Source organism: Candidatus Saccharibacteria bacterium (genome assembly GCA_016699955.1).
In the GTDB taxonomy this organism is placed as follows: domain Bacteria; phylum Patescibacteriota; class Saccharimonadia; order Saccharimonadales; family UBA4665; genus JAGXIT01.
Genome location: CP064993.1, coordinates 173,015 through 288,357, shown reverse-complemented (window position 1 = coordinate 288,357; position 115,343 = coordinate 173,015). Strand labels below are relative to the sequence as shown.

Here is a 115,343-nt window from a genome sequence, read left to right as displayed (position 1 = left end):
TCAGCAAAGTGCTTGACGTAAATTTGAAGGGTGTGTTTTTTGGCACAAAGCAAGCGGCGGCTATGATGAAAGAGCAAGGTACCGGTGGCAGCATTGTGACCGTGTGCTCCATAGATTCACTGCACCCATCTGCTGTCGGACTGGCCGCCTACGATGCTTCGAAGCATGGTGTATGGGGCTTCCTAAAAAATGCTGCACTTGAACTGGCAGAGGACAACATTCGTGTAAATGGCATTGCACCAGGTGGCGTGAGCACACCCGGCACGCACATGGGTGAAATGAACCAAGACCTAATCGAGCAGTTTACGGCACTTATACCCATGAAACGTTTTGGTGATCCAGACGAAATGGGACGTGTTGCTTTGTTTCTTGCAAGTGACCTGAGTAGCTACCTCACCGGTTCCCTTATCGTCGCTGACGGCGGTCGCCTGCTCCGCTAAACCAAAAAACTCGACTTGACCCTGAAGGCGCCAAGAAGAGATATAAAAATTATTAGCGCTGCTACGGTTTCGGCTCTGACAGAGGGTTCTCAGGCTTCAGTAGGTAGCCAAGCAGGGGTCCAACTTGTACAAGATGTTCAGCCCAGATCTCAGCGATTAGCTTACGGGGCTTAGCTTGAACCGCTGTCAACAGCGTGACATGCATTATTCGAATACTTACTGTTGCAATAATTGCATAGAATAACTTACAATTATTGCATGAGTCAATCAACAACAGGACCAAAAGGGCAAATGTGCGTATGGGGTTATTTGGATGAGACCGGTTCTCTCGGTTCACCAACATCCGGTATTTTTGGCATGGGCCTGTTAGTCACACCCTCACCGCGCATACTACACAAAAGGGTTAGTGATCTGCGTAGCCAGTTAAACTATAAAGGCGAATTCAAATTTTCTAACGTACGTATTAACAGCCTACCTTTGTATAAGAAATTACTCGACGTGTATTTTGAGTCAGTTAATGCCAGATTTACCGCCCGAATTTATTTAAGGGACAACTTTAGAGCTGATTTACATGTAACGGGTGAGGTTTATAAGGTCTATAATCGCATATCAGCCCGTTTGATCAGCAGTGCCTTAGATAAAGGCAAGTACACGCAGAGTGATTATATTGCTGTTATTGCAGATGATATCTCTACTCAGGTTGATGATAATTTTGAAAGCGAAATACGTGCATATTTAAGGGGTAAGCACAGACGTAATGCCTTGTTTGGTATGAGTCGCGCGGAGTCTCATGCTTTCGCTGAACTGCAGGTCGCTGATGTTCTCCTAGGCACTGTAGCCTATGCGTTTAAGCTCAAGCACGGTCTGTTAGATACGCAGCCCAACCCAGGTAAGCTAGAAATAGTTAAGCACTTACAAGCGCACCTAGGCGTAGATAGCCTAGCGGACAATGTTATGGTAAAGCGTAAGTACGGTCACCGGTTTGAAATAAGTGATAAAACTACAGAGTTAAACAAATGAAGGTCATAAAAAAAGGATGGTTTTTTGGGTTCAATGGTCAACGAGGACCAACCCAGGACTGCCATCCACCAATAAGTATACACAACGTATACAATACAGTCAAGACATGTTAAAGTCCTAATGTCAACTTTAACCTTAAGAACTGTGGATAACCATAAGCGATATGACACCTGGCTCTATTGGTAAGTGGCCCTCATATCATGTACTTTGTGGCCATAGGGTCGTAAACGTGTTCAAAAAATGCCTTGCCTAGCTTTGTGAGTACAAACTGAGTGTCTGGCGCACTGTCGTATGTATTTACGCCCATAGAAGTTGTGTTGCCAAAAGCAGAAGGTAGTAAGTATGTAGGGCCCTTAGCTACTACGACCCCATTATAATTACCGTAACTGATGGGATCGACGTTAAAATAGTACAATAGCGGATTTGTATTTTTTAGCTCAGATACAATACCAATAAAAGTTAGCCGGTCAACTCTCTGCCAAAGGTAGGCATCTACAAGCAATGCTAATGCCTCGGCCTGCCGCTCGTCAGTGTGTAAGTCAAGCTGCGAGATTACGATGCCTCTAATGTATGCTTTGTCATCCACGGATAGCTTTTCGTATTCATCCATGGTTTTGGTATTTGCCTGGAGCCCGTGCAAAAAACTTGCCATCATATTGGCGCGATAAGTTGACTTGGCAGAGTTGAAGAGCTTGCCGATTACTACACCCGTTTTTATTACAGGAACGTTCTCTAGAATATCCGGCATCAGCTCACCAGCAAAACTTTTTAGGAGCTGTTTACTAGCCTCGTCAGCAAAAGGTTCGGTCAAGTCTGCTAAATCATCTGTATCTGGCTTATTACTCATGTAATTCATTATAATCTAAAGATACGACTGTTATCGTTGATATTAACATTGTGCGACCGTATTCATGTGGCTTGTGACAGCCGAATATCAACCGTAGTCACCAAACAAGATGGTTCAACTGTGGTAATTGTAGACCATGATAATATGCTCAAAAATGAGACTATAGAGAGCACACATAATACTGTTGTTGCGTCTGCTGGTGCTGCAAGATTTGCAAAATATATGCTTAACAAACTAGCTAAAGCCGATTTTATTGACGGTGGTACAGAGGTCATACGAGCAAATATCAATAATTGGCTGTCATATGTCGCTGTAAACTTTATCAAGGATGGCTTTGCGCTGGCAACGTTTTATTTTGCTGGCTCAGACCCAAATAAAAAGAAGGTAGTTGATGGCCAGCGCATTATTCGTTGATAACGGATTATAACTTGGTAGCACCAGGTAGACTTGAACTACCGACCTCAGGCTTATGAGTCCTGCGCTCTAACCAGCTGAGCTATGGTGCCGTAAAGACAGTGGGGATTGTAACAGGTTTAACATCTGTTGGCTAGAGTCCGCTACAGCTTTGAGATGAGTATAACCGTGAGGCCGGCGACGGCAAGTGCGGTGGCTTGGAGCTTTTCGCGCGCGTGGTCGCGCTCGCCCAGCCACAGCGCTCCAAGTATCATGATGATCACGACACTCAATCAACTATTTGCATGATTGTAGCCTGTGTCCAGCGGTCGGCCTTTGCCACAAGTGACTTGCGCAGCAGTAAACTATAACCAACCAAGCCAACAAGGTGCATAAGCACATAGAGATACCACATACTGAATTAGTATGGAGTACGGAAGAAATCTTGACTAGTAGTTCTTGAGACCCAGGTGGACAGCTGCGGCGAGGCCGACGACAATAACGACTATGCGGAGTGCATGTGACGAAACTTTCTGGGCGGCATGGGCGCCAAGGTAGCCACCTATAGTAGTTCCAATGGCCATAACCACGCCAACGTGCCAATCTACCAGTCCGGTCGAGTATAAGACCGAAATCGAAATGAGCGAAACGAGTATTGCTGAAACGTTTTTCATGGCCGCCAGCATGTGAACCTCGTGTACCTTACCCAGCCCCAAAAAAGCCAGCATAATAAAACCGTAACCAGCCCCAAAAAAACCTCCATAAAAGGTAATCGGCAATAGGGCAACGCCGATCAATATAATTGGCAAGAGCGCCTTACTTCGGCCACGCAAATGAGTGTGCAAGTGCAGATGTATGGCTGGTTGAAAGGCAAAAAGCGCCACGCCAAACATGATCAGTAACGGCACGAGGCTGGCAAAGTCACTACTTGGCATTGCTCGTAATGTGAGCGCACCAGCTAGGGCTCCGAGAGCCACAAATGGCAATATTAGAACGTAGCGTTTAGGTATGCGCCGGAGATAGTTGCGGTAAGCATAAACTGCCGCAAGCTGCCCAGATGGCGTGATGATGTTGGTTGTCACGTTTGCGACGAGTGGTGGCACGCCTAGCGCCAACAGCACCGGAAAGCCGATTAGCATCCCTCCTCCAGCAATGGCATTCATGGCGCCAACAACTATGCCCACGAGTAAAATAATGACGTCTTTTTCCATGTTTGGTTTCGCTTGTGTTTATATTGTAGCATGGTGTGCTGAATCATGAATACGGAATCATGAATCAAGCAAGCACGGTGTTACTTACTGAGCCAAACGCGTTTCACGAACGAGACAGTAATTGTAGAAAGTAGATATCCTATGACGGGCACGAGAGCGTTCAGCCAAGGGTTAATATGAATGACAAAGTGCAGGTACACAACAACGGTGAGGTAGGTCAAAACTGCAACTGCAACGCGACGGTGCTAGCTCGTTTCCCAGGCTTTATCTGCCTCGACCCGCGCATTTCGCGTCTCTAGTGCACTAATTCTTTCTTCCAGTGACGGCTGTTTCATCTTACAATAGTATATATGAATATTGATATGCCGGCTGGGCGGTATGTGGTAGCGGTAAGCGGAGGAGTTGATAGCGTAGTTCTACTCCATCTTCTTGCTCAAAAAATGATCAAAGATGATACATCAAAGATCAATGTAGTGGTGGCGCATTTTGACCATGGCATTCGTCCAGACTCCGCAAAAGACCGGCAGCTTGTCCAAAAACTGGCAAAAAAATACGGGTTACCGTTTGTCTACGATCGAGCTGAGCTCGGTGAGGGGGCAAGTGAAGCAGCGGCGCGGGAGGCTCGCTATGGTTTTCTGGCAAAAGTAAAGCGGGCAGTTCGTGCCGACGCTATCGTAACGGCACATCATGAAGACGATGTGATCGAAACCATTATCATCAACTGGATGCGTGGTACCAAAAGCCGTGGCCTAAGCTCACTTCGTTCCCGCGAAGATATACGGCGTCCTTTACTTGGGATGACAAAAAAACAGATAACCTCTTATGCTCGTTTGCATAATCTCGTCTGGCGTGAAGACAGTACCAATACCGACGAAACGTATTTGCGAAACTATATCCGTAAGCACGTTGTCTTGCATCTGAGTGATCAGGAGCGGTCGCGTTTACTGGAACATAGTACAAAGGCAGCAAAACTCAACGATGCTATAGATTCCCTTGTGAGCCAATACCTCCAAAAACATACGACGAGTCTAGAAATAGACAGGCTTGCCTACCGAGAACTTCCCAAAGAAGTCGCTCGTGAGGTGCTGGCGGAATGGATTCGCCGCCACACAGCTACCGGCGTCACAACAAAACTAATCTTACGCCTCGACAATGCTATTCGTATCGGCCGAAACAACTCGCATGTCGACATTGCAAATAATTATTCGTTACATCTATCACGTACAAATGCCTCACTCCGAGGTCCCACCACATAAGCTAGACGTCAAATCATACACCGTGTTATGCCCAAACTTTGCGAGCGAAACCTTCAGGGGCGTTTAGAGCTCTGCGCTTACGCCCAGCATACCAATTATGACGACCGTAACAATAAGTAAACTCAAATTTATTGTGTTTGGTTGGGGCAAATTAAGGAAGGGAGAAGTTGACAGTACGCGGATAATGAAGGGTCGTTAGGAGTAGTATAAAAACACTTATTGCCACTTTTGTGTCGGTCGTGCATACTAGGCTTATGCAACGGGTGGATGAGTCAGAAACAAGGCAGGCATATGCAGCCGAACTTCTCAACGCGTGTGGTGGTGATGCCAAGGCTGCCCTGCACGAGCTAAAGATTGCCGCGCAAACCGCTCGTCAGGCGCAAACCTATAAGCCGAAAAATGATGAAATAGTCGTCCAGGTCAATAATGTCGGTAAAACATACAAGATGGGCAAAACACACATCGAGGCACTCAAAGAAGTCAGCCTCAACATTCATAAGGGTGAATTCGTCGCCGTTACCGGTACAAGCGGCAGCGGCAAAAGCACTCTGCTACAGCTCATTGGCGGGCTGGACAAGCCCTCTCAAGGCTCCATTGTTGTCCATGACCAAGACCTAAATAAGCTGCGCGACGGTAAACTCTCACGATTCCGCAACCGAACCATTGGCTTTGTGTTTCAGTTTTTCTACCTGCAGCCATTTTTACGGCTTCAATCCAATCTAGAAGTACCGGCTATGTTTGCTCGTACCAAAAGGCTACTTCGCAAAAAAAAGAGTTCTGAACTGGCTACAACGGTTGGCTTGGGAGATAGACTTAGGCACTACCCAAGGGAGCTTTCTGGCGGGCAAATGCAGCGGGCAGCTATTGCTCGGGCGCTGCAAAACGACCCTGATATTTTGCTAGCCGACGAACCGACTGGCAATCTTGACCACACCAATGCCACCGCCATTTTTGACCTTTTCAAGCAAATCCGTGATGAACGAGGGACTACTGTAATAGTTGTTACTCACGACTTGGCGCTAGCTGGTATGGCTGACCGGTCAGTTCACATGTCTGACGGGGCAATAGCATCATGATGACACTTCGCGATAGCGTTCAGTTGGCAGCCGCCAAACTGCGTACTCATAGGATACGTACTGGCATAATTGTGGTCATAGCTTCATTGCTTTTTGCTGGAATTGTTTTGGTACTCTCCATGCTGACAGGTGCAGCACGGAGCGCCCAATCTTTCGGCACGGAAGGGCTAGGTAGTCGCTTCATTGTTCAAGCGCGACCAATAGTTGACAATATGGTCATGAATACGGGAACGCCCGAAATATTCGATACTCTCAAAGCACGAACAGCAACACTAAAGGCAGAAAAAAAGGCGGCTGCCAAACGGCTAAACCAGAATTACGACCCAGCAAATGACATGAATTTACCAGTCAGCGAATATAAAAATGCTAATGGTGGCACAGATTACTTCCTTAACCCTAGCCACCCAGAGACAAAAGCAGCGCTAGACGCATATGTCCGGAGTATTAAACACATAGGTTTTGACGATTTTTCTAATTTAGCAAATAATAGCGGTGCGAAGCAGTTGTATAAAAGTTCCGGTGGTGTAAATATGGGTAATTTCGGTGTGTCACCTGGGCTAGGTGATGCTTCTGTGGTACCAATCATTGAAGGTAAAGAGCTAGCCTATGATCAAACTAAAGCTAGTGGCAACTATTCTACCGAACCAAGGGGTGTCGCAACCCTGACGACGCTTGGCTGGACGTATTTCAATAGTAGCCTTTTGACACCATTTGTTTTGCCCGGTCAAAACTTGGCCTTAGGCAAAGAGGGTGACGTGCCGGTGATTGCTCCTATCAGTGCCGCCGAGCAAGTACTAGGCATGCCAAATCTACCAGCCACCGCGACAACCCAACAAAGGCTAGAAAGACTAGTAACGCTCCGCCGGGACATTGCCGGCAAAACAACATCGCTATGCTATCGCAATGGCACGAGTTCTAACTTGCTTGAGCAAGCAAAAAGCCAAGCCAAAGATATGGCAGCCAACAAAGGCAAAGCAGGCTATACGGCACCTAGTTTACAGTATGCTATACCGGTCGATCCGTGTGGAGAAGTAACGCTCAAGAAAGATACTCGTTCGTACGACGAGAAAAAACAAGCTGCCGATGAACTTTCATTCAAAAAACAGTACGAAAACTACCAAGAACCGACGCAGGGGATTTTAAAAGTTAGAATTGTCGGCTTTTCGCAGGATTTATCGTATCAGCAAGGCTTTAGTGCCCGTAGTATTATAGAAAGCGTTCTTCAGACAGGATTGGGTCAGGGATGGTTTTCTCCGTCAGAGGCCATAACCGATGGTTCAATTGCCGCCAAAATTCAGCCCAGTATTGCCAAAAAAACAAATGCCGAGCAAGTATATTACGCAGAATTTGCCAGCTTAACAGCGGCCAAACAATTCGCCGAAGAATTCAGCTGTGATAGTAAGGTTATGTTAAGTAATATGTCGGACATGCCCAAGCCTGGGCAGAGCGACCCCCGCGTGGTTGATTGCTACAAAATGGGTAAATATTTTGACATAGCACCTTTCGGAAATAACGCCAGCGCCATTGAGGATATGCGCCGGGGTGTTTGGAAGGTTATGCGTTACGTTGCGCCGGCGGTGCTCTTGATAGCAAGCCTGGTACTCATGGGAATAGTTGGCAAGATAATTGCCGACAGCCGGCGCGAAACTGCTGTTTTCCGGGCACTTGGTGCGACGCGTTTCGCTATAGCTCAAATATATCTGACGTACAGCTTATTTATCGGAATATTTATTGTGCTGATTTCGTTTACTATTGGATCAGTTGGTGCGCTGCTGCTTGATCATAAGCTCTCACCTGATGCTTCTGTCTCGGCAGTTTTGGCTTACAACGCTCAAGATATTCATAAACAGTTTAGTTTTTACGGTTTTGATTTTCAGTACGCTGCTATTATCATTGGATTAATAGCAGCTGCAGCAATCCTTAGTACAGCCTTGCCACTGATGACCAACATTCGCCGTAATCCCATCCGCGACATGCGTGACGAAAACTAGAGAATTATACTCTCGCAAACCAAGTTAAGTGTCCCTCTGTTTTTAGCTCTATCCCAGCTAAAATCGTAGATGAAAACATAACAATGTCAGCTGCTAAAAAGTCGCATCTACGTCACATCTGTTGTATACTGGTTCGACATGGAGAACAAACCAACTCGTCACACAAACGGGAAGCGGCCGGCGGGCAAGCAGACCGGGAAAAATATTGGGTTCGTCGCACTAATATCATTGTTCGCAATCATAGCATTTTCGGCCATGAACCAGCCGACAGCACTTAAAGAGATACCTATTTCTCAGGTCGTTCAAGATGCGAATGCAGGTAAATATGATGAAATCGAAGTACACGGCCAGGAACTCAGTATTACTAAGACAGGTGACAAGGAACCAACCCTGAAATCACGCCTAGAAGAAGGTTCGACCACCGCTGATGAGGGTATCAAGAAGGACAAGGTAAAAATTACCGCCAAGCCATCAAGCTCAACAACCTCCAGTCTAATAGGTTTTGGGTTGACTACTATTGTTCCGGTTCTGCTGATAGGCGCTCTGCTGATATGGATGATGCGCAGTGCCCAGGGGCAGGGCAATCAGGCGCTAAGCTTTGGAAAATCACGCGCCCGGCTGTACGGCAACGAAAAAGACAAAGTAACATTTAAGAACATTGCCGGCCAAAACGAAGCAAAACAAGATCTCGAAGAAGTGGTAGAGTTTCTTAAGTTCCCAAAAAAGTTTTCTGCACTTGGCGCCAAAATCCCAACGGGTGTTTTACTCGTCGGCCCTCCTGGTACCGGTAAAACCATGTTGGCACGAGCGGTGGCAGGCGAAGCAGGCGTGCCGTTCTTTAGTATTTCAGGTTCTGAGTTTGTAGAAATGTTTGTTGGCGTAGGGGCTTCTCGTGTGCGCGACTTGTTTGCCAAAGCAAAAAAGAATGCCCCATGTATTATATTTGTCGATGAAATCGACGCCGTTGGACGCCGCCGTGGCTCCGGTATGGGTGGTGGACACGACGAACGTGAGCAAACACTGAACCAGATTCTGGTAGAAATGGATGGTTTTGAACAAGAACAGAATGTTATTGTTCTGGCCGCAACTAACCGAGCTGATGTGCTCGACCCAGCTCTCCTACGTCCAGGGAGGTTTGATCGCCGTGTCATGATTGGCCTGCCGGAACGAGCTGATCGCTTGGCAGTGCTCCAGATCCATTTCAAAGACAAGCCACTTGCCAAAACGGTAGACCTCGATTCGTTGGCCGCAAAGACCGCTGGTTCTTCTGGCGCCGACCTCGCAAACATTGCCAACGAAGCAGCGATTATTGCTGCTCGAAACAACCACAGCCAGGTAACACAAGAAGATGTAACCGAAGCCTTTGAGCGCGTTGCAATCGGCCCAGAGCGTAAAAGCAAAGTAATGAGCGAAAAAGAAAAAGAGCTGACAGCATTTCACGAGGCAGGACACGCCATCGTGGGACACGTGCTCCCCGATAGTGATGTTGTGCACAAGGTTACCATCATCCCGCGCGGCGGCACCGGCGGCGTGACATGGTTTATCCCCCCAGAAGACAAAAGCTACCACAGTATTCTCGAATACAAAGATGTCTTGGCGCGTATGCTTGGCGGGCGAATTGCCGAAGAGGTGGTATACGGATTTGAGCGCGTAACGACAGGGGCAGGTAATGACCTACAAAAAGCGGCCGAACTTGCGCGCGATATGATTACCCAACAAGGAATGGGGACAAAATTGCGTGATCAGGTATTTCATTCCGAAGAAGGCATCATGATGGAGCGTATTATGCATGAGCGCGAATACTCTGACGAGACCGCAAAACTTATCGATGATGAAGTCAAAGCGCTGATTACCGAAGCAGCAAATCGTGCCCGCGCCGTCATTAAGGCCAACATGCGTCAGCTAAAGAAGCTCAAGGACGCTCTGCTCGAGAAAGAAACTGTTGACGCCGCAGATGTCGCCGAATTGTTTGAAGGCTCTCGCCTCCCCAAAGAAGCCGCTCTGTACTAAGTTTATCTCTGTCACCGTTTTTTGTCGCAATGCCGGACTTTACGGGTCTTTAATGCATTTCCTTATGCTTGGATGTTTGAAAGCTAACTAGTAAGGCACCAGGCGCTATGGAGAGTCAGGTCGCTCCGGCTTTGCTTGCTCCGCTTGAGCCAGCTGAAAAACAAAGCGTAAGCTCATTGTAAAGCAAAAAAATCGGCGCCGCCAAGCGTGCCAGATAAACAAAATAGTAGTAGCGTGGCCGGAGAAATGATAGACGAGCAGGTTATCAGGCTGAAGTGAGTAGCTTCATCTGCCCGGGGGAGCTATACTAAAGGTGATATGCGAATAACCACACGCAGCTGGAAGCTGATCAGTTTCGGTAATGCCGCCATGCTGTTAATTGGTACGGCTATGCTCGCACAGGTGCTGGGATTTTTCAGAACAAAGCTCGTTAACGCAAACTTCAACAGCATACCTGGTGGCGCGCAAATACCGCCCGATCAGAATGCTGGCGTCTATTTTGCCGCCTTTGTCCTACCAGATTTCTTCTTTTTCACCATTGCTGCCGGTGCGCTTGGAGTTGCATTTATGCCTTATCTTACTGACCGCCTCGCTCGCGGCGATCGAAAAGCAGTTTGGGAGCTTTCAAGCAGCTTGATTAACCTCCTGAGTATCGTTTTGTCGGTTGTCGGCATATTTATTTTTATTTTTGCAGACGTACTCGCTCGTCAAGTAGCCCACGGTTACACCCCGGATCAACTGCATAATGTGGCACTTATGATGCGTATACTAGCGCTTAATCCATTATTTTTTACAATTTCTGGTGTCATTGCCGCAGTTCAACAGGTGTTTGGTCGTTTTTTCTTTTATGCAATAGCACCATTGTTTTATAACCTGAGTATTATTGCCAGTATTTACATCTTTAAAGATGGCATTGGTATTGTCGGGCTAGCTATTGGAGCGGCATTTGGAGCTGTATTACAGCTTGCGGTTATATTGCTCGGCTCTTACGGTCTTGGTTTTGCTTGGAAACCAAAAATACACGCAACAAGCGATTTTAAGAGTATGATTCGTCAGCTTCCACCACGGTCGCTCGATCAGGGCCTCGACCAAGTCCAGAGTATTGTCGAAACAAATATAGCTTCAAATTCTGCGCTCGGCGGAGCAACTGCGGTAGGCAACTACAACACTGCGTATGTGCTACACACCGCTCCAATCCTGCTTATTGGTACAGCAATCTCAACTGCAGTTTTTCCGAGGCTTAACGCTAGGCTGAGCCAGGGTCGTCCCGACCTATTTAGACAAGATTTTCTTAAAACGCTACGGCTAATAATCTGGATTACTTTGCCTGTTGTCGTTGTTAGTTTTTTTGCACGAGGCTACCTAGCGCGGTTAATTTTTTCACGTAATTCTCAGGAAATTGCGGTAATTTTTGGCGCACTATGTATCGCCATATTGTTCCGAACTATTTTTGCGATAGTATCGCGCTGGTTTTATGCCCAAGAGGACACCCGTACGCCACTTCTTGTGTCGATGTTTGTTATTGGACTGAATGTCATATTGGCTTATTCACTATCTCGCCCGGGAGCATACGGTGTTGAAGGGCTTGCTATTGCCCAGTCAATTGTTGCGGCCACAGAGGTATTCATATTAGGGGCCATAATGCTTAATCGTGACCGTAAACTTTTTGATAAAGAGTTTTGGAGTGGCATATATCGTATTGTATCGGTAACCGGTTTTAGTTTGATAGCCGGGTTCATCGCGGTTCAGTTTTTGCCACTCATGACGGCAGACACTGGGTTTACCCTACTGATAAAACTTTTTGCTATTAGCAGTATTACCATCAGCACACATCTTTTGATTTCAGCCTTGTTTGGGTTGAGTGAAGCCCGGCAATTATTCTCTTCCGTAAAACGCTTTGTGCTAAAGCCAGTAAAGATTGAGTATTAAATATATTCTACCTCTGTTATACTCGCAAGAGTTAAGAGTTAAGAGTTAAGAGTTAAGAGTTAAGAGTCTAACAGTGGATCAACAACACATCAGAAATTTCTGCATCATTGCACACATCGATCACGGCAAGTCGACTCTTGCTGACCGGTTACTCGAGCTGACCGGTACTGTCGAAAAGCGCAACATGAAAGCGCAGCTGCTTGACCGCATGGATCTGGAGCGCGAAAAAGGCATCACTATTAAACTTGCTCCCGTACGCATGGACTACAGCGGTCATGAGCTGAATCTCATTGATACGCCGGGTCATGTCGATTTTTCGTACGAAGTATCTCGTTCGCTTCAGGCGTGTGAGGGCGCTCTGCTCGTGGTCGATGCCAGCCAGGGTATTCAAGCGCAAACACTCGCCAACGTGTACTTGGCCATAGCAGCAGACCTGACCATCATCCCAGTACTCAACAAGATCGACTTGCCCGCTGCAGACGTTGCGAAAGTAAGTCGAGAAATCATTAGTCTACTCGGCTGCACAGAAGCAGACATACTTAAGATTTCCGCCAAAACGGGGCAAGGTGTTGCAGCGGTCTTGGAACGAATTGTTAGCGACATTCCTCCTCCGCGAGTACCGGTAAGTCTGAGCAATACCTTCGAACGAAGTGAAAAAGATAGAGAGCAAACAAGCATCCCGGGTGAAAAACCGCCAACGAGGGCACTGATTTTCGATAGCTATTACGACGATTATCGCGGCGTTATTTTGTACGTGCGAGTATTTGACGGCCACATTTTAAAAAACGCGCAGATAAAAATGTTTGCTACAAGCGCACAAGGCATTGCGCTCGAAGTTGGGGCGCTCAAGCCTGACATGGTACCAAATGCTGAGCTTAGAACCGGCGAAATCGGCTACATCGTCACGAACCTGAAGAGTACACGTGAAGCTCGCGTGGGCGACACCGTCACGCTTTCGTCTAACCCGGCCAGCGAAGCCTTACCGGGCTACCGGGATGTACAGCCTTTTGTCTATGCCGGTTTTTTCCCGGAATCTAACGAGTACTATCAGGAGCTGAAAGACGCCATTGAGAAACTTAGCCTGAGCGACTCAGCGCTGCAATTTGCGCCGGAAAACTCACCCGTACTAGGTTTTGGCGTTAGGATAGGCTTTCTGGGGCTACTGCACATGGATATCATTCGTGAACGGCTGGAGAGAGAATACAACCTCGAGCTTGTCGTGACAAACCCAAGTACTGACTATAAGGTTCGTCTCATAAACGGTGAAGAACTAGACATCAAATCGGCCGCTGACCTGCCGGAAGTTACCAAAATTGCCGAGATTGCAGAGCCTTGGATAAAGGGTGAAATTGTCGTTCCGCAAAACTATGTCGGTCCGGTTATTCAGCTTATCTCCACCAAACGAGGTTTGCAGACCAACCTAAGCTACATAGATGAGCGCGCTATGGTAAGCTTTGAGGCGCCACTGGCCAATTTGCTAACTGATTTTTATGATCAGCTGAAAAGTATTACCAGTGGCTATGGCAGCTTTAACTACGAGCTCGACGATTACCGCGCAGAAGATCTTGTGAAATTAGATTTCTATGTGGCAGGAGAAATTGTTAGTAGCTTAAGCATCATGGTTCACCGAAGCGAAGCGCAAAAACTCGGCCGCGACATTGTTGCCAAACTCAAAGAAGTTATACCTCGCCAAAATTTCCAGGTTGCCCTGCAGGCTGGTATAAACGGCCGTTTTGTTGCACGCGAAGACCTGAGTGCCTACCGCAAAGATGTAACGACTGGACTGTATGGCGGTGACGTTTCCCGCAAGAAAAAGGTTCTCGCCAAGCAAGCCAAGGGCAAGAAACGGATGAAACGTTTCGGCAAAGTCGACATTCCTTCCGAAGCTTTCACCGTCATGCTCAAGCGAGACTAAACTTGACTTAAGCAAAAACCCCGCCGTCTTCTGACGCGATACTGGTGAGACTGAGACGAGGGGAGTTTTTTCGTTACGACCGACTTTTAAGTAGTAGTTTTTTAGTGAATGTGGTGTATTGTCTTGGTCATTTAGGGTAAATTGGGGCGCTTGCCTCACATCTTTTCGTTAGCACAATGTGTCTGTGGGTTTTGTAACACAGCCTACATCTGCTATAACTACTGCATGCAAAACAATATCAAACAGCTCCTCCAAAACTATCATCCCAGCAATAAAACAATCGAAACGTTACGCAGTCAGAAGCTAATCATATTCGCCGGGACAGCTGGCGCAGGCAAAAATGCCATTATGAACGGTATGTTGAAAAGCGGTAAGTACCACGATATTGTCACCAGTACGACCCGCGAGCCGCGTGAGAATAACGGCGTGATGGAGCGGGATGGAATTGACTACATCTTTTTAACTCACGAGCAAGCCGTAGCGAAACTTGAGGCTGGTGAGTATATTGAGGCTGCCCTGGTGCACGAATGTATATACGGTGTGCTAGCAAGTGAAATTGAGCGAGCCGCCGAGGCAGGCAAAACTCCGATTGTTGACGTTGATGTGCAAGGAGTGCACACCTTTAAGTCGCTTTCCAGTAACGTCGTTGCCATTTTTGTAGTGCCGCCTAGTTTTGAAATATGGATGCAGCGGATTAAACACCGCTATGAAAGTGAAGCCGAGTTCAACGAAGCGTGGCCAGCGCGCCGCGCAAGTGCCACTAGAGAACTTGAAGATGCGTTGAGCAAACCGTATTATCACTTTTTAGTAAATGAAGACCTCGATCAGGCGGTTCATTCGGCCGAGGGAATTATTGCGCATGATGACGATCAGAACCAAATAGACAAAAGTTATCGGGTGTGGGTTGAGCGGATCTTGGGCGACCTAAAAACGCATTAGTTTATGTTGATCCAGGCTCATGCTCCTTCAAGGTCCGGTTACTCAAGCGTACTATTATGGGTTATCGCTAGACCTTGGCACTCTTGAGTTTTGAGTGCCAGTATGATACATTTATGTAATGACAATTCGTCAAAAGCAAATTCTTACTGCCATCATAGAACAGTACGCTGAAGTTGCCGTACCGGTAGGCAGCAGTCTGTTGGCAAAAGCATTTGGCGTATCTAGTGCTACTATCCGCGCTGAAATGGCTGAGTTGGAAGGCATGGGTTTTATACGCCAGCCGCACACGAGCGCTGGTCGTATCCCGACCGACAAAGGCTACCGTTTTTACGTGAACTACATTACCGAAGACGGTCAAACCGCTCCCGAACGCGGTGCCGAGCGGGCGCTTTCGGCTCGTTTGCAGGACGGAGGTCTGCCCGAACGCGCCATTCGCAACGCCGTCGATACGCTTGTTGAGTTGACGCACAACCTTGGCCTTGCCACCATAGGCAACCAGCTGTACATTTCCGGCCTTTCAAACCTTTTTGGCCAGCCCGAATTTCACGGCGGTGCTCAGGTGCAACAGGTAGCGAGTTTACTTGATAACCTGGAGCCGTGGTTGCGGGAAGCAGCTCCAAACCAGCCACTCACCGTCTATATTGGTGCCGAAAACCCGATCGGTCGCAGCGCAGATGTCAGCCTGATCATCAGCCGATTCCGCAGCCCGTTTAGCGACCATAGTTACATTGGCACGCTTGGTCCAACGCGACAAAGCTACCGCGAAGTCATGAACCTAGTTGCCCATGCCGGCAAAACACTGGAGGAGGTTCTTTAATGCCACTAGACGAATCTCTATGCTTGAACAACACGCTAATGGGGGTTAAATAATATATGACGAAAAAAAAGCAAGATTTAGATTACGCAAAAATTGCTGAGCAGTTGGCTGCAGAAAATGCGCAGCTGACAGAAGCATTGCAGAGAGAACGGGCAGATGCCACAAACATTCGTCGGCGGCACGAGGAGCAAATCGTTTCGCTTCGTTCAACAGTAAAGGTAAGTGTGGTCAAAGACCTATTGCCCATCATTGATAATTTTGAGCGCGCGCTAAAACATATCCCCAAAGACCTCACAGAAAACGACTTCGTAAAAGGCATCGAGGGAGTGGTCAAGCAGTTTGAGAAAACACTTGCCGACATTGGCGTCGAGCGCATCAAGACCTTGGGTGAACCTTTTGACCCTCATTTACATGAGGCAGTTAGCATGGAAGAGGGCGATGGTAAGCAAGAAATTGTGAGCGAAGAACTTCAGAGTGGCTACCGGCTAGGCAATGACGTTATCCGTCATGCCATGGTCCGCGTAAAATATGCCTAACCCATTTATGTGAAATAAAATAATCAGTTCCTCTGAAGCGCTACACTATTGTTTGTAAGTTCTAAAACAAACAGGTGGTATATATGAACCAAGAGTTACTGCCTATCATTACCGGTGTAATACTTCCAGATTATTCTAAACTCTAGTCAGTCATTTTTTTTCTAGCGTCATTCAGGGTTTCTTTAACCTCACCTTTGGCCTCTTCTATTTTACCTTTTGACTGCAGTTTTTTATTGTCAGTCATCTTACCAACTGCTTGTTTGGTTTTACCGCTGATCTTATCTGATGTGTGGCTCATAATGTATCCCCTACTTTACTTGTATATTCATACCTAGCCCTCACATCTGTTAAGGGCTACACTAAAGGATGGTATGGAGGACAATCGCTATCTTACTTGGGAGTTGCCTCAGTCGGCAGCATCTCGTCGTAAAGTCTATTGCTTCCTGCATTCTGGAGATAACAATCTATGATGAGGTTATACGAGAAAAACCTTGGTGTTTCACCTCTGTTCTGACGTGTATGTCGACACAGACAGGAGGTGTACCAAGGCTCTTCTACGGTCAATAACGAACAAGTCTATTGTATCCCCATTGCACCTTTTTTGGGAAGCGGATGCCGCCATATCTTTTACCACTACATAATCTTGGGGCTCACTATGTGAGCCGGAGGAGTTATTTGCTATGACCTTTTTTTATTGGCTGTGATACGGCTAAAGCGAAGCTAGATATCGCCGTGGTTAATTCTGTGGGGCGTGAAATGCCCGAGTTAACAGCAACCATACTAAACGAACCGAGAGACGTCGCTACTATGCTCTTGACGCTTTCTGGTGCGTATCCCGACGATGAGTTCGTCTGTGTGGTGGAAGCTACTGGATGCTACCACTTGGCGTTTGCTGATGCGTGTTTCGATCTCGGTATCGTCTGTCGCGTTTACAATCCACTCATTACTAAACAGCAGATTAGAGCATCGGTACGAGGGAAGAAAACCGATCGAACCGACGCTCTCGTGATCGCCCGACTAGGACTACGTGGCGAAGGTAGGCCATATACACCCGATCCGTACAAAACCACCAAGTATTATGGTCGTGGCTGCCAACGACTATCTGTGTTGAACAGCTCGTTCCGGCAATACAAAAACCACTTCAGTGCGCTCGTTGACGATACAATGAGCGATGAGCTGAGAGAAGTGCTTGACGGTGTTCAGGTAGCCATCAAAGAAGCACGGGCGCAGCTCTACAAAGACTTAGCGGTTTCGGCGGATGGTATAGTTTTTCGCCGGCTTCAAACTATACCGGGCATCGGACCGTACGTAGCTGCCAGTATTATTGGTGAGGTACAAGACATGCGACGTTTTACTACTACCAAGTCTATTATTGCTTATGCTGGACTCGACCCTCGCATTAAGCAAAGCGGCAAAAGCTTAAACAGCACGGGGCGGTTAACGAAACGCGGTTCCAGCTATCTTAGACGGAGCTTATTCATAGCCGCTAACATAGCCAGACAACACGACCCATACTTCCAGGCGCTGTATGACAAGAAAAGAGCTGAGGGTAAGCGGTACACGGTCGCCAACTGCGTTGTTGCGCGGAAGCTCCTCACTATTGCGAGAGCGGTATGGATCACCGAGAAAAATTACGACCTCAGTTTTTGGGATTAATGTGTTGACTTAATATATGAGGTCTTTATGTGTATAGATAAGTATGAACTCATTTTTTTAATTTGCTGTGCGCGGGGTCACAGGATATCTAATTATTACAGACTAAAATGAAAGCATGCTAAAGTTACCAAAGCTTGAGAAATCTTACCGGCAAGAATCGTACCTCCGTTCAACATACCCACAATTGAGCGAAGATCTAAAACTAGACGTAGTGATTATTGGAGGTGGAACAACAGGACGCAACACAGGTAAAGTAACCTCGCAACATAAACTTGTCTAGGGCGATCTGACCGAACGATTGGGAAATGAATCTACCCAAAGCGACTTTGCAATATCCATCAGCTACTGCTTTTAGAGCAGTAATTTTAGTGTATAGCCCCTTCACGAATTAATTTTGTGTCTTGGCGCACATACAATTCAAAACCGTGGGTCTATTATGGAAGTAGCAGGGTAGTTATGCCGCACATTATTGAGGTGGAGGCTGTCGCAGAATATAATGGTTGACCATTATAGTGAAAGGAGATAAGTAAAATGAAAAAGTTTAGCATTTTACTGTTTAGTAGCTGCCTGCTGGGTTTTAGTTTTTACGGTTTATCTAGCAACTCCTACTATGTGCAGATTCTTATGAATACCAGTGTGCTTTTTATCTACGCTCGCCTTGCATTAGTCGCGGTCCTGTTATTGTATGTTTTCGTTCCCAGCTTACGGCTGTACACAGCAAGAGCTATGCTAAGGCTAGGTGGCATTTTCCTATTATCGCTTGGACTGATGAGCATAGGCTCACCCTCTTTACTAGGCCACGCCCCTACTTATGTTCTACTCGGTGACTCACTTACGCTAATTGAAGGGGGTATTTTATCAATCGTACTTAGCGTCGAGCTTTCTGCTCAAAGATCTAGGTTCATAAGTAGAAGTTTTGGCTACGTGCTGTCGCTATTTACTACTCCACGCAAAAAGCTGGCATATGCTCAGAGCACAAACAGAGCTAGCCGGTATCCGACCTTAGCAAGACCTTTGTTAAACGTTAACGAGAACTTAGCAGTTCCAATGTATAAACAACTCGTCAGAGGATATGCCATTCCAAGAAATACGCCAGTTTGAAAATAAAAGAATTTTCCCAAAGGGTACCCCAAGTACTACATGCAAATTCAAAAAAAGACCTCCGTTATTGGAGGTCTTTTTGCGCTGGTTAGGCGTATCGGTTTCTCATTCTGTAGGCAAGGTGTCGGAACTCCCGCCTCATTGGATCACTTTTTTCTAGTAACTCTGTTTCCAGCTCAGCTGAGGTGTTTGTAAAAGTATCTTCCCTAGGCTCATTTGGGCTATAAAGATACGCTTGGTGATGATCTTTTGAGTGCTTTTGGTGTTTGTTCTTTATTGCTGAATATGTTCGTGACATATTACCCCTCCTATTATTAGCTTACAGAACAAAGCCTGGCAGTTTCGTTAGCACCCTCCCTTCCAATAATGTGCGTAAAATTGTTGCTTGCTAACTCTAGGATAACGCTATTGTTTAGAGGTGTATGTGCGCAGTGTCACAGCCGTAAATTGCACCGAGGTATATAATGACCTTATGGGCACACATTTACAGGCCGGTATGCCGACTAAAGAAACCAGGGACGAAAGCATAATTGCCCATTTTAGTTATGGCAAGCTTATGCACTTCAAGAGAGAAGAAACGATTGTCAATGGTCTTGAGGAACCCGAGGGCATCTATCTTATTAAAAAAGGATTTGTTAAAGCGTACTCAGTATCACATGCTGGTCATGGAAATCTGCTGTTAATTCATTCGGTTGGTGAATTTATACCATTACCTTGGGCTTTGGATGGTGCACACACGACGGGATTATTTTATGAAGCGATGGATGACGTAACCGTACTAAGAGCCTCTAAAGACAAGCTACGAACTGCTATGGGCAATAATAGCTGGCTCTCCCAGGAGATATTAAAGCAAGCGGTCAATATAATTACTGCTTACACTCAGCGGATACAAGCTCTGGAATTTCGTTCGGCTCGCGGCAGAATTATTGCACAGCTACTCTTCCTAGCTGAAAGGTTTGGTGAGGTACACGGTAAAGCTGTAGTCATTAACGCACCAATAACTCACCAGGACATTGCAGATTCCATAAACATGAACCGAGAGACAGCAAGTAGGTCCTTGGAGCTGCTTTTCGATGAAGGTTTAATGTCTCAAGACGAACACCTTCTCACGATACTGGATTTACGAAAGTTACAAACAGCGCTTAAGTAATACTAGGAAGTCATGCCGCTGGTCACATGCCTTGTTACCGCGAAGTTACATTGAAGATATACTAGGGCAAAAATCGTCACACTAGGTAACAGATGTATTAGCACTCTTGACATGTGAGTGCCAAACTGTGTACAATGTAAAATACACTAGCACTCTATATAGGTTACTGCTAAAAAGAAAGGGTAGACAACATGAGTAAAATTATCGGAATTGACCTAGGCACAACAAATAGCGCCATGGCAGTTATGCAGTCTGGCAAGCCAGAAATTATTGCAAATAGCGAAGGAAACCGCACAACGCCGTCAGTTGTAGCGGTCAATAAAAAGGGTGAGCGTCTTGTTGGACAAATTGCTCGTCGCCAGCAGGTGACAAACCCTAAGGACACAATTTATGAAGTAAAGCGTCTGATAGGCCGCAACTGGAGCGACAAAGAAGTTCAGCGCGATCTCAAACTTATGGGGTACGAAATAGTCAAAAGCGGTAATAGTACCAAGGTAAAAATGGCAGGTAAAGAATATAGCCCAGAGGAAGTAAGCGCTATGATTCTTGGCAAACTTAAAGCCGATGCCGAAGCGTTTTTGGGTGAGCCAGTCACCGAAGCAGTCATCACTGTGCCTGCATATTTTGACGATTCACAGCGCCACGCTACCAAAGACGCTGGTAAAATTGCCGGTTTGGAAGTCAAGCGCATTATCAACGAGCCAACCGCGGCTGCGCTTGCCTACGGCCTAGATAAAAAGAAAGCCGACGAAAAAATAGTGGTCTACGACCTCGGCGGCGGTACATTTGACGTTTCTGTTCTTGAGCTTGGCGATGGTGTGTTTGAAGTAAAATCAACCAACGGTGACACACACCTTGGAAAAACTGACTTTGACCGAGTCATCATCAACTACTTTGCGGACGAGTTTAAAAAAGAGCAAGGCATTGATATCCGCGAAGACAATGCTGCTATGCAGCGCTTGCGTGACGAGGCCGAAAAGGCCAAAATTGAGCTCTCCACAGCTCAAGAAGTCGACGTCAACCTGCCATTCTTGACAGCCGATGCCGATGGCCCAAAGCACTTTGAGCACAAACTGACTCGTGCGAAACTGGAGGATCTTGTCGGTGAACTTATAGACAAAACCGCCATACCTTGTGAAAAGGCACTTAAAGATGCCGGACTCAAATCTAGCGATATCGACAATGTTGTTCTTGTGGGTGGCATGACCCGCATGCCAGCGGTCGTTGAAAAAGTAAAGCAGATTTTTAATAAAGAACCCATGAAGGGCGTCAATCCAGACGAGGTAGTCGCTATTGGTGCGGCTATACAGGGCGGTGTGCTTCAGGGTGACGTCAAAGACGTGCTTCTACTCGATGTGACTCCGCTGAGCCTTGGCATAGAGACCATGGGCGGCGTTATGACACGTTTGATCGAGCGAAACACTACCATTCCGACTAGCAAATCCGAAGTTTTCTCGACCGCAGCGGACAACCAACCACAGGTGGAGGTTCATGTACTGCAGGGTGAGCGAGAAATGTCTGAAGGCAATAAGTCACTTGGCCGTTTTATTTTGGACGGCATCCCGCCAGCGCCCCGCGGTATCCCACAAATTGAAGTTACCTTTAATATCGATGCAAACGGTATATTAAATGTTACCGCCAAAGACAAGGGCAGTGGCAAAGAGCAAAACATAACCATCCAGGGCAGTGGCAGCTTAGACAAAGACGAAGTCGAGCAAATGGCCAGAGAAGCCGAAGCTCATGCCGAAGAAGATAAAGCCAAGAAAGAAGCTGTAGAGGCACGAAACCATCTTGACACTTCTGTTTACCAAGCCGAGAAGCTTAAGAGCGAAGAAAAGGTTAGCGAAGACGACAAAAAAATCATCGATGAAGCCGTCGAAAAAGCCAAAAAAGTTGTGGCTGACGAAAAGGCCGACAAAGAAGCGTTAGAGGCAGCCACCAAAGAGCTCAACGATGTTCTTATGCCCATCGGCGCCAAAATGTATGAAGCTGCTGCCAAAGAAGCTGAGGCACAGGCTCCAGGTGAAACCGCGTCTGAGGAAACTTCAAATGGGAAGAAAAAGGGCAAAAAAGACGACGGCCCTATAGAAGGCGAAGTCGTCAACGAAAAAGATGAAAAATAAACCCCAGGGGGCGCCATTGGCGCTCCTTTTTTAATACCAGTGGTACATATTAATTATCGAATGCAGTACTGGGCGCTTAGTCAGCGGAGAAATTAAAGCATTGCCACTGACCAAATAAACTGGCAGGGGAGGTTAGTGCCGTCGCACACACTTGGCACTCTAGACTTTTGAGTGCTAAAAGCGTACAATTTATCTGATGTCAAAACGAGATTATTATGAAGTGCTAGGAGTCGGCAAAGACGCCTCAGCAGACGAAATAAAGAAAGCTTTCCGCCGGAAGGCAGTCGAACTGCACCCAGATAAACAGGGTGGCGATGAAGCTAAGTTTAAAGAAGTCAACGAAGCGTATGAGGTGCTCAAAGACCAAAGCAAACGCCAGCGCTATGACCAATTTGGCCACGCTGGCGTCGGCGGCGCGAGTGGTGGCGGCGCCGGCGGTAGCCCATTTGGCGGCTACGGTGGCGAATGGAATGGCCAGAATGTTAACTTCGACTTTGGCGATCTTGGCCTTGGCGACATATTTGGAAGTTTTTTTGGTGGGGGAGCAAGCCAGCGAGGTCATCGCCAGGCGAGGGGAAACGACATAGAAACGCGCGTCGAGATTAGTTTTGAGCAGGCTATCTTTGGTACGGAGGAAGAGTTACGACTCAACCTTGAAGACACATGTAGTCACTGCAAAGGCACAACGGCAGAACCTGGTTACGAGCTAAAAACCTGTGCGACATGTCAGGGAAGCGGCCAAGTTGTGCAGGCCGTGCGAACCATATTCGGCAACATCCAGCAGGCGGCAATTTGTCCGACCTGCCACGGCAAGGGTAAGATTCCCGAAAAAGTCTGTAGCGTTTGTCATGGCAAAGGCACCGAACGCCAAACGCAAACAGTGGAGCTCAAAATTCCAGCCGGTATAGATGACGGCGCAACCATACGACTGCGTGAACATGGTGAAGCTGTCGCAAATGGTTCAAAAGGTGACATGTATGTTCACATACGCGTCAAGGCGCACAAACGCTTCACGCGGGAAGGCGATCTTATACTCAGCGACGAGCATATTAGTATGGTCGACGCGGCACTTGGGACAGAAATTGAAGTTGAAACTGTCGATGGCATGGTGCGTATGAAAGTTCCCGAGGGTACGCAAAGTGGCACCGACTTTAAGTTGTCTGGTCACGGGGTACCGCACCTGCGTTCAGATACCCGCGGCGCCCACATAGTCACCATCATTGTCGACACACCAACCAAACTCAGCCGCGAACAGGTACAGCTACTCGAGCAATTTCAATCCGTTCCAAAGAAACGCGGCATATTCTAACCTTCACTTTTTTCGAAAAACACGCGATAATACAACTAAATGCCTAAGCTTAAGCACAATCAGCACGGCCTCATCACATTGGAGCTCCTCTTATTAATTGTTCTTGGCTTAGTCATCTATCTCATATACAAAAAAGTCCAAAGCGCCCAATAATAGTTGCTTATCTAACAGGGTGAAATCGATGCTATACTATGACAATGGCAAATAGCATCACCAGACAGCTGCTACTGGATGAAGCCAGCAAACGTGGCTGGCGTGTAGAAATAATCGGCATGAAAGCACGGCTTTGCAGGATTACTACGGACACAGGTAAGACAGAAATATTTAGTGGTTCCCGGCCTTTGCGTAGTTCGGCAAACGGCCGATTAATTTCTGTTTTCAAAGATCTTACTCTCGAATTTGTGGAGTCTCTAGGCTATAGCGTGCCGGCGTATGCAACCATTGATACTTTAGAAGATGCTGAGAGGTTTATGTCAAAGTATGAGCGCGTGGTAGTAAAACCTATTGATGGCTCTCAAAGCAAAGGTGTTAGTGTCGGTATTACTTCAATCGACCGGCTAATCGAAGCAGTTGGCACGGCAAAAGAATTCAGCCCCTCGGGGCGAGCTATCGCTCAAAACCAGATAGAAGGGAAGTTGTATCGCATATTTGTGCTTAATGGCACAGTTCCTGTAGTGACTGAGCGACGAGCGGCGCAGGTTATTGGGGACGGTGTCTCAACAATCGAACAATTAGTCGTACGTCTAAATGCCGACCCAAGACGTGGTGACGGGTCAGATACCCCGCTAAAGAAAGTAAAGGGTCCGGCAGTAGAAAGATATCTAGGGGGTGAGGCACTTAGCCGAGTTCCACTTGAGCACGAAACAGTCCGGATATCAGACATTGAGAGTGTGAGTGCAGGGGGTGAGGCGGCAAATGTCACGGAAAAAGTCAATCAGGCATGGATTGATACGGCGTGTCATATAACAAGTCAGATGGGGTTATTTGTTGCTGGGTTTGATATTATATGTGCCGATATTACGAAACCACCTGAGGGTAACTACGTTCCGTTACTTGAAATAAATAGCTCACCGGGATTTAAAATTCACGAATACCCATCAGAAGGTTTGCCCGTTCATCTTGCTCCCCTCATGTTCGACAATTTGTTATAGGTACAATGATATAGCATATAAAACACAAAAGTGCTATAATAAATTAATTCTCGGTTTGCGCATTTCGTATTACACTAACAAAGGACTAATCACGTATGGTTAAACACAAGCTTGCAATCGATTATAATGTCAACCAGCCTATTGGTGTTATCAGCGCTGATCCGTACAACTTTTTGGTGTTAGATAGACTTTTTGATGACTTTCAGATAGTCACGCCACGGAAACAAGATTGGTTGAAAGATATACCGCTTAGAGGCCGAACCGTTTCTATGAATCTGAAGAACGCATTTCTCGGAGAGAATATCAGCAAGTATGTCATTGTAAAGAAATTTGTTGAAATGTTTAAGGCTGATCCACGACGCAAATACCCTCTTTATTCACCGCTTGATCCTCCATACAAGATAAACCCGCTTGCTTTTTTGATGAACTCGCCCACGATTGCTCATGCCTATGAAAACAAGCGATATTTCCGTGATGAATTTGCCGATTTGATTCGTATTCCCGACTACGAGATTAAATACATGAACGAGCTGGATAGAGCAGCTTCGTATCGAGATTTACGAGATCGATTTGCAGGAGCATTTATGCTTCAAGACGAAGAGTCATCTGGGTCGAAAGGGACATACGCAATTCATAACGAGAACGACTACGTCGATGCAGTTAAATCTTTGAAAAAGTTTTCCCAAGGAAGAACTGTAGTGGCTTCGCAGTTTATACACGGTGAAATCTCGAGTATACAGGTTTGCATTACAAAATACGGTATTTTTAGCGGCGGTATACAACGTCAACTAGTCGATAGTAAATATCTGTGTAATACAAAAATCGAGGGTGTGACGCGCTGGTGTGGCGGTGAAATTGGTGCTGATTATCCCGATATCGTCCAGCACCGGGCTCAGGAAATCGCCTCAGTCATCGGTTCGGAGCTCTCCAGCCATGGCTATAAAGGAGTGTTTGGGGTCGACCTCATAGTTACGCCTGATGATGAGGTCTATGCGATAGAAATTAACGCCCGCTTAACTGGTTACTCGCATATTATTAGTGATATGCAGATGATGAACGACAAGATACCTTTCATGCTACTGCATGTACTGGAGCTAGGTAATTTTCGCTATGAAGTAACTGGCAACGATGCTCTACCAAGTGCTGCTCGTTACAAAAAGCCCGGCTCATTATTAATCCTAAATAATCAGTCTGACGAAGATATAATTCTAAAAAAACATATCAGGCCAGGAGTCTACAAGCTAGTAGGAAATAGGGTTGAATTTGTCAAGGAAGGTTATTCTCTCAAGGATGCCAGAGCCGAAGACACCATGCTAATCTTTTGTCGCCATAACGAAGGCGAAATTATTGGAAAGGGTAAAAGAATCTTAAAAATAATGAAGCTCGGAAAAACTATCGCGAAGGGTGACCTAAATCTTAAAACACAGCAACTAGTCCAGGCTATAAAAGAGACATTCGAATTGCCAGGGTGACATAAATAAGTATGGGTGGATTAGCTATAAAAAAAAGAGATACCGCGCTAGTTTTAGCCTTCGCATTGCTCGTATTTGGTATAGTTCTGAAAATGCAAAATCATTCTTCGGTCACTCTTAATCATGGCAATTATTCATACAATCTCGAGAAGGCAGTTAGCCCAGCTTTGAGAGAAAAGGGGCTAGGGGATCGTAAAAATTTAGCAAAAGGCAAGGGTATGTTGTTCGTGTTTGAGACTCCCGAAAAGGTTTGTTTTTGGATGAAGGATATGAAATTTAGTATTGATATCATATGGCTCGATGCGCAAAAACGAGTGACACATATTGAGCAGGCAGTTTCTCCTAGCACGTACCCGCAGAGCTATTGTCCGGATCAACCGGCGAAATATGTCATAGAGCTCAATACTGGCGAAGCCGCCCGCAGCGGCATTCACACCGGCCAAACCCTTTCTTTCTAGCCAATAGTAATTCTATTCATATCTACATTTTTGTCCCAGTTGGGACAGATGTGTAAAAGTATTGTAGTATTGGACTCCGAACGAGCCAATATGGTTATGGTATAGTTGAGCATATGGAGTTTGCCATTCTTGCTTGTCTTGTAGTGTTACCACCGTTGGCGACAGTGTTGCTGCGCTCCAACGGAATGCTAGTTTTTTTAAGCATTTGTATGGGGAGCATGTTAGCAACCTATGTCGCGGGAGATGTCACTAGCGTAATAGCTGGCGCAAGCAAATCTAATGCACTCGTTACTATGCAGTGGACGCAGCTGGGGTTACTCATGCTTCCTGTACCGCTCGTACTCTATTTCAGCCGAAAAAAGCTAAAGGGGTTGAAACTATTTCTTGGGGCGATTGCCGCCGCGGCCGGTGGCGGGCTTTTGGCGCTTATTGCAGTCCCGTACATGTCGGTCACGCAGCAGACTGCAATAAAATCTACTCAGCTTTGGCACGAGCTCAATAATCTTGAGACGTCTTTTGTAATTGCAGGAGCGACAATAACCATCCTGCATCTTTTCATGACGCGCTGGAAACCCGACGGAGACAAAAAGAAGCACAAGTAGCAGCTACTTGTTGACTTGAAAAATACGGTCGCCTGTAGCGAAGAAATTGACTATTTGCTGTGCAGCGGCGCGACCTGAGTTTTCATTTGCTTCAGCAGTTTCGGCGCCCATTTTCTTAGGTGTTGCATAGACGCGTCCGGGAAAACTTACCACGAGCGTTTCGTAACTGTCGGGCATGACATCAGCTACGTAAATGAGGTCGGGGCGCTCAGTGAGGACTTTTTGTAATCCCACCTCGTCCACAACTTCTTTTCGTGCCGTGTTTAGTAGCGTTGCGCCCTGGGGCATTCGTGAAATCAAGTCATAACCTACCGAAGCAATTGTGTCGGGTAGGGCAGGGATGTGGAGCGAAACGTAGTCGCTGGCTTCGTACAATGCCTGCAGCGAATCAACCGGTTCGACTTCAAATTCGCGCATTATCTCATTGCCCACATATGGGTCATAAGCGTAGACTTTCATACCAATACCTCGTGCGTGTGAGGCGACCAACTTGCCGACATTGCCAAATGCATGCAAACCAAGTGAACGCCCTCGAAGTTCTGTGCCTGTCCCGGGTGAAAATAGGTTTCGGGCACTATAAATCATAAGACCGATAGCGAGTTCTGCTACGGCATTGCTGTTTTGACCCGGCGTGTTCATGACGACAATGTTTGCTTTTGAGCATGCGGTAAGGTCGATATTGTCGTAACCTGCTCCAGCGCGGACGATTATTTTTAGCTTTGGAGCCGCTTCCACAAGTTCAGCATTAACGAGGTCGCTTCTGACAATTAGTGCCTCTGCATTTTTTATGGCTTTCACAAAGTCAGTTTGTGCTTTGTAGTTTTCCAGCACGGTCAGTTTGTGCCCAGCGTCGGTCATGATTTTTCTTATAGCTGCTACAGCCGCTTTTGAGAACGGTTTTTGGGTGGCGAGTAAGACATTCATGAATTTTCCTCCTCAAAAAGTTTCATACAATCCACCAGTTCTTGAACGCTTTCAAGCGGCAGAGCGTTGTACATGCTGGCACGGAAACCTCCTACTGAACGGTGACCTTTCAGTCCAATAATGCCGCGCTTCTCCACAAAGTCGAGAAATGCTTGCTCCTTGGCTTCATTGCCACTACTCATGACAAAACAGGCGTTCATAAGCGAGCGATCCTCGGGTACAACTGTGCCAGTGAAGAGATGATTCCGATCAACTTCTTCATAAAGTAGTTTGGCACGAGCTTCTGCGCGTTTTTGCATTTCGACGACGCCACCTTCGGCTTTGACCCAGCGAAGTACCTCACGGACAGTAAAAATGCTGGCAACTGGTGGAGTGTTGTAGAGTGAGCTGTGTTCAACGTGCGTGCGGTAGTCGAGCATCGTCGGTATTCGCCGCTCGACTTTCCCAAGGGCGTCTTCCCGTATAATCACAAAAGACACACCGGCAGGACCCATATTTTTCTGGCATCCACCGTATATAAGAGTGTACCTACTAACATCTAGAGGTCGGCTCAAAATATCGGACGACATATCGGCCACAAGCGGAACGGGGCTGACTAAGTCGGTTCGAAGTTGGCTGCCAAAAATAGTGTTGTTTGTGGTTATATGAAAATAATCAGCATCCGGTGGAATGACGTAATCCTTTGGAATGTAGGTGAAATTTTTATCTTTTGACGATGCGACAACCTCTACCGCGCCAAAATGCTCGGCTTCGGCAATTGCTTTCTTAGCCCAAGCGCCTGTTTCGAGGTAGGCCGCTTTTATGTTTAGAAGATTATATGGAACTACGACGAACTGGGTGCTGGCTCCACCGCCCAGAAAAAGCGTCCGGTAGCCACTAGGTACCTGTAAGAGCTCGTGCAGAAGCTCTTCGGCCTCAGCGGCTATTTTTTCAAATGCTGCGCTCCGATGAGAAACTTCGAGTAGTGACAACCCGCTTCCATCTAGTTCCAATACCGCCTTGGCTGTATTTTTGACCGCCACATCTGGCAGAACCGCCGGTCCCGCCCCGAAGTTGTGTACCTTCATTTTCTATCTCCCCCTTTGTCTTTATGGTACGCCCAATATCAACCAACCGTCAAATGCTGGGGATAAAACACAACAAACTAAAAGCTATTCCATAAAAATTGGTTGGTGACTTCGTGGTGGTGTATGATTTCCTCTGATTTTATGCGAGTACCGAGCTCAAGCGCGCTGCGGTTGGCTACAGCTTGTTTGGGCGCAAGGTATTTTTGCTTTGTCGTTTCGCCGAGAAGCTTTGAGGTGTAGTCGCTAGTTTTATATAAACGAATGGCGTCATGAATGGTGTCGGGAAGTACACGGACGCGCGGCCGCTTACTACTGTCGGCGCGGGGCGGCTTGCCGTCTAGCCCTGTTTTGAGCAAAGTAAAGGCGACCAAGTAAGGGTTGGCGTCGGGGGCAACAGAGCGAATTTCAATTCGCGCCGTTTTCTCGTTAGCAAACGGTATACGAATCATGGAGCTGCGGTCGTTGGCTGAAGCTTTGATTTGATTCGGCGCTTCGTAAGCCGGGTCAAGCCGACGGTAGGCATTGACGCTCGAGTTTAGTACGAGGCAAACATCGGCGGCGCGGTGCAGTATGTTGCCCACAAAATCCCAGCCAAGTTTCGACAATCCGCTCTCGCCGTTGGCATCGTAGAATAAGTTTGTGCCGTTTTTGGCCAGTGACAAATTGGTGTGCATGCCGTTTCCGTTGACCCCTTGGATAGGTTTGGGCAGGAAAGTAGCGGTCATGCCCATGTTCATAGCTATTTGTCGGCAGACGAGTTTGTATAGCTGTGCCTGGTCGCAAGCTCGGACGATGTCTGTATAGCGGTAGTTTATCTCAAACTGTGAAGGTGCAACTTCTGGGTGATCTTTTTCGTTGCCAAAACCCATGGCTCGCTGTGCTTCGGCTGTCGCGTCTATAAAACGTCGTAGTTCATCGAGCGGTAGCGAGTGAAAATACCCGCCGGTTGAAACCAGCGTGAAGCCTTTGCGCCCATCGTAGTGCTGCTCGGCATCGACGCCTTGCAGTAGAAAACCTTCAATTTCCGGCGCCATGTGTGCGTCAAGGCCTTCTTTTTTCTTGAGCTCGGTTGCGTAAGTTTGTAGTTGAGCGCGGAAGTCTGTAGCGTACGGTTCGAGTGCTCGGTCGCAGATATTTGCAAAAATGATCACCTTACCAGCGCCAAAAATATCTGCCGGTACAAACGTAAGGCTAGTCCAGTCCACTTGTAAGCGAAGGTCAGATTCACTTTGCTCGCTCAGGCCACGCACAGACGAGCCGTCAAACGTGAGGTTGTCGAGCGAACTTAAGAAAAATTTGCGGTCATAATCTAGCATGTGTAGTCGACCCTCAATGTCGCTGAAACATAGCGTCACGGCTTTGAGCTGTTTGGTTTCTTCCAAATAGGCCACATGTTTTATGCGGGCTTCGGTAGGGTCGGTAATTGCTCGGGCAGCCAAGTTCATTTCCTCGATTGTTTCGTAGTCTAGCTCTAGAAAGTTTTTCAGTTTAACATTTTCATCCATAGTGCCTCCTTTATATATTAAACAGTATACATTTAAATATAAAATAATGACAAACTAGCGTAAATATTTATATAAAATGGTTAATTATTAAAAACAGAGACAATAGTCTTTTTATGCAAGCCGTTGACTTTTTTACCAAAATATAGATAATGTAAGGAGTTAATTTCCCTCTCTGCCACTCGGTACCCTGAAGGAAAAAAGCAGGTCAGCTCGTTTTTTGCACCCCAGCAAAAAGGCGGCTTCAAGCCGACTGACCGATGAGAAAAGCCGTAGGTTTGTCTCATTAGGGGCCCATAGCTCAGTCGGTAGAGCAGAGGCCTTTTAAGCCTCGTGTCGTGAGTTCGAGTCTCACTGGGCCCTCCAATTTGACCTTACAATGACCCTAGTAGGAAAGTCTGAACCAAAGAGCCAAGTAACGGCTCTTTTTGTTTGCTACTGACTAAATTTATGGTCGTAGTCTGTTATACCGCAGTCAATCACTGCTTCACGAGGATCGCCTGGTGGAGTACACCTTCCTGCTGGAACACAATTATTCTGTGCCCTGTCAGCCGCAGTACATTTATCAGAATTTTGTCCTACGAAATAGTAAGCTAAGCCAAAAATTAAAATAGCTATTAAAAGTCCAAACAAAACAATTTTCTGCTTCTTTTTCATATTTTAAGTATATCAGCAATGTATATACTCTTACTCAATTTAGTTGCAATAGTTTGCACCTTGCTCCTCCAAATCAATTATGCTTAAAACAGAGGTAATTTGCCTCTGTTTTTGTTATTATTTTTAGTATGGTTAGGAAAACCAAGAGTATAGACAAGGTACTGATACTTCTCCTGATTGTACTTTGTCTGGGAGGATTATCCGGTGGGATACCCTTTATTTTGAAGCCCGACGGGTCAGCTCTCGGTATGACAACAGATTTGCTTGTACACTCTCCTGTCAGTAACTACTTTTGGCCTGGCATTTTTTTGCTTCTTAGCATGAGCTTGTGGCCAATCATAAATATATGGGGAGTTGCGTGTGGGAAATCGTGGGCGAGTACCTCTATACGCTTACTAGGGATAATGACCATGGGTTGGATAATATATGAAACGGCTACAATTAGAACATTTAGCTTATTGCAGCCAACAATATTTATTCTTGGGCTAGTCATATTAATTGGGGGAGTGAGGAGAAACAGTATTGATGCTACGCAATAAGCAGATAGTAAAAGGCTTAGTTATATTTATCGAGCTAATGGTTGTTGCGTATATAGTTACTGCTGATATTGCTGTCGCCACTTTGTTACTGCTATTTTTGGTTTTTGTCTCGTTGCGTACTCGGAAACAAAAATTTTCGTTACTGCGACTTCGTAAATTCAAAAATTTTAAGACGGATATCCCAAAAATATTTGCTTTGACGGTTGCTTGGACTGCCTTTACTCTTGGTGTTGTGGCTCCTGTGCTAAGTCATCTTTTTGGGTTACAACAAGATACCGCAGCTTATGCCAGCCTAGAGGGTAACGTACCGCAGATGCTTGGGCTTCTGGCTCTGACATGGACTCTAGTAGTATTTGGAGAAGAGATTATATACCGTAGTTTTATACCGCTCAGAGTTAGCGAGCTTTTTTCGACCTATCGTCGCAAGTATTTACTTGCTTTGCTATTATCATCAGTACTTTTCGGACTTGCACACTCAGAGCTAGGATGGGCGGGAATGATAATCGCTTTTTCTAATGGTATCTATTATAGTCTCGTAAAACATTATTTTGACGACAATTTGTGGGCATCTGTTTTAAGCCACGGGTTTAGTAATACAATTGGTATCGTTGGGTTTTTCCTTATCGGTCCAGTCTCGTCATTCTGGTAGGCCAAAATAGTTGCGAGGCCGATGGTATGCATTTGTTCTTTCCGCTTAGATTTAAGAGTATACTTCTAAAATGAACATAAAGAATTTACAGCTGGCGAAAAACATATCGTGGGGGCTAGCATCAATAACAATGTTTTTATTGATACTAGGTAATAAGCAAAATAATTTTCTCAATGCTGCCACTTTTGTCCTAATAATTATGGGAACAGTTTTTTCTTATCTCCAAGACAAAAAGGCTTAAACAAGTCTTGAGTAACCTCGACCTTTTATTATAGTTGCAACAGCGATGCTTATGTCCCTGCACTGAGCCAAGAAATGACCAGTTAGTAACGTATGAAATAAAGAGCAAGCAGTGGCTCTTACTGTATTATTGGACTATGAAAACTGCAATGACCCACCTACGTGAAGCGCTTGAGGCAGTGTGGAAGCCTGATACTGCATATTTACAAGTTGAAGAAAAAGGTAATCCGGCGCTCGGTCAATGCTATCCTACTTCACGTGTTGTCCAATTATTCTTTCCAGAACTAGAAATCGTTGAAGGGCAAGTCTGGACTGGTAAATCTATGGAAAAGCACTTTTGGAACGTACTGATAGTTAACGGCGAAGAATACCACATTGATTTTACATGGCAGCAGTTTTCACTTGGTTCATCAGTGAAAAGCTACAAAATCAGAAACCGTGAAACATTAGGCGATGGAGAAGAAACAATGAAGAGAGTTGACCTACTTCATAGTCGTGTCAAAGAGTATCTTGCCAGCAAATAACCGTAGGGTTTGCTCTTAGTATAGTTACAGTAGTTTGCACCTGGCTCCTGAGGTCTCGTAAAATCAGCCCTTCAGGTGGTTTTATGCGTCAACCAGGTAAACTTGGCAATTGTTGCAATAATCATTCATGGTGACCATACTCATAAGCAGTATGCATAGCAATAATCAGATAAAAAAGCTGCGGCGATTCCTGCTAATAAAAGAAATAATTATGTACGGGCTGGTCGGCTTGAGTTTTGTGTTTTTGGCACTGGAGCATTTTGAGCAGCTGAACCACGAGCAACTCATAGTGATAGAGTTTTTTGAAGTGGGTGTAGCGTTGATATTTTTGGCAGAATTCGTTTTTGAATGGTACTTTGCGCGCGACCGAGCGAGGTACTTGCGGCACAACTGGTTCTATTTAATTGCTGCTGTGCCGGTTCCCACCACATCTTTTGAGATCCTAAGAGGCGTTCGGCTGCTACGGCTTTTTAAGCTCCTGAAAATATTTGCTCACATGCGCTACGAACACAACACCCGCCTGTTCGAATAAAACGTTCATGGTTAGTCGAAACACCGGTGATACGCTGTGTATGGCAAAAATGGACAGCTTAGTTTTGACATGAAAAAAATTAGATTTGTGTCGCCAAAAAGCGCCGAAGTACCGGGTACGATAAAGGTAAGTGGCTACGGTAAACTTGCTGTGTATAGGGGTGATGTTCTGGAAGTATCGGGCAAACTGTATCCGACACGTGGCGGCAAACAGGCAACCATTAGCTACGCACAGATAAAACGCATTGCCAGTGAACAGAACTGGATCGATAATTTTCGTCGAGGATTCGTGGCCGGTATGCAACAGCTCTGCCTGAACCGGCGACATCATTTGGTCTTGGCCTGGTCATAGGCCAGCGCAACACGTTGCCAAGTGCTATCAGTCAAGCATTTCTGATGGTTGGACTGACGCACATTATTGCGGTCAGCGGTTATAATCTTACTATTTTTTGCTAAATGGGGCAAAACGAGTGTTTGAAAAGCGGTCAAAACACTTTATGGTTCTTTTTGCTGTTGGCCTGATGACATTTTTTCTGCTGTATCTACTTCGCAAACCCCGCGTAGTATGGTTCGCTGCGCTGGCCACAGAGAAAAAGTAATGCTATATATAAAGGATGGATGAACGAAAGCAGTATGGCGCGCTGAAGCTTCTTGAGCCGCACGGCGTAGTGCGCAACTACCTAAAAAAAAGAACCATTTTATTTCAGGGTGAAGTTCCAACCAACGTACTCGTGCTACGCAAAGGCATTATTAAAGTATATGGGATAACAGCCGACGGCGATCAGCGTACAGTGACTCTGCTAACGGCCGGTGATGTGTTTCCTATGTCATGGGTGTTTGGCAAGTCACCTATTTGTATCTACTATTTTGAAGCGGCAACAGATTGCACGGTGGTGGCTGTCAGCCGTGAAGACTACGAGCATGCGTTGGCAACAGTGCCTGAGCTGAAAGAGCAGATATTTCAGAACTACATGTCACACTATGTGGCTGCAACCATGCACGTTTATGCGCTAGAACACTCCTACGCACAAGATAAGATAGTATATATTTTGCAGTACCTTGTTACTCGGTTTGGCGAAAAGCAAGCGGACGGTAAGTGTAAGATTGCCTTGCGACTTAGTCATCAGGATATCGCAGAAATGGTTGGGATAACCCGCGAGACTGCTGCTGTAGAGCTGCACAAACTGAAGAAAAAGGGTTTAATCGATTACGAGAAATTTACGTACTACGTTGACACGATACGACTGTTTCGTTCAGACCGTGGCGACGAGTTCCAAGATCTTGTGCTTCGCAATCGGGCAACGCACTAGCGGTACTAGCGCACAGAGCTACGGTTCGCTATAATTTCAGATAGAAACGGAGTACATACCTATGTCAGGTCATAGCAAGTGGTCTACCATCAAACGACAAAAAGGTGCCAAAGATGCTGCGCGTGGCGCTGTCTTTACGAAGCTTGGTAATGCCATAGCCATAGCGGCTAGAAGTGGCACCGACCCAGATACAAACTTTGCCCTTCGCCTTACTATGGACAAAGCAAAGACGGCAAATATGCCCGCCGCCAATATACAGCGAGCAATAGATAGAGTGAAAGATAAATCGGCCGCAGAACTACACGAAGTGCTCTACGAAGGCTATGGGCCGGGTGGTGTTGCTATACTCGTTGAAGTCGCAACCGACAACCTAAACCGTACTTATCCAGAAGTGCGCTTGGCATTTAGCAAGCACGGCGGCAATATTGCCGAAAAGGGCGCGGTGGCGTTTCAGTTTACGCGCAAAGGGGCTATAGAAGTACGCGGCAAGGGCGACGAATTGCTCCTTCAGGCAATCGATGCAGGAGCTGCTGATGTCGAGGAAGATGGTGATGGCTCAGTTGTTTACACAGAGCCGAGCGAATTGGCGTACGTGCGTGACGGTTTGAAGGAACGCGGTGTCGATATTACCGATGCGTATTTGACGTATATGCCAAATACAACCGTAGAAATTACCGAACGCGAAACAGCCGGCAAGATTATGCGCCTCATGGACGCACTAGACGACTGCGACGATGTTGCAAACACCCATGTGAACTTTGACATCGACGAAAGCCTGCTAGGGTAAACGGCTATGGCGTACAAAAAAGAGCTTGAGTTTGCTAAAATTTTGGCCCTTGAAGCGGGCGAGATTATGCGACGTTACTTTCGTTCCGACAGGCTCGGTACAGTTCTAAAAGAGGATCTCACGCCGCTAACAGTTGCCGATACAACCATAAACGACCTCGTAATTGCGCGCGTACGGGAAATGTTTCCAGATCATGGTGTGCTTGGCGAAGAAGCTAGCTTTGAGCCGGAACGCCAGCTGATATGGGTAGTTGACCCAATAGATGGCACAAGTCCATTTAGCTGCGGAATTCCTGTCAGTACTTTTTCGCTTGCGCTCGTGGACAGAAAAGACGGGCAAGCCTACGTATCGGCAACGTATGACCCCTATCTCGACGAACTTATGTTCGCGACTAAAAATGGAGGTGCGTTTTGTGGCACTGAACCGCTTAAAACGAGTCGGGCAACTGACTTAGCAGGGCGTTATGTATCTCAGGGTAGTGGTCTGTGGAGCATCGAACCGACGGTTGCTATTGGTGAAGTAATCACCCAGCTGAATGCAGCCGATGTGCGAGGGTTTAACTTCATATCTGCTGTTTACGGGGCGAGACAGGTTGCAAAGGGCAACTTTGTGGCTAGTTTCTTGCTGTATGGATCTCCGTGGGATAGTGCAGCTGTGGCACTGCTTGTTGATGAAGCGGGGGGTGTTGCGAGCGATATACTTGGCTATGAACGCCGCTATGACGAATTTGCAAATGGTTTGTTAGTTTCATGCAACGAAGCAATACATGAAAAAATGCTGAATATTTTTCGAGAATCGGCTACGGTGCAGTCCAACCGCCGAGCTGCTGTCTAAGTTTTCGGCGCCGTGATACTATTAGGGTATGAAAAGGCTAAAAAAGCTTTTGCTACTTGTTTGTGTCAGTCTGCTAATCGCTGCGGGCATCGGGGGCGGTATTAACACGTTGGAAAGCGTGCCGGCTGAAAAGGGCTTTGTTTTTGGGCCGCCTATCGCACAACAGAAAATGGAAACCGATGGTACGTTTAAAGTCCAGCGTTGGGGGTACCCTGGTACATACCGGGAAATTCAGACTTTCCTTGGTAGCGGCGAGAACCCATATGAGGTGTCGTATACGTCTCGTGCCTTTAATCCGATGCTCCTGCTGGCAAATATCATTTTTTTGATGTCATTTGTTGCGGCTGTTTTGGCACCCATTACTATTTTTTGGCGGCCTAAGAAAAAGACTGCCGAGGTGAAAACGACAGAGAAAAAAGCTGAATCCCAGGTGAAAACAAATCATGCGGATACTCGGGATTGACCCAGGCACGGGTATACTTGGTTTCGGTGTTATAGATGTTACACGTGGCAAGACGCAGTTGGTTGATGCTGGTGTGATACGGACTCCCGCACATGAAGATGACGTGGTGCGCTTGCAAACCATCTATGATGAGCTGACAGACATTATTGTGCAAACAAAGCCAACACATATGGCAGTTGAAAAGCTATTTTTCTCCCGCAATGTCACTACGGCCATGACAGTGGCGCAGGCAAGGGGTGTCGTTCTGCTATGCGGCAGCCAAAGCGGTCTGGAGATTTCTGAATACACACCGCTTCAGATAAAAATGGCAATTACCGGTTATGGTAGAGCAGACAAAAAGCAAATTCAAGAAATGGTGCGTATTCACCTCGGCCTAACTGAAGCGCCGAAGCCGGACGACTGTGCCGACGCCCTTGCTACTGCCCTCACTCATGCCCAATCTCGCAAACTTTATTCAAGCTAACCCTGCGTCAGGGTCTGTCCTTGTCGCCATAAAACTTCGGTTCCTCTTCATCACGGTCTTCGATGGTCGCTAAGTCCCATTTGATCTCATCGTACATTTTTTTAACGTCCTCATAATCTTCTAGAAAGGTCATATAACCTTGCGGGCCGGCAAAGAGCTCTAAAATGCGCGCGGGCTGTATCCAGTCGGCGTGTCGTTTCCCAAGGTAGTAGTCAAGGCTTGTTTTATCGCTTGTGCGCCAGTCGCTTGGGTTTAGATGTATATATCGGGAGATATGCTGCAAGTAAGCATCATCGCTTACGCGGACCGCTCGATACCGGCTTTGAAAAAGTGGTCCAACCCTCTTATGCGCTTTGTTGTATTGCATGCAGTAGCTCGTGAGGAGCGCGCGCATGAAGTCTCGTATTGCGTACTCATCGTGCTGATAAATGAATAAATGAATGTGATTCGGCATGAGGGCGTAAGCTAAGAGCTCAAGACGACCATTGAATGATGGATAGACATGGCGAGTTGATGCTTTGGTGGCCGACGCCGAAAGATACCGTTTTAACAACCCGGTAAATACACTAAAGTCATCCTCACCATCGAAGGTGATGTCTTTATTTACACCACGCGTGTAGATGTGATAATAGCTATCCGGCGTGTATTGTTTGATAATGTTTTTCCCCGGCATGGCAACAGTATGCGTCAAGGACGGACCCTGACGCAAGCAGTAACAGTTTGGCTCAAACAAACTGTTCGTATTTTGTACGCGTCAGGGTCCGTCCTTGACGCAATGGAGATGTGGGATAATGGTGGAATGATTGTTAGTTTACGGGGAGTCGTAGAGAAAACCACTGAAGGTATTATTCTCGATGTGAGCGGTGTTGGGTATGGGCTGAATGTCACCAGTGAGGACTTTGGCAAACTGGTAAATGGTACGGAGGCTAAAATGTATGTGTACGAGCATATTCGTGAGCAAGGCTATGACCTTTTTGGTTTTACCCTCACCGACACTAAGAAGTTGTTTGAGCAGTTACTCGGGGTAAAAAACGTTGGACCGAAAGTGGCGATGGCGGTGTTAGACCTTGGCTCCGCCGCCACAGTGCGCAGTGCGATAGCGTCAGGTGATGTCAAGCTTTTGCAAAGCGCCAAAGGCGTCGGCAAGCGTGCGGCAGAACAAGTCGTGGTAGAGCTGCGGGACAAGGTAGGCCTTGTGCCGGGTGCCTCTGCCGAAGACGTTGTCTATCGCCCAGGCGTGAACACACAAGACGAAGCCCTAGAGGCGCTGGTTTCGCTCGGCTATTCTGCGCAAGATGCCGCCATTGCCCTACAGAAAATTGACGCAAATCTTTCCACCGAAGAACGTATTAAACAAGCGCTAAAGGGCTGATATGGAAATTCCAATTAAGACCCTGAAATCGGGATTTTCCCTGCCCGTCTATGGCCTAGGTACATGGCAGATGGGTGGGGGTTGGGAAGCGGATACGTCCCAAGACGAAAGAGAAATTCATGCGATACGTTATGCCCTAGACCAAGGCATCACCCATCTTGATACTGCTGAAAGCTATGGTAACGGGCATAGCGAAGAGTTGATTGCGTATGCAATGCAAGGGTTTGATCGCTCAAAGCTTGTCATTACCTCAAAAGTCTCAGGTAACCACCAAGGCTACAATGATATATTGCGTTCATGTGAAGCAAGCCTGGAGCGACTGCGAACTGATTACATTGATCTTTATCTGCTTCACCGTTTCCCGGATGTCGGTACGGACATCAGAGACACCATGCGTGCGATGGATCGACTCGTGACAGAGGGAATGGTGCGAAGTATCGGAGCATGCAACTTAACTGTTGACCGGTTCAAGGCTGCACAGGCAGTCACTGAAAATAAACTCGTGTGCAACCAGCTGCACTACAGTCTGGATTGCCGAGAAATAATCGACAAAAACGTGCTAGAGTATTGCCAACAGAAAGACGTGCTAGTTACTGCCTGGGGTCCGCTAAGCAAAGGCACACTTGAAGAAGCCGCGTTACTGCATGAAATGGCAAAAAAATACCAGAAGACACCTTACCAGGTCGCGCTGAACTGGCTCATCACTCAAACAAATGTCATCACCATCCCAAAAACATCCAGTCCCAAACATCTTGATGAAAATCTTGGTGCCCTCGGCTGGGAGCTGAGCCAAGGAGATTGGCAGCGTTTGGCAGATGATTTTCCAGGGCAGACAAACCGTTCTAGCCGCGTGCCGCTTGACTATGAAGCAGACGTAAAACCATGAGTAAATCTGATATGAAAGCATTTGTGGCGACGCGTGTGTCTGGCGAAAGTAGAGAAAAGCTGCTTACATTTCTAGAGGCACTCAAGGACGCTCTAAGGTCTGCCGATGTCGAACCGTACATCACAGAGCTGGCGCCGCCACAGCCAGATGACGGCAATAAGCTTTTGCGAGCTTTTGAGCATATCGCTGAGAGTGATCTACTCATCGTTATCTACAAACTCGGCTCAGCCAGCGAAGGTATGTCTGCGGAAATTGGTTATGCGTACGGAAAAAAGTCAATATGGATTTATGCAGAGAGGGGATCAGAATCGAAACTATTTGCATGTGCGGACAAGCTTGAATATTGGGGAGACGAGTCGGAACTACTGCGTAAAATAGAGACAACGAAGTGAAAATACCAGAGATAAAATTGGTAGATGGTGTGAAAATCCCACAAATTGGGCTGGGGTTGTGGCAGGTAAAAAACGAAACAGAGGTTGTGGCGGCGGTCGAGACTGCAATCGCCGCTGGCTATACGCATTTTGACGATGCACACGCCTACGGTAACGAGACGTGGTTGGGTAAGGCTTTGCGAAACAGCGGAAAACCACGAGCAGATCTCTTTGTAACGACGAAAATTCGTACGGAGCTTATCACCCTTGGCCAAACACGTAGAAGCTACAACCAATCCTTAGAACGGCTCAGCATGGACTACATTGATTTGTTGCTCCTGCACTTCCCTGTACCTGTCCAGCGTAAAAAAGCCTGGTTGGAGTTGGAGAAGATCAAGGCTGAGGGCGGCGCAAAAAGCATCGGTGTCAGTAACTATACCATTAAGCACCTTGAGGAAATGAAGCTGTACGCCACAGAGATGCCAGTAGTCAACCAAGTGGAATTGCACGTGTTTTTGCAGCAACCGGAACTGCTGAAATATTGCCAGGAGCATAATATTGCCGTGGAAGCATATTCGCCACTTGCGCATGGGAAAAAAATGAACGACCCAACCATTGTCGCTATTGCTCAAAAACACCACAAAGGCTACGCGCAAGTTATGTTGCGCTGGTGCATCCAAAAAGGACTTGTTGTACTCCCAAAATCCGTCACACCGGGACGCGTGCATCAGAACATAGACATTTTCGATTTTGAGCTAGATGAAGAAGACCTACGCCGACTCGCCCAACTCGACCAAAATTACCGTACCTGCTGGGACCCCACTCACATTCCTTAACTTCAGCAAAATATGTTAACGAACAGAAAAAACCTAGCAAATCTGCCGCATTTTAACGAGTATATTTTTGGCGAACATAACAAAAAGGTGCTGTTTTTCTTTGCTGGCATGCTGACTCGGACTTGGCTGTACACGGGAGCCATAAACCGCTTAGTACGTCATGGTTATAAGGTAGTCGCATATGATTTTCATCCGGGAGTCGTTAGAAAGGGTGATGCGGAAAGCTTCTTAGAAGTTAGCGAACGTCTCAGCGCTACTGTTCAGAAACGGATTATTGAGTTTGAGCGGCAAGGTTGTATCAGCTACGGCGCCTTCGGTGTAAGTATGGGAACGTTGTTTGCCATAAAAGTAGCTGCCGAAAATGACCTTATCAAAAAGCTAGTCATTAATCTAACGTACGGAAGTGTCGCAGAAAATGTATGGACTTGGAACTTCATAAAAAGCACAAAAAATAAATCTCTTGCGCAGGGTTACACCATGGAGAGTCTCGATGCAAAACTCGCACCAGTGTCGCCCATACCGAACGCGGCTAAATTAAGCGGTAAGAAAGTTCTTCTGTACCTTTCAGCCAAAGACAAAATACTGCGCTTTGATCAGTCGAAGCAGTTTAAGGAGGCTTTAGATATTCACGGGGTAGAGTATGACTACTTGCAAAATAATAAACGCGGACACATTCTCGCCGGGTATCAGAACATGCGTGATTGGCGCAGGTGGATGGATTTTCTCGAGAAGTAGGGGTAATGACTGCTATACTTTATACATTATGGCGATTGAGCGGATTGTAAATACGGTTGTGGTAGACGATGACTCGGCGGAAGAGGTTGAGTTTGAGCTAAAACTACGTCCGCACGATTTTGCAAACTACATTGGCCAGGAACGATTGAAGAAGAACATCCAGCTGGCAATTACTGCTGCGAAGAAACGCGGGGAGCCGCTTGATCACGTTTTGCTGTATGGACCGCCAGGTTTAGGCAAAACTACCATGGCGAGTGTGATTGCGAACGAAATGGGCGCGCAAATTCGCATCACATCTGGCCCGGCCATAGAACGCGCCGGTGATTTGGCTAGTTTGCTCACAAACCTTCAGGACGGCGATATTCTTTTTATAGACGAAATCCACCGTTTGCATCGTACCGTCGAGGAGGTGCTGTATAGTGCCATGGAAGACTACAAGCTCGACATTATGCTCGGCAAAGGACCAAGCGCGCGCAGCATGCGTCTGGATCTCCCACAGTTTACGCTCATCGGCGCTACCACACGCACCGGTGCTTTGGCTGCACCACTGCGCGACCGGTTTGGTCACATTCACCGTCTCGAGTTTTACAACCCAAGTGAAATTCAGGCAATAATAACAAGGGCAGCGAGCATACTAGGAGTTAAAATCGACTCATCTGCTGCCTTGCGTCTGGCCGAAAGAAGCCGCCTCACGCCGCGCATCGCCAACCGACTCTTGAAGCGCGTCCGCGACTACGCGGATGTAAATGGCGATGGGATAGTCGACATAGAAATAAGCACGCGGGCTCTTGAACTCCTGGAAATTGATGGACTGGGGCTCGACCCAGCCGACCGTATGATACTAACGGCTATTATCGATAACTACGCAGGTGGACCGGTAGGCGTCGAAACTATTGCGGCCATGACGGCTGAGGAACGCAGTACCATAGAAGATTTCATAGAACCATACCTCCTCCAGATTGGCTTGCTAGAGCGAACACCGCGCGGGCGAAAGGTTACACAAAAGGCATACAAACACCTCGGGGTAAAACCAACAGAGGAGAAAGGGTCATCCCAGGTAAAACTGGTATAATATCTGTATGAGTATTGATCCAAAATTGAGCAGCAGGCTCCATCACAGGTTGCCTATAGGTGACGACGAAGAAATTCTTGGTGTATTTCGACACCATTGGTTTGTGTATATATCTATTTGGGTGATTGGTTTGTTTGCAATTGTGGCAATTATGGGTTCGGCGGTGGCTTTTACTACAGGAGCAGAGGGCACAGGAAGTCAGTATCGGCCAGTTGTGATTGCCGGAGCGGCGTTGTTTAGCTTTTTGGTTGCACTCGGTACAGTCGTTCCTGCATGGATGAAAGCCCAAGAACAGCTTGTTGTGACAGATGAGGCTGCTCTGCAGGTTTTACAACCGAGTTTGTTTGGTAGCAAAATTTCACAGCTAAGTTTACAGCATGTGGCCGATGTATCGGTGCGCAAAGATTTCTTTGGGACGCTGTTTGGCTTCGGGACGATAATTATAGAAACACCCGGTGAGCAGGCTAATTACACTTTTAGCGCCGTCCCGAGCCCTGATGTTGCTGCCAAAGTTCTGATTGAGGCGCATGAGAATTTTATTGCGGCGTTAGAAAGCGGTCGGTTGCCAACATCTATTCGAAAGAACGGCAACGAAGCACATGGGGTTACAATAGACGCGGGAGAATACCAGAAATTTCTCGATTTTCAGCAGTACCAAGCCCGAGCTGCCCAGCCGGAAAATGTTGCGCCGTCTCCTGACCCGAACGAAAAACCAGCCTGAACGCTTTATTCCTGGAATGGATTTTGCCGAGCATCGTTGAAAATGGCCTGAACGCGTACGCTGTTATCTTGTAGGCCTTGCAACTTCATAATAACCTCTTCAGAGATACGAGGCTTAGGTACATTTTGAGCCGCAGAACTTACCTCTGCTTGGCTTGGTGGTGCGCTACTAAGGACGTTTATTCGCCAAACAAGGAAGCCGTATAGGCTTGTGAGTACCAAGAAAAACAATAACGTCATGTGGCGTCGTAGCCCTACAATGACAGTGTGCAGTTGTGTATTAAGTCGTTCGGTATCTATGGACGTGCTCATGGTTTTATGTATTGGTTAACGGTTAGGGTGAAAGAAATATTGTTGGGGTTTTTACTGTCCGGCGTGATATTGATAGCACTAACTTGAGCCGTACGGCGGTTGTTTTCGAGCTTTTGTAAAAATGTAATAAACTGCGAGTATCGTACCGCATTATTGCTGTCCAGCGTTATGGTTATGGGGAGAAGATACACACCCGTTGTTCCTTTGGCAGGGGTAACCTGAGTTAACCCGCCTTGGGTTTTTGTGCCAGCTGTACCGCCAAGCGTGGAAGCGGGAAATGTAATTGAGGTAAGTTTTGGCATGCCACTGTCATTTGCAATCTTCACTATTTCGCTCACTGTTTGTGCCTGGTTTTTATCTTGCGGGACAACGGCTTTGGCGATTGTGTTAAGTTCGGCGTATTTCACAATGTCGGTTTTGTTTTTCCTGAGTGACACTTGTAAATCATCTGTAACTTGGTTTTGTGCCTTTAGCTTACTGAGTTCCACGGCCTTGGCGGTTAGTATAGTGTTCGCCGCATAAACACATCCGAACAAGCCCACTACCAGCAACGCGGTGACTATGCTCAGAATGAGGCTTAGCCGTTTATTATTCACCAGAGGCTCCTTTTTTCGCGTCGTTAATCAGCATGTATGAGCTGTTGCTGGCAAACAGTGCTCGTATGCTAACGGTGCAAGGATAGCCTGTTGTGCCAGAGCAATTTATGGAGATTATATCTGCCTTACTAAATACACCGTTTTTTGGGTCAGCCAGGTTTACCTGTATCTGGGCGGCTGCTTCATATGTTTTAGCGGCTGCGGTGATGTCTATGGCTCCTTGAACCTGAGATATTGAAAGTGCGGAAAGATTTGTTTCACTCGGCAACAGTGTGGCGATTTGCGTAAGCAGCTCTGAAAACAGAATTTGTTTTGATAGGACATCGACAACAAGATTTAAATTGTTAGATATGTTCCTTACTTCCTCTTGTAGTCCTGTGAAATTTTGCTCGGCCAGTCGTGATTGAGTAGTTGCCACCTGCTTTTTGTAGTTGGTTGTTTCCTGAGATAGGTACATATAGCCAACGGCGGTAATAAGTACTGCGCCAACAATCCCTAGGGCTAGGGCGGTAATCCATCTCGTGAGGTGGCGGTTGATTCGGCCGAAACGGTATGCCTGTTTAATCTGCGGAGGAAGTAGGTTTATCATCAGAAGGCCTCCTCTGGGGTAAGCATGCTTAACCCGGCAGCAGATACGTAGGACATTCGTTCGGTGATGTTGAACGGCTGTAGTTTACCGAAATCGATAAAGTTGGTCGGGTCAAAGGCGCGCACGGGGAGGCGAAGGGTTTGTGTAAGATAGTCGGCAAGACCAGGCATGTTGGCTCCTCCGCCCATGATGACAACTTGGGCAATCTGGCGTTTACTCTTTGAACGCTCTTCGTAGTAGCGCACGCTGCGCTGAATTTCTTTGACGAGCGTCGTTAGGTTCGCCGAAAGCGCTGCTTCAATCTGCTTTTGTTTCTTGCTAAAACTTAAACCATACTTTGTTTTTATAATAGTTGCTTCTCGTTCAGTCACGCCGAGAGATTTGGCGATGAGTTGAGTGATATCTTGGCCTCCACACGCAACGGTACCGCTGACGATTGGGTTTTTATCGTAAACGGTAATATCTGCGCTGTCGTTGCCAAAGTCAACGAGGACGCTTGGGAGATCCCCCTGGGAGTCGTAAGAAAACATGTTGGCACCCGCCCCACTAGTGGTTTGTAGAATAACTGGCTCAAGACCCAGCAACCGAGTCAGCACTAGGTAGGAGTCAATAATACGACGCGGCATGGCCACGATGAACGTGGTGTACTTGTCTTTGGCAGACTGTACAGTCGAGTAGTCGATGTATAAACTCTCGGCCGCCGCTGGTATGTACTGTTCTACTTCGGTCTGCACTGCCGAAAGAATTTCTTTGTCGGAAAGTTTAGGCATGTCGAGTGAGCGGGTGAATGCTTTGGAGATTGGCACGCTCAGTGCAACCCGTCGCGTGGTAATGTCTCCGATCAGACTATGCTGAAAAAGCTTCTGGATTGAACGAGCCAGGCCTTCGACGTCAACGATTACACCGTCTTCAATGATGCTGGTATCGAAGCTAATTTCGCCGTATCCGACAACCCTCGGTTTGTGTTTTCCGGTTTGTAGCTGCATGATGCGGACATTATTATGCCCAATATCCATACCAAAGAGCGGCTTGTCCTCAAATAGATACGGAATAAGTTGTGTTTTTTCTATGCTGCCCATCTAGCATTCTTCTTATATTACACACTTAAGCATACCATAAGCTAGTTGAGAACCGTAAGTAGTACGGTATACTAGGAACATGAAGCGTAAAAGGGTGGGTCAGTCCGGTTTCACACTGGTTGAACTCAGTGTGTCGCTGTTTGTGATGAGTCTGGTGATTGTTGCATTTTTTGGCCTTTTTATTTCACTTGTTCGGAGTACGATTATCGCAAAACGACGCGCGGTGGCAATTACCCTCGCAACAAATCAGATGGAGTACTTAAAATCTCTGCCGTATGATAGCCTGGCCGTTGTCGGGGGGAGTATTCTTGCCCCGACACTGTTACCGGCGACAAAGACGGAAACATTAAACGGCGTGAGGTACACTACTACAACAGGGATTAACTATGCCGATGATGCTTACGACGGCTGTGGATCCTACCCAAACATTGCGACAAAGCAAAAGTACTGTCGTAACTATCCTCCACCAAGCGGCGCTCCAGCATTAGACACCAACCCCGCCGATTATAAAACGGTGAACGTCGTTGTTGTTGATAGGACTGGCACGCGTCTTGCAGTAGTGGATACACAAATATCAGCCAGAGTTGCTGAAACGGCCAGTAACACAGGAGCAATTTTTGTAACAGTGACTGACCCGAGCGGTACACCGGTAAGCGGTGCTACTGTAACGCTCACCAACAGCACGACTAGCCCAATCGTTAATCTCGGCGACACGACCGACGCGGGTGGGACGTCAATTTTTTATGGCATGCCACCAGATAGCGCCGCCGACTATGTCGTCACGGCAACCAAGTCGGGTTATTCATCTATAACTACCATTGGGTCGAGCGGCTCGCTCCAGCCCGTGTACCCCAAGTTGTCGGTAATTGCCCAGCAATCTTCCTACGTTACGCTTGCTATCGCAAAAATGGGGACGTCAAACAGCCTGATATTGGAAACAACCGATACGTCTGGGGCAGCTCTGCCGAACGTGAGAGTGTACATGAAGGGTGGGTATAAAAAGTACACGCTCGTTACAGACACCGCCTACTATTATGACAGCCTGACGCCTGCTGATACACGCCCGTTGACCGGTGCTGACGGAATGGTTGGCGTACAAAACCTTGTTCCGATTAATGGCTATACGTTTTGTGGAGATGCGGGAGCAACCAGCTGCGTCGTTGGATCTACGACATACTATCTTGCAGCAGCCGTACCCTATGGTGGAGAAAATCCACTACGCCCAATTACCATCCCTCAGTACGATGTGACGAATCCGCCTAGTCCAATGTTTGACTACGGAGGCGTGTCGTACACGCAAAAAGTACGCCTCATGCTAACCACTAACAGCGCTTTCCCAAGGGTTTCCTCGGTTGAGCCAGGCAGTATCAGCATGTCTGGTGGAGGTCAAGCGAACCTGACGGTGACAATCAAAGGCGTGAATCTTACCGGCGCTTCGATAACATTTACTCAAGGCAGCACGACATATTCAGGCAGCGCTTGTAGTGGTAGTAGTACGCAGCGTAGCTGTGAGTATGATTTTAGCTCACTGGCCGTGGGAGCGCCCGTACAGATGACGGTTACAAATGCAGCTGGCAGTCTTTTGCTTCCAACCACTCCACTCGGAGGTCTCAGTGTCACACCATAAGTTTCAGACACAAGCTCGTTGTAGCGAGGCCGGATTTGGACTTGTTGAGCTGATGATTACGATAGCGCTTATCGCCACATTGAGCGTCACGTTCATGGTATTTTTCCGTACGAGTTTGTTCAGCTACCTAGACTTGCAAAAGGATGCAACGGGTTTTACTGACCTCGACCATCAGGTTAGTCGCGTCAGTAACGTCCTTCGTGGCACAACTCAGGTTGTTTCGGCCGGTGCGAACGAACTGGTTGTTTACGCGTATTTTTATCCGTCAGACACGTACGTTTCTCATTTGCGATACTATGTTGTAACTACCGGCTCAAAAAAACAACTCAAAGCCGATTTGACGCCAATGACTGCCAATCCACCCCTTGGTACGCAGATTACAGCACAAATGAGAACTTTTACGCTTATCGACGATTTATATCAACCATCTGGAGGAACACTATTTACCTACTTAAGCTCAGCGGGCTCGGCTATTCCGCTGCCAATTGGCGACTTGATATCTATAAAAGGTATTCGGGTAACCATGTCCACGCAAACTGTAGCGGCAGGTGGCGGTGATCAAACAATGGAACTACAGGTCACACTGCGCAATAGAAAGACAAATTTATGAAAAAACAAGAAACTTTCATATCACCCGGAAGCTCTCAGCAAAGCAAGGATTCATTGCATGGTGGCTATACACTACCTTCTGTCCTTGGCTTTATTATTGCAATTGGATTAATATCTACTGCGGTGCTGACAGTAATTATGACAAATTTCTCCACAGTCGGAAACCATATAAAAAGCCAGCAGTCATTTAATGTCGCCGAAGCGGGTGTTAATTACTATCTTTGGCATCTCGCGCACAGCCCAACTGATTATAAAGACGGTCAGGCTACCCCCGCAACCCCAGATCCGCAACTTGGCTATGGGCCATATGCGCACAGCTATATAGACAGTAATGCAACCGACCAGGGGACATTTACGCTTTGGATTAAGCCTCAGGGGGCAGGGTCAACCATTGTCAATGTACGCTCAATTGGGATGGCAAAGGGGTCAAATATAAAGAGAACAGTAGAAGCACAGATAGGTGCAACGTCCTTCGCGAGCTACGCGCTCCTTGCAGATGTTGAGTTCTGGTTTGGCGATACTGAAGCGGCAAACGGACCGGTGTTCTCGAACCAAGGGGTTCATATGGACGGGCCAAATAGCGACACTGTCGGTAGCGCTCGGTCGACGTATGTTCCTCTGCCTCAGTATGGTGGAGACGGCTCATCCAAGTCTGGTGTTTGGTGTAGTCTTGGTGTGCTGAACCCTAACTGTGCGACTCGTGATAAGTCGAACTGGCTGTATCCACAACCAAGCATTGATTTTAACCAGATTTCTACCAGTCTATGTACTATGAAAAAAACCGCCTTCGCAAGTGACCCTGCCACCGTAGCGTTGGCGAGTTTAGGCAACGCCTGTAGTCAGGTTCCTGCCACGCGCACGCCAGCCTACATACCTCGAAATGGAAGTACGTTCAGTAAGACAAAGGGTTATTTAGTTGAGCTTAACACGAATAATACCTATAACCTCTCTAGGGTTAGTGCGGAAAATGACAGACTTACACCGTACACGAGTGCGTTGACGCGAACGGCTGTTGCATCGAACATTGCAGTCCCAACCTCTGGTGTCATATTTGTAGAGGATAATGTATGGGTACGTACAAACCCAACATTTCATGGAAGGGTTACGATTGCCGCCGGCCAGCTGGCGAGCAGTTCAAATAGCCCTGATATAAACATTGCAGACGACGTTTTGTACTCTGTGAAAAATGGTGAAGATGCCATAGGGCTCGTGGCTGAAGATGATATCATCGTAGCGCCGTATGCGCCACCAGCGTCGGGTTCTTTTACCTTCGAAATAAATGCAGCAACACTTTCGCAACTAGGCTCTGTGACTTGGCCGGACCGATACAAGGCCGACAGCAGCCGATGCACACGTGGTTGGGTTGGTGCGAATCAAAAGTTTGTGTATTACGGGTCGGTGGCGACGCGGCAATACTGGACTTGGAACTACCTGCGCGGAGCATGTGGTGACGCGGTTTATGATAGTTCAATTAATCGTTACGTCTCCGGTGTTCGTATTACCGAAACCAACTACGATTACAATCTGCTGTATGCACCACCGCCGAGCTACCCCATAACAGGAGGCTATACCATTCTCAGCTGGCGCGAAGTGTTAACCAAGCCGTAGTGCTTTCTCGTCCAGTATACCCGCGGCGCCTACATGCTTAAAAGGCGCATGAACTCCGTAGCCCCTAACCCGATCTCGGCGTAAGCGCAGTGTTTAAGCGGGGTGCCTCTGTAGGGTTCGCATCGCTCGCCTAACGCCTGATGTCGCTAGCAGTGGTGCTAGGTTATAGCAGGATTATCGATTCGCTAGGCACACTCTTCGCCAGGCAAGGAGCTATTCTTACCCCAGTGTCACTAAAAGTACTTAGCAACAGGCCCGATTTTGGTACAGGAATAGGGTTAAGATACCTCGTCACAGCATTTCGCCACGGTTTAATTAAAAGAGACCGAATAAACGGTCTCTTTTAAACACAGTAGCAGGGCTAGTTGCTTTGCTTGCTGTAGGTAGTTCCGCCCTCAAGTGTTGCCGTCACGACAAAGGCATCACAGCCGTTCTCTACTGGCTCACCAGCAGTGATGGTTGTAGCGGTTGTGTTAGTACAACCAGTTCCGCTTGCAACGTAGCTGTATTGATCAGCGTCGGTAGTGCCCGTAATGGTTACGGTCGGTCCCTTCGGATCCTTAAGAGCATCTGCCGGTAGACCCTTCATATATGTCTGTATGAAAGTAGGAGCTGTTGCAATCTGTAGGTCAGCAAGTGTGGGGTAAAAACCGTGCTGCGCGTAAAAAGCCTCAGCCTGGCTCTGAATTGCGTTAATGTCTGTTTGACGTTGACTATTTCGACCTTTTTGTTGGATACCGGTAAATGTGACAATAACAAGCGTCGCCAAAATGCCGATGACGACTATCACAATCAAAAGCTCGACGATTGTGAAGCCTTTTTTATTCTTTAGTGAAACCATAGGGGCCCACCCTCCTTATATGTAGATTTTATATTGCTTAACGGAAAGCCCGTAAGTCTGCCTCTGATTATAACCGTAAGCGGAACAACGTCAAGTCTTTTATCTATACCGCGTGGTTACTCGCCTAGTTAGTACCGACGTTATTACTCATGCTGGCAATTGGCCCCATGACACTGGCTGCGATTAGCCCGACCCCAGCGCCGAGGAAAAGTATCATCACAGGTTCAATTACTGACGCAAGGCCATCGATAGCGTTCCCAACCTCTTCTTCGTAAAAATCGGCCACTTTTATCAGTACGGTGTCGGTTGTGCCGGTTTCTTCACCGACCGCAAGCATTTGGGCGACTATTCGTGGAAAATGTGGACTCTGACCGATTACTTCAGATAGCTGTTTGCCATTCTTTACCTCGGCGGCTGCTTCGGCGAGTTCCTTTTCGATAACTTTGTTGCCAATGGCGCCCCCTGTAACTGATAGCGAATCAAGCACGCCCACGCCGGCAGACATGAGTGAGGCGAAAGTTCGGGAAAAACGTGCGATTGCTATTTTAGTGACAATAGTCTTTACGATAGGTAGGCGAAGTAACAAAGAATGAAATTGATATTTTCCTTTTGGAGTCCGTATGTACCGCCGGATTGCCCATACTACCAGAACCATAGCCGGAATCATGATGTAAGCGTACTTGCGGCTGAAATGACTCAAGTCTAATAATATCTGCGTGTAGACAGGCAGTTTTGCATTTGGCCCACCCAAGTCGAGTAGAATTTTTGATATTTTTGGCATGAGGATAAACATAATCCCAAAAAAAGCCACAACCGTAATGCTCAGAATTACTACCGGATATGCCATGGCACTCTTAATTTTCTTTTTTATGCTTGCGTTTTGCTCAACTTGAACGGCGAGGCGTTTCAGGATGTCGTCTAGTATGCCCCCTTCTTCACCGGCCCGAACCATGTTTACATAGACCTCATCAAAAATATTAGGGAATTTTGCGAATGCATCGCCGAGCTGTGTTCCACCTTCAATATCTTTGGTTACTTTGCCAAGAATTTCACGGAAGTAAGCGCTGTCGGCGCTTTCTTGGAGGGTTGAGAGCCCTCGCGCAATTGGCACACCGGCAGAAATCATTGTGGACAGCTGCCGAGTGAATATCACCATATCGCTACTTTTGACTCTTTTATTAAAGCCAAAGCGTTTTTTTGTAGCGGTAGCTGAGACTAGCAGGGGGCGTAGCCCTTGGCGAGCGAGCGCAGCCATAGCCGCTTCGTGGTCGGCGGCTTCAATAGTGCCCGATACGTCGGAATTGTCTTTTCGCAGAGCTTTATAGGTAAAGAGCATATGCTTTAAATAGTAGCGCAACTTGCGACCCGATACCATAGATTCTACTATGACGTACCTAGTTTATAAGATAAGCAAGTTCTTGCTCGTCACGGCCCCTTCCTTGTTTATTACGCTTTTTCTGCCGTCACACGCAAGATTTCTTCTATTGAGGTCTGCCCTCGCAAGGCTTTCACGAGCCCGTCAATTTGCATTGTAAGCATGCCATCAAGTAACGCTTGTTCCTGAAGCTTGTCGCTTGTCGAATTAGTAACAATCATCTGTTGAATTTCATCGGTATTCCTAAGTACTTCATAAATGCCTATTCGGCCGTGATATCCAGTATGGTTGCACGTATCACAACCATCTTCGTGCGCCCGCCACAATCGTACGATTTCGCTGGTGGACATGGAAAGGGTAGCGGGGTCGACAGCATTTGATTTGCTCGGGTTCGTTGCGCCGATACCTGCATCTAGTGCGGATTGTTCAAGCTCACGTAAACGCTTCATAGTGTCGCCGGTCTTCAACTGAAATATCTTGTAGAGTTTTGTGAGATGCGCGTCATCCGGGGTGTATGATTCACGGCAATCAATACAGAGTCTTCTTACCAGGCGCTGGCCAATAACTATTCGGACAGTGCTGGCAATGAGAAACGGCTCAATCTTCATATCGAGCAGGCGGGGGAGGCAAGTGGCTGCGTTATTAGTGTGGAGGGTGCTGAATACAAGGTGGCCAGTTAGGGCGGCTTGGACAGCTAAGTCAGCTGTTTCGCCGTCACGAATCTCGCCTACCATAATGATGTTTGGATCTTGGCGGAGCAGGGCTCGGAGGCCACTAGTAAAGGTCATGCCAGCGAGTGGGTTCACCTGTGTCTGATTGGCTCCAAATATTCGGTATTCCACAGGGTCTTCGACCGTGCTGATGTTTACCCCAGGGCTGTTAAGCATACTTAGGATACAAAAAAGACTGGTAGACTTGCCAGATCCGGTCGGCCCGGTGACCAGTACCATGCCGTGTGGCTGTACAATAGCCTGTTGCACAGCTTCAAGCGCGCTGCCCCAGTAGCCAAGGTCTTCTAGTGTGGCGGGCTTGCTTGATTCGTCGAGGATACGCATAACAACCTTTTCCCCGTCAACTATAGGCAGGGTAGAGACACGAAGTGCGTAGACATGATTACTTACGACTATTTTGAATCGCCCGTCTTGAGGGGCACGGTGTTCGTCAATCTTGAGGTTGGCTAGGATTTTTATGCGCGACACCAGGGCGCCGAGTACCTTACGGGGTAGTTTATTGACCTCCCTCAAAATACCATCAACTCGGTACCGTACCACCACAAAGTTTTCACGCGGTTCAATGTGTATATCACTGGCGCTGTTTTTTACACCGTAGTCGATGATGAGGTTAACCGTCTGGGCAATGGGGGAATCTTCTGCCACATCAGCTTTGTCGACAATCTCATCGCCGTCGTCCTTTTCCTGAATTGCGATAACTCGTTCAATCTCCGTGCCCACGTTGCTGGCGTCGCCGCTGTAGACATCGAGCGCGTTTTGCACAGTCGTCGTCGTTGCGATGTGGATACGGACTGGTTTTCCAAGTTGTTTCTGGAGAAAGCTAATGGCTGGGACGTCATCGGGATCCTCCATGGCCACAAATACGACACCATCTTCATCGGTCTGAAATGCCACTGCACGGTGCTGCCGAGCGACGCGTTCGGGAATGAGTTCTAGCACCTCTTTTGGCAAATCACGAGCCACGAATTCAACAAAAGGAACATCAATCTCGGCGGCATACAGCTGCGTCAGTTCCTTCTCGCTCAGCGTGTTGCTCGAAACAACCACATCTTGCAATGGCTTCTTCTCGCTCTTTTCTTGTTTGCGAAGAGACTCAAGCTGTTCGTCGCTGAACTTTCCAGTCGACGCCAGTAGCTTCTCCACCAAACTATCTGATACACGCATTGCGTATAAGTATACCAAAAACCACAACCGCAAACCATTCTTTGGGAGGACAGTCCTCCCAAGCTATATGGATATGATATAGTAACACTATGCCAAGGAGAAATACCACTAGGGTGGACGCTTCTGAAAACTATTATCACGTATATGCGCGCGGTAATAGTCGACACCGCATATACCTCGACGAGCAAGATTATCTAACTTTTCTTAACCTTTTTGCCCGTTATTTATCTCCCGAAGAAGCGAAAGACCCGTATGGTATTTCGTACCCAAATTTCTACAATAAAGTCGATTTGTTAGCGTATTGCCTTATGCCAAATCACTTTCATCTGCTTGTGTATCAAAGGCATGCAAAAATGCTTACAAGTCTCATGCAGAGCATCATGACAAGTTATAGCCGTTACTTTAATAAGAAGTACGGCCGAAGTGGTTCCCTGTTTGAGTCGAGGTTTCGAGCCACTATGATTTCGGACGATACGTATCTCATGCATATTACAAGGTATATTCACCTAAATCCTCGCCAATGGCGAGACTACGCATACTCAAGTTTGCCGTATTATTTGCAACGAGCCCAAGAGACATGGCTACGCCAGGAACGCATACTTGAGCTTTTCCCCGGCTCGCAAGAATATCTCGATTTCATGGCGGACTATGAAGAAAACAAGAAGATGATAGACATTCTTAAGAAGGAGCTTGCGAACGGTTGGTGAGTAGAAACCACTTAGGGAGGACTGTCCTCCTGTAATGGAAATGAGTTTGCTTTTGGAATGCGGGGGGTGTAGGCTCTGTCGTACAACATTATTTATTTCAGGTTGCCGGCGAGGTGACTGTAGACAGGAAGGACGACGGAATGGCAAAAGCAGCAAGCGACAAGGTCGACAATACAAAAGAGGCAAAACAACAGGGAGAGGGTAAGGCAAAGGCACTTGGGCTTGCTCTAGAGACCATTGAGAAGCAGTTCGGCAAAGGCTCGATTATGAAGCTGGGCGAAAATCATGGTGTTGAAGTAGAGTGTACGCCAAGTGGCAGTCTTTCGCTCGACTTGGCACTGGGCGGCGGTATACCAAAAGGTCGCATAGTTGAGGTCTACGGTCCTGAATCAAGCGGTAAGACTACGCTAACACTTCATGCTATAGCCGAGGTCCAAAAACGTGGTGGCACAGCGGCCTTCATTGACGCTGAGCACGCGCTTGACCCATCTTACGCGAAACGCATTGGTGTAGATATTGAAAATCTTCTTCTCAGCCAGCCAGATAACGGCGAGCAAGCACTTGAGATCACCGAGACACTCGTTCGTTCCAACGCTGTCGATCTGATTGTCGTTGATTCGGTTGCGGCGCTAGTACCACGCGCTGAAATTGAAGGCGACATGGGTGATAGCCATATGGGTCTCCAGGCTCGTTTGATGAGTCAGGCGCTCCGCAAACTTACAGGCGTCATTAGTCGCAGCAAGACAACAGTCATCTTTATTAACCAAATTCGCATGAAGATTGGCGTGATGTTCGGTAACCCAGAAACGACTACCGGAGGCAATGCACTCAAATTTTATGCCAGTGTGCGCATGGACATCCGCCGCATATCCCAAATAAAAACAGGCGATAGCGTCATCGGCAACCGTGCCCGCGTGAAAGTTGTTAAAAATAAAATCGCCCCGCCGTTCCGCGAAGCCGAATTTGACATTATGTACAACCAGGGTATTTCGGTTGCAGGCGACATCCTTGACCTTGCTACTACACACAACATTGTTGAAAAAGCCGGCGCGTGGTTTGCCTACAACGGCGAAAAAATCGGCCAAGGCCGCGAAGCCGCCAAGACATACTTGCAGGAAAACCCCAAAGTTCAAGCCGAAATAGCTACAAAAGTCCGCGAAGCTGCCACTAAAGAGTAGTCCATGGCGAATGTTTTTTATGTACGTCACGGTCAGAGCGAAGCAAATGGCGCACGCGTTTTCGCCGGTGGAGGAAGTGATTCCTCATTAACAGAAAATGGTATAAATCAAGCAGTTACGGTCGCGGCTAAGCTTACAATAAAGATTGAGCTTAGCTGGTTAGGTGAGAAATAGTGACGAGAAAAGCAGTAATTTTGCATGGCACTGAGGGTTATACTGAGGGGAATTGGTTCCGGTGGCTTGAAACTCAGCTCAAGCGCAAAGCTTACGATGTCTGGCTACCACAGTTACCAAACTCCGAACATCCGAGCCTGAGAAAGTGGCTTGATTTTGTTCATGAAAACGCGCCATTTCCGCTAGCAGAAGACACGGTACTCATCGGTCACTCGTCGGGGGCAAGCCTTGCGCTTCTGATTGCTCAGGAAAACCCAACCAAGTTAAAATCAGTCGTATGCGTATCTGTTTTCACAAACGAATGCGGTAAAAGCGTTGCAACTGACTGGGAAGCCAATGCTAAACTATTCGACGTGCCATATAATTGGCCGAAAATTACGGAAAAAGTTGAAAATCAGATTGTTATTGTGCACTCCGACGACGACCCATATGTACCGCTGAAACAGGCCGAGTATATTGCCGGTAAACTTGGTGCCGCACTCACCGTCATTCCTGGTCAAGGACATTTTAACCTAGAGAAGAGCCACGAGTATAGCATTTTTCCGTTACTTATAGATCTATTGGATAAAGGAGTGCCGCGTGAGTGAGCATGACATTGACATTGTCGATGACAATGACGTTGTTATCGGGCGGGCATCAAAGAGCGAAGCGCAACAAGAGGGATTACGCCACCGGATTGTCCGGGTTGTATTGGAAGACCCGTCTGGCATGATACTGATACAAAAACGTCAAGCTAACAAGGAACTTTACCCAGGATGTTGGGACAATTCTGCTTCCGGCCACGTTGTTTGCGGGGAAGACTACCAAGTGGCGGCCGAGCGGGAGCTGTACGAAGAACTAGGCGTTGTGGCGAAACTAGAGCAAGTACAATACTACCCGTCGTACCGCGAGGCAGGTTGGTACAAGCTGAATCGTTTCAACACACTGTACAGATCAGTTATACTGGCCGAAACAACTCTGAAATTGCAGGTTGATGAGGTCGCCGATGTCAGGTGGATAAGCGCGTTGGAGCTGCGTGATCTTGTGGAAAATCATACAACCGAAGTCGCCGATGGGTTGATTGAAGTTTACGAAATTATGTACAAGCCATGATAGTAACAGCCATCAAAGCTCAGGTGAAACGCGAAGGGAGATACTCCATCTTTGTCGACGGAAAGTATGCGTTTAGTTTGAGCTCTGAAGCGCTGCTGAGCGCAGGGTATGTGACAGGACAAGAACTATCCCAGACCGAGTTGATAGAGGCAAAACGACAATCCCAGGTGGATAAAGCCTATGTTCTCACGCTCGCATACGTGGCGCGGCGTATGCGCAGTGAGGGAGAACTGCGTGACTATTTCCGTCGGAAAGGCTATGACGACGAGTTTGGGAGGACTGTGCTCCCAAAGTTGAAGCGGCTGGGTTTAGTGGACGACGCCGAATTTGCGCGTCGCTGGGTTGAAAACCGCCGTCTCCTAAAAGCGACAAGCACCAAAAAGCTTCGTCTTGAGTTGAGCCAAAAGAAAGTTAGCAGCGACATTGTTAAACAAGTATTAGATGATGACGAAACTGACGAACGTCAAATTCTCCGCAGCTTGGTTGAGAAAAAGCGTAAGATTAGTCGCTATCAAGATGACCAAAAACTCATGATGTACCTCGCCCGCCAGGGTTTCAACTACCAAGATATAAAGTCGGCATTGCAGGGCATCGACTAAGCAGCAGCGCCAGCTGGTACAGCGGCAGAGTCGAGGAGGTCATTCACGATGATTTTTTTATCAGTAATTTCGTTTATTTGCGAGCGGTCGATGGCCAAATTGCCCCGAGTTAGACCTTTTAAAATTCCCCGAGAAACATATATTTTTTGAATGTACATTGTCTCAACCTCGGTTGAAAAATCGGTCACTTTACCGAGTCGCTGCTTGCTAAGTGTTACCACCTGTTTGCCTATTAGTTCAAACCCAATATCCATAATTTTTTTGAGACGCACTAGCTCGTGTGCTTCCACGAGGACGTCATGATCGTTGATTACAACTCCTTGGGGTATGACATCGCGGACATCTTGATACAAAAGCACCAACTCTTTGCGGCTAAATTTGTCCTGGCAATAAAAGCCCTCTATTTTCAGGTTATTTGGGTTATAAATTGCCGTAGTTATACGGGCAACTGGTTGCCCTGTACGCAGGCTCATGACGGGTTGACCTATAAGGCTTTCGCTCAGTTTCAGCATGCTCTCTATTATACTGCTCGACACAAGTAAGCATAATAGTTTAGTAATTCCGCAATCGTAAGAAACAGTAGACGATTGAATTGTAACGATTCGTAGAAGGGATAGAACTAATGTTGTAAATAAGAAACATTTTTGCGCCGAAGAGTTTTCGTGTATTGTATGCCAGCCAGACAAGTTTGAGCATGAGCAATACCAGCGGGCAGGCAACGCTGCTCGACGGCGCGGGCACTGTTGTTGCACAGTCTGACCCATATGACACTGCGCCGGATGGCCAGGCTTGGGCGCTCGCGAACGGGACGTGGTACTGGGCTACCAAACCAACTCCGGCGGCAACCAATGTTATCGCCCAGCCGATAAAACTTCCGGCAACGGCTTTAAAGGTAACAAAAGCTGCGGCAGCAAGAACCACCAAGGTAAAAGCGGCGTCGACTAAGACGGTAAAATCATCGACCGCCAAGCCAAAAGTAGCAGCTACCACACCAGTCAAACAAGCGAGTTTTGTCCTTCGCCCAACCACCGTTCACCCAGGTGTCCTTGCTCTAGTGGGGGCTTGCGCGGTAGGATATGGAGCATATGTCTACCGAAAAGACCTGGCAAACGCAGTCCGCAAGCTCCGCCGACACTGAGGCGCTTGGCGAACGTATGGGCGCAGTGCTCAAGGGGGGCGAAGTGATCGAGCTCGTTAGTGACCTCGGTGGCGGGAAGACTACTTTTACGCGCGGTCTGGTGCGAGGGGCAGGCAGCAGCGACCATGTATCGAGCCCAACGTTTACCATTAGCCGCGAGTATACAGCACCGAAATTTACCATAGTTCATTTTGACTTTTACCGTCTAACGGAACCGGGCATTATTGCAGATGAGCTTCGTGAGTTTATGGGTGACTCAAATTTTGTTGTAGTAGTCGAGTGGGGTGATATAGTTCAGGCAGTGTTACCACCTAATCACATTGTAATTAACATTCATCATAGTCCTCATGAGGGCCGTAATATTACGTGCCAATACCCGTCAGCTCTCAAGTACATCTTTGCAGGAGATACCCAGTGACTATACTAACGTTGCGTACCGATAAGCCTGAGGCGGAGATAGGGCTATATGACGGTGAAACACAGCTAGGCTACGAGTCATGGCAAGCGCACCGTGAGTTAGCTGAAACAATCCATACAAAAATCAAACAGTTGCTGGAGGGCTATGACAAAAGCTGGCATGACATACAGGGTTTGGTTGTTTTTGAGGGACCGGGTAGTTTTACGGGGCTACGGATTGGGTTAACTACCGCGAATGCCCTTGCGCAATCGCTAAATATTCCCATCATTGCCTCTCAAAATCCCAAGTGGATAGAAACAGGGGTAAAAAAACTCATCCGGGGTGAAAATGACCGCATTGCCCTACCTTTCTACGGTGCGCCAGTCCACATCACCCCGCAGAAAAAGTGACAGAGCAAGTCTGCGTGGATTGTTAGGCAAACATTGACGCTGTCTTGGAGAAGCGCGTATTATAGTAAGCAGGCATTCTGGAGTTTCTTAGAACTGCCAACTTATTGTTAATTTATGTTGAAATTTGGTGGGTTAATACTGCGTAGCTAGAGAAGTGAAAGCGATTGCTACCGATTTACCCAGCAGAACGAAAGGGAAAGTATGGATCCAATTACTATTTTGCTCGTGGTAGCAGGGCTTGGCCTTGGCTATTCAGGCAGCACATATGTCAGCAAAAAAAAATCAGCTGCGGCTGATGACAAGGCCTCAAGGGAACTGTCAAAAGCAAAAAAAGAAGCGGATAAGCTTATCGATGAAGCCCGGGAAGACGCTCGTAAGGTAGCCGACGAAGCGCGTAAAGAAGAACAAACTCGTCGAAATGAACTGAAAGAACTTGAACTCCGACTTGTACAACGTGAAACCACTCTCGATAAAAAGCTCGACGAGCTCGATAAGCGGAATGAGAAACTTCGTACGGGTGAAGATGAAGTAGAAGCGCTTAAAAATGAAATTCGGGACATCCGCCTAAAGCAGCAAGAAAAGCTTGAGAAAATCGCCAAGCTTACCAAGGCAGATGCGGCTGAAAAGCTCATGCAAATGACTGAGAAAGACATAAAGAATGACTTGCTCGGACTTGTTGCAAAACTCCAAAATGAAGCTCGAGATAATGCTGAAGATGCCGCTGGGCTGATTATAGTTACCGCCATGGAGCGTATGGCCAGTGAAGTGACAGCAGAGCGAACCCTTACGAGCGTGAAACTAGAAGACGAGGAAATGAAAGGCCGGATTATCGGCAAGGAAGGGCGCAATATTCAAGCGCTCCAAAAGGCAACCGGCGTCGATATTATGGTCGACGATACACCAGGTTATATTGTGCTGAGCTGTTTTGACCCAGTTCGTCGTGAAGTTGCCCGACAAGCGCTCGAACTTTTGCTTAAGGATGGCCGCGTTCACCCAGGTCGCATAGAAGAAGTCGTCGAAAAAGCTCAAAAGAATGTCGAAAAAGATGTGCTACGTGCGGGCGAAGATGCTGCTCGTGAAGTTGGTGTACTTGGCGTTCCTAAAGAACTGCTGCATATGTTAGGTGAATTAAGATTCCGCACTAGCTATGGGCAAAATGTCTTAAAACACTCAACTGAAATGGCTCACATGGCTGGTATGCTTGCCGAAGAACTCGGCGCAAACGTGGCAATAACCAAATACGCAACGTTATTCCACGACCTAGGCAAAGCGCTGACTCATAAAATGGAAGGCAAGCACCACCATATTAGCGGTGAAATGTTGCGCAAATATGGTGCCCCAGAAGCGGTCGCGCTCGCTGCCGAGCAGCACCACGACGACATGGAAGCAACCAGCCTAGAAGCTGTGATTGTGCGTGTCTGTGACGCTGTTTCTGCCGCCCGCCCTGGCGCTCGAAACATCTCATCCGAAAACTTCGCTGAGCGTATGAAAGAGCTTGAAAACATAGCAAACGGCTTTAATGGTATTGAGAAGTCTTACGCTATTAGTGCTGGTCGCGAAGTCCGTGTTTTTGTAAAACCACAGCAGATCGATGACCTCACGGCCATTCGCCTTGCCCGCGACATTGCCACAAAGATAGAAAGTAGTATGAACTACCCCGGTACTATCAAGGTAAATGTCATTCGCGAAACCCGCGCTATCGAATTTGCGAAGTAGTCGTAGCTGCACTAGCGCAACGGGCGACCTGGCTGGAAGTATCTTCTTCAAAACGAGGCTCGGTGATTCAGCCCTTGTAAATCTCGACGATTCATAGCGAAAACGCTGCTATACTGAGGGTATAACAGAAACACTATGAGATACAGACGACACTATCTTGCTCTTGTCCTATTGCTCGTCGTGATGATTGGCGCGGTTTCTACACGCTGGGTTTTTGCTGAAGATTATAACGTCAACGCGGTGGTGCCCTACCCGGCACCTTCACAGGCAGCGACTATCGCATCACCCACTGGCGGTATGACGTTTCAAAATGCCCTGCAAACAGTAAGTGGTACATGTGAATCCATCGCACCACCAGGAGTAGTCTCTGTCTGGCGTGACGGACAAATACTAGGTTCAACAAGCTGCACATCCGGATTATACAGTCTGCAGATTGCACTAAGTCCTGGCCAGAATACTCTCATCGCGCGAACGGCAAACGTCAATGGTGTGTTTGGGCCAGACAGTGCTGCTAGGGTCGTTACGTTCACCCAAGCCGTTGTGGTGGAGCCGCTCCCTCCCTCTGTCAATCAACCGAGTTCAAATGAGCAGCAAACAGGGGCATCAAACGCTGGGAGCGAAAGTGGCCTAACAGTGACTACCCAGGATCCTTTCAGCTTCGTTACCTCCTCGAATACTGAGGCGACGATACGTGTTGTGATTGGCGGAGGCGAGAGCCCCTACGTGCTAGCTCTCAACTGGGGGGATGGCACGACAGAGTCACACAGTATCAACCTAGCGGGCATGTATGAGTTTACACATACATATCGAACAGCCAAGGCCTATCCGGTCCATCTGCGTGTCAGAGATGCGAGGGGTGGCTACACAGAATATATTTACGCCGTTGTCAGCAACACGGGTAATGCACCGGATCAATCAAAAGGTGGTAGTGTTCGCACGTTTCCTCAATCAAATACGGATTGGGCGGGCTGGTATTATGCAGCCTACTTTATATTTTTTAACTTTATCTTCATTGTAACGTACAGGTTTGGGTATCAACGTGCGAAACATCGCTACGAGACAGGACTGGAGCAGTCCACAATCAAATCGGTTAAAAAAGGCACAAAACGCAAATGAAAAAATGGCTCATTGGGATTGCGGCAGCCATTGTGCTTGGTATTGGCACCGGGGGTTTTATCTGGTGGAATCAATCCGCGGTAACCACGGTGGTCACAACTGATCAAGAGGAAAGCAGGGCGGTTCTTGGCAGTCAGGAGAAGCTTTTCACTTGGAAAACCGAACATTTCATTACTCGAGCACCGAGTAGCCTGAGAGTTGTCAGTAGCAACGAGGTAGCGCAGGGTATGACCACGGGCCAATATCTGCTGGGGTCTACTTTGCTCAGACGGGATGATCAACTGGGGGTGACGGTAGGGACGCTCGGGACAATGCAGTTGGAAGAGCTCTCGGCGATAAAACTGCGTAGATTACAGTCGGACGTATATGCGGTCTCGACCCGTCCATTCGCACCAGCGAGTGCGCTAGTTTTTACGAAAGCAGATACATATGAAACGGCTGTGTACTGGGCTCAAGGCTCAAATTACGCAGCAGTGGTCGTGAGTGGCTCATCGGTACACAAAGCCGACCTAGAGAGTACTCTGGAAGCCGTCGTGACCAACTGGCAGTGGAAATAGAACGTCACTAAATTCAGCACACAGATCAATAGGCATAACCAGACCTGAGCTCGCCGTAAGCACCGAGTTCTAAAGCGGGGCGCCTCTTAAAACATCGCTCTCGCTCGCCTAACGCCTGGGGGCTTCACGCATTTCGCATCTGCGCTATACTAGGATGTATGCATAAGCTTTGGGGACTTACACTGCCAGTACTGTTATTTGCGGCGGCGCCGAGCAGTACGAACTACACTCTCAAAACGTACAATGTTGGTACGGGTGGTGGCACGTCGACCAGTACCAATTATGGCCTCCAGGCTGGCACAGGAGCACCATCTGCAACGGCTCAGTCTTCGACGACGTACGGCGCGCAGAGTGACGGGCGAGGCGTCGTGAACGCCAATGTGCCACCCGCACCGACATTTACAAATCCTTCTAGCTACTATGACAGACTTAAGCTTGTGCTTGCCACCGGCGGTAATCCGAGTGATACGAAGTATCTTATTGCGGTAAGCAGTGATAATTTCGTGACGACACTTTATGTACAAACCGACAACAGCATCGGGGCTAGTCAAGCCATCGTTAATTATCAGACGTACACAGCTTGGGGTGGAGCAAGTGGCTTTTCGGTTGTTGGGCTTACCCCCTCGACGACCTATAAAGTCAAAGTGAAGGCACTAGAGGGCAAGTCCACTGGCAGTGCTTTTGGCCCAGTCGCAACAGCGTCAACAGTTGCACCGAGTGTGACCTTCAGCCTCGCCACGACGCTTACAGGCACGCCTCCATTTACGGTCGGATTTACAAGCCTGGCCGCTGGAGCCGTGACCAATGGTAGCGCAGACGGAATCATCAGCATGACTACCAATGCCAATAACGGCGGGACGGTGTACCTACGTGATACACATACAGGGCTTTATAGTACGCTTGCTAACACCACGCTCGCATCTGCGACTGCGGATTTGTCTGTTGCGAGCAGCGGCTACGGAGGCCAGATAACGTCTACAAGCCAATCTGGCGGAGGTCCTTTCACGGCTCAATCGCCATTCAACGGAACATCGAATAATGTCGGTGCGGTCACAACATCGTTGCAGCCGTTGCTGGCAACAGCAGGCCCTATCACAGGGGGAAGCGGTACGCTACGGCTCATGGCAAAGGCGGCAGCCCTAACACCGAGTGCTCCAGATTACGGCGACAGCATAACGCTGGTCGCTGCGATGAGTTTCTAGCGCTTCAGATAAGCTCTTAAGACTATTGTGACAGTGCGCACAAAGTGCTTGCGCTTATGCCGTGTATCGTGCATAATTCTTCTATATGTTACAAGTAAAAATAAAGGAAGAAATTAGTATGCAAAAGAATAAATCAGTTCGGCTGGCAGCATTTACACTGGCAGGGTTATATATAGCTGCCGTTGTCACTTCTGTGATGCTTGCACTCGGTAGCACTGCCTCGGCAGCCAGCCTCAGCCAGGTGCTCGTACGCTTCGACCGCATGAAAGCTTCGACTTTCACAAGCGGCACCGTCTGTGCCAAGGCCGCAAATGCCGGTCAGACATCTGTCACAGTCACATTTCCAACGGCATATACAGTCAGTGGTACCACCGGTGACTGGGCTACCAGCACGGCCAACCTTGCGTGGCCAGCCACAGCATCGGCTTGGCCGTCTATTGGTGCAAGTGCCTCTGGCGTTGTCGGCAAAGCAGTCACTTGGTCCAGTGGTGCGCTGGTGTCCGGTACATTGTATTGCTTCAACTGGACGAACAGTACTACTGCGCTTGAGACGAGTGTAGCTGGCACCTACTCGGGCACGGTTGAGACCAATGTCGACACAGCCATTTCCTTTGCTACTGCAGCCATCGCAGATGATCAGATTGTGGTGAGTGCTACCGTCGCTCCTTCATTCACTTTTGCACTCAGTGGCAACAGTGATAACCTTGGTGCGCTTTCAACCGGTAGCGTGTCTGTCAGTCCGACACCACGTACCGCTACAGTCAATACCAATGCAAAGAACGGTTGGTATGTATGGGCAAAAGATGCCAGCACGGGCTTGAACTCGACGACAGCTTCAGCGACTATTGCTTCTACGACACCTGGTTCTAACAGTACCTTGTCAGCTGGCACTGAAGGCTACAACACGGGCGTGACTCAATCACAGGTCGGTGGAACCGGCACAGTTACTGTCGCCGCACCATTTGTCGGTGGTAGCGCTGGTAAGGGTGGTGGTCTCGATACGACTCTCCGCACGCTTGCTTCGTCAACCGGAACGGCTCAAACTGCCGTGCTGACTCTGACGAACAACGCAGCTATCAGCAGCTTGACGCTTCCAGCAACAGATTACACTGACACCATCACGGTAGTTGGTGCAGGTTTGTTCTAAAGAGCTCTAGATTTTGTCTGTTTACGGCCGTGAGGGTAGACCTCGCGGCCGTTTTTTTCTGGCTAGCAGCGAGGACTATTTCTCGTGTACAATAGAGGGTAATGAAGAGGGTATCTAAAGTTTTGCGTCATGTCGCTGTCGGCTTCGTCGTAGCCTGCGCTTTCGTACCAATGCATTTTGCGACGGCTCATGCTGCGGAACAAGGTTTTTCGCTGCAAGTGAGCCCTTCGCCTCTGGTGACGACAGTACGACCTGGTACTAATACTGTTCTTGAACTGCAAATTCGTAATACCAATACGACGACACAGGCGCTCAAAATGGGTCTGAGGCCATTTACGGTCAATGAAACAACCGAGCAAGTCAGCCTTGGTGATAATCCGTCACAGGCAATACAGCAGCTTGTACGATTCGAAGAGCCGACATTTACGCTTCAGGCCGGTCAGATATTCACCCAGCGTATTCATATCAACACAACGTCTGACGCCGCGTTTACCTATAATTTTGCAGTAACTATCGCACAACAGAACCCACCCAAGGCTGCCAAAGGTACGTCGGCTATTGCAGGTTCGGTCGCAGTTTTCACGCTCGTTAATGTCGATCGGCCTGGCGCAGTCCGGCAATTCAGCCTCAAAAGTGTATCACTCAGCAAGCGTACCTATGAGTATCTTCCTGCTAGCGTTTCTATCAAGCTGAAAAATACTGGCAACACCGATGTGCAACCGACCGGTACCGTCTTTATCCAGAGGCACTCCAGCGATACCGTTCCACTCGCCACGTTGGCGCTAAACAAAGACGGTGGTTTCATCATCCCAGGGACGACGCGGACATTTGTGGCTGAGTGGGACGATGGATTCCCACACTACGAAACCGTTACAGAACCGGATGGTACAAAAAAGCAAAAGCTCGTCTGGAAGGGGGGTATTAGCAAGCTCCGTATGGGTCGGTATGTCGCCAAGGTTGTGGCTGTCTACAACGACGGTCAGCGCGATACGCCTGTCATGGCCGAACTAAGCTTCTGGGTCATACCATGGCGGATGCTACTATGCCTGTTGCTTATTATCATCGTGCTCATCATCGGGGTTATCGTTATACTTCGTTCGTTCGGTCGAGCCGTGGGTGCGACGTCGCGCAAAGTTCGTCGTAGCAAAAAAGCCTCACATCAAGATGATACGAAGCCGTAATCTTTCTGTAATAGCGTACAGTTTGCTCTTTGTGGCCGGAGCAATCTTTCTGCTGTGCCCATCGAGGGCAGGTGCTCAGGCTGGTTCCGTCAAAACAGGCTTAACCGTCTCGCCAGCGCAGATAAGTCTGACGGTCAATCGCCAGAAGCCCGGTACCGAAGCAAGTGTGACTATCACTAACAATTATGCTTCCACTGTTCGGCTTGCAGCCGAGCTTCGATCCATTGACGAGTCCAGCGCACGACTTGTGCCGACCAGTCCGCTGACTGGCAGCTTCGCTAAGGCGTTATCGATTTCCAATACAGACCTGACGATTCCGGCTCATGGACAGGTACAATTACAACTTGTTGTGAACGGCACGCAGCCGCTTGCACCTGGCGGGCACTATGCCAATCTAGTAATTACGGAACAGGGGGCTGCCCGTGCTGCACTTGCCTTTCGGCCAGCTGTCGCAGTGAGTGTCTTCGTGGTCAATGCTGAAGGTCTACGTACGAATCTTGAGCTGCAGAAACTACAGGCAAAGCATAGCCCTTTCGGATTGCCCCGTAGCGTCGATTTGACGTTTCGAAATAGCGGAAATGCCCATGTTGTCCCAAGAGCAAGCGTAAGTTTTTACAGCACGAACGGCCAACAGCTTTTCGCTCGCGCCGTGGTCAACACTGAATCGCGTTTGCTGTTCCCTAGGCAAAAAGCAACCTATTCTGCCCCAGTGCAAGCAGTGTTACATACCTGGTTTCCCAAGCATATCCGCATGCAGACGATGTACAGGATAGACGGTAGTGACGTTGAGCTTATTAAGCAGCAAACATTCTGGTATGTACCGTTTGTCGACGTACTTTTCCTTGGGGTTATCGTACTGCTCGTGTGGTGGCAACGGGCGCACCTAAAACATATACCATATCGCAAAATGGTAGTGCGCCTAGCCAAGGCTTTACGATGGCCGTTCAAACGCGGAAAGCGTGTTTATTTTCGTTTTTTCAAGCGAACATCTGATGGCACTGCACGCCCCCGTAAATTGGGCGGCGCCGCACTCTACGCACACCATGAAGCCACAAAGGCGAGAGCAAGAAAAAGCGCAGCTAAAATGATTGTTAAGCACATAGCCGAAAAAGGAACTGCACATGCTCCACGCAGCATTCCAGTAAAAGTTACCAAGGATTTGAAACCGGTCAAAAAGACATCGTCCAAGGCGAGTACCAAGCCAACTTCTCAGAAGAAAACAGCAGCTCCGCGTAAGGGAGCGAGCACGAAGAAAACCGTAAAAAGAACCACCGCTCGGAAAACACCACGCAAAGCATAAACACTACAGAGAAAAAAGCTAAGTCGCAAAGCTTGAGCACTCTAGGGGTAAGGAGTATACTGTAACGGGGATATTGTACTTATGTTTGGTATACAAAAAAGAGCGGTAAAAGGAGCGGTTTTTCTGGCGGTTTGCCTGCTATTCGGCATGGCCTTTTTCCTAAGCTCCCCACACACCGACGCTGCCATCAACCAGCAGATAAATTTCCAAGGTAAGCTGACCAACCCAGATGGGACAAATGTCACTAATGGGGCATATTCAATTGTTTTCAGTATTTACACCGTTAGCTCGGGCGGTTCGGCAGTGTGGACAGAGACCCAGCCTTCCGTGTCAGTCGCAGACGGAATATTTCAGGTTTCTCTTGGGAGCGTGACTAGCCTGCCTGGTAGCGTCGACTTCAACACAAACTCGCTGTACTTGGGGGTAAAAGTCGGGGCAGATGCGGAAATGACGCCGCGTATACAGTTCACCGCCTCGCCGTATGCTTTCAATGCCGACCAAGTTGATGGGCTCACAAGCGCCCAATTCGTACAGCTTGCGCAGGGGGTACAGAGCGACACGTCTACCACCAGCGCTTCCATTGGTGTCAATAAGACAGGCGCAACTGCGAGTGTGATGGACTTGCAACGAAATGGTGCCACGGTATTCTCGGTGGGAAATAACGGAGCGGTACTTATGAAGAACCAAGCAGACTCCGCCACGGCTTTCCAAATCCAATCTACTGGTAGTGTTGCCATACTTAGTGCCGACACAAGCGGTAGTGAGGTAGTAATAGGCTCGAACGCCACTGACACCACGCAAGTATTGCTCCAGCTCGATTCATTCAGCACATTCGCGGACACCGCTACATGCGGCACTACTACGAACCAGGGCGGCCTGTACTATAACACCAGTACAAATGTCATCCGAGGCTGTGTCAATGGTACCTGGGAAGACATGGTGTCAACTGCCGGCTTGGGACTACAACTATTCGGTGTCCTGCCAGACAGTGGAGCAAACCCCGGGGATATTTATGGTGTAACAGCAGCAATTAATGGTCCATGCAAGGTTGCGGTAGGGGCGAACACGACAACTGTTTCTTGGACAGGATGCACCGCGTATTCTGGCGGTAGGAAAGTCATAGTTACTGCAGGTACGGCTACCACGACAAACGCCGTTGCAGCCAGGTTCCAGCACCTATGTCTTACAGGTGCAAATAATCAGCCAGCTCTTTCTGCATCGGGAACTGAAACAGCGAACCTCGCCACCGTATCTTTCCCGTCTGCCACGTCCCCTATATTGTGTCTGGCAGATATTGGTTTTACCGGTGCCAACAACACCATTACGCAGATTTACGATACTAGGACATACACTACGACCGAAAAGGCTACTGTGGCGCTTAATAGCGCCATCGGCATCGGTACTATTGTCACCTTCGTTGCTACCAAGGGTGTTGTTCAGAGCACAACTACAGCAAATTTTAATAATATCGGAGGCGTTATAGTCGCGACAACCGGGGCAGCGTCTACCACTACAATCAACGCAATCATGGCAACCGGAGGACCGGCTGCAGTCAAAGCAATCACTGGTTCAAATACTGTAAACTCGTACCTATTCACTTCGGCAACAGCAGGCTATGCTCGCACGGTGGCGACCAAACCGACAGAAGGTACCGGAACCATCTATAATGTGCTTGGCAATGCTCGAACAGTATGGAGTGGTGCTACTGCTTGTGCGGCCAATGCCGATAACTGCGCAGGTTCAATAGTAACTTTCATAGACAAACGCTAAGCATGGCTTATAAAAAAACGAGACGTCGCCTGGTCGTAACCTTTACAGTTCTCCTCTTGAGTGTCATCGTGGTTGCTGCTGGTGCCTTTGTGCTTAAACAGATGGCTGAAAGTCGGACGGTTATAAGCCAACAGATACTCGATCAGGCTGACTTCATTATTTTCTACCCAGGGGATACAACAAAGTTAGACACAGTGTGGCAGCTGCAAAAAGATCGGACCAGCTACGACAAAGAAAGCGGGGTTCTGACACTCCACGCCTTACAAGCGAGTACTGGACGACAGGTGGTATTGAATGAACAGCCTACACCAGGGGCATTCGCAGATGTACCAACCCAGTACAGCAGGATGCTCAACACCCTCAACGAATATGATGAGCTCCAGATAGGATTCGGGACAGTAGCTCTCACTCGCCCCAAAGAATTAAACGGGGGACAATCTGCAGTAGCAAACAAAGCAGGCACACTTATATTTGCAAAACCATCCGTCAACTTTACCAATGAGGAATGGCGAGATTTCTTCGATAGCCTTCGTATTCTTCGTTAGATGTGCGTAAGGACACAAAAGTATTAAAAGGTATGCATGAATCAGCGCCACCGTTATGGTGATGGCGCTGATGTTTATCGGCTGGCGTTAGACGCTGAGCCGCATCTGTGTATTTATTGGAACTTGAACAGTGCTTTCTGGCTGCTGCCATCTATGAGCTGAACGTTGAATACGCGGCACGTGTTTTCCCAACTTTTAACGGTTCGCCAATCATACTCAAACTTGTTCTTACCTATTCTTTCTAAGCCGCTATTCTTAGGCGATAGTGTAGCTTCCGGGGAGCCAATAGTTGCAAGCGTGCTGCAGTTTACTCGCTGGGATGTCGGTTCGCCGGCAGCTAAGATGTCAGTAACACCATGAGGCACATCTTTGATTTTCATTTCTATCGAAAGTACTTGCCCTGCTTGAGCTTTATTTACTTTCGAGTAATCTTTCGTTCCGCCGCTGAACCCAACAAAATTGTAGTCGCTTGTATGTGTTGGGAACCCTGACGCCCATGCACTCGCGGTCGTAGAATGGATTTGGACCAATATATCTCCTCCGCCCAGAGTCTGACGCGAGAAGACACAGGGGTTCGGCGTAGCAGTCGTCTGATCGGTACATTCTGATACGACCGTGCCGTTTCTGGTTATTTGTAAGGTGCTTGCCGATTCACCGGAAGGCACCACAGACGAGTCGATAGTGAAACTAAGAGTCAGTGGGCTCTCCACAGTTTCGGTAGGCGCCGTGATATTCAGTTGCCGGTCAAAGAACGTGTAGCTATTCGTTGGGCTGTTTATGTCGTCTGACTGTACGATGACGATGGATACCGGTCCACCTGTTGGTGTAGTGACGCTAGCCTCGATAGGGTTAGCTGATGTAGCGCCGTCATTTTCATAGTCAGAGGTTACCGTACCGCCAGGCGTGGCATTCTCTGTGATATTTTTTGACACAGTTATAGCAATGTTCGACCCAAGAGCCTCTAGGTCACTAACTGAGTAAGTACGCTGATTCCCAGCAGGGTCTTGGACGAAGATAGTCGGCAGCCAAGTGCCACCTTCGGCGTACAAGGGCAAAAAAACGTCGGAAATGAATACACCGTTATTTTCAGGAATATGCAATGAGCCGTACACTGTTTTGCCTGTCGGCGAGGTGTACCCGATGTATGACGTGCCGTTGATACCTGAGAGGTTATCGGTTACTGTTCCCGTCAATGTCATCACAGCACCCCCAAACGGTATGTTATCTGCCGGAGGATTAGCAAACGTGACATCAACATCCGACAAGGTAGGTGGTGTAGTATCGCTTGTTCCTACAATAGATACTCGGGCATCGATTCCACGGGCGAGTAGTTCGTTATTTGACAGGTGGACTATATTGCCAGCTCCGTCAGCTATAAAGAGGTCAGGTGTCCATATGCCCGTCTCCGAATATTGGTTGAAGTATGCTGCGCAATCATAGTCCGCAACGGTTGATGTATGCCCGTCCATGATATTACAAACGGCCGGAGCCATTACTTGATTACCTGAGGGAGAAGTATAGGTGAGCGTTGGGATACCGAAGCCTGAAACATTATCTGTCATATGCACGGTGAAATTGGTAGATGGGATGTAGCCGGTTACGTCTAATTCCCCAGGACCAATTCGCGTGATACTGACGAGCTCCGGATTTGTCGTATCACCTTGCCCGGTCAGTGTTACGTCGATATTTATGCCCATAACTTGTAACTGCGAATCTGTATAGGTAACTTTGTTGCCTGAGTAGTCCTCTAGGTACATTGTGGGCGTCCAGACGCCTGCTTCTGAGTATTGTGGGAAGCTTGTTATCGAAATCCACTCGGAGGCGTCTACGCCGTTTGAGCCCCCGCTGGCAGTCTGGTTTCCGGAAGGCGAGGTGTATACGATGAGGGGTGCTTGGCTACCGGATAAATCGTCGTTGGCTTGGACGTTCACTAGTAGCTCATTGTAGCCTTGGTATGTCGTATTCTCGGTATTCATCGTAGCCCCAGAGGTTATACTCGCTGCAACAAGAGTTGGCGGAGCCAAATCTGATACAGCCCTGACTTGCCCTAGCATATTCATTGGTATAACCAATGCCAGAACTACTAAGACGGACAATGCCCGAAAGAGAATCGATTGACGGTATAGCCTTTTTTTAACACGTTCTATCTGTGTTTTTACAAGTTGGATTCTTTGACTAATCATGCTACCCCCCAAACATTAAATTTGTGCCCACTCTTACTAATACTCCTCAAGACAATTGGTTGCAATATTGTTATTTTACAACAAAAAGTTGTAATAATCACTATAATGTATATTATGCAAACTGTATGCAATACTGACCATTTCGTTACTTCGGGGTGGGGTTTTCGCGCATTGCCTGAGGGCTATCAAGTGAGTTGTGACTTTGGGAGTCCACGTGTAATACTGATACCATGAAATTGCTTTACATTGGTGATGTGATGGCCGAGCAGGGTATGCAGGCGGTTGAAAAAGTACTGCCAGGTCTTATTGCCGCCGAAGCTCTAGATTTTGTAGTCGCACAGGCCGAAAATGTGACGGACGGAAAGGGGATGAACCCACAAGACATGCAGCGCTTGCAGTCAGCTGGTGTGCAGGCATTTTCAGGCGGGAACCATACGCCACATCTGTTGAGTTTAACTTCATTTTTAGAAAATCCGGCCGAACCAGTCGTTGGCCCAGCCAATATGGTTGGCTGCCCGGGGCCTGGCTACAAGCTGGTCGAGACGTCAAAAGGCGGGGTACTAGTTGTTAGTATTCTCGGCAGTATTGTCGGTAAGCAGGCAGACATTGAGACGGAAAATCCACTCAAAAAAATCGATGAAATTTTAAACATCGTTACGCGCGAATCGTACGTTGCGAGCGTTGTAAACATTCACGGTGATTTTAGTAGCGAAAAAATTGTGTTTGGCCATTATCTCGATGGCCGCATGAGTGTCGTCATTGGCGATCACTGGCATGTGCCAACCGCGGATGCTCAGGTGCTACCAAAAGGGACAGCACACATGACCGATATTGGCATGTGCGGCTCACTTGATTCGAGCCTAGGTGTGACTTTTGGCAGCATCATACCCCGCTGGCGAGACAACTACCAAACTCGTAACAAGCTTGAAACATCCGGCCGCATGCAGTTCAATGCCTTACTTATCGAGGTTAATGAAGCCACTAGCCGTGCTCAGTCGGTTCGCCATATCCGCGAGGTATGGTAATGGCAAAACCAAAAAAGTTCCAACGGACGGTCTTAAAAGTGCTTGGCGGGGTAGGGTATTTTACGCTGTTTATGGAGTGGTTTTGGTTGCTCGCACTGTATCTCCCAAGGATTATTGACTCAGAAATAGGCGAGACTATATTTCCAAAGTCTGAGCCGAAGCCCGTGGAAGTACCGCCCGTTGAAGCCGTGCCTCTCGAGCCTTCGCTGCTTATGACCGTCATATTTGTAGCGCTCGGTCTCGCAGTCTTTGTACTGCTCGTTTACGTGGTGTTTGCAAAATACATTCCGGGCGCAACAAAATCCGCCCGCAAGGTTGTGCATGTTGCCACAGAAAAAACGGTGCCCATTATTGCCCACAAGCCACTAGAAAAAATTCCGGCTCGCAAACGCAATTTGCTTACCGAACGCGTCCAGTTTTGGGTTAAATTTGGAGCGGCGAGTGTGCCACTGGTTGTTGTGTTTGTAAGTCGATTCCATAGCTCGAGCATAGAATCACAGCTGCTCTCTCTAGGCTTTGCCCTGATGTGTGGTGTTTCAGTGGCTGCTTTTACATTGCAAATTGTCATCGCTCAGCGCTGGGGTGCGCCTAAAGCCAGCGTTGAATAGTACCCCAACACTCCCCACCCACAAAAGTATTCCCCGAGATCGGTTTACCTAAGTGGAGCTAGTAGAATACTGATGTGAGATAGAAAGATAAACGGCAACTCAAAGTACAGGAAGTGATGTCTGTGCCTTCAGTTGGTTGAATAGTTTCTTGCTCATAGTTCTCCAGCAAATACCCACCTTAATATTAGAATGAGTATCGCCCCTACTGAACCGCTGAATAGACCAGTTAGCCATTGATTATCATTGGCATACTGTTTAAACACCCCAGTCGGAAATATCCAGTGTTTTTTCAGGAATCGCTTGCCTTTAGCACCGAGCACATGGTATTCACCTTGCTCTTGAGGGAGATTAAAAAAACCACAGTCAATAGCTAGTTCAAAAACTTCGCGTACATCATCCGTCGTCAGCTTTTTAAGCTAGTTGCAATCGTGTCTGGCGAAGTTGGAGCATATGAACCCATGCTTTTATCGCGTACATACTCTAGAACAGACCTTGCCTTTAAGCATTGACCCATGCGCTGAATTATACGCCTAATCATTCAGAACCTATGTACTTGCTGTGTGGGGATAGTCTCCGGTCGTTGGTCCACCTACCGAACATCTAGCACACTAGTATCCACCGTCGCCTGCTCGTAACCCTTCAAGCTTTGCAGGTATTCAATCGGTGTCATCATGTCTAGCATACTATGCGGTCGGTAAAAGTTGTAGTCGAGACAATCTTCGTTACAAAACTCTCTTAATTCGACAAGTGTGTGCGAATTCGTTGTTAGCCGTTTGTATCTATCCTTGTCTACTCCGTGCGGTCGCTCGACTCGACCGTTGAGATGTGGCGATGACGGCGGGATGCGGAGGTGCTCAATCCCATGTTCTCTGAGCCACCGGACAGTCGGGCACTCTGTTTCCGGTCTCACTTGCGGCAAATGGTCGTAGGTGAACTCTGTGCCATTGTCGGTCTGAATCCCTTTGAACCTGAAAGCTGGGTCAAAGAACCTGACCGCATGCTCAAGAAAATCTACCGTTGTCGCAGGGTCGCATCCAGGATAGATCCGTTTGTATTTTATCCTCGTAGCACAGTCGACGATGTCATACTGGTAGCCTTTGCGCTTCCAATGTTTGACATCCATCTGTCCGACTTCGCCCGGGTAATACTCACGGTCACTGAGCTGGCGGGTTTTGCGTACCTTCTTTTTGCGCTCTTCTAGTAACTTTGCTCGGCTCAGGATGTTGTGGACACCGTGCACAGATGTGGCGACGCCGTAATCCCGCCTGAGGACATGCGCAAGAGCATTTTCGCCGTAACCAAGACCAAGGCGAAGCTGCACGACGAGACTCACTACCTCGTCATCGGCGTCATTAGTGTGGCTCTTTGGCGTACGAGGCATATCGTACAGGCTCGTCAGGGCTTTGCCCTGACTCACCCAGCGACTATGCCAGTAGTAATATGTTCGTCGAGGAATGCCGTAGAACCGGCAGGCTGCCGCAACATTCCCGAGTTCTTCGGCTTTACGAAACCACCCTAAACGAATCCGTGCTCCATACACGAGCAATTGTTTCTCTGTCATCTTGCGGTATCTCACTTTCACTCCTTTCTACTTTAGTGAGGTGATGAAAGTGTGCAAGATGTATGGGAGGTTAATATAGTCTCCGGTCGTTGCTATTGATATAATAAATACTATAGTATGTAATATACATAATGAGTGAACTTGGTTCTGCTTCATCTGAAGCAAACAATGACTTTTTGGCTGAACACGAAAAAGAAGTTCGTGATTTCTTAGATATTGTTCACGGTTCATTAGACCGTGCCACCTCTGAAAGAGGTAATAATGGTCAGCTGATTAAGCCAATCAATGACGAAAATCTTTTTGCCGTTAAATGGGACACAAATGCTCCCCAATTACCAGAACGATTGGCTGCCCTAACAACCTTTGCGGCGGGAGTACCTGTAACTGTTCAGGCACGGTATAGATATGGTGAGTGGGCTTCAATGGTTAATATTTGGATTTCCCCACAAGATACGATCCATAAATCTTTTAGTCTTGGTTTGAGGGTAGATCCCCGAACAGGCGAAGTCAGTGACTTCGGCAGCACTGCAAGTGCTAGTGAATACGGCGGACAAATAAGAATTGATGAAGAGGAAGCAAAAGCTGTTGTCGACGCTATATTTGCTGGAAACCCTGAGTATCAGTCAGGCGCTGATGGACTTAGCGTAACTGACGCTTTTCAATTAGGTATAGCAACCCAGTCCGACTTTAATGGCGAACAGTATACTGTTGAAGTTGCTGAAAAAACATTTGCAGCCCATTCTCGTAGGCGTAACGTAGTACAGGGGGGACAATTTGACTTGAAAGTACGAGTATTAGACCGCTCACACCCAAATGGTGAACCGAGTAAAACTTGGGTAACACTAAAGCGACATGTTGAACCAGTGGACTACGACCCTAATGGTGTTCTTGACGGTATATTTGAGCAAGAGCTGGAAATAGTAAAGGAAGCCGACGGTAGGATAAGAAGTATTACACGAAAATCATCGGTCAAAATGTTTGATGAACCTGCCGTTACACGGGTAAATGGTAAAGAAACAGTCGTTACAATGCTTAATGTAATTGAAGACGGCATTCCGCCCAAGCTGGCAGAAAAACTCTATCCCACACCTGAACCTACAATAGAAGACTTACAATTCTTTCAACGACTGCTTTCACAGCCCATTACTGGACAAGATTTATACGTTTCATAAATCGGCGTTTTGATGCCGCTCAATCCACCTTGAACGTAATAAAAAACACCCCCGTAAAACAGAGGTGGTAATATGCTGGTCGGGGAGACAGGATTTGAACCTGCGACCCCGCGGTCCCAAACCGCGTGCGCTACCGGACTGCGCCACTCCCCGATCATAAATGATTATACTGCATAGCAATGACCCGACAAAACAAATGGTCGGGGTGGCGGGATTTGAACCCACGACCTCGTCGTCCCGAACGACGCGCGCTACCAAGCTGCGCTACACCCCGTAAACTGCAACGACTAAATTATAACACCACCGAATCGAGCTCTCGAAAGTTATGTCTGTCGATTTTTTATTTGGCAGTGTACTATAAACATACCTAACCATGGAGAGCAAACGATGAAAGAAGAAGAAACAAAGAGTGTTTCAGCCGAACCGACATCTGTCGGAGAGTCAAAACCTTCCCCAAAGTTACCAAAAAAATGGCTGTATGTACTCTTTGGTTTGGTTTTGCTCGGTAGCATGTTATTTTATGGTTTCATATTGGGCGCTCGAAAAGGCAGTGCGCCTGCGCCGTATAAACAATCCCAGACAAACAACACCCCTGATAAATCATCATCCCAGACGAAACCAGCCCCACAGGACACTGCCGAGTCAGCTGCTTGTGCAAGCGGGTTGAAACGCTACGCAGACAAGTCGGTTGGCGTAACATTTTGCTATCCCAGTAGTTGGGGCGTAGCTACGCTGGCAGACGCCAAAATTGGCAGCGGCGATACCGGCAGCCGGCAACTTATAAGGTTTGCAGATAACCCGTTTGTGAGCGTGGGCGGAGCCAGTGACGATTGGTCGACCACAGTCGGGCGAGGTGTCGGCTGCCTTGAGCCGCAAAATACTATGCCAGCACTAAGCAGCTACAACACAGACTGGCACAATATATCTGGCAGCGGGATGGCCGTAGACTATGCGGAACGTAGTCTACCGAGTGCCGTGGGCGGCTATAGCATAATCGAAACAGTCTCGAGTATGATCGTAGAGGGCGTTTGCGTACATGGCTACAAGCAGATCAATGGCTCACGCTACAAAGTAGTTTCGGCCGCCTTTTACCGCGACTTTGCTGAAGCCTCTGGCATTACCACACCGTCTGCGCATATGGCCGAACCTACTGTCCTTTTCTCTACGCAGCAGCGCAGTGATTTCGACAATCTCCTCGCCAGCCTTGAATCGTACTAGTTCAGAAGCGTACAATACGACTTGATGCAACTAACAAACATGGCGCTGGCTGTCGGGGTGGTTTTTGTCTTGCTGCTTTTAAGTGAGTGGGGGTGGCGGCGACATTGGATGCACGGTGAGGTCGGGCGTAAGTTTGTGCACGTCACCGTAGGAACTTTTGTCGCTTTCTGGCCGTATTTTCTGGACTGGACAGAGATTCGGCTGCTAAGCCTCGCGTTTTTTGTGGTAGTTCTGGCAGCGATGCATCTTGGCGTATTTCGCGCAATCGGTAGTGTGCAACGCCCGACGTACGGCGAGATATTTTTTGCGTTGAGTGTGGGATTGCTGACACTCATCACAGACTCAAAGGGCATATACGCAGCAGCCATTCTGCAGATGGCACTTGCCGACGGTTTTGCAGCCATTGTTGGCAGCAGGTTTGGTACGCAAAACAAGTATCACCTCTTTGGACGAACAAAAAGCATCGTTGGTAGCCTGACCTTCTTTGTTATCTCACTTGGCTTACTCATCGGCTACAGTCACTTTTCTGTCAGCGGTCTTGAATGGCAATATGTGATTGCTACGGCCTGTCTCGCAACGTTTCTTGAGAATATAGCTGCACTTGGTTTTGATAACCTGCTTGTGCCGGTAGCAGTCGGGTTGCTCATACAAACCGTAACGGCATAAACACAAGCATTGTAAAACGGCATTTACATTGCATAAAGTACATAATTTGTAAGATATCTCACATTTTTTTCTTAGTGAAGATGTACTATATAAGCAAAGACAAAATTATTCAATCACAACAAAGCATAATAACAATGTTTTAATTAGTCGCTTGCAGGTGAGGTGCAGCAGGAGGCTTTATGTATAAGTTAGTAGTTAAACGTTTCGCAGGTAGGCTGAAATACGCCTCGGTAGCATTTGCATACGCTGCAATGCTCGTAACATCATTTTGGTCGCCACTGATGGGTGGAAAAGCGTTTGCAAACGGACAGTACTCGCAGAATAATCAAAAAGTATTTGTCTGTAAGTATGTTGGTACACCTGGCGTAAACGAAAGGCTACAGACAGGGCAGAACCCAATCAGCGTAAGTACAAACGCCATTCAGAATTACCAAGGAGTCGGCTCTTTCTTCAGCGATGCACAGGGTCGCTCGTACGTACTAGCGGAGGATAACCACCAGCCAGACCCTTCAGTAACACTGTGCCCGGCCGCACAAGGCCCGACAGTCGTATCTGTGCCAGCAGTTCCCAGCACTAATGATCCATGTGGCCCCAATAACGCAACCTGGAACAAGCCTGCCGACACCAATCAGCTCGACTGGTCACTGCAGAACGGCGTGCTCAAGGTTACAGGCAAAGCAGGCTATGTTTTTCCGGGCAATCAGACAACGTATACGTACGGCACGGCCCAGGACGGCAATGTTGCCTGCTTCATTCCTGTACAACCCACAACCCCTGTCGTAAAAGATGACAAATGTGGGCTTTCAAACGATACGTACACCATTCCCTCGGTTCTAGGCGTGAAGTATTTGGTAAATAATAATGTCGTATCTGCAGGTACACGTTCAACAAATGGTGCGACAAGCGTTACGATAACAGCGCAGGCTATGCCAGGCTATGTATTGAACGGTCAGAGCAGCTGGACGCTAACTTTTACCAACCTGTCATGCGTCAAAGAAGTGCAGGTGACTCCTCCAAAAGTGCAAAATGACCCATGCGGAGATAAAGACGATACATACACAATCCCGGCAGTTGAAGGCGTGAAGTTTTACATCAACGGCCACTACGTGCAACCGGGTACTTACGACACATATGGGGATATGAATATCAAGATAACTGCAGTTGCGCAACCGGGTTACAAGATTGTCGGCGATGATTGTTGGACGCTGCATTTTAGCGACGACCTATGCATAATCTCTGTCCACGCCAAGAAGCCGACCGTGAAGCATGACCCATGTGGAACCAAGTATGATTCGTACTACATTCCGTACGTGGAAGGGGTCAAATACTACGTCAATGGCCATTATGTCCAGCCAGGTGTACACTTTACGCACGGCGCGACTAAGTTGCATATTACTGTTAAGGCTGCACAGGGCTACAAAATCGTTGGCGATGATCACTGGACGCTCTGTTTCGACGATGACCCTTGTGTCATTAAAGTCACCCCAGTTACGCCAACTCCACCAGAAGTAGTGTGTGGGGCTGGCAACGATGAATATACACTGCCTGAAGTCGACGGGATTGACTACGAAGCAACGTGGGAAGGTGACACGCTAGTGATAACCGCAACACCACAGCAGGGCTTCAAGTTCCCGCGAGAAGTTCAGACGAGCTGGAGATACGTAGACGAAGCAACGTACTGCCCAGCTGTGCCAGCCGATCCGACACGGCGTGTCGTCTGTGGTCCAAACAACGATGTCATCACACTGCCAGAGACCGAGAACGTGACCTATACTCAGACTGGTTGGGTTAATGGCAAGAACGTTGTTACCGCGACACCAGACGAAGGGTACTATCTGGATGGCGTCGAAGGTGAGGTGGCAACATGGACCTTTACTGACGAAAACACGTCCTGCGGGCAAGTGCTCGGCGAAACTACGACCACACCCTCGGTTACGACTAAACCCTCAGCAGCGCAACTCGAAAATACAGGAGCCAGTCTCACGTTTCCAATGCTACTGAGCACGGGCGTGCTTGGTATCGCACTGCTGACATTCCTCCAAAGCGATAAGCGTGGCAACAAGTTTGCAAGTCGTTTGCAGCGCCTAGCGGCACGTTTCAAAGATGAGTTCGCTCAGCCGTTTGTACTACCAGTAGCGTAGACGCTTTGAAGCACTTACCGAATAGACTCCGGCTACGCCCCGGAGTCTATTTTTAAGTCTTTATACAAGCAGTGATTGAATAAGTGACTACTATACGCTATAATCACCTCTGTTTATGGCGGATGTAGCTCAGTTGGTTAGAGCGCCAGTTTGTGGCACTGGAGGCCGTGGGTTCAAGCCCCATCATTCGCCCCAAGATAAAACCCTTGCGAAAGCAGGGGTTTTATCTTGGGTGAGGAAGGGCTTGAACGCCAGTGCCAGTGGCACTGGCCGGACCCGAAGCCCGAAAGTTGCCGGGGGCAAGTTGAGGGTTTGTGCGCAGCACAAAGGCAAGCCCCATCTGGCTTCACGCAGAGCCATTTTTTCTTTTATTGCTACATAGCTCTGGTTCGGCATGTATGCTCACTAATTATTCGAATATCATTCGCCCCGACATAAAATCCTTGCAAGAGTTCTTAAGAAACAGGTTCGGTGTCGATAAATATCTCACGACGTCGGTACAGGTCGTAGGCTTTTTCGTCAGCAGGCAGTGGTGGCTTTGGAGTGATGCTGCGCGGCCAAAGTTTATGTGCCCGCACAACGTTAATCTCCAGCGCATAAACCAGCACACGTGCCTGCAGGTAGAGCCAAAAAAGCAAGGCAATCACCACGGCAAACTGCGCATTTAAGCCCGTCTGTCCTTTTAGCTGGTGGGCAATTATGTACGCGCCAAGAGCTTGTAGTGCAGTGAAGGCAACGCTTGCAAAAAGCGCACCCGGAATGTTTGCAAAAGGGCGTTTGCGAGCAGATGATCCATATGTAAACACCGCCCAGAACACGCTAGCAAGAACAATAAAGCCACCGAGCCAAAGTAGCATGCGAACAATTGGCAGGCGAGCTCCACTTGTCGCGAATCCAGTCAAAGAAGCGGCAACAACAAGTCCAATTCCCGCAAATATAATAATACTAAAACTACGCAGGGTAGATTTTGGAAAGCCGGTCCGCCGATGCCTAGGAACAGCCCATACATGGTGAAGGGCATGCTGAACTGCGTCGGCAACCCCCTTTGCTCCGTAGAAAGTAATTAACAGGCCAAGGAAGAGTGCAACGCCGCTACGGCCAGGTGTACTGATACTGTCGGCTAAGTTTTGTCCTAACGCTGGAAAGTAGCTCGTAATGCTGCCGAGCAGACTTTCGCGGAGGTCGGAATTGCCCTGAGCGATAATTTGTATAACTGCTGTCGCAACGATGAGCAGCGGAAATAGCGACAAAAATCCGTAGTAAGCAATGAGAGCAGCTTGGTAACCACCCTCATCGTCGCTGAATTTCTTTACGACTGCGTAGGGAAAAGCTAAAATTCTGTGGCGTTGCTGGAACGCATCTACGCGGCCAATTAGTCGTTCTATAAAGTTTTGTTTTTTTACCCGGGATGCCATACCTACAGACTACAGCTTCACCCAGGATTATCCAAGCAGAGGGTTTGTATGTCGCGAGATGTATCATTCTCTGTTATAATCTTTCCGGCTGCCCCGGTAGCTCAGCTGGATAGAGCAGAGGACTTCTAAGCCTAAGGCCGCAGGTTCGAATCCTGCCCGGGGCGCCAAGACAAGCGGGTATAGTACAATGGTTAGTATGCGAGTTTTCCAAACTCGAGATGGGAGTTCGATTCTCCCTACCCGCACCATATTTGCAAATTACTGTATAAATGTGATATAATAATATTCATGATCCCGAAGAAAAGGCGTTTTGGGTTTGTGACAAATACTTTTTTGTACCTGCTCATAATGGGCGGGGTATTTTGTGCGGTCTTGTATCCGCTGGCCGCACAGCAGTACGACAAGCAGGTCAGGGTATATGCAGCTTCGTTGCCAGATTACTCAAACGTTATTCCTCCCGTACCCTTTGCAATTGGTCACCCTACGAAAGTTGAGGTACCAAGTGTTGGCGTAAGCCTACCGGTCGTAGATGGTGTTTACGACAAAAACACACGAAACTGGACGCTTACGAGCGACAAAGTGCAGTATGCCACAACTACGGCGCTACCAAATAGTCGCAAAGACAACACGTTTATATATGGGCATGCGACTAATTGGGTGTTTGGGCCACTGCTGCGTGTGCAACCAGGCGCCGAAGCTACTGTGACAACTGATACCTTTGTCTTTACGTACAGACTGACTAGCCACGAAGTAGTTGACCCAAAAAACACTGCCCTGTTTGAGTACAAGGGCAAGCCTCGCCTCACACTGCAAACCTGTACTGGCCCAACGCTCAGCGAATACCGTCAGTTATTTTACTTTGATTACGTTTCTCATAAACGCGTCTAGCTACAAGTCGTGAAATACTTCTATACGAGCACCGAGTGAGTTGAGTCGTTCGGCGAGATCTTCGTAACCCCGTTGGATGGTATAGATGTTTCGTAACGTCGAGATGCCATCGGCTGCGAGCATACCAATGAGCAGTAAACTTGCTGGCCGCAGAGCGGGTGGGCAAAATACATCAGCACGCGTAAATTTTGTCGGTCCGGTAATATAGACGCGGTGTGGGTCGGCCAGCTCTATGGTAGCGCCAATTTTTGTAACTTCCGTGTAGTAAATGGCTCGGTTTTCATACATCCAGTCGTGTATGAGCGTGCGACCTTTGGCGACCGCAGCAATAGGCACGAAGTAGGGTAGGTTATCAGTGTTGATGCCTGGGTAGGGCAGCGAATGAATTTTATCGGTAAGTGCGCGCAGTTCGCCGTTGTGTTTGTAGATGTGCAGATTTACCAGTTCAGTCTTACCATTTGCAGCGGGGTATCGTTCAGTTATGTCATATCGTAGACCCATTTTTTTGAGTTTCAGGAGTTCCAATGTTACAAACGCAATTGGAACGCGCTCAATCGTAATTTCTGAGTTGGTCGTGACTGCAGCAGAAATAAAAAACATTGCTTCTATGGGGTCTTCTGCCGGAGCATACGTCACATTTTTCTTTATGTGACTGACGCCGCGAATTCGTAGTGTGCTCGTCCCGGTACCTTCTATGTGTACCCCCAGCTTTTGGAGGAAAAAGCACACATCCTGCACCATATAGTTTGCACTCGCAAATTCAATTACGGTCTCATCTGGGCTTCCGGCGGCTGCCAGGAGCGCGTTTTCCGTAACGGTATCACCCATTTCGTATAGTGCAAAACGGCCGGCTGGCTTTGGCTTTACCGTAACGTGGTAGCTTCCGGCATGTGCTTTCGCGTCGAGCCCAAATTCCTGAAGCGCAAACAGGTGGGGCTCGACTGTGCGTTCACCTAATTTACAGCCTCCGGCGTATGGTATTTTGAACTCATGCAGTTCGTGCATAAGTGGCCCCATTAGCATAATGACGGTGCGAGTTTTACGGGCGGCTTCTTTGTTCATTTTGTCGAGCTTGAGCTCGGCCGGTCGACGCAGCTCCAAGTCGCTGCCGTTTGACCATTTTGCCTGAATGCCAATACTTTCTAGAACTTCTAAGATACGAAAAACTTCTTCTATCCGTGGGAAGTTGAGAAATTTTGTCGTTCCGTGATTGAGCAGCGCAGCACACAAAAGTCCAACCGCCGCGTTTTTACTTGTTTTTAGTTGTATGGAACCGCTTAGTTCATGCCCACCCGCAATCCGCAGGTTGACACTGCCACTACCCAGGGAAATAATTTGCTTGTTCAGAGCTTCGCTCAGTCGCCCAAGTGTTTCAAGGCTAAGGTTTTGACGCCCTTTTTCGATTCTGTTGATTGCCGACTGGCTCGTACCAAGTCGTTTTGCGAGTTCTGCTTGTGTCATGCCGCGTTCTTGGCGCACGCGCGCCACAAAATCACCAATTCGTTCATTTGTCTGTGTTGTCATAGTAATGACAGTATATCACCCATGGTATAAAGTTTGCCAAAATCACCAAAAAACAAATTGAGCGTGCCGTTTGGCAAACTATTGGAAAGTGGGGCAACATACTTGCAGACAAAATTACTATATGCCACCCTGCGACTAAAAGCGTACACTATATCTAAGGACTTAACGAGGAGGGATACATGGTAGATACCGCAGTAGCTGATCTAATTGCAGCAGAAGAAAAACGTGAGCATGAGGGGCTAGAACTTATACCAAGTGAAAACTACGTATCGCGTGACGTGCTCACTGCCAACGGCAGCATTTTTACAAACAAGTACAGTGAGGGGTACCCCCGCCGCCGTTACTATGGTGGCCAAGACTGCACCGACCCACTTGAGGAACTTGCAATTGAACGCGCCAAAAAACTTTTCAAGGCAGACCATGCCAATGTGCAACCACACTCCGGCGTGCCTGCAAATGAGGCCGTGTACTATGCGTGGCTGGAGCCAGGCGATACTGTTCTCGGCATGGATCTTGGCCATGGAGGCCATTTAAGCCATGGTAACCCGATGACGCGCTCAGCTCATATCTACAAGTTTGTCGGGTACAAGGTTAAGGATATTACAACTGGTGAAATTGACTATGACGAGCTCCGAGAACTTGCCCTCACGCACAAGCCCAAGATCATATTGGCAGGGTTTAGTGCTTACCCGGGTGAGCTAGATTACGCCAAGTTTGCGGCCATCGCCAAAGAGGTTGGCCCTGACTGCCTCCTTATGGCAGACATGGCGCATATTGCCGGGCTTATTGTCGCAGGCGAAGCCAAAAACCCATTCGACTACGGCTTTCATGTTATTACCACGACGACACACAAAACGCTTCGCGGACCACGCGGAGGGCTTATCCTCAGCAAAGGAACTGTCGGTAACCCGCTCAAAGCACCTGAAAAAACCATCGATAACATCCCAACACTCATAGACCGAGCCATTTTTCCTGGGACGCAGGGCGGGCCACACATGCACAGCATCGCTGCAAAAGCTGTTGCGTTTGGCGAAGCCCTCAAGCCCGAGTTTAAAATCTATGCAAAACAAGTCGTCAAAAACGCTTCTGTTTTGGCAGAGGAACTTAAAAAACGCGGGTTTACATTGGTCGCCGGAGGTACAAAAAATCACCTAATCGTAGCGGATGTGCAGAGTAGTTTTGGCATAGATGGTAGCATTGCTGAAAAAGCGCTCGACAAAGTCGGTTTGAACCTCAACAAAAACTCCATTCCAAATGACCCATTGCCACCATTCCGCCCAAGCGGTATTCGCCTTGGTACGCCTGCCATCACGACGCGCGGACTCAAAGAAAAAGACATGGTCAAAGTAGCGGAATGGATGAAGCAGACTATCGATGCTCGAGATGACGACGAAAAACTCGCGGCTATTCACGCAGAAGTAATTGCCTTTGCCAGTCAGTTTCCGTTACCGAGTGATACGGATTCGTCCTGCGGTGATTGTAAAGACTGCAAAGACTAGTTCCACTAGCGCAGTACTGGAAGTTTACCACTAGGAAGATGATTGTCGTTGGACGTTGAACATCAGTCCGGTTAATTGTTGACAATGGATGGTACAATCAAGAGGTGCAACCAAAAGAAAAAAAGAAAACGAAGTGGTACAAGTCGGCCGAGCGGGGGCCTCTTGTAGTTGCCTGGTTGCAGCTGGCAGGCGTTTGGGCACTGGCTTTTGTGGCTTCGCGTATACCGCGCGCCGAACGAGCCGGGAGTGAGACGCTTGAAAACCTCGGCGACATTGTAGCGTTTATTTCCTTTGCACAGTTTTTTACGGGCATGTTGTACCTGTTTCTTTACCCGCACGCTTCTTTACGCAAACGTTTTCTCATTTGTTTTGCCCTTTTCCTTAGTCTTGCCGTAATTATCGCCACAAAACAAGGTGTCGTCAGTAGGCCCTAGGTCGAGTTAAGGGCGCGCCATGCAATGTCGGAGCGATATTGCATGTTTTTGAAATGGATACCATTTTCACCAATGGCACTGTTTGCGGCTTCGGAAGCGGCTTGTAAGTTAACGCCAAGGCTGGTCACATAGAGGACACGGCCGCCGGAGCTAACTGTATTTTTGGCGTCATCAAGTTTTGTCCCGCCGTGGAAAACAGAAACATTTCTATAATTTTCACTCAAGCCTTCGATTACCATGCCCGTGACGGGCGATTCAGGGTAGCCTTCAGCCGCGAGGCAGATGGTAAGGGCGGCGCCATTAAGTGAAGTTGGTAGTGGAAAGTTGGCAATATTTCCGGTTGCTGTGGCATAGAGCATTTCGTATATATCGACGTCGTTACCCTGTAGTAGCGGGATGACGACTTCGGTTTCTGGGTCACCGAAGCGCGCATTGTACTCTATGACTAGCGGATCGCCGCCAAGTTCTTCGGAAAGCATAAGTCCGAGGTACAAGACACCTTGATAGGGCGTATGTTCTGTAGCCATGCCGGTGATACTTTTCTGAGCAATTTCGTCTATCTTCTCCCATTGTTTTGCCGATAGCATCCAACTGGGCAGGGGAGCATACACACCCATGCCTCCAGTGTTTGGGCCCTTATCTCCTGCCAGTAACCGCTTGTGATCTTGAGAAGCGAGCGGAATAATCTGGTAGTTCTGTCCGTCGCTCAGCACAAACACTGAAACTTCCGGTCCGTGGTTGCGGGCTTGCACAACAAACCGACTGCCGTCACCATCCATGGCGCCACTGGTAATTTTTTCTATGGCGTACCCTGCTTCAGCCTCATTTTCTGGCAAAAATACACCCTTGCCACCGGCAAGCCCGTTTGCTTTAATGACGCTTTTTTCTGGTCCACCGAAAATAGTTATAGCCGCCTGAGCAGCTTCGGCCGATGTTACGATGACCGACTCTGGAATAGTAATGCCGTGTTTTTGCATAAAATGGGTGGCGAAAGCTTTACTGGCTTCAAGCTGTGCGGCTGCCTTGCTCGCGCCAAACACCGTGATGCCGTTGGCACGCAGGTGGTCACTTTGCCCTGCGACCAATGGCGCTTCGGGCCCAATAACAACAAGATCAATCGCCTGTTCTTTGCAAAAAGCGAGCGTAGCTGCCTTGTCAGATAGTGCGACGTTTTCGCATTTTTGCTCTTGAGCAGTTCCGGCATTTCCGGGCGAAACGTACACCTTTTCAGCCTTTGGTGACTGTGCTATGCCCCAGGCTAGTGCATGCTCTCGGCCGCCACTCCCAATGATTAATATTTTTGCCATATCTTACTGCTCCTTTCTATACTTTTTTTGGGCTTCTACAAATGCTGCTATATCTGACGCGATGGTTGCTTTTTCAACTGCTTGCACTCGTGAAAATAAGGCCTCCGGTGTGTCGTTTGGCTCGATTGGAACCCGATGTACAGCGACAGTCGGCCCCATATCGTACTCAGCGCTTACCGCATGAAGTGTTTGGCCAGCTTCCCTCAGGCCTTCCCTAATGGTAAATTCCTGCGTACCAATTCCATGCGTGCCAACAGTTTCGGGCAACAGTCCGGGGTGAGTATTGAGCATACGGCACTGGTAGACGCTCTCATACTCAGGCAGCCAGCCATAGGCCTCGAGGAGTGTGGTGCCGACAAGTTTCATATAGCCTAGTAATAGCACAAGCTCGATGCCGTTTTCCTTTAGAAGCGCCAACATAGCAGCCTGCTCCTCCTCAGTTTGTTGCCCTGTCAGGATTGCGCTCGCCGAGGGCTGTGTGGAGCTATTTAGTACGACTGATGTGATACCTAAGGAATATTCTTTGTTCAGGTTCTTTATACGCTCTCGCACGAATGCATCTTGGTTATTGGTGATCATAAGTTTGACGTTCAGCGGGTAGCCTTTCTCCTGGATGTCTCGTATTAAGGCCTCGGCGGTGCTTCCGCTTCCTGAGGCAAATATGGCAATGTTGGTCTTACTCATTTTGATTCCGGGACTAAACGGTCCGTAATGTTAACATGAGTGATTTCAGCTGCGCGTTTTCCGATAGGGGTCGGGTATATTCCGGTAAAGCACGAGGCGGAAAACACATGTTCGGGTAAGCCTGTGGCTTTAACCATGCCATCGTAGCTGAGAAAATACAATGAGTCTGCGCCAACGTACTGACGAATTTGTGGCACGGTCTTTTCGGAAGCAATAAGTTCCTTTTGTGACGGGGTGTTTATGCCGTAATAGTCAGGGTAGAGAACTGGTGGCGAACTAATCATGAGGTGAACTTCAGTTGCGCCTGCATCGCGTAGCATCTGTACCGTTTTTCGCATGGTAGTACCCCGGACGATTGAGTCATCTACGAGAACAACGCGGCGACCCGCTATTGCTTCGACTAGTGGGTTTAATTTCATTTTAAGGTCGTGCTCACGCAGCTCGGCTGTGGGGCGGATGAACGTGCGGTGGATGTAGCGGTTCTTTATAAGGTTCATTTCAAAAGGAATACCGCTGGCTTCAGCGTAGCCGAGTGCTGCGGGAATGGAGGAATCAGGCACCGGAATAACCACATCGGCGCTCACTAAACGTTCGCGTGCCATAAGCCGTCCAAAATTCATGCGTACTTTGTTGACACTTTGACCGAGGATGATACTGTCGGGCCGGGCAAAGTATACAAACTCAAAAATATCGAGCTTTTGTTCACCTGGGATGACTTGCGTGGACCGAATACCATCTGATGAAATAACGACCATTTCACCGGGGTCGATTTCGCGCTCAAACTTCGCGCCAATGGTATCGAGTGCGCAGGTTTCACTGGCGATGACATAAGTGCCGTCCTGCATTTTACCCAAAGCCAGTGGCCGAATGCCGTGTGGGTCGCGGAAGGCGACAAGTGTATCTTGGTTCATCGCCACCGCCGAAAATACACCTGTAAAGAGCGGATAACAGGCAGCGATAGCGTCGGGCAAGCTCAGCCCTGTCCCAAGCTGTGCGGCAATGGCCGCTGCCATCATGCCGGAATCATTTAGCCTGCTGGATGAGATGTGGTGACTTTTTAAGAACTCTTCGAGCTGTGATGTGTCGGGCAAGTTGCCGTTATGGGCAAAAGCGAAGCCGTGCTTGTTGTCAAGAAACGGTTGGTTAAAACAGTCATCTGTGCCGCCAGAGGTGGAGTAACGGTTGTGACCGATAGCAATATGCCCAGGTAGTTTATCTAGGTCTTGCTGGCGGTAAACGGTTGTCACAAGGCCATAGTCAGCGTGTAAGTAAAGGCTTTTACCATCCGAAGTTGAAATCCCTGAACTTTCCTGTCCGCGGTGCTGCAGCGCACACAGCCCATAAAAAGACAAACGAGCCGCTTCTACTTCTGGGCTCGCTCCAAATATGCCAAAAACAGCACACTTTTCTGTCATTTGTTTATCATCTTGCATTTCGATCATGAACGTGATGCTATCTCCCGATTGAATCACTAAGCGGACAGTTCTTTACTTCACTGCCCGTAATATTTCCCTTACCTTATAAAAATAGTACTTGTTTATGCCTTTTTGTGCAAGCACAATACCGCCTAGATTCTTAAGGTTGTTGCATTTCGGGATGGAATGTAGGACGCAACAATCCGCATATATTACAAAAATGATAAAATAATATAATAATTATGACAATGCCCGTAACTCTTTATTATGATAGGTACATTACCACAGCTGATTATGATGCCATCTATTGGGGAATCGAAGCAGTAGGGCGTCTGTTAACTCGTCTTGGAGGACTTGCTTTTTCCCGCGAAAGACTTGAGGGTGACCTATCTACTCTTCCGTCAGGTCAAGTTGATGCGCCCGGTATCTTAGATGCTCTACCGGCATGGAACGGTATGGGTTTGACGGTAGTTGCAACCGGAAGGGATTTAGGTCATCCGGGGATGAACTACCTTTTTGGCCAATCTTCCTTTGCTAGGGGTAAGGCTATATTTTCGACATGCCGTTTGGCAGATAATCCTGCTGCCATTTCAGGACTAGTGACGCATGAGCTTGGACATAGTTTTGGGCTTGTGAGAAGAGATGCTAACAATTATGCTCGCCTGAGCTCTTTTGCAGGGCACTGCGCGAATCCATGCATAATGAGACCGGCAAATAACAAACAAGAAATGCTTGCTGGTATAGCGATGATGCTATTGAAGCCAGAAACTTCAGGATTTTGCGGAGACTGCGTAACAGTTCTTGGTAATGTACATGTGGCGTAGTTTTTGCCCGTGTCGCTACGCCATGTATTTTCTGTAGAGGTGATACGGCAACCACGAGGTTCAGGCCAGTAACGTAACTGCTCACACCCTCCTGGTATCTGTTAAGTAATTACACAAGTGTAAAATCGCATAAATGCTAACAGATAAGGCAGTTTAGCGTAGGCAAGATGTTGACCAATTATCACCTCTGTTTTTGAGGCAGTGAGCAGTTACCCAGTAACACCTTGACAATTCTAGTGATTGAGAGTATATTATGTTTCTAATACTATGGAGATGAAAGGTCATGTATGTTTAAACGTAGCCCAGAGAGTCGTCAAAAAGCTGGACCAAACAGGGAAGGAGTTCCTCCTTTAGTCGTGGACGAAGATACCAAAATTTTTTTTTGGAATCAAGACAGACTAAGGAAAATATACCAACTAGGAACACCTACTCAACCATTTGGCGTTGACGAAAGGAGACTAAGAGCATTGTTTGAAGTCGCCAAAAGTCCAGAATTTAGTGACAAGGTTGATGTATACTGCGATCCAACCCGCCTACGAGAAGACAGTAAGGGTAATCCGTACTTTACAGTGAAAGTTACGGCTATCGAGCCTGACCCTAAGGTGGCAGGCATTACTCATGGTTTTCTTCATGCAGTAAATGTTCTTTATTTGGATACACTTCCACCAGAAGAGCGAGATAAAGTACTTGCCGAAATACAGCAGGGAGACTACACAAATGCCGGTCTCGTTATAGGAGACGCTTTTAATTCAATGGGTCATCCTACTTCACATATTGCCAAGGTAGCAGCTTAAAACACAACCCCTCTCATTTGTATTGTGTATTCTGTCTTGTTTTTTACTTACTTGTCATGTGGTACGGAAAATGTTTCACCCACGTCCGGTAATCACGGCGCTGGAGTTGGATTTTGAGCATTGTTATCCCTAGTATCTTTCAAAAATGTGGCCGTGGTAGACCTTAAGGTGGGAAAGTCTATCTTACTAAAATCTTGACCGACCATTCTGGTAATCGCAATAAAAAACTACTTGGAGCCTTGACATCACCACACTAAATACCACAGCTACTACAGGCGTGGCCTGTAACAGATTAAGTTACTGCAGATTTGTCCGGGATTGTAGAATAACAGGGGAGAGCTTTACCTCATTTTGCGACTAAGGACTAAGACAAGACTAAGCTCGTGGCGGGAGTAGTTCGGGTTCTTGGTTGAGGACCACAGGGGCCCGGCCGGTAACAGCAAATATGCCAAAAACAGCACACTTTTCTGTCATACGAATGTCAGATTCCATGGCAGACATTTATCGAATAATCCTTCCACGAACGAAATACTAATCGGGCAGCCGTACTTCGAACTGCCCAGTACACTCATCGTTCTGTATATGATAATACTTTTTTTACAGTGCATACGCGAGCGCGCTCACGTGCACAGATACAAAATTGTTGCGTATCATGTTAGGCTAAGCCCATGAATAGATTATTTAAATCCTCGAAAGAAATCCAAATTAAGGCTACGCCCGAATACACCATGGAAGCCGCGACTACCCCAATGCCGGCCGCCATAGAACCACCAACGCGCTTGAAGACAAAATACATTATGCTTGTCCTACTATTGATATTTTTGCTTGTTGCTGGAGGTATATTTGCGAGCAAAATGCTCGTCGTTGACCCAGAAGCGGTATTTTACGAGACGCTCGAAAACCATATGTCCACGAAATACATCGGACAACGCTACACAACCGATGTAGGTTATGCAGTTATAGTGTCAGATACTAAGACAGATTTCTCGAATCCTGCCGAGCCAAAAACCGTGCTGCACGACACGTATAAAGTAGACGGAAAAATAATTGCTGAAATTGAAAGCATTACAACAGGTACACGCGCCGAATATGGGAAGATTATGCATGTAGACAGCTCTGAAAGGGATGAAAGCATTCAAGCAATGTATAAAACACTGGCTGGAAAGTGGCTCAAATGTAACTCGGAAGCGGAGGCGTCACTCGTCGATCCATATGGTTTCGCTGGAAACGTAAACCAGACACAGGGTGAATTTCTTGTCGGTAACTATCCGGCAGAGCTTCGGCGCGAGTTGCTGACTATGTACAGAGAAACAAAGGTGTTTACCTTTGACAAGAAAAAAGTTAAAACTGAGCGTCTCGGAGAAATATCTGCTTTCAAATACGACATTAAGATAAACAAGGATGCTCTTTCGAAGGTCAATCGTAAAGCAGAAGAAAAACTAGGGCTTAAACACACCTATAACGCCGGAGACATGCCTACCACGGAAGCGACGGTTTGGATAGACAAAACTTCTAAGAAAGTCGTGAGAGTTCTCTCCAAAGCGCTTATGCAAAAAACCACTGTCGACATAACTTATCCAGACACGCTTAAGATTGTAATACCTGAAGAGGCGAAAACACTCGATCAATTAGGTGTAGTATTGCCGCAGGAGACCGATACGCAGCTGTAATAACGTAGCAGATCAAGAGCAAAATAATGAGGCCCATATTGTCGGCGGAAAACCGCTAGTATTGCTTGGTTGCTCACCTACAGGGGTACGCATGTTTATCCAAACCCAGCCCCACATAAGCTCGACTGACGAAAACACCTCCCCGCCGTCTTCAGAGTCGTCCAAGCCAAAGGGTGAGCTTTGTAGAAAAGTTATTTATGGGAGTAGTTCGGGTTCTTGGTTGAGGGTTATGCCGAATTTTGTTTGCACGGCTGACACAATTTCGTCGCGGAAGCGCAGGAGGTCGGCGGTAGATTTGGCATGTTCATTGACGAGTACAAGCGGCTGTGTTGGCCAGGTGGCCATGCCGGTTTTGCTGTCGTGTACATCTTTATATCCCACTTGCTCTATCAGCCAGGCCGCCGGAATTTTGATTTTTTCATCCTCATTTGACCAGTTTGGCATGGTCGGATACTCAGCAACTAGTTCCATAAATTTGCGACTGTCCACCACTGGGTTTCCAAAGAAGGAGCCGTTGTTTGCTACCCTAGCTGGGTCAGGTAGTTTGCTTGAGCGAATAGCAGTGACGGCATCTCTAATGACGCGTGGGGTCACGTCACCATCAACAGGATGCTCGCCTAAGTATTTCTCGACCGCACTGTAGAAGGGAGGGAATGGGTTTCCCGCTATGAGGTGCAAGGTAATTGCGGTTATAAAAAAGCGGTCGCGGTATTCGGTTTGAAACTTGCTGTGGCGGTAGGAAAAGCCACACGCTTCGGTAGGTACTGTAGTGAACTGGCCAGTTGTTCTATCAAAAACCTCCACACTAGTAAGTGTCTGGGCAATTTCTTGGCCGTATGCTCCCACATTTTGTACCGGTGTAGCTCCTGCGGTACCAGGTATAAGACTGAGTGCTTCTATGCCTGTCAGCCCCGCGGCCACGGTACGGCCGACAACCGTGTCCCATATTTCACCAGCACCGACTGTTACGAAATGGCTATCAAGTAACACGTAAGTTTCGTAGCCTAGCATACGGTTGACCAAAATAAGTCCCGGAAAACCTTCGTCGCGCCAAACAATGTTACTACCGCCACCAATCATGAGTAGGGGGAGCTGTCGCTCTGATGCCCAGGCAGACGCCTCTTTTAGATCGTCACGACTATGAACTTCAGCAAGATACGCCGCTTCGCCGCCAAGACGCATGGTGGAATACTGTGCGAGGGATACGTGTTCATCTATGCGCAGCATACCAAGTATAATAGCTCGTAGTCTGGTATTTTGGTAGCCAAAGAGGTACATGTTGGGGTTGCAATGACACGTTAACAGGGGTACAATGGTAGTCTATGGCAGATAAAGATACTTCAACTCCATACAGACCGCTCGGCGCAAGACTCCGAAAGCTACGCGAACAACGCCGCGAGAGCTTAGCCGAAGTGTCGGGCGCTGTAGAAATTGAAGAAAATCAACTGCAAAATATTGAGCGAGGCAAAGATCGCCCAAGTGAAGACATTCTCCTGCTCCTCATCAGCCATTTTGGTATAGGCGAGGATCATGCCGACGAGCTTTGGGAGCTGGCCGGTTACGATGCAAGGTACGACCATGATCACGACCATGGACAAGATGACCACGAGCATACAGCTAGTGATCAGGGTGACATGAAGCGTACTGCTGCGATGATGATCATGCTTGACCCACGGGTAATGTACAGCGACAGCGTTGAAGTAGTTTCAAACAAACAAGGCGTCATTGTAAATTTTTCCCAGACCGCAGGGCCAAATAATCCTCCGCTCACCGTATCCCGCATTGGCATGAGCTACGACCAAGCAAAAGCTGTCATGGGTATTTTGCATCAGGTGCTCTACGCCCGTGATAACCCCGGTCATACTCGCCGCCTGAAAGACGGTCTCTAATGCTGATTGACGCTTGTCGTTGACTAACATACGATAAGCATATGCAAGGCAACGATTTGTTTGACAAAGCGCTTATTGCAGCCGAACAAGCGGCGCGTCGTTTGCTGCCCGCAAAACCAGAACCCCTCACTAGCGCCGACGTGCAAAAGGCACGTGAGTACATTGCTGAATATTGGGTAAAACTCGAACGGTTTCACCCAGTAGACGATGAAAGTTTGCTGGGCATGCCAAACCCATACCTCGTCCCTAGTTTTGACGAGACTGCCAGCTTCGACTACAACGAAATGTACTACTGGGACAGTTACTTTATGGTGCAGGGAATGCTCGATGAGCCGCACCGAAGCTTGACGACAGGCATTTTGGAAGATTTGCTTTACCTGTTTGAGCGGTTTGGCGCTATACCAAATGCATCCCGTACTTATTTGACCGGACGTTCTCAGCCACCATTTCTGACAAGTTTTATTTTTGACGTTTACGGCCGTTATGAACTAGACACTGCATGGTTAAAGCGAGCCATCGCCATCGCCCAGCAAGAATATAATGTTGTCTGGCGTGGTACAAAAAAGCCCAATGAGCGGCTGGTACACAAAGGTTTGAGCCGGTACTACGATATCAATTATCTCCATGATCTTGCCGAGGCGGAAAGTGGCTGGGATATGACGCCGCGCTTTGGCCGCAAGGCGCTCAACTACCTGCCGGTTGACTTAAATGCGCTGCTATACAAATACGAGACTGACTTTGCTCGTGCCGCCCGGATACTTGGCGACGAAAAGGAATCGGTAGCATGGCTTGACGCTGCCGAAAAACGTAAAAAAGCAATGAACGAACTTATGTGGGATCAAATGCGGGGGTTGTACTACGACTACGATTACAAAAAACAAAAACGTAGTAACACTAGTAGCCTCGCTGCCTACTATCCTATGTGGGCAGGAATGGTAAGTGAAAAGCGGGCTGCCGTACTCGTCAAATCACTGCGTCGTTTTGAAAACAAAGGTGGGCTAGCGACCACCGACGCGCTGCCACTTGGTCAATTCGTACCGGGCAGCGTGCCCGTACAGTGGGCGTTTCCAAACGGTTGGGCGCCGTTGCACCTAATTGTCGTCGAGGGGCTTATGCAATATGGTTACCATGAAGATGCAGAGCGCATCGCCATGAAATGGCTCCGAACTAATCTAGACTGGTTCAACGAGCATGGTGTATTTCTTGAAAAATATAATGTCGTTAATCCAGACAAACCACCTCAAAAAGGTGTTTACCCCAGCCAGACCGGCTTTGGCTGGACGAACGCTGTTTTCGAACGCTTCTGCCAAGAGTTTATTGACAAGCGTCCATAGCCTCAAGTTATCTTTCCTATGGGTAGTTAGCTGACTGCACTCAGCATATCTTCAGCATCAAATGGTATATATGAGTGTAGTAGCTAAAACTAAGGAGAAGATGATGGCTCAAGAAACGCAAAATGAAGTAAAGGCCACCGAAGTAAAAAACACCCAACCAAGTAAAAAACCTTGGCAGACGCCTAGCTCCTCAGCGCTCGGTCTAATCCTGATGGCACTCGTGTTTTTTAGCCTACTGTGCGCGGCTTTTATGCTCGGCAAGAACGTCGGCGATGACCGTGGCCAGTTTGATAGGATGGGCGATAGGATTATGACACGCGGTGGTTATGGTGACGATATGCGTGGTGGTATGCAGGGTGGTGCAAGAGCCGGTGGTGCCGGTCCTCGTGGTGGTATGAGGGGTGATGTCAACTCAGCGACAAGCACGCGCGTCATGGGTGTCGTGACTGCGGTGGACGGCAACACCGCCACCGTTTCTGGCAACGGTACAAGCACAAAGGTAATTATGAACGACAACACTGTCTACAAAGGCGACGACAAACCCGCTGTAGTGAATGACACTATCATGGCTGTCGGTGCGCGCGACAGTAGCAACAACCTTATTGCCTCGAGCGTCTTTCTAACCCGTCAATAAACTCGGCTTTCTAGAAAGTGGTATTGTTTTCTGTAGCGTGTCGGTATAATGATGGCATGACAACACAAACAAAAACGTGGAAAGACGTGAATGCTATTTACCAGATATATCCGCGGAGCTTTCAGGATGGAAACGGGGACGGTGTGGGTGATTTGCAGGGGATCATTCAGCGCCTTGGTTATCTCAAGGGTGGGGAAGAGCCATTGGGGATTGATGCCGTGTGGTTCTCGCCGTTTTTTCCAAGCCCCATGGCAGATTTTGGCTACGATGTTAGCGACTACTGCGATATAGACCCACTGTTTGGAACACTGGAGGATTTTAAGGAGCTACTAGCACAAGCCCACGAACAAGGCATAAAAGTCATGATAGATTTTGTGCCAAACCACACATCGAGCGAACACCCCTTGGTTTCTTCTTTCAAAATCGTCTAAGACTAACGATAAGCGCGATTATTACGTCTGGCGCGATGCCAAGCCTGACGGTTCACCGCCGAACAACTGGCTAAGTATATTCGGTGGATCGGCTTGGGAATGGGACGAGACAACGGGACAATACTACCTACATACATTCCTCAAAGAACAGCCTGACCTCAACTGGGACAACCCGCACGTTCGCAATGAAATGGCGCAAATTTTGAGGTTTTGGTTTGACATGGGTGTTGACGGTATGCGGGCAGACGCCGTGCGTTGGATCTCTAAAGACGAAAGTCTCCGCGACGATCCGCGCAACCTAAAATATACCGACCGTCCGCCAGACGACCCATACTGGGGGCTTATACACGTTCATAGCCGGTTTGGGCCACACTTGTTTGAGTATTTGCGAGAGCTGACCCACGTTGTAGAGGAATATGAAAACCGCATCATGATTTTTGAGGATTACCCTGACGAAGCCTACACCACACGCGACCAATATCTCGGCTTTTACGGCATCAATCCTCGCGTGAGCATGCCGTTTAACTTTGAGGGCATCGGACTACCGTTTACAGCCGAAGCATATCGCAATTTTATCACCGAGTTTCAGGGATTTTTTGAACCAAGACGAACACACTCCAGTTTATTGTTTTGGCAATCATGATCAACATCGACTGGCTTCACGCACCGGCGTAGCGCAGGCGCGCGTGGTAGCCCTTACTCAGCTTTGTCTGCCTGGTCTGCCGGTTATCTACTACGGTGACGAACTTGGCATGACGGATGGGGTAATTCCGCCGAGTGCCGTGCATGACCCTGTGCAGCTGCGTAAGCCCGAACTCAACGAAGGGCGCGACCCCGAACGTACACCCATGCAGTGGGACGCTACGAGTGCGGCCGGCTTTACGACTGCCACACCGTGGCTTCCGGTTGCGGCTGGGGCGGGGGAGTGCAACGTTGTTGTTGAGCTAAATGACGATGATTCATGCCTGGCGCTCTACCGGCGTTTATTGGATTTGCGCAGTCGGTACGACATACTCCGTCACGGCGACTACGAGTCGGTGAGCGGTGAAGCCGACGAACAGGTATTTGCTTTTGGTCGCCGTAGTGGAGACGAGCATGTTTTTGTGGTGGCAAATTATTCACGGCGCGAGGCAACGTTTACTCTGCCGCATGGTGGCCGCGTACTCGTGAGCGTGCGCCCGCAGAGACCGCCGCGCATTGACGAAAACGGCGTAGTTCATCTCTCGCCGCACGACGCTGCCCTCATCGAGTGCGCCAAACATCCACTTGGGAAGAACGAAACATAAATGGGGTTAAGTCCAACAGATATGCAAGAGCCATATGAAGTAAAAATGGCATGCGAGGAGAAGATCGCTTTCGACACAAAAAAACAAGCGGAGGCTACGGCCACGACCAGTCAATACTGGTATGGTTCGCGCCCGCAGGCATATCGATGCCACTACTGCCACTTGTGGCACCTCTCACATCATCACCAGACTAGAGTATACTGAGATTTGCACAGACCGAAAGTCTGCCGAAATCTCAAACCAAGGAGCGAAGTCGAAAGTTGAAGATTTCGGGAAAAGTAGCTGGCTAAGACAGGAACTAAGCGGGATAGTCAAGGCAGGTTCCGGCTCAGCGGAAGTCATGGCCAAGCGGCGGAGGGTTCTTAGCTCAGTTGGCTAGAGCGCAGCATTCACATTGCTGAGGTCACAGGTTCGAGCCCTGTAGGACCCACCAGTTTATTATTAAATATAAAGTTTCATTTTTTAGACAAAATATATGGACGAACTCAAGAAAAAACTAACTCTTTCCCAGAACGACAAGCTTAATGGCCTGCGTGCCGCCGTGCTTGGTGCAAACGACGGCGTGGTCAGTACGGCCGGACTGATTTTTGGCGTGGCTGGCGCCACAAACAACAAGGGTGCAATATTTACGGCTGGTCTGGCGGGTCTGATTGCTGGTGCAATCAGCATGGCGCTCGGCGAGTATGTTTCGGTTAGTACGCAGCGCGACACAGAGCGAGCTTTCATTGCTCGTGAGAAAGAGCTGCTTAGTAAAGATCCTGAAGGTCAATTATCTGACCTGGCCACATTTTATGAAAACAAAGGCGTTTCGCGCAAAACAGCTCTGCAGTTTGCAGAAGAGCTAACTAAAGGCGACCCGCTGAAGGCGCACCTAGAAACGGAACTCAAACTCGATGAAGCAGACCTGACAAATCCAATGACCGCTGGTGTAGCGTCGTTTTTTTCGTTTGGGCTCGGAGCACTTGTCCCACTTTTGACAGCAGTGTTGTCACCTGATGATACGCGCATACTTACTACACTTGTGGCCGTAGTCTTCGGGCTATTTGTTACCGGCTACTACAGTGCGAAGTTCGGTGGTGCCAACAAGGCTGCAGCCGTCCGACGTGTGCTCGTGGGCGGTTTGATAGCAATGGCCGTAACTTACGCCATTGGCCGCGCTTTCGGCACCGCCATAAGCTAAACTAACTCTTAACGCATAGTCTAGCTGTCGCCAAGTAGTTTCCAGTCAAGAAAAAAGGACTATCTGACGATAATCCTTTTTTGGTGGCTCCTCCCAGACTCGAACTGGGGACACAAGGCTCTTCAGGCCTCTGCTCTACCAACTGAGCTAAAGAGCCACATTGGGCTAAATTATAGCCTACTACTGATGATTACTCAATTATTACCGGTGACATATGCTAGGCCGCAAGTTGTACATCATTGAAACTACCGACTATACGAACAGATGCAGCGTGCTGTTCAATTTCAATAATTGCATCACGCATCTGAGGTGTATGTAGACCCGCCTCGGCCTCGATCACGAACCGTCCAAGTTCTTTTAAACCTTCAAAATAGGCAAGATTAATACCACGTTCTGCTAGTGCGGCGTAAATGGGCATGAGTCCACCGGGCTTATCTCCTTTTTCTTGGACGACAAACAGACTACTGGTTGCCGCATCGTTGGGTACAGGCTCACGGGAGAGAAGCATGAAGCTGGTGACTGCATGGGCACTGTTTAATCGGTCGGAAATAACAGTACCGCCGTTAGCTGCCGCAGCATGAGGGCTAGCAAGGGCAAGGTGGAACGAATTGCCTCCTTCGACTACCTGCTGAACACCCCCAGCAGTATCATCAACAATTACATGCATCGCACCCGGTAGTATACTCTTTAGTTTTTTTACACACTGCATGTAGGCCTCAAGTTGTGTGTATACCCGAACCTCTTTATGTCCAATAGCTGCCCGTACTTCGTCTAATGAAACCTCCGCACTACCTGCGACAAGGTTAATCTCAACTGGTAACAAACCTCTCTTGTGAGCCCAACTTCTAAGTTCCGGGTTAATGAGCTCATCTACGGAACGCTGGGCCTTGCCGGTTACTGTGCTATACGCAGCGACAGCCCAGTCAACTTGGCCTTTATGTAGACCACGGTACAATGACGGAAAATCCCGGTACCATACTTCATCATATTTTTGATTACCAATAAGCCCTTGTCCAGCGATGCTATGGTACGAGCCTGGGGCTTGAGTTTGGATGCCGACACGTAAGTTTTCTGACATTGTCACGCATTTCGCACCTTAACCACGCATACGAGCAGCCAGCGCTAGCTGGATGCTCGGTTTTATGACCTCCCACTTTTGTTGGTACATGCTGTTTTGTCTATTGTTTAGCCTGTCCTGAGATCTTCTTTTGTGTCTTTGTATCCAGGTGAGCATAGAGAGCCCAATGTGGTTTCTCTGTGCTCGGCCAGTGTTGGCCAGACAGCGAGTAAAACCACAGGTTTGTTTGAGTTCACGATGCAACACTTCGACGCTCCAACGTCTTTCAAAGTACTCTTTGACTTGGCTCCTGGATAGATCGAGCTTGCTAGTACCAATGTAATCAGTGCGACCGTGTTTGGTCACGAACCGGAATAGCTTGATCCATCCGTATCCTTTGAGGTGTACGACCAGACCTTCATCTGGTATCTCGAGGGTTTTAATCTGTACATGTGGTTTGTTGACCAAACGGTTGCTACGTAACCCCATCACCCAATCCCAGCCATGAGAGCGAGTGGCTTTAAGGTTATCTAGACTGGAATACCAGCTGTCGGCAACAACCATTTCAGGCGTAAGTTGACGCTGTTTCACAGCTGTCAGCATATCCCTGAAATGGTTGTTTTTAGTCTTGCCATCTTCCGACGGATTCCATATACGGTAGTCCATCGGTATGTAGTCTTCTTTACTGGTTTGCCATAAGGCATTAACTACACCAATACCTTTAGTTATGTCGTGCTTCGAGCCGGCATACTGCCAGTTTACTAATTCAGTTTTACCACTACGACTTTTGTCTATGACTACATCATCAAAGACAAGGATACCAGGTTTAGAGGCTACCTCAGATTTAGCAGCCTGCCACAGATCCTTGGGCTGTACCTTTTCGTCTGCAAGCCAACGAGAGATGCTGTCATGTGACAGTGTCGATCCATCTGGAGCAACTTCGCTCAGTGACAATGCTGAATATCTATCTGATGTTACTTCCAAGAAAGCACAATACAGATCGCGAGAACATTTTGATCGAGACATGTTTATTTTATCCTGCTTAGTTTTGCAGGGCTAACGCCCTGCTACTAATTATGCAGGTTGGGAGTTAAAGTGCGAAATGCGTGATTGTGTTACTTTCTCATGTATTAAAAAAGCCTCCTGGTGGAGGCGGGTAGTTGCTTGGTTGTTTTTGCTACAAGCTTACACGGCCTCCTTTAGAAGGGGTGGTAAAAAAGCTAAAGCTGAAAGTTGTCTTTGACACGAACTGTATAGTAGCACAAATCGTACGATATGCAACATTTTTCTAGATGCACTTATGTTTAGTAAGCCTGATTACAGCGGCAAGCATTATTAACAGGTATAGTAAACACGACTTCCGAAAACACCCCGTCTTCAGTGTCGTCTGGGAGCAAGTCAGAAGACATTTTCTCTGGATGAGGTGGAGCCGTAATTCCGCCAAACAAGAGAAAGGTGGCATGTGAATGCTCCTAGTGAGTCTGAAAGGGGGGAGAGTTCTATCGTAAGTCGAGTTTGAAACTTATTAAACGTTGGAGGGTTCAACTATGAAAAAATCTATTATCAAACTTAGTCTTTTGGCTGCCTGTGCAATTGTCTTTGTCGCAGCTCCTTTTGCAAGCGCTGCTTCAAGTTACAAACTCGCGCCTTGGACGTATGTCGGAACGGTAGCAGATTGCGGAAGCGAAGGCACGCCTGGGGGCGCCGTAGCTCGTATGGATGGCTTGGTCGGCAATCCAGCCCCGTCGCTGTATTTGGAAAAAAATGTGCCACTTACCGACTGTGTTGCGGCAGGAGCAACAATTGAAAATGTAGCAGGCGCAACGGTAGAAACGCTCAGTTTTGAATATAAAAACGGTGGACTATGTACGGGCGGATCACCACGGTTCAATCTAGTGGGCAGTGATAGTAACCTTTACTTTGTTGGTGGTTGCGGCAATGGAACTCAAACAGATTTGGGCAACGGCTGGACAAGAGTTGATCTTGACGTGTCAAACCCTACCCAAAGTTTCCCAGTCGTTCCCAGTGGAGTTACAGTTGACTACTTAGAAATAATGATTGACGAAACAGGCTCAACTTATATCGATAACGTTAGGGTCAATGGGGTACTCGTTTCTGAACCAACAGTGTCAAGCGATTGTAAGAAAAATGGCTGGAAAGATTTGAGTACAAGCGACTCTAAGCCGTTCAAAAATCAAGGTCAGTGCGTGGCATACTTTCAAAGCAACGAAGCCAGCAAGCATCATCGCGTGGTTACGGTGCCGAGTATTTAGCAGCAATAAATAACTGCATATCCAAAAAAGCACGGCTTTAAACACCGTGCTTTTTTAATGAGTTAGACGTGCCGCGGAGATCACGATGAATATGCCGATAGTGTTGAGGACGAAGGCCAGCAGAAAAAACTGCCATTTTTTGACACGGCTCAGCCCCAGCATGCTCACGCCAACTTCGTCGGGCAGGGGAGAGGCAATGACAAATGCGCCAACCACTGGTAGCACCCAAGCAAAATACGGGCTTTTAAATAGTATTTTTAGCCGCGGTGTTTGTAGCTTGTGGACGAGTGGCAGTAACTCGGCAAATACGCGGTCTTTCATAAAACGAAAAATGATGTAATCGCCTACCATAGCGCCAAAACCAGCTAAAAGTGCAACTTCTACTGGGTGGAGTACTGTGGCGAGGTGAAACAGCACCACAGCAGCCGGTGCAACTGTGAAAGTTGAAACAAAAAACATTCCTGTAAGCAACGCTCCTACGTAGCCCAGATCGCCCACGCTTTTGACGACTGAGTCGACCTGTGGCGTCTGAGCCAGCCAAATAAACGCCACCAGGCTTATAACCAGCAGCGCCGTATTTTTGTACTTCCAACGCCGCCACTTTTTTTGCAGTTTGGTGTAGTCAGTGTACATTGTCCTTTTGTGTTTTGGCATTGCCCTTACATTATACCAGCCACCCTTAGGTATACTCGACTTACGGAATAATCTGCACCGGGCATCTCATTTCCTCGGGAGTTCTTTTGTAAGCCCAGCACAGGGAACTGCGAAATGCGTGTAATTTGTTTATTGACTGCATTTGCTACTACGTGGTACTATGTAGTGGTAGTAAGTGTTACTATATAGTAAAGGAATCATCCATTTGAACAACATAACTGAATTACTAAAAGGCGTTCTGGAGGGCTGCGTACTTGAAGTTATCAGTCGCAGTCCTACTTATGGATACGACATAACTCAGCAATTAAGAAGACTTGGTTTTAAGGACGTTGTAGAGGGCACGGTCTACACAATCTTGCTCCGCCTAGAAAAGAACGGATACGTCAGTACAGAAAAGAAGCCCTCCGTAGTAGGCCCACCCCGTAAGTTCTATAGTTTAACTAAACTCGGCAAGGAGGAGCTTGGAAAGTTTTGGGCAAAATGGAACTTTGTATCATCGAAGATTAATGAATTAAAGGAGGGTTAAATGGTAAATATACTTGAGAAATTGATTGGTGACAAAAAAGAATGGCGAGCCATGGAAGCACGCGCAAAAGCACTTCCAGAAGACTACACATTTGTGTACCACAAAATTCAGCATTATATGTGGAATCACGCTGCTGGTTCAGGCATGGACATGATAGCTATTTTTAAGGATTTACTCGAACTATTTGAGGAAGGTAATGCAAATAACAAGCATGTGCTAGAGATTACTGGCAATGACGTTGCAACATTTTCGGACGAACTGTTGAGAAATGCGCGGACGTACACTGAAGACTGGCATAAGAAATTAAATACAGATATTGCAAAACGCTTTAACAAAGAAATTTGAGATTTATTAAGCCAACACCACAGGGGGAATAGTGTCAAAAATCGGTAGTTCTTGAGAAGCGCCACCGGCACTTCTCACTCAAGGCCGCTGCTAAACCACATTTTGAGCCATTTATATTTAATAAATAACTATTTTCCGGCGAACTTACTCGACAGCCACCACCATCCACCACCCAGCAATCCAACTACCAAACAATATGCCGCCGTAACAAGACCCCAGCCAAGTGGATCTGTCGGCCGCGGTAGATACGGCATAGTCAGGAAGGATATTAAGAGGATAAATAAATACCCAGGAATGGTCAGTGGATTTAGTTTGGGCTCTTTTTTAGACATTAGTGTTCTCTTTTTTAAGTTTTATGTGTAGGCCTCATTTTACCAGAATTATGTGGTCAAAGATATGTTACAATATTGTTTATGAAATTGAGCAACAATTTCCTACCAGTTACAGCCTCGTTTTCTCGGCACCTCTTGCACTGGGCTTAAAGCCCTATTTATAAAAATACTATTTGAATCTTTTCTATTTACTTAACTAGGAGTGTTTACTATGTCCGCCATTGGAATACTTGGCGGTATGGGACCTCAAGCTAGTGCAAAACTATACGAGTTAATTATTAAAGGTACGCAGGAATATACTCCTGCTGCACTTGACGATTACCCAGAGATTGTGCTACTGAACGTACCCGTACCCAACTTCATATCAAACAAAAACGAACTACCAAAAGCCAAACAAATGCTCATTGAGCGTACCAAGCTACTTGAAAAAGCTGGCTGTACGGTCAACGGTATTGCTTGCAATACGGCACACATACTACTGCCTGAATTACAGGCTGTTACTAAAGTGCCGTTCCTATCCATACCCAGACTTGTTGCAGAACAAGCTAAAACTGCTGGCTACAAGCGAGTAGGTCTGTTAGCTACGCCCACGACTTTAAGTTCCACGCTCTACGATGAGGCTCTTGCTGACATTGCTAAAATTGTGCGACCACAGCGTGATTTTTCTCGGCAAATTGAGAGCTACATATATAAACAGCTCAGTGGCACCCTAAACAAAAATGAACAACAAACGTTCAAACAAGCAGTAAATAAGTTTAGGCAAATCAATAAGCTAGACACTGTAATTTTGGGTTGCACCGAACTGCCGCTAGTGTACGGCGAAAGCTTAAATAACGATACGATAATTGACACGTTGCAATTACTGGCTACGAGTTTGCTTGACTGCTACTTCAATACGTAGAACCCCGGTTCGGCATAATCATGTAGCTAAATATAAGCATGTAAGATACCCTGTATAGTATGAGTAATAGCGCCAGACGTCGTATGAGGGCAAATCCCGTTAGTATATTATCGGCCCAGATAACGTATCTTGGCAGCGGTCAGGCTAAACTGACATGGACGACAGCGCTTAACCCTGCAGGTGGCTGGACGGTAGGCCGCGACGGAGTGGATTCCGAAGGCACCGGGCCATGGTCAGGAACAGTCGGCGGTGCGGTGCGCGAGACGACATTTAATTTCTTAGTCACCGGCTCAACATATAACTTTACTGTCTCAGGTGATGGTTATAGCGATACCGTCTCACTCCTTATATCCGGTGTCGGCAATTTCATATCTAACTTTATGGTTACGGCTACTACCGATACTACTGTTAGTTTATCCTGGGCATATAGCGGCGCGACTCTCACTAACTACACGCTTAACCGCGGTGGTTCTACCATAGCCAACCCGGCTGCCGGAGCAACTACCTATACTGACACTGGTCTTACCCTTGGCACAAACTATTCCTACGCGCTCACAGGCAATTTGCAGGGCGGCGGCACGACCAGTACCGTAAATACAAATGGTACGACGACTGGCGGCGTAGGCACAGGCACGTGGATATCCGGCCAGTCCGAAGCTGCAACCACGGCGAACGGCAGCTTTGCCGCCTGGCGTGGCCGTCCTGTGGAGATCGGCGGCTCTTGGGCCGCACAGGACACAGAAGGGAACCACATTGCATCAGTTAGTTGGTTCGTGCCTTCGGGGGCGCCTTACGGTAACATCCCCGCCATGGACTGGGCTATCGGCGCCTTCTTGAACAGCGAGAGCGGTGCGTGGGGATCCGCTGCCTCTGGAGCGTTTGACTCACGTTGGACCTCTCAACTAACCACGCTCAAGAACGCGTGGGGCGCTCGTGACGCGACGAAGATGCACATCCGATTTGCACACGAGTTTAATGGCACGTGGTATCCGTGGTCTGTGACCCCTGGTAACGTCAACAACTTTAAAACTGCGTGGGCACGCTGGGCTAACCTCGTCCGGATTCACTTTCCTGGCGCGAAGACCGTCTGGTGTCCAAACGACGGCACTCACCAGGGTTACGACGTGCGCACTACATGGCCTGGAGACCAGTACGTAGACGTAGTTGGTGTCGACTACTATAACTGGGAAGGATCTGGTACTAACAACCTGTCAGCATTTAACACGCATATCAACCGAACATCAAACGGCGGCCCTATGGGTATCGAACAGTATCGCCTGTTTGCGGCGCAGCATGGCAAGCCAATAGCGCTCTGTGAGTGGAGCAACGCTGCCAGCGCCGGTGAAGCGCCGAACTGGTTCCAATACATGTACGACTGGATGACCGCTAACGGAGGCACAGGACCTGGGAACCTGCTGTATGACGTTGTCTTCAACGTCGCTGGCTATGGGACCCAGTTCGAGTTGTACCCGAACACGTACATGCCACAGTCCGCAGCCAAATACCAGCAGCTTTGGTAGAGATGAGCCAGTAGGTAGCAAACTTTACTGTTTTTAACTATATTATTACGACTAAAAATCGTATTGTATATAAATGTCAAAAACATCTGAACAACTTGATAAGGTTGTGGTCGTTAAAATTGGTACTACCTCTATGTTTCGCCACGAAGCCGGCCGTGAGTTACTAGACCGTGATTCCATGAAGCTTATTTGCGCTCAAGTTCTTAATCTCAGACAACAAGGTTACCATGTGCCACTAGTCTCGTCTGGTGCTGTTACGGCTGGTATGGAAGCAACTGGTACTGCCATGCGACCGGACGGTCAAGAAGCCATGCCCGAAATACAGCGGCTTGCGACTATTGGTTGGAGGCGTGTATTAAATGCTTGGTTCGACGCAATGGGCGTTGAAAACGGCGGCCTATTAGTAACTCGTAGGGAACTTAACATAAATACCCCTGAGCATGACGAAGCACTAAGAACTACACATACTCTGCTCTCTCATGGAGAAATCCCAATCTTAAACGAGAATGACGGCATAACTCACGGCGAACTATCCAACCAGTCATTTGGTCAAAACGATGAATTGTCGGCAATTTACGCTGCTCAAATCGCTAAGTCAGAACTATTCGGTAACGATGTCCGCTTAGTACTACTTAGTGATGTGGATGGTGTCTACGCTGACATGAATAACCCGTCTTCTATTATCAGAAAAATTAGCATGGGTGATATTGCTCAGTACGAACATTTAGCAGGTGGTTCAAATGGAGCTCATGGTAAAGGTGGTATGAAGACTAAGTTTGAAGCTGCAAAGATAGCCGCTGCTGCTGGTGTTGAAATGTGGATTGCGAATGGTCAGACCGAAAACGCTATACAACTAGCAATGGACGGCGAGATTGGGACACATTTTACGCTAAGCAGCTAGACAAATACCTTAGTTTTTACAGGGTCTAACCCTGGACAATACGTTGGTCAAATCCCTTTTATTCCCACTTTTGTTGTGCGAGCAAGCTTAAAAATACTTAAAGCAAAAATTGTAAAAATTCATACTGAGGCACTGCCCAAGCTGTGTTAATGTTGCCAATAAATATATGTTTTATACATAAAACGTGCTCGAAAGGAACGACCGATGAAACTATACAACTTCTCTTTACACCGAGAATCCGAGGTAACAAGACTCATCTTAACCTTAGTCGCTGTCACAGTAGCCTTACTTTTGGCACATAGTGCCAAGACTCCTATCCAGTCTATATCAGTAGCCAAGCCGGTTAACATGGTCGGCGCACCGGGAGCGCCTGCACCTCCGAGTGCTATATACTTGCGCCCACTTGCCGCATCTAGTTTGGTTGATGACGCACTGCAAGCTAGATTAGACGCCGAACAGGCAGCCCGTGATGCCTGGCAGGATAGGATAGACGCCCAAAATGAGCGTAGAGCAGCAGAAATTGCAGCCAGTGACGCGTGGCAGGCCATAGTCGACGCCCAAAATGAGCGTAGAGCAGCAGAAATTGCAGCCAGTGACGCCGCACAGCACTTATTGGATCAGCAGAATGAGGCTCTTGCTGCCCAGCAGGAAGCTGCCGATGCTGCCGCGGAAGCGATTGCCTTGGCAGCAGCCACACCGGCTACCACAACTGGTACAGTGGGCGGTATGGGCGGCGTCGCAGTTGCCACTACCACTGCTACCACAACAACGCCCGTAACGCCTACGCCTACGACTACAGCCACAACTCCGACTACAACACCAGGCACGACACCAGCTGCTACACCGGAAACTCCAGCTACCGGTCCAGATCCAGGGACGACAAATCCGGAGAATACAGGCACAACGGTTACAACACCGGCAGGTAATACGACTCCGCCACCGGCCACCTCAGGTACGGGCGGTGCCATCGCCACTCCAGCTGCACCCCTTGTCGTCTAATTAATACACGATGCCGGAAGTCGTAACAACTTGTTTCCACAGACCCGTTGGAACTTGAGCCTCGTCTACAAACTGCCAGGTAACCGTTCCACGACCATTAATACCTAGGTACATCGCGGTTGCCGGTGATAGGTCTATTCCTGCGCGCCTTTCCTTAGGTATATTGTCGCCAAAGACGTAATCAACGTCGTCTTCGTTGAACGGACCTACGTCTTCCCACTGGGCATACACCTCCTTGTTGCCATTTGTAATTTTGACCCAGCGGTTCTTCAGCAATGAAGTCCCTTCTTTTGGTTGGCCTGCATACCATGGTATCTTTTGCAGAACGCTGGCCGGCTTCGGCTGGCCGTTTTCTTGGTAATCGTTGAACGGCAAGGCGAAATAAAACGGGTTCTCTTTTGGCACGAAACTGCAAGGATTATATCCGCATCGATTATCGGGATCGTCTGCACCTCCATAATGACCCTGCCAGTCCTCCTGCCAGGTAGATGAGCGGTTATGAATGTAGTCATTGTCGGTATCGGCTGCCTCCCCAACCCAGAACACGGTCGCAACAATGTTTCTGTGTTCAGGCATACTACTTATTATAGAATTTGTGGTTCCGGAAGCGTCAGCTGACCCAGAGGATTTTGGCGTTTGTGATTGCTTACTAGAAGAGCCTGCCGGCTGCTTCGGCGACATATAGTTTGGTAAATCGTTCGTCGGGAGAAAAAAAGCCATATATGTACCCATAGCTACCGCGGCTAATACCACTCCGATTAACACCTTAGACCGGGTTGAACTGAGTGAGATTGTAGGCTTATTCATACCAATAATTGTACATTATGACCAAATTCATTGACGATATAGCTTTTGACCCTTAAAATAAGTTAATCATGAAGCTACGGGTATTATACTATGAGTCGAGGGATACAATTACCGCGACACGAACATGAGGTATTCCATGATCCTTCGGGGAAGCGCTGGAGAATCATTAAAGTATTCTCTCTATTCCTGGCTACCGGTATCGGAACTTTTCTCTATTTCTATGTTCCACGAGTACTAGCCCCAACAAATGTTGCACCCCATCAGCCTACATCTGCCATAAACATAGCCGCGCCGGTAAACATCCAGACGCCGCAACCAGAAACGCTGGCTAATCAACTGGAAGCCATCAATGTCCCCGTCATCGGTACGGGTCCGCTGGTTAGAATTGACCACATTGTAAAAACTGGCGGCAAGACAGTTGCCGTACAGGCGTACTCGCACAATGTCACGCGCATATTGTCTACAGACGAGACTGCCGCAGTGGGCACTCACACATACGCCATAGAACGCTACGGAGCGGGCGCATCCAAGAAGATAGCTCTGACGTTTGATGACGGTCCAGACGAAGTCTATTCGCCGCAAATTCTCGATGTACTTTCAAAACAAGAAATACAGGCTACTTTTTTCCTGGTCGGTTCCAATGTTGTAAAATACTCGGGCATAGCTGAGCGAATGGCCAGAGAAGGCCATACGGTTGCCAACCATACTTTCAGCCATATCAACTTCGATCTACAAAACGCTTTCCAGTCCAAGCAGCAGATAAACCAGACCGGAAGAGTCATCAGCGCAGCAACGCACCATTCTACCAGTTTCTTCCGCCCGCCATACGGCGGTCCCAACGACCAAGCGATGCGCGACACACTTCGCGGTCTTTTATACGCCCAGCAACTCGGCTATATAAACGCTTCCTACAATTTCGACACGAAAGATTACGAGAAGAGCAAAGACTCACCCCCGCTACCTACATTTGATGGCACCAACATCGTCGCTCTGCTCCATGACGGTGGAGGAGACCGCTCCAGAACCATCGCATACCTTAAAAAAATTGCGCCGGCAGCCCGTGCGCATGGCTACACCTTCGTCAACTTAAACCAGCTGTATGAACAGACTCCACCGCTATCCGCCCCAGCACGCCCTAGCCTTGTCGACAAAGTATCTTTCACCGTTTTTAGCGCGTTTCTGGTTTGGCCACGCGATATCGTCCGTATCTTGTTCTTCATATCGGCGTTTGCCATCGTCTTCAGCATGTGTATAAATGTCGTCCTGGCAATCCTACAGATGCGCCGGGCGCATTACAAAAGGCGGCCTCGTAACTACAATCCGCTCGTGTCAGTAATTGTGCCAGCCTATAATGAAGAGATCGTCCTTAGACAGACTGTTCGATCTTTACTACAGTCGCGCTACAGCAATATCGAAATACTTATCGTAAATGACGGCTCCAAAGACGGCACTAGGGCAGAGGCCAAGAAAATTGCAAAGTTGTACAAACGCGTCCGCAGCTACACCCAGCAAAATGGCGGCAAAGCCAGAGCGCTTAACAACGGCATTAAAAGGGCGAAGGGCGAGATACTTATCTGCATCGATGCTGATACGGTCTTTCCCCCTTACGTTGTCGCTAATATGGTGCGTCATTTCGCCGATCCCACGGTCGGCGCAGTAGCCGGTTCCGTCAAGGTGGGAAATATTACCAATATGATTACCCGTTGGCAGGCCTTAGAATATACCGTCGGCATCCACCTTGAGCGAACCGCTCAGGCTTTCCTCGGCTCAATCATTGTCGTACCTGGAGCATGCGGCGCATGGCGAAAAGAAGCAGTACTTAAGGCAGGTGGTTTTTCCAAGTCGACATTAGCCGAAGACTGCGACCTGACACTTGGCATACACAAGCTCGGCTACCGCATAGTGCAAGACAATAGCGCCAAAGGCTATACCGAGGTACCGCAAACGTACCGCGCTCTCGGTAAACAACGCTACCGTTGGATATTTGGTAACTTGCAGTCTTTCTGGAAACATCGCCACATCATGCTGCGCCGCAGATACGGTTGGCTCGGAATGTTTGTATTACCATATGCAATGATCAACATCCTCCTGCCGTTTGTATTCATCCCCGTCCTGTTCAGCTTGCTGATAGAAAACCTCACTTCTGGCCAGTACGGCACCATTGCCCTATTCGCCGGTCTGACGTTGCTCATACAGTTCATCGTCGCTTTCGCTGGTATTACGCTTGCCCGCGAACGCTACCGACTGCTATTTACTGTTCCTCTAACCCGGATTATGTATAGCCCGCTAAAAACATACATATTGTTTCGTACTGCCCTCACAGCCCTCAGGGGTGCACAGGTAAGTTGGAACAAATTGCAGCGTACCGGCAACGTCCGCTACCCCAAAATGCCAGGGCTGTCACCTCAAACAGGTAACTTAGGAGAGCCGAAATGATATTACAACGCCAGTTGTTTGCCAAAAAAATTCCATTACTCACAAAGTTTTTTTTGTTTGTGTCCGTCGTACTCCTCGCGTACGTCGTTATAGCTCAGACGATACTCATTCCACGAGCAATCTCTATGCAGTACGACCATCACCTTAAACCAGCCTTCAAGCTGCTAAGCGCAAAGTTCAACGCTGTTTCCGCATCTTCTGGATTACCCGCGTACAACGATCCCTACACCGACGGACAAGCTGCCCGCAAAGAACTGCTGGCAACTCAGAAGCTGATAGCCGAAACCGAGGTGTCACTACTTAACTACCAACAGCAGGCCGATAAGCTCCCGGGTAGTCCGCTTGCAACTCACTCAGAAAGCTATAAAAAGGCAGAAGTTATTCGCACCAGAGCAAAATATGTGATGCTGCAAAGCAGTGAAGTCCTGAGCGGATACAAGGAGTTGACTGCTTACTTGCTTGACGTCAACACCGCTCGGACAGTATTGAAAAATAGTGCAACAGATATCAATGACCTAACCGACCTTACCCGACTGGCTGGACAAGGCGATGTAATCGCAAAACGGGCCACGCAGCTCAGCGGCACGCTTGACGCCCTAAAGAAGACGCATGCACCGACTGGTTTCGCCGAGTATCACGCCGCGCTTATTGTTAGTTTTGAGCAAGGTCTTTTTGGACTGACAGAGATTTCCAATGGCTTGTATGCCAGCGATGATTCGCAGGTCAACGCCGGCGCAGGATTCCTGGAGCAGGCTATACTTAAAATCGAGTCCAGCGACAACGCTCTATTCACGACCGCGGCCAATCGTTCTGTAACATTAAACGAAACAAGCGAGCTCGCAGATAAGATTGACAGCCTCCAGCCGTTCCTAGGGCAGTAGCCAAGCCTCTTGTACTAAAGACCAAAAAACTTACCGGCAGATTAGCGCCTAGCCCCCGACGGTGTTGGTTTGGATTTTTCAGACACGCATGTAACTAGCGATTGTCACTCCACTCGGCGTAAGGCATGAGGTAGCTCACCCAAAGAATATCCTTGACGTGCCGTATCAGGCATATTTAATGAGTAAGTAACGGGCAGGAGTTACACAGCTAGTATAAAACGCTCATTATAATAAACTATTTAAGAACCGCACGTTAGTGCGGTTCTTTGGTTACTTTAGAAATGTGTATTATTTTTCTAATTTTTTAGCTTGAAGGCAAAGGCTCGTAATATAGGTCAGTACACCAAGCACGCCAGCGAATAGGGCCATATTACTTGCACCTGTTGCAGGGAGTTCGGCAGGGAGTTCGGCAGGAACTTTGGTTGAGGTTCCGCTCACCTGAGCCTCACCCTGACCTGCGCAAGTACCTTGTTTCTTGATAAATTGGTGATCAACGTACTGGTCTTTATGACCGTATTGAACCGTTTTATCAAGGTGCTTGATCTCTGGCCCGTAGTAAACATCTACCTGGACGTTCTTACATGGGTCAGGAAGCTGTACTTTTAATACTTTACAGTCACCTTCTTTGTTGAATATTACTGAATCAGAAACACCATAGATATCTTGTGGTACTGCTGTTTCATCAAATACCTTCGTATCTTGGCTCCAAGTATCTGGCATTGTGTATGAGCTAAAGTAGAGTTTTGTACCAGGCACGACATCGGCTTTTGCCTGGATGTGAACCTCATTCATACTAGCCCATCGTATCTTGAAAGGGCCATTTACGTAGTTACCACCATCGTTAGCCGCAGAACAGCTAGCGTCGGTTGGTAATTGGGTTGCTGAAACATTCTGTGACGGGAAGACACTCATGCCTAAAGTTCCCGCTACTAGTGCTGCAGCTACAAAAGATTTAACCGTTATAAACTTATTCATCTCAAATATCTCCTATTCATCACATTGATACAACACCATTATATATTAAAAATGCTTACCTGTCAAGTATGTTCCCCTACATACTAATAAACTAAAGACCTCTTGCAGAATAACCCGTAGGATCAGAACGTGATGATTGTTGTTCCACGGTGATCAAAGAAGACGACGCGTAACTGTGGTTACGCTGAGGAAGCTGTGACTCAGTGTGAGGCAACAAGAGCACGGTCTGGACTGCGGGCTTATTATGCGGGAGGTCTTAAGCCCCAGTCTCTGCGACACTTTCATTCTAGAATATGGGCATGTATATGAA

At 47.9% G+C, this 115,343-nt stretch carries 115 protein-coding genes, 9 tRNA genes and 1 pseudogene (1 of these 125 cut by a window edge); 91 read left to right on the top strand and 34 right to left on the bottom strand.

The genetic code is table 11. The features are described 5' to 3' along the window. Positions 1-440, top strand: the 3' portion of a protein-coding gene (locus IPL85_01510) for an SDR family oxidoreductase (protein QQS20113.1). 343 nt of this gene lie to the left of the window's left edge; the window shows 440 of its 783 coding nt (coding positions 344-783); the start codon falls outside the window, past its left edge; its stop codon occupies positions 438-440. A 258-nt stretch (positions 441-698) separates the two neighbouring features. Beyond that, positions 699-1,460, top strand: a complete 762-nt coding sequence (locus tag IPL85_01505) for a DUF3800 domain-containing protein (protein QQS20112.1) — start codon at positions 699-701, stop codon at positions 1,458-1,460. A 193-nt stretch (positions 1,461-1,653) separates the two neighbouring features. Here IPL85_01505 and IPL85_01500 read toward each other — a convergent pair whose 3' ends face one another. Beyond that, positions 1,654-2,307: a hypothetical protein gene (locus IPL85_01500; GenBank protein ID QQS20111.1), complete on the bottom strand. Its 654-nt coding sequence runs from the start codon at positions 2,305-2,307 to the stop codon at positions 1,654-1,656. A 66-nt stretch (positions 2,308-2,373) separates the two neighbouring features. Here IPL85_01500 and IPL85_01495 point away from each other — a divergent pair, with 66 nt between their 5' ends. Next, positions 2,374-2,721, top strand: coding sequence for a hypothetical protein (locus IPL85_01495; GenBank protein QQS20110.1), 348 nt, complete (start codon positions 2,374-2,376; stop codon positions 2,719-2,721). 15 nt (positions 2,722-2,736) lie between these two features. Here IPL85_01495 and IPL85_01490 read toward each other — a convergent pair. Continuing rightward, positions 2,737-2,813, bottom strand: a tRNA-Met gene (locus IPL85_01490). Positions 2,814-3,149: 336 nt separating this feature from the next. Next, entirely contained in the window at positions 3,150-3,911 is a 762-nt protein-coding gene (locus tag IPL85_01485; GenBank protein ID QQS20109.1) for a sulfite exporter TauE/SafE family protein, read from the bottom strand. Positions 3,912-4,261: 350 nt separating this feature from the next. On the opposite strand from IPL85_01485, the gene tilS reads away from it, so the two are divergent. The 9 genes from tilS (at position 4,262) to IPL85_01440 (ending at position 16,380) form a co-directional block, all read left to right on the top strand. Then, positions 4,262-5,167, top strand: a complete 906-nt coding sequence (gene tilS / locus IPL85_01480) for a tRNA lysidine(34) synthetase TilS (protein ID QQS20108.1) — start codon at positions 4,262-4,264, stop codon at positions 5,165-5,167. A gap of 446 nt (positions 5,168-5,613) precedes the next feature. Next, entirely contained in the window at positions 5,614-6,243 is a 630-nt protein-coding gene (locus tag IPL85_01475) for an ABC transporter ATP-binding protein (GenBank protein ID QQS20422.1), read from the top strand. After that, a complete protein-coding gene (locus tag IPL85_01470) occupies positions 6,240-8,234 on the top strand; it encodes an ABC transporter permease (GenBank protein QQS20107.1) in 1,995 nt (664 codons plus the stop codon). The genes IPL85_01475 and IPL85_01470 overlap by 4 nt, the downstream gene beginning before the upstream one ends. Positions 8,235-8,372: 138 nt before the next feature. Next, positions 8,373-10,244: an ATP-dependent zinc metalloprotease FtsH gene (ftsH, locus tag IPL85_01465; GenBank protein QQS20106.1), complete on the top strand. Its 1,872-nt coding sequence runs from the start codon at positions 8,373-8,375 to the stop codon at positions 10,242-10,244. Positions 10,245-10,562: 318 nt separating this feature from the next. Further along, complete coding sequence (locus IPL85_01460) at positions 10,563-12,173, top strand: oligosaccharide flippase family protein (protein QQS20105.1); 1,611 nt, start codon at positions 10,563-10,565, stop codon at positions 12,171-12,173. Positions 12,174-12,246: 73 nt separating this feature from the next. Continuing rightward, complete coding sequence (gene lepA, locus IPL85_01455) at positions 12,247-14,088, top strand: elongation factor 4 (GenBank protein QQS20104.1); 1,842 nt, start codon at positions 12,247-12,249, stop codon at positions 14,086-14,088. A gap of 225 nt (positions 14,089-14,313) precedes the next feature. Next, complete coding sequence (locus IPL85_01450; protein ID QQS20103.1) at positions 14,314-15,027, top strand: hypothetical protein; 714 nt, start codon at positions 14,314-14,316, stop codon at positions 15,025-15,027. 118 nt (positions 15,028-15,145) lie between these two features. After that, a complete protein-coding gene (locus IPL85_01445; GenBank protein ID QQS20102.1) occupies positions 15,146-15,844 on the top strand; it encodes a transcriptional regulator in 699 nt (232 codons plus the stop codon). 56 nt (positions 15,845-15,900) lie between these two features. Next, positions 15,901-16,380, top strand: a complete 480-nt coding sequence (locus IPL85_01440; protein ID QQS20101.1) for a nucleotide exchange factor GrpE — start codon at positions 15,901-15,903, stop codon at positions 16,378-16,380. Between the two features lie 142 nt (positions 16,381-16,522). Here the strand turns inward: IPL85_01440 and IPL85_01435 are convergent, their stop codons facing one another. Further along, positions 16,523-16,678, bottom strand: a complete 156-nt coding sequence (locus tag IPL85_01435; protein ID QQS20100.1) for a CsbD family protein — start codon at positions 16,676-16,678, stop codon at positions 16,523-16,525. A gap of 395 nt (positions 16,679-17,073) precedes the next feature. Between IPL85_01435 and IPL85_01430 the strand changes: the two genes are divergently transcribed. From IPL85_01430 to IPL85_01390, 9 genes are all read left to right on the top strand, one after another. Then, positions 17,074-18,036 (top strand): IS110 family transposase, encoded by a 963-nt coding sequence (locus IPL85_01430; protein QQS20421.1) that lies wholly within the window; start codon positions 17,074-17,076, stop codon positions 18,034-18,036. A gap of 115 nt (positions 18,037-18,151) precedes the next feature. Next, positions 18,152-18,316 carry a hypothetical protein gene (locus IPL85_01425; GenBank protein ID QQS20099.1) on the top strand — a complete coding sequence of 55 codons (165 nt, stop codon included), beginning with the start codon at positions 18,152-18,154 and terminating at the stop codon, positions 18,314-18,316. Between the two features lie 1,293 nt (positions 18,317-19,609). Further along, the gene (locus IPL85_01420; GenBank protein ID QQS20098.1) at positions 19,610-20,287 is read left to right on the top strand and encodes a Crp/Fnr family transcriptional regulator; all 678 of its coding nucleotides are present in this window, start codon (positions 19,610-19,612) and stop codon (positions 20,285-20,287) included. 191 nt (positions 20,288-20,478) lie between these two features. Further along, positions 20,479-22,410, top strand: a complete 1,932-nt coding sequence (dnaK, locus tag IPL85_01415; GenBank protein ID QQS20097.1) for a molecular chaperone DnaK — start codon at positions 20,479-20,481, stop codon at positions 22,408-22,410. A gap of 196 nt (positions 22,411-22,606) precedes the next feature. Then, positions 22,607-23,719, top strand: a complete 1,113-nt coding sequence (gene dnaJ / locus IPL85_01410; protein ID QQS20096.1) for a molecular chaperone DnaJ — start codon at positions 22,607-22,609, stop codon at positions 23,717-23,719. A gap of 197 nt (positions 23,720-23,916) precedes the next feature. Continuing rightward, positions 23,917-24,870: a hypothetical protein gene (locus tag IPL85_01405; protein ID QQS20095.1), complete on the top strand. Its 954-nt coding sequence runs from the start codon at positions 23,917-23,919 to the stop codon at positions 24,868-24,870. A gap of 95 nt (positions 24,871-24,965) precedes the next feature. Next, positions 24,966-26,342 carry an ATP-grasp domain-containing protein gene (locus tag IPL85_01400; GenBank protein QQS20094.1) on the top strand — a complete coding sequence of 459 codons (1,377 nt, stop codon included), beginning with the start codon at positions 24,966-24,968 and terminating at the stop codon, positions 26,340-26,342. 92 nt (positions 26,343-26,434) lie between these two features. Then, positions 26,435-26,800: a DUF192 domain-containing protein gene (locus IPL85_01395; protein QQS20093.1), complete on the top strand. Its 366-nt coding sequence runs from the start codon at positions 26,435-26,437 to the stop codon at positions 26,798-26,800. Positions 26,801-26,913: 113 nt separating this feature from the next. Further along, entirely contained in the window at positions 26,914-27,402 is a 489-nt protein-coding gene (locus tag IPL85_01390; protein ID QQS20092.1) for a hypothetical protein, read from the top strand. 3 nt (positions 27,403-27,405) lie between these two features. Here IPL85_01390 and IPL85_01385 read toward each other — a convergent pair whose 3' ends face one another. The 3 genes from IPL85_01385 to IPL85_01375 form a co-directional block, all read right to left on the bottom strand. After that, positions 27,406-28,326, bottom strand: coding sequence for a 3-phosphoglycerate dehydrogenase (locus tag IPL85_01385; protein QQS20091.1), 921 nt, complete (start codon positions 28,324-28,326; stop codon positions 27,406-27,408). Further along, the gene (serC, locus tag IPL85_01380; GenBank protein ID QQS20090.1) at positions 28,323-29,393 is read right to left on the bottom strand and encodes a 3-phosphoserine/phosphohydroxythreonine transaminase; all 1,071 of its coding nucleotides are present in this window, start codon (positions 29,391-29,393) and stop codon (positions 28,323-28,325) included. The genes IPL85_01385 and serC overlap by 4 nt, the downstream gene beginning before the upstream one ends. Before the next feature lie 77 nt (positions 29,394-29,470). Further along, positions 29,471-30,898: a glutamine synthetase gene (locus IPL85_01375; protein ID QQS20089.1), complete on the bottom strand. Its 1,428-nt coding sequence runs from the start codon at positions 30,896-30,898 to the stop codon at positions 29,471-29,473. 287 nt (positions 30,899-31,185) lie between these two features. Here IPL85_01375 and IPL85_01370 point away from each other — a divergent pair. Continuing rightward, a tRNA-Lys gene (locus tag IPL85_01370) sits at positions 31,186-31,261 on the top strand. A 69-nt stretch (positions 31,262-31,330) separates the two neighbouring features. On the opposite strand, the gene IPL85_01365 is transcribed toward IPL85_01370, so the two are convergent. After that, entirely contained in the window at positions 31,331-31,552 is a 222-nt protein-coding gene (locus IPL85_01365; protein ID QQS20088.1) for a hypothetical protein, read from the bottom strand. Between the two features lie 522 nt (positions 31,553-32,074). Between IPL85_01365 and IPL85_01360 the strand changes: the two genes are divergently transcribed. From IPL85_01360 to ruvC, 10 genes are all read left to right on the top strand, one after another. Then, a complete protein-coding gene (locus IPL85_01360) occupies positions 32,075-32,740 on the top strand; it encodes a CPBP family intramembrane metalloprotease (protein ID QQS20087.1) in 666 nt (221 codons plus the stop codon). Between the two features lie 377 nt (positions 32,741-33,117). After that, positions 33,118-33,504: a hypothetical protein gene (locus IPL85_01355; protein ID QQS20086.1), complete on the top strand. Its 387-nt coding sequence runs from the start codon at positions 33,118-33,120 to the stop codon at positions 33,502-33,504. 151 nt (positions 33,505-33,655) lie between these two features. Further along, a complete protein-coding gene (locus IPL85_01350; protein QQS20085.1) occupies positions 33,656-34,036 on the top strand; it encodes an ion transporter in 381 nt (126 codons plus the stop codon). A gap of 69 nt (positions 34,037-34,105) precedes the next feature. Next, on the top strand, positions 34,106-34,387 hold the full coding sequence (locus tag IPL85_01345) for a hypothetical protein (GenBank protein ID QQS20084.1): 282 nt from the start codon (positions 34,106-34,108) through the stop codon (positions 34,385-34,387). A gap of 14 nt (positions 34,388-34,401) precedes the next feature. Beyond that, entirely contained in the window at positions 34,402-34,491 is a 90-nt protein-coding gene (locus IPL85_01340) for a hypothetical protein (GenBank protein ID QQS20083.1), read from the top strand. A 158-nt stretch (positions 34,492-34,649) separates the two neighbouring features. Then, entirely contained in the window at positions 34,650-35,345 is a 696-nt protein-coding gene (locus IPL85_01335) for a Crp/Fnr family transcriptional regulator (protein QQS20082.1), read from the top strand. A 61-nt stretch (positions 35,346-35,406) separates the two neighbouring features. Continuing rightward, on the top strand, positions 35,407-36,132 hold the full coding sequence (locus IPL85_01330; GenBank protein ID QQS20081.1) for a YebC/PmpR family DNA-binding transcriptional regulator: 726 nt from the start codon (positions 35,407-35,409) through the stop codon (positions 36,130-36,132). A gap of 6 nt (positions 36,133-36,138) precedes the next feature. Next, positions 36,139-36,966, top strand: coding sequence for an inositol monophosphatase (locus IPL85_01325; protein QQS20080.1), 828 nt, complete (start codon positions 36,139-36,141; stop codon positions 36,964-36,966). Between the two features lie 28 nt (positions 36,967-36,994). Further along, positions 36,995-37,429, top strand: a complete 435-nt coding sequence (locus tag IPL85_01320; protein ID QQS20079.1) for a hypothetical protein — start codon at positions 36,995-36,997, stop codon at positions 37,427-37,429. After that, on the top strand, positions 37,410-37,892 hold the full coding sequence (gene ruvC / locus IPL85_01315) for a crossover junction endodeoxyribonuclease RuvC (GenBank protein QQS20078.1): 483 nt from the start codon (positions 37,410-37,412) through the stop codon (positions 37,890-37,892). Before IPL85_01320 ends, ruvC begins: the two co-directional genes overlap by 20 nt. 7 nt (positions 37,893-37,899) lie before the next feature. Here the strand turns inward: ruvC and IPL85_01310 are convergent, their stop codons facing one another. Beyond that, the gene (locus IPL85_01310) at positions 37,900-38,565 is read right to left on the bottom strand and encodes a transposase (protein ID QQS20077.1); all 666 of its coding nucleotides are present in this window, start codon (positions 38,563-38,565) and stop codon (positions 37,900-37,902) included. Between the two features lie 126 nt (positions 38,566-38,691). Between IPL85_01310 and ruvA the strand changes: the two genes are divergently transcribed. The 7 genes from ruvA to IPL85_01275 are packed head-to-tail and all read left to right on the top strand — an operon-like array spanning position 38,692 to position 43,885. Next, on the top strand, positions 38,692-39,264 hold the full coding sequence (gene ruvA, locus IPL85_01305; GenBank protein QQS20420.1) for a Holliday junction branch migration protein RuvA: 573 nt from the start codon (positions 38,692-38,694) through the stop codon (positions 39,262-39,264). Between the two features lies 1 nt (position 39,265). Further along, the gene (locus IPL85_01300) at positions 39,266-40,150 is read left to right on the top strand and encodes an aldo/keto reductase (protein ID QQS20076.1); all 885 of its coding nucleotides are present in this window, start codon (positions 39,266-39,268) and stop codon (positions 40,148-40,150) included. After that, complete coding sequence (locus tag IPL85_01295) at positions 40,147-40,542, top strand: hypothetical protein (protein QQS20075.1); 396 nt, start codon at positions 40,147-40,149, stop codon at positions 40,540-40,542. The genes IPL85_01300 and IPL85_01295 overlap by 4 nt, the downstream gene beginning before the upstream one ends. After that, positions 40,539-41,357, top strand: coding sequence for an aldo/keto reductase (locus IPL85_01290; protein QQS20074.1), 819 nt, complete (start codon positions 40,539-40,541; stop codon positions 41,355-41,357). Before IPL85_01295 ends, IPL85_01290 begins: the two co-directional genes overlap by 4 nt. Before the next feature lie 12 nt (positions 41,358-41,369). Beyond that, on the top strand, positions 41,370-42,092 hold the full coding sequence (locus IPL85_01285; GenBank protein ID QQS20073.1) for a prolyl oligopeptidase family serine peptidase: 723 nt from the start codon (positions 41,370-41,372) through the stop codon (positions 42,090-42,092). A 28-nt stretch (positions 42,093-42,120) separates the two neighbouring features. Next, positions 42,121-43,164: a Holliday junction branch migration DNA helicase RuvB gene (ruvB, locus tag IPL85_01280; protein ID QQS20072.1), complete on the top strand. Its 1,044-nt coding sequence runs from the start codon at positions 42,121-42,123 to the stop codon at positions 43,162-43,164. Positions 43,165-43,171: 7 nt separating this feature from the next. Then, positions 43,172-43,885 (top strand): PH domain-containing protein, encoded by a 714-nt coding sequence (locus tag IPL85_01275; GenBank protein QQS20071.1) that lies wholly within the window; start codon positions 43,172-43,174, stop codon positions 43,883-43,885. Positions 43,886-43,890: 5 nt separating this feature from the next. Here IPL85_01275 and IPL85_01270 read toward each other — a convergent pair whose 3' ends face one another. From IPL85_01270 to pilM, 4 genes are read right to left on the bottom strand one after another with little or no spacing between them, the layout of a single operon-like run. Next, a complete protein-coding gene (locus IPL85_01270; GenBank protein ID QQS20070.1) occupies positions 43,891-44,196 on the bottom strand; it encodes a hypothetical protein in 306 nt (101 codons plus the stop codon). Further along, complete coding sequence (locus IPL85_01265) at positions 44,193-44,792, bottom strand: hypothetical protein (GenBank protein ID QQS20069.1); 600 nt, start codon at positions 44,790-44,792, stop codon at positions 44,193-44,195. The genes IPL85_01270 and IPL85_01265 overlap by 4 nt, the downstream gene beginning before the upstream one ends. Next, positions 44,785-45,381, bottom strand: coding sequence for a hypothetical protein (locus IPL85_01260; GenBank protein ID QQS20068.1), 597 nt, complete (start codon positions 45,379-45,381; stop codon positions 44,785-44,787). The genes IPL85_01265 and IPL85_01260 overlap by 8 nt, the downstream gene beginning before the upstream one ends. Then, the gene (gene pilM, locus IPL85_01255) at positions 45,381-46,460 is read right to left on the bottom strand and encodes a type IV pilus assembly protein PilM (GenBank protein QQS20067.1); all 1,080 of its coding nucleotides are present in this window, start codon (positions 46,458-46,460) and stop codon (positions 45,381-45,383) included. Before pilM ends, IPL85_01260 begins: the two co-directional genes overlap by 1 nt. 79 nt (positions 46,461-46,539) lie before the next feature. Here pilM and IPL85_01250 point away from each other — a divergent pair, with 79 nt between their 5' ends. From IPL85_01250 to IPL85_01240, 3 genes are read left to right on the top strand one after another with little or no spacing between them, the layout of a single operon-like run. Further along, the gene (locus tag IPL85_01250) at positions 46,540-48,087 is read left to right on the top strand and encodes a carboxypeptidase regulatory-like domain-containing protein (protein QQS20419.1); all 1,548 of its coding nucleotides are present in this window, start codon (positions 46,540-46,542) and stop codon (positions 48,085-48,087) included. Continuing rightward, entirely contained in the window at positions 48,074-48,697 is a 624-nt protein-coding gene (locus IPL85_01245; protein QQS20066.1) for a hypothetical protein, read from the top strand. The genes IPL85_01250 and IPL85_01245 overlap by 14 nt, the downstream gene beginning before the upstream one ends. Next, on the top strand, positions 48,694-50,304 hold the full coding sequence (locus IPL85_01240) for a hypothetical protein (protein QQS20065.1): 1,611 nt from the start codon (positions 48,694-48,696) through the stop codon (positions 50,302-50,304). Before IPL85_01245 ends, IPL85_01240 begins: the two co-directional genes overlap by 4 nt. A 361-nt stretch (positions 50,305-50,665) precedes the next feature. Here the strand turns inward: IPL85_01240 and IPL85_01235 are convergent, their stop codons facing one another. From IPL85_01235 to IPL85_01225, 3 genes are all read right to left on the bottom strand, one after another. Further along, the gene (locus IPL85_01235; GenBank protein ID QQS20064.1) at positions 50,666-51,145 is read right to left on the bottom strand and encodes a prepilin-type N-terminal cleavage/methylation domain-containing protein; all 480 of its coding nucleotides are present in this window, start codon (positions 51,143-51,145) and stop codon (positions 50,666-50,668) included. Between the two features lie 124 nt (positions 51,146-51,269). Then, the gene (locus IPL85_01230) at positions 51,270-52,481 is read right to left on the bottom strand and encodes a type II secretion system F family protein (GenBank protein QQS20063.1); all 1,212 of its coding nucleotides are present in this window, start codon (positions 52,479-52,481) and stop codon (positions 51,270-51,272) included. Positions 52,482-52,591: 110 nt separating this feature from the next. Beyond that, the gene (locus IPL85_01225) at positions 52,592-54,415 is read right to left on the bottom strand and encodes a type II/IV secretion system protein (GenBank protein ID QQS20062.1); all 1,824 of its coding nucleotides are present in this window, start codon (positions 54,413-54,415) and stop codon (positions 52,592-52,594) included. Positions 54,416-54,504: 89 nt separating this feature from the next. On the opposite strand from IPL85_01225, the gene IPL85_01220 reads away from it, so the two are divergent. The 6 genes from IPL85_01220 (at position 54,505) to IPL85_01195 (ending at position 58,165) form a co-directional block, all read left to right on the top strand. Beyond that, positions 54,505-55,122 (top strand): transposase, encoded by a 618-nt coding sequence (locus tag IPL85_01220; protein QQS20061.1) that lies wholly within the window; start codon positions 54,505-54,507, stop codon positions 55,120-55,122. A 140-nt stretch (positions 55,123-55,262) separates the two neighbouring features. Continuing rightward, the gene (recA, locus tag IPL85_01215) at positions 55,263-56,300 is read left to right on the top strand and encodes a recombinase RecA (GenBank protein ID QQS20060.1); all 1,038 of its coding nucleotides are present in this window, start codon (positions 55,263-55,265) and stop codon (positions 56,298-56,300) included. Between the two features lie 3 nt (positions 56,301-56,303). Continuing rightward, positions 56,304-56,474, top strand: coding sequence for a histidine phosphatase family protein (locus tag IPL85_01210; protein ID QQS20059.1), 171 nt, complete (start codon positions 56,304-56,306; stop codon positions 56,472-56,474). Beyond that, positions 56,474-57,061: an alpha/beta hydrolase gene (locus tag IPL85_01205; protein QQS20058.1), complete on the top strand. Its 588-nt coding sequence runs from the start codon at positions 56,474-56,476 to the stop codon at positions 57,059-57,061. Before IPL85_01210 ends, IPL85_01205 begins: the two co-directional genes overlap by 1 nt. Then, positions 57,054-57,566, top strand: coding sequence for an NUDIX domain-containing protein (locus tag IPL85_01200; GenBank protein ID QQS20057.1), 513 nt, complete (start codon positions 57,054-57,056; stop codon positions 57,564-57,566). Before IPL85_01205 ends, IPL85_01200 begins: the two co-directional genes overlap by 8 nt. Continuing rightward, positions 57,563-58,165, top strand: coding sequence for a RecX family transcriptional regulator (locus IPL85_01195; protein ID QQS20056.1), 603 nt, complete (start codon positions 57,563-57,565; stop codon positions 58,163-58,165). Before IPL85_01200 ends, IPL85_01195 begins: the two co-directional genes overlap by 4 nt. Here the strand turns inward: IPL85_01195 and IPL85_01190 are convergent. Next, positions 58,162-58,677, bottom strand: coding sequence for a PRC-barrel domain-containing protein (locus IPL85_01190; protein QQS20055.1), 516 nt, complete (start codon positions 58,675-58,677; stop codon positions 58,162-58,164). The genes IPL85_01195 and IPL85_01190 overlap by 4 nt on opposite strands. Before the next feature lie 182 nt (positions 58,678-58,859). Between IPL85_01190 and IPL85_01185 the strand changes: the two genes are divergently transcribed. The 12 genes from IPL85_01185 to IPL85_01130 all read left to right on the top strand — a co-directional run bounded on the left by IPL85_01185 (position 58,860) and on the right by IPL85_01130 (position 70,644). After that, complete coding sequence (locus IPL85_01185) at positions 58,860-59,303, top strand: hypothetical protein (GenBank protein ID QQS20054.1); 444 nt, start codon at positions 58,860-58,862, stop codon at positions 59,301-59,303. Beyond that, positions 59,251-59,721 (top strand): tRNA (adenosine(37)-N6)-threonylcarbamoyltransferase complex ATPase subunit type 1 TsaE, encoded by a 471-nt coding sequence (gene tsaE, locus IPL85_01180; protein ID QQS20053.1) that lies wholly within the window; start codon positions 59,251-59,253, stop codon positions 59,719-59,721. The genes IPL85_01185 and tsaE overlap by 53 nt, the downstream gene beginning before the upstream one ends. A gap of 2 nt (positions 59,722-59,723) precedes the next feature. Next, positions 59,724-60,110: a tRNA (adenosine(37)-N6)-threonylcarbamoyltransferase complex dimerization subunit type 1 TsaB gene (gene tsaB / locus IPL85_01175; GenBank protein QQS20418.1), complete on the top strand. Its 387-nt coding sequence runs from the start codon at positions 59,724-59,726 to the stop codon at positions 60,108-60,110. Between the two features lie 201 nt (positions 60,111-60,311). Then, positions 60,312-61,826 (top strand): ribonuclease Y, encoded by a 1,515-nt coding sequence (rny, locus tag IPL85_01170; GenBank protein QQS20052.1) that lies wholly within the window; start codon positions 60,312-60,314, stop codon positions 61,824-61,826. 135 nt (positions 61,827-61,961) lie between these two features. Continuing rightward, positions 61,962-62,942 carry a hypothetical protein gene (locus IPL85_01165; protein ID QQS20051.1) on the top strand — a complete coding sequence of 327 codons (981 nt, stop codon included), beginning with the start codon at positions 61,962-61,964 and terminating at the stop codon, positions 62,940-62,942. Continuing rightward, entirely contained in the window at positions 62,939-63,499 is a 561-nt protein-coding gene (locus IPL85_01160) for a hypothetical protein (protein QQS20050.1), read from the top strand. Before IPL85_01165 ends, IPL85_01160 begins: the two co-directional genes overlap by 4 nt. 158 nt (positions 63,500-63,657) lie before the next feature. After that, positions 63,658-64,701, top strand: a complete 1,044-nt coding sequence (locus tag IPL85_01155; GenBank protein ID QQS20049.1) for a hypothetical protein — start codon at positions 63,658-63,660, stop codon at positions 64,699-64,701. An 85-nt stretch (positions 64,702-64,786) separates the two neighbouring features. Beyond that, positions 64,787-65,848, top strand: coding sequence for a hypothetical protein (locus tag IPL85_01150; protein QQS20048.1), 1,062 nt, complete (start codon positions 64,787-64,789; stop codon positions 65,846-65,848). Between the two features lie 101 nt (positions 65,849-65,949). Then, the gene (locus IPL85_01145) at positions 65,950-67,029 is read left to right on the top strand and encodes a hypothetical protein (GenBank protein QQS20047.1); all 1,080 of its coding nucleotides are present in this window, start codon (positions 65,950-65,952) and stop codon (positions 67,027-67,029) included. 31 nt (positions 67,030-67,060) lie between these two features. Then, a complete protein-coding gene (locus IPL85_01140) occupies positions 67,061-68,329 on the top strand; it encodes a hypothetical protein (protein ID QQS20046.1) in 1,269 nt (422 codons plus the stop codon). An 81-nt stretch (positions 68,330-68,410) separates the two neighbouring features. Further along, positions 68,411-70,099: a hypothetical protein gene (locus IPL85_01135; protein ID QQS20045.1), complete on the top strand. Its 1,689-nt coding sequence runs from the start codon at positions 68,411-68,413 to the stop codon at positions 70,097-70,099. A gap of 2 nt (positions 70,100-70,101) precedes the next feature. After that, positions 70,102-70,644 (top strand): hypothetical protein, encoded by a 543-nt coding sequence (locus IPL85_01130; protein QQS20044.1) that lies wholly within the window; start codon positions 70,102-70,104, stop codon positions 70,642-70,644. A 113-nt stretch (positions 70,645-70,757) separates the two neighbouring features. Here IPL85_01130 and IPL85_01125 read toward each other — a convergent pair whose 3' ends face one another. Further along, positions 70,758-72,698, bottom strand: coding sequence for a PxKF domain-containing protein (locus tag IPL85_01125; GenBank protein ID QQS20043.1), 1,941 nt, complete (start codon positions 72,696-72,698; stop codon positions 70,758-70,760). Between the two features lie 359 nt (positions 72,699-73,057). Between IPL85_01125 and IPL85_01120 the strand changes: the two genes are divergently transcribed. Beyond that, positions 73,058-73,852, top strand: a complete 795-nt coding sequence (locus tag IPL85_01120) for a YmdB family metallophosphoesterase (protein QQS20042.1) — start codon at positions 73,058-73,060, stop codon at positions 73,850-73,852. Then, a complete protein-coding gene (locus IPL85_01115) occupies positions 73,852-74,460 on the top strand; it encodes a hypothetical protein (protein QQS20041.1) in 609 nt (202 codons plus the stop codon). Before IPL85_01120 ends, IPL85_01115 begins: the two co-directional genes overlap by 1 nt. A 589-nt stretch (positions 74,461-75,049) precedes the next feature. Here IPL85_01115 and IPL85_01110 read toward each other — a convergent pair. Further along, positions 75,050-76,021: a DDE-type integrase/transposase/recombinase gene (locus tag IPL85_01110; GenBank protein ID QQS20040.1), complete on the bottom strand. Its 972-nt coding sequence runs from the start codon at positions 76,019-76,021 to the stop codon at positions 75,050-75,052. 131 nt (positions 76,022-76,152) lie between these two features. Here IPL85_01110 and IPL85_01105 point away from each other — a divergent pair, with 131 nt between their 5' ends. Beyond that, positions 76,153-77,193: a hypothetical protein gene (locus tag IPL85_01105; GenBank protein ID QQS20039.1), complete on the top strand. Its 1,041-nt coding sequence runs from the start codon at positions 76,153-76,155 to the stop codon at positions 77,191-77,193. A 76-nt stretch (positions 77,194-77,269) separates the two neighbouring features. Here the strand turns inward: IPL85_01105 and IPL85_01100 are convergent. Further along, positions 77,270-77,346, bottom strand: a tRNA-Pro gene (locus IPL85_01100). A 44-nt stretch (positions 77,347-77,390) separates the two neighbouring features. Continuing rightward, positions 77,391-77,467, bottom strand: a tRNA-Pro gene (locus IPL85_01095). Positions 77,468-77,580: 113 nt separating this feature from the next. Between IPL85_01095 and IPL85_01090 the strand changes: the two genes are divergently transcribed. The 4 genes from IPL85_01090 to IPL85_01075 all read left to right on the top strand — a co-directional run bounded on the left by IPL85_01090 (position 77,581) and on the right by IPL85_01075 (position 81,413). Beyond that, positions 77,581-78,411: a hypothetical protein gene (locus tag IPL85_01090; GenBank protein ID QQS20038.1), complete on the top strand. Its 831-nt coding sequence runs from the start codon at positions 77,581-77,583 to the stop codon at positions 78,409-78,411. Positions 78,412-78,435: 24 nt separating this feature from the next. Continuing rightward, positions 78,436-79,077, top strand: a complete 642-nt coding sequence (locus IPL85_01085; protein QQS20037.1) for a hypothetical protein — start codon at positions 78,436-78,438, stop codon at positions 79,075-79,077. 179 nt (positions 79,078-79,256) lie between these two features. Continuing rightward, a complete protein-coding gene (locus IPL85_01080; protein ID QQS20036.1) occupies positions 79,257-81,218 on the top strand; it encodes a hypothetical protein in 1,962 nt (653 codons plus the stop codon). 118 nt (positions 81,219-81,336) lie between these two features. Continuing rightward, positions 81,337-81,413: transfer RNA gene (locus IPL85_01075), tRNA-His, on the top strand. Between the two features lie 260 nt (positions 81,414-81,673). Here IPL85_01075 and IPL85_01070 read toward each other — a convergent pair. Continuing rightward, the gene (locus tag IPL85_01070; GenBank protein QQS20035.1) at positions 81,674-82,633 is read right to left on the bottom strand and encodes a YihY/virulence factor BrkB family protein; all 960 of its coding nucleotides are present in this window, start codon (positions 82,631-82,633) and stop codon (positions 81,674-81,676) included. A gap of 90 nt (positions 82,634-82,723) precedes the next feature. On the opposite strand from IPL85_01070, the gene IPL85_01065 reads away from it, so the two are divergent. From IPL85_01065 to IPL85_01055, 3 genes are all read left to right on the top strand, one after another. Then, a tRNA-Arg gene (locus IPL85_01065) sits at positions 82,724-82,800 on the top strand. Between the two features lie 6 nt (positions 82,801-82,806). Continuing rightward, positions 82,807-82,881, top strand: a tRNA-Gly gene (locus IPL85_01060). Positions 82,882-82,921: 40 nt separating this feature from the next. Then, the gene (locus IPL85_01055; protein ID QQS20034.1) at positions 82,922-83,521 is read left to right on the top strand and encodes a sortase; all 600 of its coding nucleotides are present in this window, start codon (positions 82,922-82,924) and stop codon (positions 83,519-83,521) included. Here the strand turns inward: IPL85_01055 and IPL85_01050 are convergent, their stop codons facing one another. After that, entirely contained in the window at positions 83,522-85,045 is a 1,524-nt protein-coding gene (locus IPL85_01050) for a UDP-N-acetylglucosamine 1-carboxyvinyltransferase (protein QQS20033.1), read from the bottom strand. A gap of 179 nt (positions 85,046-85,224) precedes the next feature. On the opposite strand from IPL85_01050, the gene IPL85_01045 reads away from it, so the two are divergent. Together IPL85_01045 and IPL85_01040 are read left to right on the top strand one after the other, a co-directional pair. Continuing rightward, complete coding sequence (locus tag IPL85_01045; protein ID QQS20032.1) at positions 85,225-86,544, top strand: serine hydroxymethyltransferase; 1,320 nt, start codon at positions 85,225-85,227, stop codon at positions 86,542-86,544. Between the two features lie 104 nt (positions 86,545-86,648). Further along, positions 86,649-86,978: a hypothetical protein gene (locus IPL85_01040; protein QQS20031.1), complete on the top strand. Its 330-nt coding sequence runs from the start codon at positions 86,649-86,651 to the stop codon at positions 86,976-86,978. Here the strand turns inward: IPL85_01040 and purD are convergent. Genes purD through IPL85_01025 form a run of 3 tightly spaced genes read right to left on the bottom strand, consistent with a single transcriptional unit; the run spans position 86,975 to position 90,411 of the window. Next, positions 86,975-88,285: a phosphoribosylamine--glycine ligase gene (gene purD / locus IPL85_01035; GenBank protein ID QQS20030.1), complete on the bottom strand. Its 1,311-nt coding sequence runs from the start codon at positions 88,283-88,285 to the stop codon at positions 86,975-86,977. The genes IPL85_01040 and purD overlap by 4 nt on opposite strands. Before the next feature lie 3 nt (positions 88,286-88,288). After that, positions 88,289-88,969, bottom strand: a complete 681-nt coding sequence (locus tag IPL85_01030) for a hypothetical protein (protein QQS20029.1) — start codon at positions 88,967-88,969, stop codon at positions 88,289-88,291. Further along, the gene (locus tag IPL85_01025) at positions 88,966-90,411 is read right to left on the bottom strand and encodes an amidophosphoribosyltransferase (GenBank protein ID QQS20028.1); all 1,446 of its coding nucleotides are present in this window, start codon (positions 90,409-90,411) and stop codon (positions 88,966-88,968) included. Before IPL85_01025 ends, IPL85_01030 begins: the two co-directional genes overlap by 4 nt. Positions 90,412-90,632: 221 nt before the next feature. Between IPL85_01025 and IPL85_01020 the strand changes: the two genes are divergently transcribed. The 3 genes from IPL85_01020 to IPL85_01010 all read left to right on the top strand — a co-directional run bounded on the left by IPL85_01020 (position 90,633) and on the right by IPL85_01010 (position 93,672). Next, on the top strand, positions 90,633-91,208 hold the full coding sequence (locus tag IPL85_01020) for a hypothetical protein (protein QQS20027.1): 576 nt from the start codon (positions 90,633-90,635) through the stop codon (positions 91,206-91,208). Between the two features lie 287 nt (positions 91,209-91,495). Beyond that, positions 91,496-92,002: a hypothetical protein gene (locus IPL85_01015; protein ID QQS20026.1), complete on the top strand. Its 507-nt coding sequence runs from the start codon at positions 91,496-91,498 to the stop codon at positions 92,000-92,002. A 668-nt stretch (positions 92,003-92,670) separates the two neighbouring features. Beyond that, positions 92,671-93,672: a hypothetical protein gene (locus IPL85_01010; protein ID QQS20025.1), complete on the top strand. Its 1,002-nt coding sequence runs from the start codon at positions 92,671-92,673 to the stop codon at positions 93,670-93,672. A 195-nt stretch (positions 93,673-93,867) separates the two neighbouring features. On the opposite strand, the gene murB is transcribed toward IPL85_01010, so the two are convergent. Continuing rightward, positions 93,868-94,899 carry a UDP-N-acetylmuramate dehydrogenase gene (gene murB / locus IPL85_01005; protein QQS20024.1) on the bottom strand — a complete coding sequence of 344 codons (1,032 nt, stop codon included), beginning with the start codon at positions 94,897-94,899 and terminating at the stop codon, positions 93,868-93,870. A gap of 95 nt (positions 94,900-94,994) precedes the next feature. Between murB and IPL85_01000 the strand changes: the two genes are divergently transcribed. The 7 genes and pseudogenes from IPL85_01000 (at position 94,995) to IPL85_00970 (ending at position 100,426) form a co-directional block, all read left to right on the top strand. After that, on the top strand, positions 94,995-95,561 hold the full coding sequence (locus IPL85_01000) for a helix-turn-helix transcriptional regulator (GenBank protein ID QQS20023.1): 567 nt from the start codon (positions 94,995-94,997) through the stop codon (positions 95,559-95,561). A 41-nt stretch (positions 95,562-95,602) separates the two neighbouring features. Next, positions 95,603-96,895 (top strand): alpha,alpha-trehalase, encoded by a 1,293-nt coding sequence (locus IPL85_00995; protein ID QQS20022.1) that lies wholly within the window; start codon positions 95,603-95,605, stop codon positions 96,893-96,895. Between the two features lie 70 nt (positions 96,896-96,965). After that, a complete protein-coding gene (locus IPL85_00990; protein QQS20021.1) occupies positions 96,966-97,529 on the top strand; it encodes a hypothetical protein in 564 nt (187 codons plus the stop codon). 56 nt (positions 97,530-97,585) lie between these two features. Further along, positions 97,586-99,246, top strand: a pseudogene (locus IPL85_00985) (alpha-glucosidase C-terminal domain-containing protein). Positions 99,247-99,296: 50 nt separating this feature from the next. Then, the gene (locus tag IPL85_00980; protein QQS20020.1) at positions 99,297-99,440 is read left to right on the top strand and encodes a hypothetical protein; all 144 of its coding nucleotides are present in this window, start codon (positions 99,297-99,299) and stop codon (positions 99,438-99,440) included. Positions 99,441-99,602: 162 nt separating this feature from the next. Then, positions 99,603-99,679 (top strand) — tRNA-Val (locus IPL85_00975). Between the two features lie 42 nt (positions 99,680-99,721). Next, on the top strand, positions 99,722-100,426 hold the full coding sequence (locus IPL85_00970; GenBank protein ID QQS20019.1) for a VIT family protein: 705 nt from the start codon (positions 99,722-99,724) through the stop codon (positions 100,424-100,426). Between the two features lie 81 nt (positions 100,427-100,507). Here the strand turns inward: IPL85_00970 and IPL85_00965 are convergent. From IPL85_00965 to IPL85_00955, 3 genes are all read right to left on the bottom strand, one after another. Further along, positions 100,508-100,583 (bottom strand) — tRNA-Phe (locus IPL85_00965). A 60-nt stretch (positions 100,584-100,643) separates the two neighbouring features. After that, complete coding sequence (locus tag IPL85_00960; protein ID QQS20018.1) at positions 100,644-101,504, bottom strand: hypothetical protein; 861 nt, start codon at positions 101,502-101,504, stop codon at positions 100,644-100,646. Positions 101,505-101,522: 18 nt separating this feature from the next. Beyond that, a complete protein-coding gene (locus IPL85_00955) occupies positions 101,523-102,509 on the bottom strand; it encodes a transposase (protein QQS20017.1) in 987 nt (328 codons plus the stop codon). Between the two features lie 521 nt (positions 102,510-103,030). On the opposite strand from IPL85_00955, the gene IPL85_00950 reads away from it, so the two are divergent. After that, on the top strand, positions 103,031-103,756 hold the full coding sequence (locus IPL85_00950; protein ID QQS20016.1) for a hypothetical protein: 726 nt from the start codon (positions 103,031-103,033) through the stop codon (positions 103,754-103,756). A gap of 54 nt (positions 103,757-103,810) precedes the next feature. Here IPL85_00950 and IPL85_00945 read toward each other — a convergent pair whose 3' ends face one another. Next, the gene (locus tag IPL85_00945; protein QQS20015.1) at positions 103,811-104,410 is read right to left on the bottom strand and encodes a hypothetical protein; all 600 of its coding nucleotides are present in this window, start codon (positions 104,408-104,410) and stop codon (positions 103,811-103,813) included. A gap of 205 nt (positions 104,411-104,615) precedes the next feature. On the opposite strand from IPL85_00945, the gene IPL85_00940 reads away from it, so the two are divergent. Both IPL85_00940 and IPL85_00935 read left to right on the top strand, forming a co-directional pair. Further along, a complete protein-coding gene (locus IPL85_00940; protein ID QQS20014.1) occupies positions 104,616-104,936 on the top strand; it encodes a PadR family transcriptional regulator in 321 nt (106 codons plus the stop codon). Further along, positions 104,937-105,281, top strand: a complete 345-nt coding sequence (locus IPL85_00935; GenBank protein ID QQS20013.1) for a DUF1048 domain-containing protein — start codon at positions 104,937-104,939, stop codon at positions 105,279-105,281. It abuts the gene before it with no gap. A gap of 128 nt (positions 105,282-105,409) precedes the next feature. On the opposite strand, the gene IPL85_00930 is transcribed toward IPL85_00935, so the two are convergent. Further along, entirely contained in the window at positions 105,410-105,613 is a 204-nt protein-coding gene (locus tag IPL85_00930; protein ID QQS20012.1) for a hypothetical protein, read from the bottom strand. Between the two features lie 211 nt (positions 105,614-105,824). Between IPL85_00930 and IPL85_00925 the strand changes: the two genes are divergently transcribed. The 4 genes from IPL85_00925 (at position 105,825) to IPL85_00910 (ending at position 109,934) form a co-directional block, all read left to right on the top strand. Beyond that, positions 105,825-106,514: an aspartate/glutamate racemase family protein gene (locus IPL85_00925; protein ID QQS20011.1), complete on the top strand. Its 690-nt coding sequence runs from the start codon at positions 105,825-105,827 to the stop codon at positions 106,512-106,514. A gap of 59 nt (positions 106,515-106,573) precedes the next feature. Further along, positions 106,574-108,034, top strand: a complete 1,461-nt coding sequence (locus IPL85_00920) for a hypothetical protein (protein QQS20010.1) — start codon at positions 106,574-106,576, stop codon at positions 108,032-108,034. Positions 108,035-108,107: 73 nt separating this feature from the next. Beyond that, complete coding sequence (locus IPL85_00915; GenBank protein ID QQS20009.1) at positions 108,108-108,935, top strand: hypothetical protein; 828 nt, start codon at positions 108,108-108,110, stop codon at positions 108,933-108,935. 204 nt (positions 108,936-109,139) lie between these two features. Further along, complete coding sequence (locus tag IPL85_00910; GenBank protein QQS20008.1) at positions 109,140-109,934, top strand: hypothetical protein; 795 nt, start codon at positions 109,140-109,142, stop codon at positions 109,932-109,934. Here the strand turns inward: IPL85_00910 and IPL85_00905 are convergent, their stop codons facing one another. Continuing rightward, positions 109,935-110,510: a hypothetical protein gene (locus tag IPL85_00905; protein QQS20007.1), complete on the bottom strand. Its 576-nt coding sequence runs from the start codon at positions 110,508-110,510 to the stop codon at positions 109,935-109,937. A 321-nt stretch (positions 110,511-110,831) separates the two neighbouring features. Between IPL85_00905 and IPL85_00900 the strand changes: the two genes are divergently transcribed. Then, positions 110,832-113,177, top strand: a complete 2,346-nt coding sequence (locus tag IPL85_00900) for a glycosyltransferase (GenBank protein QQS20006.1) — start codon at positions 110,832-110,834, stop codon at positions 113,175-113,177. After that, positions 113,174-114,058 (top strand): hypothetical protein, encoded by an 885-nt coding sequence (locus IPL85_00895; protein ID QQS20005.1) that lies wholly within the window; start codon positions 113,174-113,176, stop codon positions 114,056-114,058. The genes IPL85_00900 and IPL85_00895 overlap by 4 nt, the downstream gene beginning before the upstream one ends. A 288-nt stretch (positions 114,059-114,346) precedes the next feature. Here the strand turns inward: IPL85_00895 and IPL85_00890 are convergent, their stop codons facing one another. Further along, positions 114,347-115,033, bottom strand: coding sequence for a hypothetical protein (locus tag IPL85_00890; GenBank protein ID QQS20004.1), 687 nt, complete (start codon positions 115,031-115,033; stop codon positions 114,347-114,349). Between the last annotated feature and the right edge of the window lie 310 nt (positions 115,034-115,343).

Bases quoted from the DNA above. Each gene is read 5' to 3' on its own strand.
- IPL85_01505 (QQS20112.1), top strand. From the start codon at position 699: ATGAGTCAATCAACAACAGGACCAAAAGGGCAAATGTGCGTATGGGGT.
- IPL85_01500 (QQS20111.1), bottom strand. From the start codon at position 2,307: ATGAGTAATAAGCCAGATACAGATGATTTAGCAGACTTGACCGAACCT.
- IPL85_01485 (QQS20109.1), bottom strand. From the start codon at position 3,911: ATGGAAAAAGACGTCATTATTTTACTCGTGGGCATAGTTGTTGGCGCC.
- tilS (QQS20108.1), top strand. From the start codon at position 4,262: ATGAATATTGATATGCCGGCTGGGCGGTATGTGGTAGCGGTAAGCGGA.
- IPL85_01475 (QQS20422.1), top strand. From the start codon at position 5,614: ATGGGCAAAACACACATCGAGGCACTCAAAGAAGTCAGCCTCAACATT.
- IPL85_01470 (QQS20107.1), top strand. From the start codon at position 6,240: ATGATGACACTTCGCGATAGCGTTCAGTTGGCAGCCGCCAAACTGCGT.
- ftsH (QQS20106.1), top strand. From the start codon at position 8,373: ATGGAGAACAAACCAACTCGTCACACAAACGGGAAGCGGCCGGCGGGC.
- IPL85_01460 (QQS20105.1), top strand. From the start codon at position 10,563: ATGCGAATAACCACACGCAGCTGGAAGCTGATCAGTTTCGGTAATGCC.
- IPL85_01450 (QQS20103.1), top strand. From the start codon at position 14,314: ATGCAAAACAATATCAAACAGCTCCTCCAAAACTATCATCCCAGCAAT.
- IPL85_01445 (QQS20102.1), top strand. From the start codon at position 15,146: ATGACAATTCGTCAAAAGCAAATTCTTACTGCCATCATAGAACAGTAC.
- IPL85_01440 (QQS20101.1), top strand. From the start codon at position 15,901: ATGACGAAAAAAAAGCAAGATTTAGATTACGCAAAAATTGCTGAGCAG.
- IPL85_01435 (QQS20100.1), bottom strand. From the start codon at position 16,678: ATGAGCCACACATCAGATAAGATCAGCGGTAAAACCAAACAAGCAGTT.
- IPL85_01425 (QQS20099.1), top strand. From the start codon at position 18,152: ATGCTAAAGTTACCAAAGCTTGAGAAATCTTACCGGCAAGAATCGTAC.
- IPL85_01420 (QQS20098.1), top strand. From the start codon at position 19,610: ATGGGCACACATTTACAGGCCGGTATGCCGACTAAAGAAACCAGGGAC.
- dnaK (QQS20097.1), top strand. From the start codon at position 20,479: ATGAGTAAAATTATCGGAATTGACCTAGGCACAACAAATAGCGCCATG.
- dnaJ (QQS20096.1), top strand. From the start codon at position 22,607: ATGTCAAAACGAGATTATTATGAAGTGCTAGGAGTCGGCAAAGACGCC.
- IPL85_01405 (QQS20095.1), top strand. From the start codon at position 23,917: ATGGCAAATAGCATCACCAGACAGCTGCTACTGGATGAAGCCAGCAAA.
- IPL85_01400 (QQS20094.1), top strand. From the start codon at position 24,966: ATGGTTAAACACAAGCTTGCAATCGATTATAATGTCAACCAGCCTATT.
- IPL85_01395 (QQS20093.1), top strand. From the start codon at position 26,435: ATGCAAAATCATTCTTCGGTCACTCTTAATCATGGCAATTATTCATAC.
- IPL85_01390 (QQS20092.1), top strand. From the start codon at position 26,914: ATGGAGTTTGCCATTCTTGCTTGTCTTGTAGTGTTACCACCGTTGGCG.
- IPL85_01385 (QQS20091.1), bottom strand. From the start codon at position 28,326: ATGAATGTCTTACTCGCCACCCAAAAACCGTTCTCAAAAGCGGCTGTA.
- serC (QQS20090.1), bottom strand. From the start codon at position 29,393: ATGAAGGTACACAACTTCGGGGCGGGACCGGCGGTTCTGCCAGATGTG.
- IPL85_01375 (QQS20089.1), bottom strand. From the start codon at position 30,898: ATGGATGAAAATGTTAAACTGAAAAACTTTCTAGAGCTAGACTACGAA.
- IPL85_01365 (QQS20088.1), bottom strand. From the start codon at position 31,552: ATGAAAAAGAAGCAGAAAATTGTTTTGTTTGGACTTTTAATAGCTATT.
- IPL85_01355 (QQS20086.1), top strand. From the start codon at position 33,118: ATGAAAACTGCAATGACCCACCTACGTGAAGCGCTTGAGGCAGTGTGG.
- IPL85_01350 (QQS20085.1), top strand. From the start codon at position 33,656: ATGCATAGCAATAATCAGATAAAAAAGCTGCGGCGATTCCTGCTAATA.
- IPL85_01345 (QQS20084.1), top strand. From the start codon at position 34,106: ATGAAAAAAATTAGATTTGTGTCGCCAAAAAGCGCCGAAGTACCGGGT.
- IPL85_01335 (QQS20082.1), top strand. From the start codon at position 34,650: ATGGATGAACGAAAGCAGTATGGCGCGCTGAAGCTTCTTGAGCCGCAC.
- IPL85_01330 (QQS20081.1), top strand. From the start codon at position 35,407: ATGTCAGGTCATAGCAAGTGGTCTACCATCAAACGACAAAAAGGTGCC.
- IPL85_01325 (QQS20080.1), top strand. From the start codon at position 36,139: ATGGCGTACAAAAAAGAGCTTGAGTTTGCTAAAATTTTGGCCCTTGAA.
- IPL85_01320 (QQS20079.1), top strand. From the start codon at position 36,995: ATGAAAAGGCTAAAAAAGCTTTTGCTACTTGTTTGTGTCAGTCTGCTA.
- ruvC (QQS20078.1), top strand. From the start codon at position 37,410: ATGCGGATACTCGGGATTGACCCAGGCACGGGTATACTTGGTTTCGGT.
- IPL85_01310 (QQS20077.1), bottom strand. From the start codon at position 38,565: ATGCCGGGGAAAAACATTATCAAACAATACACGCCGGATAGCTATTAT.
- ruvA (QQS20420.1), top strand. From the start codon at position 38,692: ATGATTGTTAGTTTACGGGGAGTCGTAGAGAAAACCACTGAAGGTATT.
- IPL85_01300 (QQS20076.1), top strand. From the start codon at position 39,266: ATGGAAATTCCAATTAAGACCCTGAAATCGGGATTTTCCCTGCCCGTC.
- IPL85_01295 (QQS20075.1), top strand. From the start codon at position 40,147: ATGAGTAAATCTGATATGAAAGCATTTGTGGCGACGCGTGTGTCTGGC.
- IPL85_01285 (QQS20073.1), top strand. From the start codon at position 41,370: ATGTTAACGAACAGAAAAAACCTAGCAAATCTGCCGCATTTTAACGAG.
- ruvB (QQS20072.1), top strand. From the start codon at position 42,121: ATGGCGATTGAGCGGATTGTAAATACGGTTGTGGTAGACGATGACTCG.
- IPL85_01275 (QQS20071.1), top strand. From the start codon at position 43,172: ATGAGTATTGATCCAAAATTGAGCAGCAGGCTCCATCACAGGTTGCCT.
- IPL85_01270 (QQS20070.1), bottom strand. From the start codon at position 44,196: ATGAGCACGTCCATAGATACCGAACGACTTAATACACAACTGCACACT.
- IPL85_01260 (QQS20068.1), bottom strand. From the start codon at position 45,381: ATGATAAACCTACTTCCTCCGCAGATTAAACAGGCATACCGTTTCGGC.
- pilM (QQS20067.1), bottom strand. From the start codon at position 46,460: ATGGGCAGCATAGAAAAAACACAACTTATTCCGTATCTATTTGAGGAC.
- IPL85_01250 (QQS20419.1), top strand. From the start codon at position 46,540: ATGAAGCGTAAAAGGGTGGGTCAGTCCGGTTTCACACTGGTTGAACTC.
- IPL85_01240 (QQS20065.1), top strand. From the start codon at position 48,694: ATGAAAAAACAAGAAACTTTCATATCACCCGGAAGCTCTCAGCAAAGC.
- IPL85_01235 (QQS20064.1), bottom strand. From the start codon at position 51,145: ATGGTTTCACTAAAGAATAAAAAAGGCTTCACAATCGTCGAGCTTTTG.
- IPL85_01230 (QQS20063.1), bottom strand. From the start codon at position 52,481: ATGCTCTTTACCTATAAAGCTCTGCGAAAAGACAATTCCGACGTATCG.
- IPL85_01225 (QQS20062.1), bottom strand. From the start codon at position 54,415: ATGCGTGTATCAGATAGTTTGGTGGAGAAGCTACTGGCGTCGACTGGA.
- IPL85_01220 (QQS20061.1), top strand. From the start codon at position 54,505: ATGCCAAGGAGAAATACCACTAGGGTGGACGCTTCTGAAAACTATTAT.
- recA (QQS20060.1), top strand. From the start codon at position 55,263: ATGGCAAAAGCAGCAAGCGACAAGGTCGACAATACAAAAGAGGCAAAA.
- IPL85_01210 (QQS20059.1), top strand. From the start codon at position 56,304: ATGGCGAATGTTTTTTATGTACGTCACGGTCAGAGCGAAGCAAATGGC.
- IPL85_01195 (QQS20056.1), top strand. From the start codon at position 57,563: ATGATAGTAACAGCCATCAAAGCTCAGGTGAAACGCGAAGGGAGATAC.
- IPL85_01190 (QQS20055.1), bottom strand. From the start codon at position 58,677: ATGCTGAAACTGAGCGAAAGCCTTATAGGTCAACCCGTCATGAGCCTG.
- IPL85_01185 (QQS20054.1), top strand. From the start codon at position 58,860: ATGAGCAATACCAGCGGGCAGGCAACGCTGCTCGACGGCGCGGGCACT.
- tsaE (QQS20053.1), top strand. From the start codon at position 59,251: ATGTCTACCGAAAAGACCTGGCAAACGCAGTCCGCAAGCTCCGCCGAC.
- rny (QQS20052.1), top strand. From the start codon at position 60,312: ATGGATCCAATTACTATTTTGCTCGTGGTAGCAGGGCTTGGCCTTGGC.
- IPL85_01165 (QQS20051.1), top strand. From the start codon at position 61,962: ATGAGATACAGACGACACTATCTTGCTCTTGTCCTATTGCTCGTCGTG.
- IPL85_01160 (QQS20050.1), top strand. From the start codon at position 62,939: ATGAAAAAATGGCTCATTGGGATTGCGGCAGCCATTGTGCTTGGTATT.
- IPL85_01155 (QQS20049.1), top strand. From the start codon at position 63,658: ATGCATAAGCTTTGGGGACTTACACTGCCAGTACTGTTATTTGCGGCG.
- IPL85_01150 (QQS20048.1), top strand. From the start codon at position 64,787: ATGTTACAAGTAAAAATAAAGGAAGAAATTAGTATGCAAAAGAATAAA.
- IPL85_01145 (QQS20047.1), top strand. From the start codon at position 65,950: ATGAAGAGGGTATCTAAAGTTTTGCGTCATGTCGCTGTCGGCTTCGTC.
- IPL85_01135 (QQS20045.1), top strand. From the start codon at position 68,411: ATGTTTGGTATACAAAAAAGAGCGGTAAAAGGAGCGGTTTTTCTGGCG.
- IPL85_01130 (QQS20044.1), top strand. From the start codon at position 70,102: ATGGCTTATAAAAAAACGAGACGTCGCCTGGTCGTAACCTTTACAGTT.
- IPL85_01125 (QQS20043.1), bottom strand. From the start codon at position 72,698: ATGCTAGGGCAAGTCAGGGCTGTATCAGATTTGGCTCCGCCAACTCTT.
- IPL85_01120 (QQS20042.1), top strand. From the start codon at position 73,058: ATGAAATTGCTTTACATTGGTGATGTGATGGCCGAGCAGGGTATGCAG.
- IPL85_01115 (QQS20041.1), top strand. From the start codon at position 73,852: ATGGCAAAACCAAAAAAGTTCCAACGGACGGTCTTAAAAGTGCTTGGC.
- IPL85_01110 (QQS20040.1), bottom strand. From the start codon at position 76,021: ATGACAGAGAAACAATTGCTCGTGTATGGAGCACGGATTCGTTTAGGG.
- IPL85_01105 (QQS20039.1), top strand. From the start codon at position 76,153: ATGAGTGAACTTGGTTCTGCTTCATCTGAAGCAAACAATGACTTTTTG.
- IPL85_01090 (QQS20038.1), top strand. From the start codon at position 77,581: ATGAAAGAAGAAGAAACAAAGAGTGTTTCAGCCGAACCGACATCTGTC.
- IPL85_01085 (QQS20037.1), top strand. From the start codon at position 78,436: ATGCAACTAACAAACATGGCGCTGGCTGTCGGGGTGGTTTTTGTCTTG.
- IPL85_01080 (QQS20036.1), top strand. From the start codon at position 79,257: ATGTATAAGTTAGTAGTTAAACGTTTCGCAGGTAGGCTGAAATACGCC.
- IPL85_01070 (QQS20035.1), bottom strand. From the start codon at position 82,633: ATGGCATCCCGGGTAAAAAAACAAAACTTTATAGAACGACTAATTGGC.
- IPL85_01055 (QQS20034.1), top strand. From the start codon at position 82,922: ATGATCCCGAAGAAAAGGCGTTTTGGGTTTGTGACAAATACTTTTTTG.
- IPL85_01050 (QQS20033.1), bottom strand. From the start codon at position 85,045: ATGACAACACAGACAAATGAACGAATTGGTGATTTTGTGGCGCGCGTG.
- IPL85_01045 (QQS20032.1), top strand. From the start codon at position 85,225: ATGGTAGATACCGCAGTAGCTGATCTAATTGCAGCAGAAGAAAAACGT.
- purD (QQS20030.1), bottom strand. From the start codon at position 88,285: ATGGCAAAAATATTAATCATTGGGAGTGGCGGCCGAGAGCATGCACTA.
- IPL85_01030 (QQS20029.1), bottom strand. From the start codon at position 88,969: ATGAGTAAGACCAACATTGCCATATTTGCCTCAGGAAGCGGAAGCACC.
- IPL85_01025 (QQS20028.1), bottom strand. From the start codon at position 90,411: ATGATCGAAATGCAAGATGATAAACAAATGACAGAAAAGTGTGCTGTT.
- IPL85_01020 (QQS20027.1), top strand. From the start codon at position 90,633: ATGCCCGTAACTCTTTATTATGATAGGTACATTACCACAGCTGATTAT.
- IPL85_01015 (QQS20026.1), top strand. From the start codon at position 91,496: ATGTTTAAACGTAGCCCAGAGAGTCGTCAAAAAGCTGGACCAAACAGG.
- IPL85_01010 (QQS20025.1), top strand. From the start codon at position 92,671: ATGAATAGATTATTTAAATCCTCGAAAGAAATCCAAATTAAGGCTACG.
- murB (QQS20024.1), bottom strand. From the start codon at position 94,899: ATGCTGCGCATAGATGAACACGTATCCCTCGCACAGTATTCCACCATG.
- IPL85_01000 (QQS20023.1), top strand. From the start codon at position 94,995: ATGGCAGATAAAGATACTTCAACTCCATACAGACCGCTCGGCGCAAGA.
- IPL85_00995 (QQS20022.1), top strand. From the start codon at position 95,603: ATGCAAGGCAACGATTTGTTTGACAAAGCGCTTATTGCAGCCGAACAA.
- IPL85_00990 (QQS20021.1), top strand. From the start codon at position 96,966: ATGAGTGTAGTAGCTAAAACTAAGGAGAAGATGATGGCTCAAGAAACG.
- IPL85_00980 (QQS20020.1), top strand. From the start codon at position 99,297: ATGCGAGGAGAAGATCGCTTTCGACACAAAAAAACAAGCGGAGGCTAC.
- IPL85_00970 (QQS20019.1), top strand. From the start codon at position 99,722: ATGGACGAACTCAAGAAAAAACTAACTCTTTCCCAGAACGACAAGCTT.
- IPL85_00960 (QQS20018.1), bottom strand. From the start codon at position 101,504: ATGTCAGAAAACTTACGTGTCGGCATCCAAACTCAAGCCCCAGGCTCG.
- IPL85_00955 (QQS20017.1), bottom strand. From the start codon at position 102,509: ATGTCTCGATCAAAATGTTCTCGCGATCTGTATTGTGCTTTCTTGGAA.
- IPL85_00950 (QQS20016.1), top strand. From the start codon at position 103,031: ATGAAAAAATCTATTATCAAACTTAGTCTTTTGGCTGCCTGTGCAATT.
- IPL85_00945 (QQS20015.1), bottom strand. From the start codon at position 104,410: ATGCCAAAACACAAAAGGACAATGTACACTGACTACACCAAACTGCAA.
- IPL85_00935 (QQS20013.1), top strand. From the start codon at position 104,937: ATGGTAAATATACTTGAGAAATTGATTGGTGACAAAAAAGAATGGCGA.
- IPL85_00930 (QQS20012.1), bottom strand. From the start codon at position 105,613: ATGTCTAAAAAAGAGCCCAAACTAAATCCACTGACCATTCCTGGGTAT.
- IPL85_00925 (QQS20011.1), top strand. From the start codon at position 105,825: ATGTCCGCCATTGGAATACTTGGCGGTATGGGACCTCAAGCTAGTGCA.
- IPL85_00920 (QQS20010.1), top strand. From the start codon at position 106,574: ATGAGTAATAGCGCCAGACGTCGTATGAGGGCAAATCCCGTTAGTATA.
- IPL85_00915 (QQS20009.1), top strand. From the start codon at position 108,108: ATGTCAAAAACATCTGAACAACTTGATAAGGTTGTGGTCGTTAAAATT.
- IPL85_00910 (QQS20008.1), top strand. From the start codon at position 109,140: ATGAAACTATACAACTTCTCTTTACACCGAGAATCCGAGGTAACAAGA.
- IPL85_00905 (QQS20007.1), bottom strand. From the start codon at position 110,510: ATGCCTGAACACAGAAACATTGTTGCGACCGTGTTCTGGGTTGGGGAG.
- IPL85_00900 (QQS20006.1), top strand. From the start codon at position 110,832: ATGAGTCGAGGGATACAATTACCGCGACACGAACATGAGGTATTCCAT.
- IPL85_00895 (QQS20005.1), top strand. From the start codon at position 113,174: ATGATATTACAACGCCAGTTGTTTGCCAAAAAAATTCCATTACTCACA.
- IPL85_00890 (QQS20004.1), bottom strand. From the start codon at position 115,033: ATGAATAAGTTTATAACGGTTAAATCTTTTGTAGCTGCAGCACTAGTA.